Annotated in this window: 80 protein-coding genes and 2 pseudogenes (2 of these 82 only partly in view); 50 read left to right on the top strand and 32 right to left on the bottom strand. The window is 62.1% G+C overall.

The window, feature by feature from the left end:
- On the bottom strand, positions 1-2,282 hold the 5' portion of the coding sequence (gene pbpC / locus K5K89_RS04090) for a peptidoglycan glycosyltransferase PbpC (RefSeq protein ID WP_222540910.1). It extends 49 nt beyond the left edge of the window; only the first 2,282 of its 2,331 coding nucleotides appear in the window; its start codon is at positions 2,280-2,282; its stop codon lies off the left edge, out of view.
- 90 nt (positions 2,283-2,372) lie between these two features.
- On the opposite strand from pbpC, the gene K5K89_RS04085 reads away from it, so the two are divergent.
- Positions 2,373-2,666: a hypothetical protein gene (locus tag K5K89_RS04085; RefSeq protein WP_071491590.1), complete on the top strand. Its 294-nt coding sequence runs from the start codon at positions 2,373-2,375 to the stop codon at positions 2,664-2,666.
- 77 nt (positions 2,667-2,743) lie between these two features.
- Here the strand turns inward: K5K89_RS04085 and K5K89_RS04080 are convergent, their stop codons facing one another.
- Positions 2,744-7,642: an alpha-2-macroglobulin family protein gene (locus K5K89_RS04080; protein ID WP_222540909.1), complete on the bottom strand. Its 4,899-nt coding sequence runs from the start codon at positions 7,640-7,642 to the stop codon at positions 2,744-2,746.
- Between the two features lie 298 nt (positions 7,643-7,940).
- Between K5K89_RS04080 and K5K89_RS04075 the strand changes: the two genes are divergently transcribed.
- Entirely contained in the window at positions 7,941-9,308 is a 1,368-nt protein-coding gene (locus K5K89_RS04075) for an MATE family efflux transporter (protein WP_222540908.1), read from the top strand.
- Positions 9,309-9,515: 207 nt separating this feature from the next.
- On the opposite strand, the gene speA is transcribed toward K5K89_RS04075, so the two are convergent.
- The 4 genes from speA to K5K89_RS04055 all read right to left on the bottom strand — a co-directional run bounded on the left by speA (position 9,516) and on the right by K5K89_RS04055 (position 13,634).
- Positions 9,516-11,429 (bottom strand): arginine decarboxylase, encoded by a 1,914-nt coding sequence (gene speA, locus K5K89_RS04070; protein WP_071491593.1) that lies wholly within the window; start codon positions 11,427-11,429, stop codon positions 9,516-9,518.
- Positions 11,430-11,572: 143 nt separating this feature from the next.
- Positions 11,573-11,944 (bottom strand): translation initiation factor Sui1, encoded by a 372-nt coding sequence (locus tag K5K89_RS04065; protein ID WP_017849660.1) that lies wholly within the window; start codon positions 11,942-11,944, stop codon positions 11,573-11,575.
- A gap of 173 nt (positions 11,945-12,117) precedes the next feature.
- The gene (locus K5K89_RS04060) at positions 12,118-12,654 is read right to left on the bottom strand and encodes an NUDIX hydrolase (protein WP_092249960.1); all 537 of its coding nucleotides are present in this window, start codon (positions 12,652-12,654) and stop codon (positions 12,118-12,120) included.
- 2 nt (positions 12,655-12,656) lie between these two features.
- Entirely contained in the window at positions 12,657-13,634 is a 978-nt protein-coding gene (locus K5K89_RS04055; protein WP_371322043.1) for a DUF2333 family protein, read from the bottom strand.
- A gap of 388 nt (positions 13,635-14,022) precedes the next feature.
- On the opposite strand from K5K89_RS04055, the gene K5K89_RS04050 reads away from it, so the two are divergent.
- The 13 genes from K5K89_RS04050 to K5K89_RS03990 all read left to right on the top strand — a co-directional run bounded on the left by K5K89_RS04050 (position 14,023) and on the right by K5K89_RS03990 (position 30,870).
- On the top strand, positions 14,023-15,693 hold the full coding sequence (locus tag K5K89_RS04050) for a PleD family two-component system response regulator (protein ID WP_222540907.1): 1,671 nt from the start codon (positions 14,023-14,025) through the stop codon (positions 15,691-15,693).
- 53 nt (positions 15,694-15,746) lie between these two features.
- Positions 15,747-17,708 carry a methyl-accepting chemotaxis protein gene (locus K5K89_RS04045; RefSeq protein WP_222540906.1) on the top strand — a complete coding sequence of 654 codons (1,962 nt, stop codon included), beginning with the start codon at positions 15,747-15,749 and terminating at the stop codon, positions 17,706-17,708.
- Positions 17,709-18,004: 296 nt separating this feature from the next.
- Entirely contained in the window at positions 18,005-18,460 is a 456-nt protein-coding gene (gene aroQ, locus K5K89_RS04040; RefSeq protein WP_010213488.1) for a type II 3-dehydroquinate dehydratase, read from the top strand.
- A 24-nt stretch (positions 18,461-18,484) separates the two neighbouring features.
- Positions 18,485-18,949, top strand: a complete 465-nt coding sequence (gene accB / locus K5K89_RS04035; protein ID WP_010213489.1) for an acetyl-CoA carboxylase biotin carboxyl carrier protein — start codon at positions 18,485-18,487, stop codon at positions 18,947-18,949.
- A 17-nt stretch (positions 18,950-18,966) separates the two neighbouring features.
- Positions 18,967-20,328: an acetyl-CoA carboxylase biotin carboxylase subunit gene (gene accC, locus K5K89_RS04030; protein WP_010213490.1), complete on the top strand. Its 1,362-nt coding sequence runs from the start codon at positions 18,967-18,969 to the stop codon at positions 20,326-20,328.
- 234 nt (positions 20,329-20,562) lie between these two features.
- Complete coding sequence (gene prmA, locus K5K89_RS04025; RefSeq protein ID WP_071491599.1) at positions 20,563-21,441, top strand: 50S ribosomal protein L11 methyltransferase; 879 nt, start codon at positions 20,563-20,565, stop codon at positions 21,439-21,441.
- Positions 21,442-21,471: 30 nt separating this feature from the next.
- Positions 21,472-22,674: a DUF3426 domain-containing protein gene (locus K5K89_RS04020; protein WP_222540905.1), complete on the top strand. Its 1,203-nt coding sequence runs from the start codon at positions 21,472-21,474 to the stop codon at positions 22,672-22,674.
- A 185-nt stretch (positions 22,675-22,859) separates the two neighbouring features.
- Positions 22,860-23,873, top strand: a complete 1,014-nt coding sequence (gene dusB, locus K5K89_RS04015; protein ID WP_092249945.1) for a tRNA dihydrouridine synthase DusB — start codon at positions 22,860-22,862, stop codon at positions 23,871-23,873.
- Entirely contained in the window at positions 23,870-24,190 is a 321-nt protein-coding gene (fis, locus tag K5K89_RS04010) for a DNA-binding transcriptional regulator Fis (RefSeq protein ID WP_002555375.1), read from the top strand. Before dusB ends, fis begins: the two co-directional genes overlap by 4 nt.
- Before the next feature lie 81 nt (positions 24,191-24,271).
- Positions 24,272-25,879 (top strand): bifunctional phosphoribosylaminoimidazolecarboxamide formyltransferase/IMP cyclohydrolase, encoded by a 1,608-nt coding sequence (gene purH, locus K5K89_RS04005; RefSeq protein ID WP_222540904.1) that lies wholly within the window; start codon positions 24,272-24,274, stop codon positions 25,877-25,879.
- A gap of 113 nt (positions 25,880-25,992) precedes the next feature.
- A complete protein-coding gene (gene purD / locus K5K89_RS04000; RefSeq protein ID WP_071491603.1) occupies positions 25,993-27,285 on the top strand; it encodes a phosphoribosylamine--glycine ligase in 1,293 nt (430 codons plus the stop codon).
- Positions 27,286-27,385: 100 nt separating this feature from the next.
- The gene (locus tag K5K89_RS03995) at positions 27,386-30,157 is read left to right on the top strand and encodes a hybrid sensor histidine kinase/response regulator (protein ID WP_222540903.1); all 2,772 of its coding nucleotides are present in this window, start codon (positions 27,386-27,388) and stop codon (positions 30,155-30,157) included.
- Positions 30,158-30,273: 116 nt separating this feature from the next.
- The gene (locus K5K89_RS03990) at positions 30,274-30,870 is read left to right on the top strand and encodes a MarC family protein (protein WP_003171467.1); all 597 of its coding nucleotides are present in this window, start codon (positions 30,274-30,276) and stop codon (positions 30,868-30,870) included.
- On the opposite strand, the gene K5K89_RS03985 is transcribed toward K5K89_RS03990, so the two are convergent.
- The 5 genes from K5K89_RS03985 to cobG form a co-directional block, all read right to left on the bottom strand.
- Entirely contained in the window at positions 30,867-31,646 is a 780-nt protein-coding gene (locus K5K89_RS03985; RefSeq protein WP_222540902.1) for a hypothetical protein, read from the bottom strand. The genes K5K89_RS03990 and K5K89_RS03985 overlap by 4 nt on opposite strands.
- 236 nt (positions 31,647-31,882) lie before the next feature.
- A complete protein-coding gene (cobJ, locus tag K5K89_RS03980) occupies positions 31,883-33,520 on the bottom strand; it encodes a precorrin-3B C(17)-methyltransferase (RefSeq protein WP_222540901.1) in 1,638 nt (545 codons plus the stop codon).
- Complete coding sequence (locus K5K89_RS03975; protein ID WP_071491607.1) at positions 33,520-34,251, bottom strand: precorrin-2 C(20)-methyltransferase; 732 nt, start codon at positions 34,249-34,251, stop codon at positions 33,520-33,522. The genes cobJ and K5K89_RS03975 overlap by 1 nt, the downstream gene beginning before the upstream one ends.
- The gene (locus K5K89_RS03970) at positions 34,251-34,877 is read right to left on the bottom strand and encodes a precorrin-8X methylmutase (protein WP_071491608.1); all 627 of its coding nucleotides are present in this window, start codon (positions 34,875-34,877) and stop codon (positions 34,251-34,253) included. Before K5K89_RS03970 ends, K5K89_RS03975 begins: the two co-directional genes overlap by 1 nt.
- Positions 34,870-36,216 carry a precorrin-3B synthase gene (cobG, locus tag K5K89_RS03965; protein ID WP_222540900.1) on the bottom strand — a complete coding sequence of 449 codons (1,347 nt, stop codon included), beginning with the start codon at positions 36,214-36,216 and terminating at the stop codon, positions 34,870-34,872. The genes K5K89_RS03970 and cobG overlap by 8 nt, the downstream gene beginning before the upstream one ends.
- Positions 36,217-36,254: 38 nt before the next feature.
- Between cobG and cbiE the strand changes: the two genes are divergently transcribed.
- A complete protein-coding gene (gene cbiE, locus K5K89_RS03960; RefSeq protein ID WP_222540899.1) occupies positions 36,255-37,460 on the top strand; it encodes a precorrin-6y C5,15-methyltransferase (decarboxylating) subunit CbiE in 1,206 nt (401 codons plus the stop codon).
- On the top strand, positions 37,457-38,176 hold the full coding sequence (locus tag K5K89_RS03955) for a cobalt-precorrin-6A reductase (RefSeq protein WP_071491611.1): 720 nt from the start codon (positions 37,457-37,459) through the stop codon (positions 38,174-38,176). The genes cbiE and K5K89_RS03955 overlap by 4 nt, the downstream gene beginning before the upstream one ends.
- Positions 38,177-38,294: 118 nt before the next feature.
- Here K5K89_RS03955 and K5K89_RS03950 read toward each other — a convergent pair whose 3' ends face one another.
- Complete coding sequence (locus K5K89_RS03950) at positions 38,295-38,501, bottom strand: DUF6124 family protein (protein WP_222540898.1); 207 nt, start codon at positions 38,499-38,501, stop codon at positions 38,295-38,297.
- Positions 38,502-38,602: 101 nt separating this feature from the next.
- On the opposite strand from K5K89_RS03950, the gene K5K89_RS03945 reads away from it, so the two are divergent.
- The 15 genes from K5K89_RS03945 to urtE all read left to right on the top strand — a co-directional run bounded on the left by K5K89_RS03945 (position 38,603) and on the right by urtE (position 55,010).
- Positions 38,603-38,896 (top strand): hypothetical protein, encoded by a 294-nt coding sequence (locus K5K89_RS03945; protein ID WP_222540897.1) that lies wholly within the window; start codon positions 38,603-38,605, stop codon positions 38,894-38,896.
- A 275-nt stretch (positions 38,897-39,171) separates the two neighbouring features.
- Positions 39,172-39,567 (top strand): DUF2946 domain-containing protein, encoded by a 396-nt coding sequence (locus K5K89_RS03940; protein WP_071491614.1) that lies wholly within the window; start codon positions 39,172-39,174, stop codon positions 39,565-39,567.
- A gap of 47 nt (positions 39,568-39,614) precedes the next feature.
- Positions 39,615-40,097, top strand: a complete 483-nt coding sequence (locus K5K89_RS03935; RefSeq protein ID WP_222540896.1) for a copper chaperone PCu(A)C — start codon at positions 39,615-39,617, stop codon at positions 40,095-40,097.
- A gap of 11 nt (positions 40,098-40,108) precedes the next feature.
- Complete coding sequence (locus K5K89_RS03930; RefSeq protein WP_071491616.1) at positions 40,109-40,498, top strand: DUF2946 domain-containing protein; 390 nt, start codon at positions 40,109-40,111, stop codon at positions 40,496-40,498.
- 93 nt (positions 40,499-40,591) lie between these two features.
- Positions 40,592-42,661 carry a TonB-dependent copper receptor gene (locus tag K5K89_RS03925; RefSeq protein WP_071491617.1) on the top strand — a complete coding sequence of 690 codons (2,070 nt, stop codon included), beginning with the start codon at positions 40,592-40,594 and terminating at the stop codon, positions 42,659-42,661.
- 125 nt (positions 42,662-42,786) lie between these two features.
- Positions 42,787-44,169: a PepSY-associated TM helix domain-containing protein gene (locus K5K89_RS03920; protein ID WP_222540895.1), complete on the top strand. Its 1,383-nt coding sequence runs from the start codon at positions 42,787-42,789 to the stop codon at positions 44,167-44,169.
- 151 nt (positions 44,170-44,320) lie between these two features.
- Positions 44,321-46,429: a TonB-dependent receptor gene (locus K5K89_RS03915; protein ID WP_222540894.1), complete on the top strand. Its 2,109-nt coding sequence runs from the start codon at positions 44,321-44,323 to the stop codon at positions 46,427-46,429.
- Positions 46,429-47,217: an ABC transporter ATP-binding protein gene (locus K5K89_RS03910; protein WP_222540893.1), complete on the top strand. Its 789-nt coding sequence runs from the start codon at positions 46,429-46,431 to the stop codon at positions 47,215-47,217. Before K5K89_RS03915 ends, K5K89_RS03910 begins: the two co-directional genes overlap by 1 nt.
- Positions 47,214-48,161, top strand: coding sequence for an ABC transporter substrate-binding protein (locus tag K5K89_RS03905; protein WP_222540892.1), 948 nt, complete (start codon positions 47,214-47,216; stop codon positions 48,159-48,161). The genes K5K89_RS03910 and K5K89_RS03905 overlap by 4 nt, the downstream gene beginning before the upstream one ends.
- On the top strand, positions 48,158-49,168 hold the full coding sequence (locus tag K5K89_RS03900) for a FecCD family ABC transporter permease (protein ID WP_222540891.1): 1,011 nt from the start codon (positions 48,158-48,160) through the stop codon (positions 49,166-49,168). The genes K5K89_RS03905 and K5K89_RS03900 overlap by 4 nt, the downstream gene beginning before the upstream one ends.
- Before the next feature lie 187 nt (positions 49,169-49,355).
- A complete protein-coding gene (gene urtA, locus K5K89_RS03895) occupies positions 49,356-50,621 on the top strand; it encodes an urea ABC transporter substrate-binding protein (protein ID WP_222540890.1) in 1,266 nt (421 codons plus the stop codon).
- Positions 50,622-50,762: 141 nt separating this feature from the next.
- Complete coding sequence (gene urtB / locus K5K89_RS03890) at positions 50,763-52,265, top strand: urea ABC transporter permease subunit UrtB (protein WP_222540889.1); 1,503 nt, start codon at positions 50,763-50,765, stop codon at positions 52,263-52,265.
- Positions 52,265-53,332 (top strand): urea ABC transporter permease subunit UrtC, encoded by a 1,068-nt coding sequence (gene urtC / locus K5K89_RS03885; protein WP_222540888.1) that lies wholly within the window; start codon positions 52,265-52,267, stop codon positions 53,330-53,332. Before urtB ends, urtC begins: the two co-directional genes overlap by 1 nt.
- The gene (gene urtD, locus K5K89_RS03880) at positions 53,329-54,162 is read left to right on the top strand and encodes an urea ABC transporter ATP-binding protein UrtD (RefSeq protein WP_172963310.1); all 834 of its coding nucleotides are present in this window, start codon (positions 53,329-53,331) and stop codon (positions 54,160-54,162) included. The genes urtC and urtD overlap by 4 nt, the downstream gene beginning before the upstream one ends.
- Before the next feature lie 149 nt (positions 54,163-54,311).
- The gene (gene urtE / locus K5K89_RS03875; protein ID WP_071491627.1) at positions 54,312-55,010 is read left to right on the top strand and encodes an urea ABC transporter ATP-binding subunit UrtE; all 699 of its coding nucleotides are present in this window, start codon (positions 54,312-54,314) and stop codon (positions 55,008-55,010) included.
- Here urtE and K5K89_RS03870 read toward each other — a convergent pair.
- Complete coding sequence (locus K5K89_RS03870) at positions 55,000-60,840, bottom strand: DUF4329 domain-containing protein (protein WP_222540887.1); 5,841 nt, start codon at positions 60,838-60,840, stop codon at positions 55,000-55,002. The two genes, urtE and K5K89_RS03870, sit on opposite strands and share 11 nt — an antisense overlap.
- Positions 60,841-61,014: 174 nt before the next feature.
- On the bottom strand, positions 61,015-65,586 hold the full coding sequence (locus tag K5K89_RS03865) for a hypothetical protein (RefSeq protein ID WP_222540886.1): 4,572 nt from the start codon (positions 65,584-65,586) through the stop codon (positions 61,015-61,017).
- A 256-nt stretch (positions 65,587-65,842) separates the two neighbouring features.
- Here K5K89_RS03865 and K5K89_RS03860 point away from each other — a divergent pair, with 256 nt between their 5' ends.
- The 6 genes from K5K89_RS03860 (at position 65,843) to ureC (ending at position 70,168) form a co-directional block, all read left to right on the top strand.
- The gene (locus K5K89_RS03860) at positions 65,843-66,682 is read left to right on the top strand and encodes an urease accessory protein UreD (protein WP_222540885.1); all 840 of its coding nucleotides are present in this window, start codon (positions 65,843-65,845) and stop codon (positions 66,680-66,682) included.
- 3 nt (positions 66,683-66,685) lie between these two features.
- Positions 66,686-66,988, top strand: a complete 303-nt coding sequence (ureA, locus tag K5K89_RS03855; protein ID WP_003171437.1) for an urease subunit gamma — start codon at positions 66,686-66,688, stop codon at positions 66,986-66,988.
- A 9-nt stretch (positions 66,989-66,997) separates the two neighbouring features.
- Positions 66,998-67,510: a GNAT family N-acetyltransferase gene (locus tag K5K89_RS03850; protein ID WP_222540884.1), complete on the top strand. Its 513-nt coding sequence runs from the start codon at positions 66,998-67,000 to the stop codon at positions 67,508-67,510.
- A gap of 5 nt (positions 67,511-67,515) precedes the next feature.
- Complete coding sequence (locus K5K89_RS03845) at positions 67,516-68,049, top strand: GNAT family N-acetyltransferase (protein WP_071491632.1); 534 nt, start codon at positions 67,516-67,518, stop codon at positions 68,047-68,049.
- Complete coding sequence (locus tag K5K89_RS03840) at positions 68,046-68,351, top strand: urease subunit beta (protein WP_058423547.1); 306 nt, start codon at positions 68,046-68,048, stop codon at positions 68,349-68,351. Before K5K89_RS03845 ends, K5K89_RS03840 begins: the two co-directional genes overlap by 4 nt.
- 116 nt (positions 68,352-68,467) lie before the next feature.
- Positions 68,468-70,168: an urease subunit alpha gene (gene ureC / locus K5K89_RS03835; protein WP_071491633.1), complete on the top strand. Its 1,701-nt coding sequence runs from the start codon at positions 68,468-68,470 to the stop codon at positions 70,166-70,168.
- A 20-nt stretch (positions 70,169-70,188) separates the two neighbouring features.
- Here the strand turns inward: ureC and K5K89_RS28870 are convergent.
- Together K5K89_RS28870 and K5K89_RS28865 are read right to left on the bottom strand one after the other, a co-directional pair.
- A pseudogene (locus K5K89_RS28870) lies at positions 70,189-71,223 on the bottom strand (NEL-type E3 ubiquitin ligase domain-containing protein); the annotation flags it as partial.
- A 3,225-nt stretch (positions 71,224-74,448) separates the two neighbouring features.
- Positions 74,449-75,174 (bottom strand): annotated as a pseudogene (locus K5K89_RS28865) (dermonecrotic toxin domain-containing protein); the annotation flags it as partial.
- Between the two features lie 498 nt (positions 75,175-75,672).
- Between K5K89_RS28865 and K5K89_RS03825 the strand changes: the two are divergent.
- Together K5K89_RS03825 and K5K89_RS03820 are read left to right on the top strand one after the other, a co-directional pair.
- Positions 75,673-81,687 carry a dermonecrotic toxin domain-containing protein gene (locus K5K89_RS03825; protein ID WP_222540882.1) on the top strand — a complete coding sequence of 2,005 codons (6,015 nt, stop codon included), beginning with the start codon at positions 75,673-75,675 and terminating at the stop codon, positions 81,685-81,687.
- Positions 81,688-81,792: 105 nt separating this feature from the next.
- Positions 81,793-88,728: an NEL-type E3 ubiquitin ligase domain-containing protein gene (locus K5K89_RS03820; protein WP_222540881.1), complete on the top strand. Its 6,936-nt coding sequence runs from the start codon at positions 81,793-81,795 to the stop codon at positions 88,726-88,728.
- 23 nt (positions 88,729-88,751) lie between these two features.
- Here the strand turns inward: K5K89_RS03820 and K5K89_RS03815 are convergent, their stop codons facing one another.
- The gene (locus tag K5K89_RS03815; RefSeq protein WP_071491637.1) at positions 88,752-89,690 is read right to left on the bottom strand and encodes a DnaJ C-terminal domain-containing protein; all 939 of its coding nucleotides are present in this window, start codon (positions 89,688-89,690) and stop codon (positions 88,752-88,754) included.
- Between the two features lie 238 nt (positions 89,691-89,928).
- On the opposite strand from K5K89_RS03815, the gene K5K89_RS03810 reads away from it, so the two are divergent.
- A complete protein-coding gene (locus K5K89_RS03810) occupies positions 89,929-91,197 on the top strand; it encodes an Hsp70 family protein (protein ID WP_071491638.1) in 1,269 nt (422 codons plus the stop codon).
- A gap of 123 nt (positions 91,198-91,320) precedes the next feature.
- On the opposite strand, the gene K5K89_RS03805 is transcribed toward K5K89_RS03810, so the two are convergent.
- The 3 genes from K5K89_RS03805 to K5K89_RS03795 form a co-directional block, all read right to left on the bottom strand.
- Positions 91,321-92,334, bottom strand: a complete 1,014-nt coding sequence (locus tag K5K89_RS03805; RefSeq protein WP_027607720.1) for an AI-2E family transporter — start codon at positions 92,332-92,334, stop codon at positions 91,321-91,323.
- A 207-nt stretch (positions 92,335-92,541) separates the two neighbouring features.
- On the bottom strand, positions 92,542-92,841 hold the full coding sequence (locus tag K5K89_RS03800; RefSeq protein ID WP_017849707.1) for a PsiF family protein: 300 nt from the start codon (positions 92,839-92,841) through the stop codon (positions 92,542-92,544).
- A 71-nt stretch (positions 92,842-92,912) separates the two neighbouring features.
- Positions 92,913-93,701 carry an AraC family transcriptional regulator gene (locus K5K89_RS03795; protein ID WP_092246685.1) on the bottom strand — a complete coding sequence of 263 codons (789 nt, stop codon included), beginning with the start codon at positions 93,699-93,701 and terminating at the stop codon, positions 92,913-92,915.
- Between the two features lie 97 nt (positions 93,702-93,798).
- Between K5K89_RS03795 and K5K89_RS03790 the strand changes: the two genes are divergently transcribed.
- Positions 93,799-94,668: a DMT family transporter gene (locus tag K5K89_RS03790; RefSeq protein ID WP_071491640.1), complete on the top strand. Its 870-nt coding sequence runs from the start codon at positions 93,799-93,801 to the stop codon at positions 94,666-94,668.
- On the opposite strand, the gene K5K89_RS03785 is transcribed toward K5K89_RS03790, so the two are convergent.
- Positions 94,665-95,555, bottom strand: coding sequence for an esterase/lipase family protein (locus K5K89_RS03785; protein ID WP_222540880.1), 891 nt, complete (start codon positions 95,553-95,555; stop codon positions 94,665-94,667). The two genes, K5K89_RS03790 and K5K89_RS03785, sit on opposite strands and share 4 nt — an antisense overlap.
- A 171-nt stretch (positions 95,556-95,726) precedes the next feature.
- Here K5K89_RS03785 and K5K89_RS03780 point away from each other — a divergent pair, with 171 nt between their 5' ends.
- On the top strand, positions 95,727-96,257 hold the full coding sequence (locus K5K89_RS03780; RefSeq protein WP_010213553.1) for a bacterioferritin: 531 nt from the start codon (positions 95,727-95,729) through the stop codon (positions 96,255-96,257).
- A 118-nt stretch (positions 96,258-96,375) separates the two neighbouring features.
- Here K5K89_RS03780 and K5K89_RS03775 read toward each other — a convergent pair whose 3' ends face one another.
- Positions 96,376-98,445, bottom strand: coding sequence for an AsmA family protein (locus K5K89_RS03775; protein WP_222540879.1), 2,070 nt, complete (start codon positions 98,443-98,445; stop codon positions 96,376-96,378).
- A 359-nt stretch (positions 98,446-98,804) separates the two neighbouring features.
- On the opposite strand from K5K89_RS03775, the gene K5K89_RS03770 reads away from it, so the two are divergent.
- Together K5K89_RS03770 and K5K89_RS03765 are read left to right on the top strand one after the other, a co-directional pair.
- On the top strand, positions 98,805-99,257 hold the full coding sequence (locus K5K89_RS03770; protein WP_222540878.1) for a hypothetical protein: 453 nt from the start codon (positions 98,805-98,807) through the stop codon (positions 99,255-99,257).
- Positions 99,258-99,408: 151 nt separating this feature from the next.
- Complete coding sequence (locus tag K5K89_RS03765; protein ID WP_058423535.1) at positions 99,409-100,041, top strand: TetR family transcriptional regulator; 633 nt, start codon at positions 99,409-99,411, stop codon at positions 100,039-100,041.
- A gap of 5 nt (positions 100,042-100,046) precedes the next feature.
- Here K5K89_RS03765 and K5K89_RS03760 read toward each other — a convergent pair whose 3' ends face one another.
- On the bottom strand, positions 100,047-100,544 hold the full coding sequence (locus tag K5K89_RS03760) for a C40 family peptidase (RefSeq protein WP_222540877.1): 498 nt from the start codon (positions 100,542-100,544) through the stop codon (positions 100,047-100,049).
- 275 nt (positions 100,545-100,819) lie between these two features.
- Here K5K89_RS03760 and ureE point away from each other — a divergent pair, with 275 nt between their 5' ends.
- From ureE to K5K89_RS03735, 5 genes are all read left to right on the top strand, one after another.
- Positions 100,820-101,320 (top strand): urease accessory protein UreE, encoded by a 501-nt coding sequence (gene ureE, locus K5K89_RS03755; RefSeq protein ID WP_071491645.1) that lies wholly within the window; start codon positions 100,820-100,822, stop codon positions 101,318-101,320.
- Positions 101,317-101,991: an urease accessory protein UreF gene (locus K5K89_RS03750; RefSeq protein WP_071491646.1), complete on the top strand. Its 675-nt coding sequence runs from the start codon at positions 101,317-101,319 to the stop codon at positions 101,989-101,991. The genes ureE and K5K89_RS03750 overlap by 4 nt, the downstream gene beginning before the upstream one ends.
- Positions 101,992-102,003: 12 nt before the next feature.
- A complete protein-coding gene (gene ureG / locus K5K89_RS03745; protein ID WP_071491647.1) occupies positions 102,004-102,618 on the top strand; it encodes an urease accessory protein UreG in 615 nt (204 codons plus the stop codon).
- A 22-nt stretch (positions 102,619-102,640) separates the two neighbouring features.
- Positions 102,641-103,213, top strand: a complete 573-nt coding sequence (locus K5K89_RS03740) for a HupE/UreJ family protein (RefSeq protein ID WP_222540876.1) — start codon at positions 102,641-102,643, stop codon at positions 103,211-103,213.
- A 146-nt stretch (positions 103,214-103,359) separates the two neighbouring features.
- Positions 103,360-104,478, top strand: a complete 1,119-nt coding sequence (locus K5K89_RS03735) for an AGE family epimerase/isomerase (RefSeq protein WP_222540875.1) — start codon at positions 103,360-103,362, stop codon at positions 104,476-104,478.
- On the opposite strand, the gene K5K89_RS03730 is transcribed toward K5K89_RS03735, so the two are convergent.
- The 9 genes from K5K89_RS03730 to K5K89_RS03690 form a co-directional block, all read right to left on the bottom strand.
- Positions 104,450-105,355: a cation diffusion facilitator family transporter gene (locus K5K89_RS03730; protein WP_222540874.1), complete on the bottom strand. Its 906-nt coding sequence runs from the start codon at positions 105,353-105,355 to the stop codon at positions 104,450-104,452. The genes K5K89_RS03735 and K5K89_RS03730 overlap by 29 nt on opposite strands.
- Before the next feature lie 211 nt (positions 105,356-105,566).
- Positions 105,567-106,331 carry an SDR family oxidoreductase gene (locus tag K5K89_RS03725; protein WP_058423435.1) on the bottom strand — a complete coding sequence of 255 codons (765 nt, stop codon included), beginning with the start codon at positions 106,329-106,331 and terminating at the stop codon, positions 105,567-105,569.
- Between the two features lie 740 nt (positions 106,332-107,071).
- The gene (locus K5K89_RS03720; protein ID WP_071491651.1) at positions 107,072-107,788 is read right to left on the bottom strand and encodes an ABC transporter ATP-binding protein; all 717 of its coding nucleotides are present in this window, start codon (positions 107,786-107,788) and stop codon (positions 107,072-107,074) included.
- The gene (locus K5K89_RS03715; RefSeq protein ID WP_071491652.1) at positions 107,785-108,660 is read right to left on the bottom strand and encodes an ABC transporter ATP-binding protein; all 876 of its coding nucleotides are present in this window, start codon (positions 108,658-108,660) and stop codon (positions 107,785-107,787) included. The genes K5K89_RS03720 and K5K89_RS03715 overlap by 4 nt, the downstream gene beginning before the upstream one ends.
- Positions 108,657-109,934, bottom strand: a complete 1,278-nt coding sequence (gene livM / locus K5K89_RS03710; protein ID WP_071491653.1) for a high-affinity branched-chain amino acid ABC transporter permease LivM — start codon at positions 109,932-109,934, stop codon at positions 108,657-108,659. Before livM ends, K5K89_RS03715 begins: the two co-directional genes overlap by 4 nt.
- 2 nt (positions 109,935-109,936) lie before the next feature.
- Positions 109,937-110,851 carry an ABC transporter permease subunit gene (locus tag K5K89_RS03705; RefSeq protein WP_058423439.1) on the bottom strand — a complete coding sequence of 305 codons (915 nt, stop codon included), beginning with the start codon at positions 110,849-110,851 and terminating at the stop codon, positions 109,937-109,939.
- Positions 110,852-110,990: 139 nt separating this feature from the next.
- The gene (locus K5K89_RS03700; protein ID WP_222540873.1) at positions 110,991-112,127 is read right to left on the bottom strand and encodes a branched-chain amino acid ABC transporter substrate-binding protein; all 1,137 of its coding nucleotides are present in this window, start codon (positions 112,125-112,127) and stop codon (positions 110,991-110,993) included.
- A gap of 374 nt (positions 112,128-112,501) precedes the next feature.
- On the bottom strand, positions 112,502-113,785 hold the full coding sequence (locus K5K89_RS03695) for an NAD(P)/FAD-dependent oxidoreductase (protein ID WP_222540872.1): 1,284 nt from the start codon (positions 113,783-113,785) through the stop codon (positions 112,502-112,504).
- A gap of 95 nt (positions 113,786-113,880) precedes the next feature.
- Positions 113,881-115,343 carry the 3' portion of an aldehyde dehydrogenase family protein gene (locus K5K89_RS03690; protein WP_058423442.1) on the bottom strand. The gene runs 28 nt beyond the window's last position, so only the last 1,463 of its 1,491 coding nucleotides appear in the window; its start codon lies off the right edge, out of view; its stop codon occupies positions 113,881-113,883.

The raw sequence follows: 115,343 nt of genomic DNA, 5'->3' as shown, positions 1-115,343 counted from the left end.
AGGACACTGAGTTGATAGCGCCCCAGTTGCTCGAAACTGGCATTGATAAAGTCCTGGTTGGCACTGTCGCCCAGGGGCGCGCCGTTAAGGAACCACCAACGCCGGCCGCTGCCGCCCAACGCAGAGAGTTTGAGGCGCAGCGCCTGTTGGCTGGCGGCGGGCAGGCGCAGTTGGTCACCTTCACGCACGCCAACGATGGATAAAGGTGAAGAGGCGGCCAGCGCCGGTGGCGGGCAATCGGGGTCGGCCGCGGGAATGCGCGCTTCGCGGCGTTCGGCTCTGGGCAGCCAAGGCTCCAGGGGCGCGGGCCACAGGGCGATGCTCCTGGGCTCGGCACCGGGGCAACGGGCGTCCACCCGCAAGCCCTTGGCATTGACCCACACACTTTCCATCAAACCCACGCTCAACGGTTGGTCCAACGCCTGCAAAGTGGGTGGCGTGGTGTTGTCCAGGGTCCAGGCAAAGCGCTGGCGGCGGCAGTTGGGATCGCTGCGGTTCATCGGCTGGCCCAGCGGCCAACAGATCGCGGCCACACCGACATTCGCCGGCACCGGCTTGACCGGTGCAGTGATACCGCGCTGGCTGTCGCGGTTGGTCAGCACATCGTGCACCTGCAACATCAGCGGTGCGGCCGAAGCCAGGCCGAACTGGCCCGGCACCGGCGTACCATCCGGGCGGCCGATCCACACGCCGATCAGGTAACGCGGCCCCACACCGATCGCCCAGGCATCGCGAAAGCCGTAGCTGGTGCCGGTCTTCCAGGCCAGCACCGGGCGCTGCACCAACTCGGCACGCGGGTCGCGGTCGGGTCGCGCCTGGCCGCTGAGGATGCGCCGCACAATCCAGGCGGACCCTGGCGACAATAATGGCCGTTCCCGGAGCGTATCGTCCGGCTGCAAGCGAAGGGTGGCGCTTTTGCCGTCCCGGGCGAAGGCGCTGTAACCACTCACCAGGTCTTCCAGGCGGCTGCCCGCCCCCCCCAGGATCAGCGCCAGGTTCGGCTCGGCCAATGCCGGTAATGCCAGCGGCACGCCGCCGATGCGCATTTCGGCGGCGAACCGCTTCGGCCCATAGGCTTCCAGCAACTGTACCGCCGGGAGGTTGAGCGAGCTGGACAGCGCCGTACTCGCCGGCACTGCGCCGGTGAAGCCCATGGAGAAGTTGCCCGGTCGGTAATCGCCATATCGTCGGGGCACGTCCTGCAGCAGGGATTCGGAGTGGATCAGCCCATCGTCCAACGCCATGCCGTACAAAAACGGCTTTAACGTGGAGCCCGGCGAACGCAGGGCACTGATCATGTCCACATGGCCGAAGCGCTTGGCGTCGTTGATATCCACCGAACCGAGGTAGGCCCGCACGGCCATGGTTTCCTCCTCCACCACCAGGATCGCGGCGGAGGTGTGCTCCGGCAAACGCGCGCGCCAGCCCAACAGCAGGTCTTCGAGGCGACGTTGCAAGGTGGCGTCCAGGGTGGTGCGGATCAGCGACGGGCTGTCGGGGCGGTTCAGGCGCCGTGCGAGCAAGGGCGCCAGGCTCGGTTCCAGGCGCGGCGCGAGCAACAGCGGTTCTTCCAGGGCCTCATCGACGGCGGCTTGCGGCCACACCTGGAATTCGGCGAGGCGGCGCAGCACTTTGTCGCGGGCGTCCTGGGCGCGTTGGGGGTGGCGGTCCGGACGCAAGCGGCTGGGCGCCTGGGGCAGCACGGCGAGCAAGGCGGCTTCGGCGCGGGTCAGCTGTGACGGCGACTTGCCCAAGTACGCCCAACTGGCGGCGGCCACGCCCTGCAACGTACCGCCAAACGGGGCGCGATTCAGGTAGAGGTTGAGGATTTCTTCCTTGGACAGGTGCCATTCCAGCTGTGCCGTGCGCCACAACTGACGCAATTTGCCGTGGAAAGTGCGCGAATGCGGATCCAGCAAGCGCGCCACCTGCATCGACAAGGTGCTGCCGCCAGACACCACCCGCGCGCCGGTCAGGTTCTGCCAGGTCGCCCGCACCAGCGCCAGCGGATTCACGCCGGGGTGCTGGTAGAACCAACGGTCCTCATAGGTGAGCAGCGCATCCAGGTAATAAGGCGACACCTCGCGGGTCTGCACGGGGTAGCGCCACACACCGTTGGCATCGGCAAACCGCCACAACGGCGTGCCATCCTCGGCCAGCACCACCCGCGCCAGGTCATCCTTGGGCAAGGGCAACGGCCAGATGCGGTCGGCCATCCAGAGCAGGGCGATCACCAACAAAAGGCTGGCCAGGGTCCAGCGGGCAACTAAACGCAAACTCAAACGGGCAAACCTCTATGCTGGTAGGGAACTAGCCTGTTGCAATAACAACCAAAGGCACAGATACGCCCACCTTCTCATCAGGACACAAACATGCAGGTAGAAAGCTTTTTCGAATGGTTGGGCCAGGCGCTCGGTTCGGTCATCCGTTTTATCGTCGACGGGCTCAGCGGCCTGTTTGGTGCGCTGACCCATGCCGGTGGCAACTTCATCGATGGCCTGTCCCGCACCTTGGGCATGGATACCTCGATCATCAGTATCCTCACCCTGATCATCGGCCTGATGCTGCTGTACTCGGCGGTGCGCGCCTTCATGCGGGCGTCGATCATCATGGGGATTATCTGGTTGCTGCTGGGCCTGTGGCTCTTGAGCTGGGTGGTCCACTAACCCCAGAACAGCGCAAATCCCCGGTGGGAGGGGGCTTGCCCCCTCCCACATTGAGGCCATCTTTCACAATTGCGGTCTCAGCGCCCCTTGATCACCAGATCGGCCGGCGTCTCCCCCACCGCCTGCCAGTTCGGCCGGTACATCGACTCCACCTGCGGCGGCGGCACACGATAAGTCCCGGGCGTCACCGCCCGCGCCAGGTACAGCAGGTGCGTGGTGCCGGAACCGTCCAGGTTGATCGCTGCCACATAGCGGTCGTCACGGAACTCCTGGTGCTTGAGCGAGGCGTTCTGCATCGACTCACGCCATTCCTTCACCTGGCTGCTGGCGTTTTCCAGGCTGGCGGCGCTTTGCGCCAGGTTCTGGTTTTCCAGTTCCAGGCCGGCCGGCAGCAAATCTACCACCAGGGCATCCGGCACACGCTGCTTGGCGCTGACCGCCAGGTGCACCAGGACCAGCTCACCGCTGTTGAGGTTGCGCAGGTTCAGCGGCTGGCCGTTCATGCCCAGGTATTCGCGGTGGATGCTCAGGTTGTCGCCGCCGGCAGCCGGGGGCACCTGTGGATAACCCGAGATCGTCAATTGCTGGTACACCGGCGTCTCGCCCTGATTGCTCAAGGTCAGATCGCTGGACAGCAGCTTGCCTTCCAGCTCCAGCGTCGATTGCTGATTGTTCAACTCCTGCACGCCGCCACTGCCAGTGAGCGACACCTGCCAGTTCGCATCCGGCCTGGCAAACCCGAGGCGCCCCGCCAGGAACAGCGAGTTGCGCTCCTGGGTCGACAGATACGGGCTGGCCGCCAGTTGATCCGACAGCGTAAACAAACGCTCCTCACGCTTGCCCTTGGCCAGGTCGTTCTCTTCCAGCAGGGCCAGGATCATTGCCTGGTCGCGCAGCGGGCTGCCGTAGTCGGCCAGCCACTCATTGGCGTTACGCTGCGCCGCCAGCCCAGCGAGCAAGGCCTGGTCCGCACGCGGCTGGTCGCCCATCTTCTGCAGCGCGATAGCCAACTGCACCAGCGGCAAACCGGAGCGCGCATCGCTGCGTCGATCGAAAATACTGCGCAGCGCCCCCAATGGCGCCTGCTGACTACGCGCCAGCACCATGCCAGCGTAGGCCTGTACGGCAAAGCGCGTATGGTCGGCGTTATCGCTGTAGTCGACGTCGATCAGGTTGCGTTCCTGCACGTAGCGCAGCAGGCGCTCGCTGGCTTTCTTCAACGCTTCAGGCGGCACGGCAAAACCCTGGTCGCGGGCACGCAGCAGGAAGTCGGTGACGTAGGCCGTCAGCCAGTATTCTTCTTCGCCATCGGCGCCCCACAACCCGAAGCTGCCGTTGTAGCGCTGCATGCCCAGCAGGCGCTCGATGCCCAACTCGATCTTGCGTTTACGCTCACTGTCCGACTCACCCTTGATCGACAGGCGCTTGAGCAGCGCATCGTCGGCATACAGCGACGGGTAGAGGCCGCTCGCGGTCTGTTCCAGGCAACCATAGGGGTAGGCCTTGAGTGCGCTGATCTGAGCACCGAGATTCAGCGGCGGCCGGCTCGACAGGCTCAACAGCGCCTGGCGCCCCGATGAATCGAACTGATCGAGCGTGCCCGCCGGCAGGCTCCACGGCTGATCCTTGAGCACCGCGCGGTAATGCTTGAGCAGTGCCGGGTACGCCGGGCGCACGCCCAATGTCCATTCGCGAGTGAACGGCGGCAGGTTTTCACCCGGCAAGTCCAGCCCGTTCACGGTGACCTTGACCTTGCCCTGCCCCAAACCACCCCAGGCCTTCACCGGGATGCGCAGGGTGGTGCGCTGGCCTTGTTTCAACTCGACGGTCTGCGCGCCAGCGTTGACCAACTCCAGCTGCCCTTCGGCGCTCAGTTGCACATCCAGCTTCTGGGCCTTGCCCGACAGGTTGGACAGGTCCAGCGCCAAGGTGGTCTGGTCACCACCGGCCAGGAAACGCGGCGCCGACAGCTCCGCAATCAAAGGCGCGGCGATCACCGTCTTGGCTTCGGCCATGCCGTAGCGGTCGTCGGTCCAGGCCTGGGCCATCAGGCGCAGTTCGCCGTTGAAGTCCGGGATATTGACGCTGACTTCGCCCTCACCCTGCTCGTTCAGGGTCACTGGCGCACTTTGCAGCGCGACGATGGTCACGCTGGTGTCCGGGCGCTTGCCGCCCTTGGCCAGCGCGGCGTCACCACCGAATGCCAGGCTGGCCAAGCGCCCCTGCCCGGCTTCGATCAACTGGCCGTAGATGTCGAACTGGTCCACGCCATAAGCCTTGCGACCGAACAGGCTGGAGTAAGGGTCCGGCGTCGGGTATTCGGTAATGTTCAAGATGCCCACGTCCACCGCTGCCACCAGTACGTGCACCTGTTTCGGCACGCTGCCATCGGCGTTTTTCGCAGCGACTTTCACCGTCAGCGGCTGTTTGGGACGCATTTTTTCCGGCGCGGCCAGGGTCACGCCGAGTTTGCGCTGGGTGCGATCCAACGGCAGGTGCAGCAGGCCCACGGCACGTTTGGGCGTGATGTTGGCTTTGCGCTCGCCAGGGCGAATCACCAGGGCACTGACGTACAGGTCATGGCGCGACCACTTCGGGTCGAGCTTCACGGCGAAGCTTTTACCCTCGGCCGGTACATCGATTTCCTGCCACCACAGCGGCCCTTCGGCGGACTCCACCAGCAGGTAGCCTTTGCCGGCAGCGGGCGGGGTGACGGTGACGTTGGCGGTATCGCCGTCGCCATAGGCCGGTTTGTCCAGCGCCAGCTTGACCTGGTCGGGGCGTACGGCGCCGCCTTCGGTGTTGTCCTGGGCCTGGTAGCCGGCCCAGAAGCGCAAGCTGCTGACCAGGCCGGTCTGCGGGTCTTCCACTTCGACGCGGTACGGACCCCACTCTACCTGGAAGCTGACCTTGGCCGTATCGCCGGCCTTGATGTTCAGGGTCTGCTCGTCGAGGTTGAGGAATTTCTCGTTGAAGTGGTAGCTCCAGCCGTCGTTCTCGGAGTAGTTCCAGTAGTAGTCACGGCGCTCGCGCACCAGGCGCACCTTGAGGTTCTGCGCGGCGAGCTTCTGCCCGTCCTGGTTGGCCAGCAGCACTTCGAATTCCGCCGGGCCATCGCCATTGGTTTCCTTGCCGTCAAACAAGCCGCGCAGGCCCGGCAGTTGCTCGGCCGGCCAGATCGGCTGTACCAGGCGCCGAGTGATCGGCCGCCCGCCCGACTCGTGCAGGCTGGCTTGCACGATCAGTTGCAGCGGCGACTTGGCCTCGGCCCACTTGCTTTCCAGGGTCAACGCTTCCTGGCCCTTGGCATCGAGCACGCTTTCGTCCAGTTCGAAATCCTGGCTCAGCTCTTCTTCGGTGACAGAGCCGAACTGATAGCCCGGCAGCGACTTGACCGCTTCGCGCAACGGCCGCACATAAACCTGCCCACTGACCCGGTTGCCCGATGCCGGCGCACCGTAGAGATAGCGCCCGGTGACTTGAATCACCGGGTTATCCGCCGGGCTCAATGCGGTATCGCTGCCCTTGAGTTCCAGCGCCAGGCGCTCGGGCAGGAAGTCTTCGACGAGAAATTCATACAGCTGCGGCTTGCCGTCGCCCAGGTCGAACACCAGCTGCCAGCGCCCGGTTGGCGCTTCGCCAGCCAATTGCAGTTGATATTGATAGAGACCGGAGGCGTCGGCATCCCACACGAATTTGCGGCTCACCTGCTCATCCGGGCGACGCACTTCGACGCTGACCGGCTGCGGTTTGACGGCATTGCCATCCTTGTCGCGCAGCAGGGCGTTGAGCAGCACGGTTTCGCCGGGGCGATACAGGTCACGCGGGCCAAAGACGAAAAACTGCAAGGGGTGGGACGGTTGCCCGCCGATATCGAACTCGGCCAGGTCCAATGCGGCACTGTCCAGGCGCAGCATGCTGGTCTGCTCGCCCTGCTTGGCCAGCAACACCTGGGCCTTTTTCGGCAACGGCAACTCGGCGTGGCCGCCCTTCTCGGTCTTGCCCTGACCGACCACACGACCCTCGGCGTCGAGCACCTCGAGGTCGACACCGTCCAGCGCCTTGCCGCCATCCAACGCCTGGGTGAACACATCCAGGCGATTGGCATAGCGGTGCACCGACAGGCCGATATCGCTCAAGGTGAACAACGTGGCCGGTTGGGAATAGTTGTAGGTGCCGGAGGCACGCATTACCGCCAGGTACACGCCCGGCTGCTGCAGTTGCTTGAGGCCGGCGATCGGCAGCAACAGGGTTTCGCGGGTGTTGCGCGCCGGGTTCAGGTCGAAACGGCCGCCGTAGACCAGGTCGGCCAGTGGCAGCAGTTCGCGGGCCTCATAGCTCTGCAGGCTGGTGTTGCGCCCCCACTGCGCGAGAAAAGTCGGCAGGGATTCGGGCTTGATGCGGAAGAATTCGACGTCGATCTTGTCGACGTTCAGCGCGATCACCGGCAACCCTTCAGCCAGACGCGTCGGCAGCAAGGTGCCACGGCTGGCGAAGCCGACGGTGGCTTGCAGGTCGCGGGTTTCCAGGCGGGCGCTGTACTCGGCGGCGAGTGTATTGCCGTTGACCGCCTTCACCCCGGCATCCACCGTGAGCACCAGTTTGCGCTGTGGCTCCAGGTGACGCAGGCGCAATTCCATGAGGTTGTCGGAGATTTCCCAGGCGCCATCGACCTTGCCGGACTTGCTGTCCACCAGGTGGAGTTTGTCGGCGAACTTCTGATCGGGATCCAGCGGAATGGAAAAGCTCACGGACAGGGTGCTGGCCCCATCGAGCTGCACTTCGGACACATCCACCACACTCAACTCACGGCCGGCATAACGCTGCTTCAGCGCCGCCACGTCCACCGCCGCCTTGGCCGGTTTGGGTGCAACCGTCGCCGCTGCTGGAGCGGTCGGGGCAGCCGGTTTATCGGAGGAATCGCAGGCGCTCAGCAGGGCCAGCGCACAAGCAAGGAACAGTCCTTTGTTAAGCATGGGGCACTCGTTGTGAGAGGGGTCCGAGGGGTGAACTATATATCAGCCCGCAGCGGGCCGATGTGGTGCTGGTCACATTGACCGACGGAGGGTGGTTTGGTTCTTGAAGGAACGCGAACGGAGCCAAATCCCACAAACGCTGGAGATCCAAATGTGAGAGGGGGCTTGCCCCCGATGGCAGTATGTCAGCCGATACATTTCCAGCTGACAGACCGCTATCGGGGGCAAGCCCCCTCCCACATTGGTTCTGCAGTGAGATTAAGGGCCCGTTACAATGCCGCTCCCCCAAGGAGCCCCCATGCCCACCCTACTCACCGACTGGCGCCACCGCCCCACCCACCGCCGCGTCTGGGCCCTGGCCGCGCCGATGATTCTGTCGAATATCTCGGTGCCTCTCGTGGCCCTGGTCGACAGCATGGTCATCGGCCACCTGCCCCACGCCCATCAACTGGGGGCCGTGGCGGTCGGCGCCAGTCTGTATACCTTTCTGGCCTGGGCCATGGGTTTCCTGCGCATGGGCTCAACCGGTTTTGCCGCACAGGCTGCCGGGCGCAATGATGGGGCCGCGCTGCGACAAATCCTCCTGCAGGGCCTGCTACTGGCGTTGGGGCTGGCCATGCTGCTGGGCACCGTGGGCATTCCGTTCAGCCATCTGGCATTGGAATGGATGCAACCCTCCCCCGAACTCAATCAACTGACCCAGGACTTTTTCCACACGCGCCTGTTCGGCCTGCCTGCCGCCCTTGCCAGCTACGCACTGGTCGGCTGGTTCCTCGGCACGCAGAACGCACGCGCGCCCTTGGCGATCCTGCTGACCACCAACCTGGTCAACATCGCGCTGAACCTGTGGTTTGTGCTGGGCCTGGATTGGGGGGTGGTCGGTTCGGCGCGGGCGTCCGTGATTGCCGAATGGACCGGCGCCTTGCTGGGCCTGGCGATGACGCAAAAAGCCCTGCGCGCCTACCCCGGCCATATCGCCTGGGCGGCGCTGAAACAGTGGGAAAGCTGGCGCCCGCTGCTGGCGGTGAACCGCGACATCTTCATCCGCAGCCTTGCGCTGCAATCGGTGTTTTTCATGATCACGGTGCAAGGTGCACGCCTGGGCGATGCCACCGTGGCGGCCAATGCACTGCTGCTCAACGGCCTGTTGTTGACAGCCCATGCGCTGGACGGCTTGGCCCATGCGGTGGAAGCCTTGTGCGGCCACGCCATCGGCGCCCACGACCGCCAGGCCATGCGACGTTCACTGGTCGTCGCTGGCGGTTGGTCGCTGATTGCCAGCGTCGGCTTTGCCCTGCTGTTCACGGTCTGCGGCCACCTGTTTATCGCCATGCAAACCGATATCCCCAGCGTGCGCGAAACGGCAGATATCTACCTGCCCTACCTGGCCGTATTGCCCTTGATTGCGGTGTGGAGCTATTTGCTCGACGGCTTGTTTATTGGTGCGACACGGGCGCGGGAAATGCGCAATGGGATGCTGTTGACCGTGGTTTCAGTGCTACCGGTTGCCTGGGCATTGCAGGGCCTGGGCAACCACGGGCTGTGGATTACCTTCCTGGTGTTCATGTCGGTGCGCAGTCTGTTGCTTTGGGTCATCGCCAGGCGAATCAATCGGGCGAATGGATGGTTCGGCCCTCGTTTGGCACCGCGGTCATATTGGCCGTAACGCAAGGAACTCAGATACGCAATCTGGCGCCGGGACAAGCTATTGATCTGGATATAACCCAGGCAACTGTGTGTACGCTCAATGCGTCAGGGTAGATTGACCTGCCCTATCCGGCGAGGTGACATAGCTCAAATGAAGACCCGTACTCGGCGCTCAGGCCCCACAGCAGGGTAGGAGCGAATGGGCTCGCTCCTACCCTCTCATAGCTTACGACGAAAGATACGACGACCGCGTCAGCCCTAACCGAAGTGCATCCAGGAACTGCGTGCGCTCACTGGCGCTGATCTTCGCGCTCGCACACTTGTCACGGTAGTGCGTCATCAACTCCTCCGGCGACAAGTGCACATAGCGCAGCATGTCTTCGATGGTGTCGTGGGTCTCGATACCGGCGCTGTACACCGAACCGTCTTCACGCTGGTAGATGTTCACCGAATCGGTGTCACCGAACAGGTTGTGCATGTCGCCGAGAATTTCCTGGTAAGCGCCTACCAGGAAGATCCCCAGCAAGTAGTCCTCACCTTCGTTCAAGCCGTGAACCGGCAGGCTGGTCTCGATGCTCTGCTCATCGACGTACTGCTTGATCTTGCCGTCGGAGTCGCAGGTCAGGTCTTGCAGTACGGCGCGACGCAGCGGCTCTTCGTCAAGGCGGTGCAGCGGCAGGATCGGCAATACCTGGCCAATGGCCCAGGTGTCCGGCAGGCTCTGGAACACCGAGAAGTTGCAGATGTACTTGTCGGCCAACTTGTCGTTGAGCTCATCCAGCACCTGGCGGTGCGAGCGCTGGCGGGCCTTGAGCGAGTTGTGCAGGCGGCGGCATACGGCGAAGTAGCACTGCTCGGCCAGGGCTTTTTCGGCCAGGGTCAGCTTGCCGTCGGCGTACTGCGTGGCCACGTCGCTCATGTAGTGGGTGGCGCGCCAGTAGGTTTCGGTGACCATCTCGATGTCGGTCGGGCCGAGCAGGTCCACCAGCCATTGCACGGTTTCCGGCAGGGCTTCCTTGTTTTCGATGGTCGGGATTTCGTCGTTGTGTTTCTCGACGTCAGTGACCTGCACCACCAGCATGGCGTGGTGGGCGGTCAGGGAACGGCCGCTTTCGGAGAAGATATTCGGGTGCGGCAGGCTCTGCGCGTCGCAGAATTCCTTGAGCATGCCCACGACCACGCCGGCATAGTCATCCATGTCGTAGTTGATCGAACTGGCGTTACGCGAGTGCGTGCCGTCGTAATCCACGCCCAGGCCGCCGCCCACGTCGATGTGGTCCACCGGCAGGCCGAGGTTGCGCAGCTCGCCGTAGTAACGGATGGCTTCCTTGAAACCGTGCTGGTAGTCGGCCAGGTTGGCGATCTGCGAGCCCATGTGGAAGTGCAGCAGGCGGATGCCCTGGTCCAGGCCGGCCGCACGGAAGCGCTCGACCACGGACAGCAGTTGCGCCGCCGACAGACCGAACTTGGACTTCTCGCCACCGGTGTCCGCCCACTTGCTCGACGCCAGGGAAGACAAACGCACACGCAGGCCAACCTGTGGCTTGACCTTGAGGCTGGCGGCTTCTTCGATCACCAGCTCAACTTCGGATTCTTTCTCGATCACGATGAACACGTTGTGGCCGAGCTTCTGGCCCATCAGCGCGAGGCGGATGAATTCGCGGTCCTTGTAACCGTTGCAGACGATGGTGCCGCCCTTCGGCGCCAGGGCCAGCACGGCCAGCAGCTCGGGCTTGGAGCCGGCTTCCAGGCCGATGGACACGTTCTGGGTGGCGATGATGTTCTCGATCACCGCCTCCTGCTGGTTCACCTTGATCGGGTACAGCGCGGTGTACTTGCTCTGGTATTCCAGGCGTTCGATGTTCGAATCGAAAGCGCCGGTCAGCTGGCGTACACGGTCTTGCAGGATGTCGGGGAAGCGCACCAGCAACGGCAACGACAGGCCGCTCTTGCGCAGCTCGTCGACTTGCTCGTACAGGTCGACGGGCGTGCTGTTCGGGCCGTTCGGACGAACTTCAACGCGACCGGCTTCATTGATCGCGAAATACCCGGCCCCCCAATGGCGGATCCCGTAAACACTGCGGCTGTCCGCAACTGTCCATTGGCTGCCATCGTCTTTGCGTGTGCGTCGTACGGACATCGAAGTCCCCTATAAATGAAGGCGAAAGCGCCGCCTCTGGTTGAGGCTGGCGCAGTCTAAAGAATGAAAATGACGATTTGCCTGCGTGCAAGGTAGGACCCCGCGCGCAGGACAGAGTTTAGACACAGGTTGGGAAGAGGCTTTCAGCCGCCGGACTTCTTGGCCTTGTACCCGAGCTTGATCAGCTCGGCCAACAGCAACTCGACGTGATCGCCCTGGATCTCGATAACGCCGTCTTTCAACGCGCCACCGGTGCCACAGCGCTTTTTCAGCGTGGTGGCGAGTTCCTTCAGCGCGTCTTCGGCCAGCGGCACGCCGGTGATGGTGGTCACCGTCTTGCCGCCACGGCCTTTGCTCTCGCGTCGCACGCGGGCAATACCGTCGCCTTCGGGAATCAGGGTCTGTTTGCAGGTGCAAGCGTCCACGGGCTGACGACAGTCCGGGCAGTGTCGACCTGCGTCGGTGGAAAATACCAGGCCACCAAGGGCGGCGAAGGATGCGGCTTTTTTGGCCACCGGCAATCCTCTTGGGAGGATGAAGACTGATCGATCAGACTGACCGACCGCGAAGCCCCACTCAGGCAGGGGCAGCGCTACCGAACCGCCAAGGCGGTTCGGGTGAAAAGTCGCGCAGTGTAACCACAAAAAGCCGACTTGCTAAGAGCCAAATGGCGCCAATTTATGCAACTTTAGCGACGTGAGGCCAGATAACGGCGCAAGCCTTCCTGGGCGTCCGGGCAGTACGGCTTTTGCTCAGCCTCCTGCAGGACGGTGTCGATAGGTAAAAAGCGCGCTTCCATGACCTCTTCCGGCTGCAGGCGCAGCGGCCCGTCCCACACGGCTGAGTAGGATTTGCACCAGAGCCGGCTATCGCCATCTTCGAAGTAGAAGTGGTCATGTTCGACCAACGCCACCCCACTGACCCCAAGCTCTTCTTCCAGCTCACGGGCTGCCGACACGGCATAGGACTCACCCGCCGCCACCATCCCGCCTGCCGCCGTGTCCCAGTAACCGGGATACAGGGCTTTGCTCAAGGTGCGCCGATGCACACACAACTCACCGGCGCTATTGAAAAGAAAGATAAAGGTGCAACGGCCGATCAGGCCGCGCTGGCGCAGGTCGGACCTGACAAGGTCGCCGAGCAGGTTGTCATGCTCATCGACCCAGCAGATCAGTTCAGCGTCGGAAGCCGCACGGTGGGCGGCCTCCTTTTGAGTAGCGTCCATCATCAACCCTGGTTGAGGAGCTGACGCAAGTCAATCACTGCAGCGTTTGCCCGGGAAATGTAATTGGCCATCACCAGCGAATGGTTCGCCAGTACGCCGAAGCCACTGCCATTAAGAATCATAGGACTCCACACCGGTTCCTGCGAGGCTTCCAGCTCACGAATGATCTGGCGCACGCTGACGGTGGCGTTTTTCTTGGCCAATACGTCGGCAAAGTCCACTTCGATGGCGCGCAACAGGTGGGACAAGGCCCAGGCCTGGCCACGGGCTTCGTAGAACACGTTGTCGATCTGCATCCATGGAGTTTCCACCACTTCTTCATCGACCTGCGGCACTTCACCCGGCGCCAGCGCTTCGGTTTTCAGCGCAGTGTTCAGCTTCACGCGGCCCACACTGGCCGACAGGCGTTGCGACAGCGAGCCCAGGCGGGTGGCGACATCGCCCAGCCAGTTGTTCAGGTTGTCGGCCCGCGCATAGAACAACGCGCCTTTCTGGTTCGGGTCGGACAGGCGCGCTTCATAGCGGCTCAGGGAGTTGATGCCTTCCTGGTATTCGGACTCGCTGGATGGCAGCACCCAGCTCTTGTTATCGAAGTTGAAGCGCGGCTCGGCCTTGGCCAAGTCGGCGTCTTCGGCCGACTGCGACTGCGAGCGGGCGAAATCCTTACGCAGGGCGCGGGTCAGGTCGCGCACCTGCACAAGCACGCCGTATTCCCAGCTCGGCATGTTGTCCATCCACAGGCCTGGCGGGAAGCGGTCGTTGGAAATGTAGCCACCCGGCTTGTTCAGCAAGGTGCCAACCACCGTCTTGAGGGTTTCGACGGTGGTAAAGCCCACCACCATCTGCTTGCCGTCTTTTTCGGCGGCAATCTGCGCGTTCTGCTGGACCGGGAACAGCGCCGGCTCTTCGCTCCAGTACCAGCCCAAGGCGCCTGTGACCAACAGGTACAGGCCGAGCACACTGAGCACGGCACGGCTCATCAGCAGGGTACGAAAATAGCTGCGGTTGGCCGACTTGGGCTCAGGGGCGGGGCCTTTGGCGCTGCCTGCACGGTTTTTCCAGTCCAGCATGGCGATATCCTTTCAATCACTTGAGTTCATGCACTTGAATTGATGGCGTGCGTTCAAACACTCCGACCACAACCCTACCCCATCGTGCCCGCCCGTGCGGGGCTTTTCGCCAAACTGGCGCACAGAGGGCGTTCGACTATAAAGAATGCACGCTTTTTCCGCCGCGCGACCAGCGGGTCAACAACTGAATACTCCGCACGCACAGTTTATTGACGTATGACACTCATCCCATGGGAAAGAGGTGCTAGCATAGAGCCATCAGTCGACCTCAGCATGCACCCTCACTAGTAGTCAGGATATGACCGAGCCAGAAGACCCCAGCCGTGAGCGCCTCAAGCAGCATTTTGCCCAGCGGGTAATTCATCAGGCACGTCAAATTCTTGAGATCTGGCAGCGCCTGCAACGCAGCGAGTGGTCCGGCACTGACCTTTCCGAACTCAGCGAGGCCAATCTGCGCCTGCTGCGCTTTGCCGAGCGTTTCGAACAGCCGGAACACAGCCAGTTGGCGCAGCACATCGGCGAATCCCTCAAGGCCGTGGACGAAAACCGCGGGCGCCTGAGCAGCCAACTGATCACCGAACTCAACCGCCTGATGCAACGCCTGTCCCGCACCGGGCTGCGCCAGGGCGACCAGCTTGAGCAAACCTTCCTGCCGCCGATGCGCAAGCCGATCTACGTGATGCTGGCTGATCACGACCGTGCCGAGCGCCTGGCCAAGCAGTTGGAGTTCTTTGGCATGAGCGCCCAGTCCCTGGACAGTGTCGCGGCGTTTCGCGCGTCGATGGCCGAGCGCCTGCCGTCGGCGCTTGTGATGGACGTGGACTTCTGCGGTGCCGGCCTGGGCCTCAAGCTCGCCGCCGAGGCCCAGGAAGGCCTGGAGCAGAAGCTGCCACTGCTGTTTTTCAGCCTGCACGAAACCGACACCCCGACCCGCCTGGCCGCCGTGCGCGCCGGAGGCCAGGAATTCCTGACCGGTACGCTGGAAGCCTCCAGCTTGCTGGAAAAGATCGAAGTGCTGACCTGCGTCGCCCAGTACGAGCCGTATAAAGTGCTGATCATCGACGACTCGCGGGCCCAGGCGCTGCACACCGAACGGCTGCTCAACAGCGCCGGTATCGTCACCCGCACCTTGATCGAGCCGATCCAGGCAATGGCCGAGCTGGCGGACTTCCAGCCCGACCTGATCATCCTCGACATGTATATGCCCGCCTGTACCGGCACCGAACTGGCCAAGGTCATCCGCCATAACGACCGTTACGTCAGCGTGCCGATCATTTACCTGTCGGCCGAAGACGACCTGGACAAGCAACTGGACGCCATGAGCGAAGGCGGCGATGACTTCCTCACCAAGCCGATCAAGCCGCGCCACCTGATCACCACCGTGCGCAACCGTGCGGCGCGGGCGCGCAACCTCAAGGCGCGGATGGTGCGCGACAGCCTGACCGGCCTGTACAACCACACCCATATCCTGCAACTGCTCGAAGACTGCAGCTTCCGCGCACGCCGCGAGAACAAGCCGCTGAGCTTCGCCATGCTCGACATCGACCACTTCAAGCGGGTCAACGACAGCCACGGCCACCCCATGGGCGACCGCGTGATCAAGAGCCTGGCGCTGTTTCTCAAGCAGCGCCTGCGCAAGACCGACTACATCGGGCGCTACGGCGGTGAAGAATTCGCCATTGTGATGCCTGACACCGATTTGGAAGCCGCCTGCAAAGTATTGGATGAAATCCGTGGGCGCTTTGCCGAAATCCATTACCCGGCCCAACCCCAGGATTTGTGGTGCACCTTCAGCGCCGGGGTGGTGGAGCTGTGCGACGGCTCCGACAGCCTGATGATGGCCGCCCAGGCCGACGAGGCGCTGTACCGCGCCAAAGACGCCGGACGCAATCGCGTACAACCCGCACGCGCATCAAAGCAAAGTGCCATCTTTTCACCGGAATCCACTGAATCCGTCATAACGCTGTAATGGAAACGCAATAACTTCAGGCACTTATCTTTTGCTGTCGGTTGAAACCCCGCATGCGCCTGAAGCTGCTGACCAATCTCAATACCCTTCTTCTGGTGGCCGTGTGCCTGGCGCTGGGGGCGACGTTGTGGTGGTCGCAACGGGCGCTGGAGCGACCCTATTTGCTGATGGAACGCTACCTGGGCCTGTCGCAGACGTTCCAGAATGAAGCCGCACGCAATATCGACGATTACCTGGCCAGCGGCGACGCCCTGCGCTTGAGCAGCGCGGGCCAGAGCCTGGAAAGCCTGTTGCAGCATCTGGACGAGTTGCCTGCGGACCTTGCGCAGAACCTGCGCCCGAGCCTGGTGGACCTGGATGCGTTCAGCAAGACTGAGTTGCTGGCGGCCGGTAAGCTGGCAGGCGACCCGCAAGCCTTGCTGCTACAGGCCGAACGTGAATTGGGCGCGAACCTGGAGCAACTGAGCCAGTACGCCATCGGCGTAAACTCTCCCGAAGCCGCGCGCTATCTGCCGCCGTTGCTGGCCGCCTCCCAGCACCTGGGCAAGTTATCCCTGGCCCGCGACAAACTGGTGAGCAGCGGGCGTGCGGAACTGGCCGACGATGTGGAACGCGAAGTCGGCGCTATCCGCAGCCAGGCCGACCTGTTGGAGCAACTGCCGTTGCTCGGCGTCAAGGCCAGCGCCGAATCCAGCGCCGATGACTTTTCCGCGCTGATGGGGCTGCAGAACAGCGAAAAAACCGAAGCCCAGGACACCGGCGTCGACCTCAAGCGTGAACTCAATAGCCTGCTGACCCGCTACCCCGCCGAACTCAAGCGCACCCGCGACCAGATCCAGCAACGCACCGAACTGGCCGCCAAGACCCACCAGAAAATCAACTCCGTTCAGCAAGCCATCGCCGCACTGGAACCGGTGGTGCGCGCGCAACATGGCCAAATCCAGGGTGAAGTGCGCCTGATGCAAGGGCTGATGATTGGCCTGATCCTGTTGATCGCGCTGCTGATCGACACCTTGCAACGCAAGCTGGCGCGGGTGCTGACCAATCTGGCGCCGGCCCTGTCGACTTGGGCCGAGGGTGACTTCAGCCAGCCGATTGCCCTGGGCAAGACCAACCGCGAACTGCACGATATCGAAGCGTCTCTGAACCGCCTGCGCACCTACCTGGTGGACTTGGTCGGCACCATTCGCGGCAACGCCGAAGAAGTTGCCAGCAGCAGCCGTACCCTCGCCGAACTGAGCAGCGGCCTGCACGACGGCGCCGAACGCCAGGCCGGGGATACTGCGCAAATCCGAGATTCATTGGGTGAACTGGAGGCGACGATCCAGCAAGTCGCCGGTGATGCCAGCCAGGCTGCCGGTGCCAGTCGCAGTGCCGGCCAGGCCGTGGAACAAGGCCAGCGCGTGATCGGCCTGAGCCTCACCGGGCTGCGTGCCCTGGTGGGCGAAGTGCAGCAAAACGCGCAGATGATCGAAAAACTGGCTGAGGAATCCGCCACCATCGGCGGCGTGCTCACGGTGATCCGCTCGATTGCCGACCAGACCAACCTGCTGGCCCTCAACGCTGCCATCGAGGCCGCCCGTGCCGGTGAAGCCGGACGCGGCTTTGCCGTGGTGGCCGACGAGGTGCGCTCGCTGGCCCAACGCACCGCTGGCGCCACCGCAGAAATCCAGACCTTGATCGCCGGGCTGCAGAGCGCCGCCCACCAATCGGTGCAAGGCATGCGGGCCCAGGTCGAACACGCCGAAGCCAACGCCCAGCAAGCCCAGGCGGCGGACGGTGCGCTGGATGAGATTGTCGGCGCGATCCAGACCATTTCCGACACCGCCGTGCGCATCGCCGATGTGACCGCGCAGCAGAGTGGTGCCGTCAGCGAGATTCGCGACAACAGTGAGCGGATTCATCAGTTGGGTGAGGACAACTTGCTGCGAATCGGCCAGGGCCGCAGCCAGGGTGAGCACTTGCTGGTGCTAGGTGGGCAGCTCAACACTGCCGTTCAAGCCTTCCGCGTCTGACACGATCTTCAACCTTATAGAGATCAAATGTGGGAGGGGGCTTGCCCCCGATTGCAGTGTGTCAGCCTCAGTGTGTGTAACTGACCCAGCGCTATCGGGGGCAAGCCCCCTCCCACATTTGACCTTCATGGCATTCAGGAGCGTATTACCCATGACCGGATCACCGGCCACAGTCACAAATTTCGCGCTATCCTCGCTAATCGTGCCGCCTACTGCATAGAACTGGACAGTCACAAAGGCTTTGCGGCATAGTCGCCGGGTTCTGCCGTACCCACATCAATAACAAGGAACAGCCGATGGCGACCTTACTGGTTCTTCACGGACCCAACCTGAACCTGCTCGGCACCCGTGAACCGGGCGTCTACGGGGCAGTCACCCTGGACCAGATCAACCTTGATCTCGAACGCAGGGCGCGTGAAGCCGGCCACCATCTGCTCTACCTGCAAAGCAATGCCGAGTACGAATTGATTGATCGCATCCATGCCGCGCGCGGCGAAGGCGTGGATTTTATCCTGATCAATCCCGCCGCTTTTACGCATACAAGTGTTGCATTACGTGACGCGCTGCTGGCGGTGAGCATCCCATTCATCGAAGTGCATTTGTCGAACGTGCACAAACGCGAAGCTTTCCGCCATCACTCCTACTTCTCCGATGTAGCGGTAGGTGTGATCTGCGGCCTTGGCGCCAGCGGTTACCGACTGGCCCTGGAGGCCGCCCTGGAACAACTTGAACAACCGGCCAAGCGCCCCTGACCGACCCTTGGGAGTTGATGATTCATGGATATCCGTAAAGTTAAGAAACTGATCGAACTGCTGGAAGAATCCGGTATCGACGAGCTGGAAATCAAGGAAGGCGAAGAGTCCGTACGGATCAGCCGTCACAGCAAGACCCCGGCCCAGCAGTTCTATGCGCCACAGATGCAAGCGCCGGCTCCGGCCGCTGCTGCTCCGGCCGCCGCGCCTGCTGCCGCCGCTGCACCTGCCGCCCCAGCCGCTCCGGCGCTGAACGGCTTCGTGGTCAAGTCGCCAATGGTCGGTACGTTCTACCGCACCCCGGCACCGACTTCGCCAGCCTTCGTTGAAGTCGGCGCTACCGTGAAAGTGGGCGACACCATCTGCATCGTTGAAGCGATGAAGATGATGAACCACATCACCGCTGAAAAAGCCGGCGTCATCGAATCCATCCTGGTAGAAAACGGTCAGCCGGTTGAGTACGACCAGCCGCTGTTCACCATCGTTTGAACCGCGGAGCGCCTTCGATGTTGAAACCTGCGAAGAAACTGCAAAAAGTCCTGATCGCCAACCGCGGTGAGATCGCGCTGCGTATCCTGCGCGCCTGTAAGGAAGAGGGCATCAAGACCGTCGCTGTTTACTCGACGGCCGATACCGAATTGATGCACGTGAAACTGGCGGACGAAAGCATCTGCATCGGCCCGCCACTGGCCACGAACTCGTACTTGAAAGTCTCGAACATCATCGCGGCCGCGGAAGTGACCGGCGCTGATGGCATCCACCCTGGCTACGGCTTCCTCGCGGAAAACGCCGATTTCGCCGAACAGGTGGAAAAGTCCGGGTTTGCCTTCATCGGCCCGAAAGCCGAAACCATTCGCCTGATGGGTGACAAGGTGTCGGCCAAGGACGCCATGATCGCGGCCGGCGTGCCAACCGTTCCAGGCTCCGACGGCCCGCTGCCGGAAGACGAGGAAACCGCGCTGCGCATTGGTCGCGAAGTCGGCTACCCGGTGATCATCAAGGCCGCCGGTGGCGGTGGTGGTCGCGGCATGCGCGTGGTGCACAAGGAAGAAGACCTGATCGAAGCTGCCAAGCAGACTCGCTCCGAAGCGGGCGCCTGGTTCGGCAACCCGATGGTCTACCTGGAGAAGTACCTGACCAACCCACGTCACGTGGAGGTGCAAGTACTGTCCGACGGCCAAGGCCACGCCATCCACCTGGGCGACCGCGACTGCTCGCTGCAACGTCGTCACCAGAAGGTCCTGGAAGAAGCGCCAGCACCGGGCCTGGATGAAAAAGCGCGCCAGGAAGTACTGGCTCGTTGCGTCAAGGCGTGCATCGACATCAACTACCGTGGCGCGGGTACTTTCGAGTTCCTGTACGAGAACGGTCGTTTCTACTTCATCGAGATGAACACTCGTGTGCAGGTAGAGCACCCGGTGTCGGAGATGGTCACCGGTATCGACATCGTCAAGGAGATGCTCAGCATCGCCGCCGGCAACCCGCTGTCCTTCACCCAGGACGACGTGAAGATGCACGGCCACTCCCTGGAGTGCCGCATCAACGCCGAAGACCCGAAAACCTTTATCCCAAGCCCTGGCCTGGTCAAGCATTTCCACGCGCCCGGCGGCAACGGCGTACGTGTGGATTCGCACCTGTACAGCGGCTACAAGGTGCCGTCCAACTACGACTCGCTGATCGGCAAGCTGATCACCTGGGGCGCCACCCGCGACGAGGCCATGGCCCGTATGCGCAACGCCCTGGACGAAATCGTGGTCGACGGCATCAAGACCAACATCCCGCTGCATCGGGACCTGGTCCGTGATGAAGGCTTCTGCGAAGGTGGTGTGAACATCCACTACCTGGAACACAAGCTGGCCAACCAGTAAGTGTGCCAAACGACACAGCCGCCTCCGGGCGGCTTTGTTGTTTCCGGGCTCCGGATTTCCTGGATGTACAGGGTCCAATGTGGGAGAGGGCTTGCCCCCTCCCACAGTTGTCCTGTGTATATTTTGAATACTGCAAATCGCCAGCACAGTCGTCTTCTGACCGCCGCTCGCGTAAACTTGCGCCCTTTCGCAGCCCCACCCCGCTGCACACTCATTTTTTCAAAGGTGCCCGCCATGCCTTGGCTGCAAGTCCGTCTCGCCATCAGCCCAGAACAAGCCGAAACCTATGAAGACGCTTTCCTCGAAGTAGGCGCTGTCTCCGTAACGTTCATGGACGCCGAAGACCAGCCGATCTTCGAACCCGAACTCAACACCACGCCGCTGTGGTCCCACACCCATTTGCTGGCCCTGTTCGAAGACGGCACCGATGCCGCCAGCGTCCTGGCCCATATGGAGCTGCTCACCGGCGGCCCGCTGCCAGAGCACCACAGCGAAGTCATCGAAGACCAGGATTGGGAACGCAGCTGGATGGACAACTTCCAGCCGATGCGTTTTGGCCAGCGCCTGTGGATTGTACCGAGCTGGCATGCCGCGCCCGAGCCCGACGCCGTCAACCTGCTGCTGGATCCGGGCCTGGCGTTCGGCACCGGCACCCACCCGACCACCGCGCTGTGCCTGGAATGGCTGGACGGCCAAGACCTGACCGACAGCCACGTGCTGGACTTCGGCTGCGGCTCGGGGATCCTGGCGATTGCCGCCCTGCTGCTCGGCGCCAAGGAAGCCGTGGGCACCGACATCGACGTGCAAGCCCTGGAAGCCTCTCGCGATAACGCCGGGCGCAACAACATTCCTGAAGGCAAATTCCCACTCTACCTGCCGGAGCAATTGCCCCAGGTACAGGCCGACGTGCTGGTGGCCAACATCCTCGCCGGCCCGCTGGTGTCGTTGGCGCCGCAGTTGTCGAGCCTGGTCAAGCCGGGCGGCCGCCTGGCGCTGTCGGGCATCCTGGCCGAGCAGGGCGAAGACGTCGCCGCTGCCTACGCCAAGGATTTCGAGCTGGACCCGATCGCCAACCGCGATGGCTGGGTACGCATCAGCGGTCGTCGGCGCTAGAATGAGCGCTTGCCTGAATCGGATGGCCGCATGACCGACAGTTTCGTCACCCAGTGCCCGCATTGCCAATCGCGCTTTCGCGTCAACCACGCTCAATTGAGCGTGGCCCGTGGCGTGGTGCGCTGCGGCTCGTGCCTGCAAGTGTTCAATGCGGCTCGCCAGCTGCTGGAGCAACGCGCCCAGGCGCCGGCACCGCAGCCCGAGGCGACTCCCGAGGCGCCGAGCGCCATCAGCCAGAAACAGTGGAGCGCCGAAGAGCTGGACCTGGACAACCTGGACCTGGATGAAGAACTGGCCAAGCTGGAACGCCGCGAGATTCAGCACACGCAGCCTGTTGGCGCGGATCGTCGCCAGCCCGGCACCGACCGCCGCCAAAAGGATGAATCCTTCAGCGCCAGCCGCGACACGGTCAAGGCCGAAGAAGAAAAATGGGCGGCAAGCCTGTTCAGCGAGCCGCCTGAAGAGCGCCTCCACGTCACCGAAGACCAGCCAGAACCTGCAACCAGGCAGCGCACCGAACCGTCCATGTCGTTCCACACCGACGATCGCGACGATGAGCCCCCCCTGCGTTCAACACCAGACGATGACGACATCGACCCACCGTTTACACCGCTGACCAAAGCGGCCGAACCCGACGATCGCCTGCACCCCCGCCGCAAGCGCCCACGCGCTGAAACCAGCGCCCATGACGACCTGCTGCAGGACCTGGAAGACGATCCGCTGCACCTCTACGCACAAAAACGCCCGACAGGCCTGGGCCGTCGCCTGGTCTGGCTGCTGCTGGTGCTGATCGCCGCCGCCGGCCTCGCAGGCCAATACATCGCCTACCAATTCGACGACCTGGCCCGCCAGGACGCCTATCGCCCGTGGTTCCAGCAACTGTGCCCCACCCTGGGTTGCACCGTGCCATCGCGGGTCGATATTGCCCATATCAAGAGCAGTAACCTGGTAGTGCGCAGCCACCCGGATTTCGCCGGGGCGCTGGTGGTGGATGCGATCATCTACAACCGCGCCACCTTCTCCCAGCCCTTCCCGCTGCTGGAGCTGCGTTTTGCCGACCTGAACGGCAACCTGATTGCCAGCCGTCGCTTCAAACCCGCCGAATACCTCAGCGGTGAGCTGGCCGGCGTTAGCGAAATGCCATCGCAAACCCCGATCCATATCTCCTTGGATATCCTCGATCCGGGCAACAAAGCCGTGAATTACAGCCTGAGCTTCCATTCGCCCGAGTGAATCGGTTCACGCGTTGAAGTTTGACGGCAGGTTATTGACTTTCCCCTGCGTAACCAAACCGCTGGCGATAAAGAAATAACTGTTCAGATTTTATCCAATTCAGCCTTTATCCAGTCATCGAGAGCGGGTATCATGCCAACCCTTTTTCGAACTCTAATGATCCGGCCCCACAACAGGGAAGTCCTATGTCGGCGGTACGCATCGGCCCATACACATTGCAGAACGGCTTGATCCTCGCCCCGATGGCGGGCGTCACCGACCAGCCCTTTCGTCAGCTGTGCAAGCGTTTGGGCGCGGGTCTAGTAGTCTCGGAAATGGTCACCAGCGACATGAGCTTGTGGAACACCCGCAAATCGCGGATGCGCATGATCCACGAAGGTGATCCCGAGCCCCGCTCGGTACAGATCGCCGGTGGAGATGCACAGATGCTGGCGGATGCGGCCCGGGCCAACGTGGAGTTGGGGGCGCAGATCATCGACATCAACATGGGCTGCCCGGCCAAGAAGGTCTGTAACAAGGCCGCCGGTTCGGCCCTGTTGAAAGATGAGCAGTTGGTGGCCGAGATCCTGCAGGCCGTTGTCGCCGCAGTGGATGTGCCGGTTACCCTGAAGATCCGTACCGGTTGGGACCGGGACAACAAGAACGGCCTGACAGTGGCGAAGATCGCTGAACAGGCAGGCATTACAGCGCTGGCGGTGCATGGCCGTACCCGCGCCGACCTTTACACCGGTGAAGCCGAGTACGACACCATCGCTGCGATCAAGCAGGCGGTATCGATGCCGGTATTCGCCAATGGCGACATCGACTCCGCCGAGAAGGCAAGGCGCGTGCTGCACGCAACTGGTGCCGATGGCTTGTTGATTGGCCGGGCCGCCCAGGGGCGTCCATGGATTTTTCGTGAGATCGATCATTTTCTGCGTACCGGCGAAGTGTTGCCGGCACCGGGGCTGATCGAGGTGGAACGTATTCTGCTAGAGCATCTGGCCGCCCTGCACGCCTTCTATGGGGACGTGATGGGAGTACGCATTGCTCGCAAGCATGTCGGCTGGTATCTCGCAACCCTGCCGGGCGCCAGGGAGTTTCGCGCCCACTTCAATCGTTTGGATGATACGCAAGCACAGGTCGCCACCGTTCGAGAGTACTTCAGCGAGCGTGAAAAGAGCCTGGGGACAGGGGACGGAGAGGGGGTGGCCGCATGACGATGATGACCGAGACTTTAGTGAGTGGAACAACACCCGTGAGCGACAACGTCAATTTGAAACAGCACCTCAACACGCCGAGCGAAGAAGGCCAGACCCTTCGCGGGAGTGTCGAGAAGGCGCTGCACAATTATTTCGCCCACCTTGAGGGCGCTTCCGTCACGGACGTGTACAACCTGGTGCTCTCCGAAGTCGAGGCGCCCTTGCTCGAAAGCGTGATGAACTACGTCAAGGGCAACCAGACCAAAGCCAGTGAGCTGCTGGGCCTCAACCGTGGCACCTTGCGCAAAAAGCTCAAGCAATACGATTTGCTGTAAGCATTCAATCAAACCAGAAAGGCGCCCGCGTAAAACCGGTCGCCTTTTTTGCTGACTCCTTTGCTTTTGATGGAAATTGAAATGACCGACCAGACTACCCGCCTGCCGATCCGCCGCGCCTTGATCAGTGTCTCCGACAAGACCGGGATCCTCGAATTTGCCCAGGAGCTGGAAGCCCTGGGCGTGGAAATCCTCTCCACGGGCGGGACCTTCAAACTGCTGCAGGACAACGGCGTGGCCGCAGTGGAAGTGGCGGACTACACCGGCTTCGCAGAAATGATGGACGGTCGGGTCAAGACCCTGCACCCGAAAATCCACGGCGGTATCCTCGGCCGTCGTGGCACCGACGACGCGATCATGGCCGAGCACGGCATCAAGCCGATCGACCTGGTGGCCGTCAACCTCTACCCATTCGAAGCCACCATCAACAAGCCAGGCTGCGACCTGCCGACCGCCATCGAAAACATCGATATCGGCGGCCCGACCATGGTGCGTTCAGCGGCCAAGAACCACAAAGACGTGGCCATCGTGGTCAACGCCAGTGATTACGCCAACGTATTGGAAAGCCTGAAAGCCGGTGGCCTGACCTACGCCCAGCGTTTCGACCTGATGCTCAAGGCGTTCGAACACACCGCCGCCTACGACGGCATGATCGCCAACTACATGGGCACCGTGAACCAGGCCGCTGAAACCCTCAGCACAGAAGGCCGCAGCCAGTTCCCGCGCACCTTCAACAGCCAGTTCATCAAGGCCCAGGAAATGCGCTACGGCGAGAACCCGCACCAGAGCGCGGCGTTCTACGTGGAAGCCAAGCCTGCCGAAGTGGGCATTGCCACGGCGACCCAGTTGCAAGGCAAGGAGTTGTCCTACAACAACGTGGCCGACACCGACGCCGCGCTGGAATGCGTAAAGAGCTTCGTCAAGCCGGCCTGTGTGATCGTCAAGCACGCCAACCCATGCGGCGTGGCCGTGAGCCCGGACGCTGAAGGCGGTATCCGCCAGGCGTACGAACTGGCCTACGCCACCGATACCGAATCGGCCTTCGGCGGCATCATCGCCTTCAACCGCGAACTGGATGCCGAGACCGCTAAAGCGATCGTCGAGCGTCAGTTCGTTGAAGTGATCATCGCCCCAAGCGTCAGCGAAGAAGCCCGCGCCATCGTGGCAGCCAAAGCCAACGTGCGCCTGCTGGCCTGCGGCGAGTGGTCGGCCGAGCGTGCAGCGGCCTGGGACTACAAGCGCGTCAACGGTGGCTTGCTGGTACAGAGCCGCGACATCGGCATGATCGGCAGCGAAGACCTGAAAGTGGTGACCAAGCGCGCCCCGACCGAGCAGGAGATCAACGACCTGATCTTCGCCTGGAAGGTGGCCAAATACGTTAAATCCAACGCCATCGTCTACGCCAAGAACCGCCAGACCATCGGTGTCGGCGCCGGCCAGATGAGCCGTGTGAACTCGGCGCGTATCGCCGCGATCAAGGCCGAGCACGCCGGTTTGCAGGTGGTGGGTTCGGTGATGGCTTCCGATGCGTTCTTCCCGTTCCGTGACGGCCTGGACAACGCCGCGAAAGCCGGTGTAACCGCCGTGATCCAACCGGGTGGTTCGATGCGTGATGCCGAAGTGATCGCCGCCGCGGATGAAGCTGGCATCGCCATGGTCTTCACCGGCATGCGTCACTTCCGTCACTGATTCAACTCGATCGAAATGTGGGAGCGGGCTTGTGTGGCGATCGGGCTTGCCACATGAGTTCGGCTCCACATTGAAGCGCACCCTGAGCGCCTACAGAATTTGAGGTTTTTGACATGAATGTTTTGATCATTGGCAGCGGTGGCCGTGAACACGCCCTGGCCTGGAAAGTTGCCCAGGACCCGCGTGTCCAGAAAGTCTTCGTCGCGCCCGGCAACGCTGGCACCGCCATTGAAGCCAAGTGCGAAAACGTTGCCATCGACGTGCTGGCACTTGAGCAACTGGCGGACTTTGCCGAGAAAAATGTGTCCCTGACCATCGTCGGCCCGGAAGTGCCGCTGGTGGCCGGCGTTGTGGACCTGTTCCGCAGCCGTGGCCTGGACTGCTTCGGCCCCACCGCCGGTGCGGCCCAGTTGGAAGGTTCCAAAGCCTTCACCAAGGATTTCCTGGCCCGCCACAAGATCCCGACTGCCGACTACCAGAACTTCACCGAGATCGAGCCGGCCCTGGCTTACCTGCGCGAAAAAGGTGCGCCAATCGTGATCAAGGCCGATGGCCTCGCTGCTGGTAAAGGCGTGATCGTCGCCATGACCCTGCAGGAAGCCGAAGACGCCGTGCGCGATATGCTCGCTGGCAACGCTTTCGGTGACGCAGGTTCCCGCGTGGTCATCGAGGAGTTCCTCGACGGCGAAGAAGCCAGCTTCATCGTGATGGTCGACGGCAAGAACGTCTTGCCGATGGCCACCAGCCAGGACCACAAACGCGTCGGCGACGGCGACACCGGCCCGAACACCGGTGGCATGGGGGCCTACTCCCCTGCCCCGGTGGTCACGGCCGACGTGCACCAGCGTGTCATGGACCTGGTGATCTGGCCGACCGTGCGCGGCATGGCCGACGAAGGCAATGTGTACACCGGTTTCCTGTATGCCGGCCTGATGATCGACAAAGCCGGTAACCCCAAAGTCATCGAGTTCAACTGCCGCTTCGGCGACCCGGAAACCCAACCGGTGATGCTGCGCCTGCAATCGAGTCTGGTGCTGTTGGTCGAGGCGGCATTGGCCCAGGCCCTGGACAAGGTTGAAGCGCAGTGGGATCCACGTCCGAGCGTCGGCATCGTGCTGGCGGCCGGTGGCTACCCTGCCGACTACGCCAAGGGCGATGTAATTGAAGGCCTGGACGCGGCTGCTACGCTGGAAGGCAAGGTGTTCCATGCGGGCACCGCGCTCAAGGATGGCCAGGTCGTGACGGCCGGTGGCCGTGTGCTATGCGCCACCGCCATGGGCGCCAGCGTCGACGTCGCGCAGCAACAGGCGTACAAGCTGGCCGCGAAGATCGACTGGAAAGGCTGCTTCTACCGCAAGGACATCGGCTATCGCGCCATTGCGCGGGAACGTGGCGAGAACCAGTAAGCAGCTATCCGTTCGGCTAGGCAGGGGCCTCTGGCCCTTGCCGTATGCAGGCCTACCCGCGCATAGTTAACCGTGCATCAACCTACGAAGGGATTTCGCCGTGCGCTGGCTCAGGATCGCCATAGGTTTCACTGTCACTCTGCTGACACTGCTCTGCTTGTTCCCGGCCCAGGCCGCCGCGCAAGGCAGTGGCTGGGCAGTATTGCTTGATGAACAGGCCGACCTGCAACTGAGCGACATCCGTTCCTCGCGCTACACCAACCAATTCAGCCCCATCGAACTGGACCGCATTACCGCCGCGGAACCGGACGGTGCGTTGTGGGTACGTTTCAAGCTGCAACCCGGCAAGCACGAACAAGTGCTGCGGGTATTCGCCCCGGACCTGTCGCACCTGAGCCTCTACGTGTTGGACGGCGACACCCTGGTGGAACAACAGAGCACCGGCACACGCCAGCCCCAGGCTGAACGGCCGTTGCCCAGCAGTGACTTCATGCTGCCGATGCCCCAGAGCCAGAACCCCCTCGAGGTCTACCTGCGCCTGGTCTCGGAACACGAGCTGCGCCCCTACATCACCTTGGAACCGGCCGTGCTCGCCGCCGCCGACCAGACCCAGACGCTGATCTACGGCCTGCTGTTCGGCTGCCTGTTGATGCTGATCCTGCACAACCTCACGCGCTTTGCCTACCACCGCTCGCGCAGCAGCCTGTGGCTGGCGGCCTGCGAAGTGCTGCTGATGCTCAGCCTGGCGCTGCTACTCAACCTGGTGGGCCCATGGCTGCCGAACTGGCATGCGATCCAGACGCCCGGCGCCTACCTGGCGCTATTGCTCACCGCGCCGTGCGGGCTGATGTTTGCCTACCGGTTCTTCATGCCCCTGGGCCCGCACCCGCTGAACAAGCTGTTGATGGCGGACATCCTGTTCATCGTGCTGTGCGGCCTGCTGTTGTTGTTCGTCAACACCCTGCCGCTGAACATCATCACCTACGCCCTGGTGGCCCTGGCCGGCTTGAGCATGCTGTTTGTCTCGGCCTATCACTGGCAGAAAGGCTACCGCCCGGCACGCCTGTTCGTGGTGGCGATGGTGGTGTTCAACATCGGTACGCTGATCATCCTGCCAGCGTTGCTGGGCCTGACGATGGTCTCGCCCCAGGGCCTGATCGTCACGCTGCTGGCGTTTATCTGCCTGAGCGGCCTGCTGATGAGCCTGGCGTTGGGCGAACGCCAGCGTGCGATTGTCGAGGCGCGTTTCAGCCTCAGCCGCGACCTGGCGGCGAGCAATGCCGAAATCGCGGCCAAGGCCGAGTTCCTCGCCAAGATCAGCCACGAAATCCGCACCCCCATGAACGGTGTGCTGGGCATGACCGAACTGCTGTTGGGTACGCCGCTGTCGGTGAAACAGCGCGACTACGTGCAGACCATCCACAGCGCCGGCAACGAACTGCTTACGCTGATCAATGAAATCCTCGATATCTCCAAGCTCGAATCCGGCCAGATCGAACTGGACGATGTGCAATTCGACCTCAATGCGCTGATCGAAGACTGCCTGAGTATCTTCCGCGCCAAGGCCGAGCAGCAGAATGTCGAACTGATCAGCTTTATCCAGCCCCAGGTGCCCCGCGTGATCAGCGGCGACCCGACGCGCCTGCGCCAGGCCATGTTGAGCCTGCTGGAAAACGCCCTGCAAAAGACCGACGAAGGCGAAGTGTTGATCGTGGTGGCCCTGGACGACCGCAGCACCAAGCCACGCCTGCGCATTGCCGTGCAGGACAGCGGCCTGCCCATGGAAGCCTCAGAGCGCGACGCCCTGCTGCACAGTGAGCTGCACAGCAAGAATTTCTTCTCGGCCACCCGGCTGAATGGCCACCTGGGCCTGGTCATCGCCCGCCAGTTGATCCTGTTGATGAACGGCGAGTTCGGCATCAAGAGCGGCAGCCACCAGGGCAGCACCCTGTGGCTGACCCTGCCGCTGGACCCGGAGCGCCTGGAACACCCGACCTCCGACCTCGACGGCCCGCTCAAAGGCGCGCGCGTGCTAGTGGTGGACGACAACGACACCTGCCGCAAAGTGCTGGTGCAACAATGTTCCGCCTGGGGCCTCAACGTCAGCGCCGTGCCCTCGGGCAAGGAAGCCCTGGCGTTGCTGCGCACCAAGGCGCACCTGCGCGACTACTTCGACGTGGTGCTGCTGGACCAGAACATGCCCGGCATGACCGGCATGCAACTGGCGGCGAAGATCAAGGAAGACCCGAGCCTGAACCACGACATCCTGCTGATCATGCTTACCGGCATCAGCAACGCGCCGAGCAAGATCATTGCGCGCAATTGCGGGATCAAGCGCATCCTCGCCAAACCGGTGGCCGGCTATACGCTCAAGACCACCCTGGCCGACGAACTGACCCAGCGCAGCAAAGGCAACGTGCCGCCACGTCCGGTCCTCAGCACTCCGGCCGCCATCACCGTGCCGGCGGATTTCCGCATCCTGGTAGCCGAAGACAACAGCATCTCCACCAAGGTGATCCGCGGCATGCTCGGCAAGCTCAACCTCGACCCGGACACCGCCAGCAACGGCGAGGAAGCGCTGGAGGCGATGAAGGCCCAGCGTTATGACCTGGTGTTGATGGACTGTGAAATGCCGATCCTCGATGGTTTCTCGGCGACCCAGCAACTGCGCGCGTGGGAAGTCAGCCACCAGCGCATCCGCACGCCGGTGGTGGCGTTGACCGCGCACATTCTGTCGGAGCACAAGGAACGTGCGCGCCAGGCCGGGATGGATGGGCATATGGCCAAGCCGGTGGAGTTGTCACAGTTGCGCGAGCTGGTGGAATTCTGGGTCGCCCAGCGGCAACAGCGCCCAGAACACGCACCTTCCTGAACTTGAAATGCAGTCAAATGTAGGAGGGGCAAGTCGAATCGTCGCACCGCCCCTCCCGCCTTTGATCTCTTTCGCCTGATAGACTCTCCACACTTTCCTCCTGCGAGCCGCCCCCCATGCTCCACGTGTTATTCAGCGTCTACCTGAAAATGCTGGTGCTCTACAGCCCGTTCTTCGTGCTGTCCTGCTTTATCAGCCTGACTCGTGGTTATTCCAGCAAAGAGCGGCGGCGCCTGGCGTGGAAGGTGGCGCTGGCGACCCTGGTCTCGAGCGTGTTGCTCTACCTGTTCGGCCGGGTGATTTTCAGTGTGTTCGGCATCACCGTCGACGCCTTCCGCATCGGCGCCGGCAGTGTGCTGTTCATTTCCGCCCTGGGCATGGCCCAGGGCAAGTCGGCCGTACAGACCGACAACGTGCAGCAGGATGTGACCATCGTGCCGCTGACCATCCCCCTCACGGTCGGCCCCGGCACCATCGGTGCGCTGCTGGTGATGGGCGTCAGCCAACCGCACTGGGATGACAAGCTCACCGCTATCCTCAGCATCGCCCTGGCCAGCCTCACGGTGGGCGTGGTGCTGTACCTGTCCAACCGTATCGAACGCATCCTCGGTGACCAGGGCTTGCAGATTGTCAGTCGGTTGATGGGATTGTTCGTGTGTGCCCTGGCCGCACAAATCATCTTTACCGGCGTGCGCGGCTACCTGGTGCCCTAGATCCGGTATTTGGCAATTGCCAGTTGTACCTTGTCCCCCGCGCTCTCGCGCATCAGTTGGATCGTCTTTTCATTGATCACCGAGGTATTGAGCACCAGGCACGTCTGCCCGCTGAAGGCCTCGAACGAGGAGCTGTCCCACTCCAGGAAGGGCAGCCCTGTCTGTTTGCTCACGCCGTGAGTGCTGTAGGTCACCAGCACCATCGTCAATTCGCCATCGATTTCGGCACAAGAGGCCAGGCCGAAATCACCGCCCTGGTGCACCGAGCTGTTGCGTTTGAACAATTCAAAAGACGCCGGCGTCTGCTTCAACGCCTCCAATGCATCGGCCGCCAGTTTCGGCAGCATGCCCAGCAGCGGTGCGGACAAGGACGTGGAAGCCAACAGCGTGGCAATAAGATTCAGCGCCGCCAGCTGCACGGTCAGCCCCTTGCCCGAACGTGAGACCCGCTCGAAGCTGCTGCGCACCGGGAGCCATCCCAGGCTGACCATCACCTTGATGAATTCGTCGTACCAGTCCTCGGTACCGCGGTGTATTTTCAATACATCGCTGACGTAACTGCTGGCCAGTAAATAACTCTTACGGACATATTCTCGCTTCAGACCCGACAGGCCTTCGGCAAACGAAATCACGCCGTTGTTGACCACGGCTGCGTTGAAGTCATCTTCGGTGTCCAGCGGTACAGCTGCGTGCTTGCCTGACGCGCCCGGTAATGTGTAGGCGGCAATCAACTTGCGCCTTTTTGTAGTGTTGATCCGTCTGTGATGTCGCTCCATTTTGATTCTCCACAAGCACCCCAACGTGGGGCTTGTGTCCACCCTAGTTCACCGGCCGATGGGCTTTCCAGGCGATAAACATCCCTTGGCGCAACGCGTTAAACCGTAACGCCCAGCAATAATGCGGCATGACCGGCTTGCCTCCATATTTCGTTGTAAAAAAAAGAAAAAACGCCGAATAACGCCAGAAAAATCCCTGGGCTATTCGGCGCTTTCAGGCAACCGACAGACCGTTTTCAGGAAGCGGGTTTTTCACCGTACCAGCGAGGTGTGTAGACCCATTCGCCACCACCGGCACGGGGAAATGTGCAGGTGGTAGACGAGCCGATCAACACCATGGTGCGCATGTCCACTTGATCCGGCGTCAGTTGCCCCAGCGTGGTGACACGCAGGGTCTGCCCCGGGCGACCGATATCGCGGCCCAGCACCACCGGCGTTTGCGGCGTGCGATGCAGGGCGATGATTTCCAGGGCACGCCCCAGTTGCCACGGCCGCGCACGCGAGATCGGGTTGTAGAACGCCAAGGCCAGGTCGGCCTGGGACGCGAGGTCCAGGCGTTTTTCGATGATCGACCAGGGTTTGAGGTTATCCGACAGCGACATCACGCAGAAGTCATGGCCCAGCGGTGCGCCCGCCTGGGCGGCAGTGGCCAGGCTGGCCGAGACCCCGGGCAGGATTTCCAGGTCGACCTGATGCCAGGCCGGATCGCTGGATTCGTGCAGCGCCTCGATCACCGCAGCCGCCATAGCGAACACACCCGGGTCACCGGAGGACACCACCACCACCGAGCGACCTTGGGCCGCCAGCTCGAAGGCGTGGCGGGCCCGCTGCATTTCTTCGCGGTTATCGGTGCAGTGTTGCACTTGATCATCGCGGAACGGGCCGGCCATGCGCACATAGGTTTCGTAACCCAGCACATCGGTGCAACGCGCCAACTCAGCCTTCACCGCAGGCACCATCAACTCGGCGGCACCGGGGCCGAGGCCGATCACGGCAAGGCGGCCACGAACACGACCGATCTGCGACAACTCCAGCGGCTGTTCAGCCACGCTGACCACGATATCGGCATCCTGGCAAACGCTGGTAAAACGCAACGGCACACCCAGCGCCAACGCCGCCTCATGCAGCGACGCTTCGGCCATCTGCGTTTCGCTGGCCAGCAGGCACGCCAGGGATTGCACGGCCAGACCCGCTTCATGCAACGCCGTGCGTACACGCTCGGCCAATTGCGCGCCGGGTTTGCAGGTCACACTGACGGTCTTCGGGTAGATCAGCAATTCATTGGCGGTGGGTTGGCGCTCGGCACTGCCGACATGAATCGCCAGGCGCGCTTGTGGGTCCTGCGGCAAGTTGGCCTGGTCCAGCCAAGGCGCTGCGCCTTCGATGCGCACGTTTTCACCGGCCAGCAAGTCGGACACGAAACGCTTGCCCAACTCCAGGTCGGCCAGTTCATAGCCCTGCGGCGGGTTGAGCAGGCAGGTGCCAAAACGCAGTTCGCCACTGGTGGTGATCGCAGCGGCCACATTCAACGCGGCAGCAATTTCGCGCGCCATGACGTTTACACCGCCAAGGCCCCCCAGCAACGGCACTACGGCGCTGCCGTCTTCAGCCACGGCCAGCACGGCCGGCTCTTCGCCTTTTTCCAGCAGCAGCGGCGCCAGGGTGCGGATCACGATACCGGCCGCGCACAGCGCAATCAGCGGCGTGCCTTGCTGGTACAACTGGCGCAGGGTCGTGCCGAACTCGCTGTAGGCCTGGTCAGCACCTTCAACGCGTCCAGCAAGACCGTAGATCAGCGCCTCGGGATAAACCTGTTGGATCCTGCGCGCAGTGGCCAGGCTGCCCTGGCCCAGAATGACAATCGCCGGGTTCATCAACCTTGCCACCTTTCACCCGGCACGATGATCAGCGAGAAATAGGGCGAAGACGCCGGGTCGACCTGATCCAGCGGCACGATCTTCTGGTTGGCCATGGTGGCGCGCTCCACATAGAGGGCACGCTCGGCCAGGCCGAGTTCTTCGAGCACCAGGCGCACTTTCGGGAAGTTGCGCCCCAGCTTCATGATCACCGCCGCGTCGGCGTCGGCCAGGCGGCGCTTCAGGTCTTCATGGGGCAACACGCCCGAAAGCACCGACAGGCTCTGGTTGCGATACACCAGCGGCGCCCCCAACACCGAGGCGCCGCCGAGCATCGAGCACACGCCGGGGATGACTTGCGCTTCGTAGCGTTCGGCAAGTCGGTCATGCAGATACATGTAGGAACCGTAGAAGAACGGGTCGCCTTCGCAGATCACCGCCACATCGCGACCGGCATCCAGGTGCGCGGCAACGTCGACACTGGCAGCGTCGTAGAAATCGCTGATCACCTGCTCATAGGACATCGGCGCCGGCAGTACCTCGGTGGTCACCGGGTACACCAGCGGCATCAAGGTCTGTTGCGGCACCAGGTGATCTTCGATGATGCCGAAGGCATTGCCCTTCTTGCCCTTGGCCACGAAGTACGCCACCACCGGCGATTCGCGCAGCAGGCGCAGGGCCTTGAGGGTGATCAGTTCCGGGTCGCCGGGGCCTACGCCCAGGCCGATCAAACGTCCGCGTGCCGGCATTATTCGACCTCCGTGGCCAGGGCATTCACCGCAGCGGCGGCCATCGCACTGCCGCCCAGGCGGCCCTGCATGATCACGAACGGCACGCCACGGCTGTCCGCCGCCAGCATCGCCTTGGATTCGGCGGCGCCGACAAACCCGACCGGGAAGCCAAGGATCAAGGCAGGTTTAGGCGCACCGGCATCGAGCATTTCCAGCAGGTAGAACAACGCGGTCGGCGCATTGCCGATCACTACTACGCTGCCTTCCAGATGCGGGCGCCACAGCTCCAGCGCGGCGGCGGAACGGGTGTTGCCCAGTTCACGCGCCAGCTCCGGCACGCTGTCGTCGCGCAGGGTGCAGATCACCGGGTTATTGGCCGGCAGGCGCGCACGGGTCACACCCTCGGAGACCATCCGCGCATCACACAGGATCGGCGCGCCAGCGGCCAACGCATCGCGCCCGGCCTTGCCCGCGCCTTCGGAAAACTGCAGGCCGTCGATGGCCTCGACCATGCCGCACGCATGAATCACCCGCACCGCGAGTTTCTCCAGGTCGGCCGGAATGCGCTCCAACCTGGCTTCCGCGCGAATAATGGCGAAGGAGTTGCGATAGATCTCCTGACCGTCGCGGATGTAATCAATCATCGGTGTTGCTCCGTGGACGAGCGCGCAACAGGGCGCCCGCCGCTTCAATGGAAAGGGTGCGCGCGTGCAGCCGGCCGAAACCGGGCTGGGCTGCCTCGCGGAAATAGAGGTCGTAGTGGCCGGGGCTCACCGCCAGCAAGGTGACCGGCGCGACATGCGCGGCGGCACAGGAACGGGGGCAGCCGGACAGGTGCACGTCATGGCCGGGGTTCAGCGCAGCCAGTTGCACGGCGTCAGCCTTGGTGTCGGCCAGGGCCTTGCCGCAACCGCTGGAACCCGTGCAGGCGGTCATGCGCGCCAGGGGTTGGTCGATGGAGCAAAGGAAGCCCAGTTGCGCCAGGCGCTCGGTCACGGCGTGCGGTTTTTCGATGTTGGGCAACAGCACGCCTTGCCAAGGGGTGAAGCGCAAGGTGCCGTCGCCGTACTCACTGGCCAGGTGTGCGGCGCCTTTGAGCATCGTCGCGTCCAGGCGCCCCAAGGGTGCGATGACGGCGACGTAGAACTGATTCCTTTGAACCTGTGGATAAGTGCCGAGGTGCAGCAAAGCCCCGCTGGGCGGGCGTTTGAAGCCTTCAGCCGACAGCAATGGCAGGCGCAGATGCCCCAGCAAGTTATCCACAGCCAAATGCCGCATGCGGGTTTGTTCCGGGCCGGCCAGTTCGAGGAACGCCTCCAGCACGGCCACCACCAGCGCATGACCCTGCTCGAGCGGCACGGCGGCCAGCGGCGCATCCAGCCCCGGGCAACCGGCCAGGCCAAAGGCGAGGAGCGTCTGGCCATTGCGGATAAAGGCCGACAGCCACAGGTCGTGGTGATGTTCGAGCATCGCCAGGGCTTCGCCGCCATCCAGTTGTACGGCGAACTTGGCCGACAGTTCATGGAAACGGGGATGGTTTTGCAGGGTGGCGAGCATCTGCTCAGCCAACGGGCGGGTGTCGAACAGCATCTGCGGGTCGATCCCGGCGCTGGGGCTGAGCATCAGGTTGCGTACATCGTCGCCGGCGGCGTTGTCGGGACCCAGGCCTGCGGCCAGTAGCAGGGCGATCAATGCCTGCTCTTGGGCACCGATCCCGCGAATCTGCAGGTTGGCCCGGTTGGTCGCCTCAATCACCCCGCCCGCATGGGCCTGGGCCGCGTCCGCCACGGCATGGGCTTGTGTAGCGCTGATCGAACCACCGGCCAACTTGATCCGGCAAATGCCGCCGTCCAACGCCTGGACAATGCGCAGCAACCCCGGACAAGCCGAGGGGCGCAAGGTATTCACAGCGGGCGTTGGGTTCACGGGGCTACCGGTTGGTGGGTAAAGGCGCGGTATTATGCCTGCTTTGTCCGGCGGCATGAAAAGCCTGCCCGTCGGATGTCGTTCAAGGAATTCATATGTCGCCCTGGCTGACGGTTGTAGGCATCGGAGAAGACGGCTTCAAGGGACTGGGCAGGAACGCCCGGCATGCCCTGTTGCACGCCACGCGGATTATAGGCGGCCAGCGCCAGTTGGACCTGTTGCCGGTGTGTATCCGTGGCGAGCGTCAGGTGTGGCCGAGCCCGTTTTCCCTGGAACCGGTGCTGGCGCGGCGCGGCGAGCCGGTGTGCGTGCTCGCCAGCGGCGATCCGATGTTCTATGGCGTGGGGGCCAGCCTGGCACGGCAAGTGCCCGCTGAAGAGTTGCTGATTTTACCGGCGCCCTCGTCGGTGTCCCTGGCGGCGGCGCGGTTGGGCTGGCCGTTGCAGGACGTGGTGACGTTGTCCGTGGTGGCCCGACCGTTGGCCGCGATCAACGCGCACCTGGCCAGTGGCGTGCGCTTGTTGGTGCTGAGCAATGACGGTCGCAGTCCTGGCTTGATTGCCTCGTTATTGGCGCAGTCCGGTTTCGGCCAGAGCCGGTTGAGCGTGTTCGAGCACTTGGGCGGCCCGGATGAGCGGCGTGTGGAAGGTATGGCGGATGAGTGGCAGCACGCCTGCGTCGCCGATTTGAATCTGCTCGCCATCGACTGCGTCGCCTCTGGGGCAACACCGCGCCTGTCGCGCCTGGCAGGCCTGCCCGACTCAGCCTTCAAGCACGACGGCCAACTGACCAAGCGCGATGTGCGCGCCATGACCCTCGCCCGCCTGGCCCCCATGCCCGGTGAGTTGCTGTGGGACGTGGGCGCGGGCAGCGGTTCCATCGGTATCGAGTGGATGCGTACGCACCCGAGCTGCCGCGCGTTGGCGATTGAAGCCGATGAAGGTCGCCAAGGCCTGATCGAACACAACCGCGACGCCCTTGGCGTGCCCGGGCTGCAACTGGTTCGCGGCAAGGCGCCCGAGGCGTTGAGCGGCCTGGAAGCCCCGGACGCCATCTTCATCGGCGGCGGCGTCACCCGCAACGGCGTGCTCGATACCTGCTGGCAACACCTGCGCCCCGGTGGTCGGCTGGTGGCCAATGCCGTGACCCTGCAAAGCGAAATGACCCTGATGAACTGGCGTGCCCAGCATGGCGGCGAACTGACGCGCATCCACGTGGCGCAGGCGCAGCCGTTGGGGGAATTCGATACGTGGCGCCAGGCGTTGCCGATTACCTTGCTGGAAGTGGTCAAGCCGCTATGAAACGCATCCTGCTGTTGGGTGGCGTGACTGAAGCGCTGGCCATTGCTCGTACGCTGGGCCCGGAACCTATCTACAGCCTGGCCGGGGTTGGGCGCGTTCCCACCGACCTGACCTGCCAGGTGCGGGTCGGTGGTTATGGTGGTGCCGAGGGCTTGGCGCGATTTGTTCGGGATGAAGGGATTGGGCTGATTGTCGACGCGACCCATCCATATGCCGCGCAGATCAGCCGCAATGCCGCCGAAGCCGCGCGCGCGTGCGGCGTGCCTTGCTGGGCATTGCGCCGACCGGCGTGGCAGCCGCAAACGGGGGATGACTGGCGTGAGGTCAGTGATTGGGCTTCGTTGATTGAAGCGTTGAAGCCCTTCAAACGCCCGCTGTTCACCTTGGGCCGCGAGCCGTTGCAGCATCTGGATGAAATCCCGCCGGAGCAGTTCTGGACGCTGCGCGCGCTGGATGTGTATCCGGGGAATGCGCGGTGTGAAGTGATTGGCGCGCGCGGGCCGTTTTTGATTGCGGATGAGCGTGCGTTGTTCGAGCGGCGCGGCATTGATGTACTGATCAGCAAGAACAGCGGGAGCACGGCAACGGAGCCGAAGTTGGAGGTGGCACGGGAGCGTGGGGTGCCGGTGCTGGTGTTGAAGCGGCCGGTGTTGGCGATGGTAGATCGAGAATTCACTACTGTGCCTGCGGTACTACAGGCAATTGCCACTCTCTAAACACCATCGATTCAGTGTGGGAGGGGGCTTGCCCCGATTACGGTGTATCAGTCTAAACATCTGTGACGGGTCCATCGCCATCGGGGGCAAGCCCCCTCCCACATTTAGAACGGCATCATCATGCAGCGCTTTTCGTTTGCCCGGCAGCATCGTGTACACGCTCCGCAAGCAACTGCGCCAGCTCAATCAACTGCGCGACGCCGAGCAATGCTTCGCGTGGTGCGCCTTCCAGGTTGAAGGCAATGTCACAACTCAGCGCATTGGCTGAGGCCAGGGTTTCGCTGAGGTTGACCAAAAGGTCTTCACTGCTGATTCCATCGGACACGGTGAAAAGCCGGACGGGTCCATCCCTGAGGGCTCGCCATTACTGACAAGATCTGTAAGCCACCCTCAACTCGACCTGCCGAAGAGACGATTAGCGAACACATGATCGCAAATTCCGAGTTTGCGGACGCACTCAGCGTTGAAGCCGAAGCCCTGAAATCGGATGAACCTGAAGTAGCAGCGCGATTAAACCAATGGCTGGAAAAGGCCCAATACCTCCCTGACAGAAAGACAGGATTCACTCGTTTCGACGCCGCTGACTATCTCCTAACGCAAAAAGATATGGATGCTTTCCTCGAAGCCTGCATCGAAGAGGACCCAGGCGATGGTTCTTTGATCAAAATAGGGAGAGACGACATTGCTCGCGCAACCCGCAGGCTCAACACCAAGCGATAGCCGAACACTGGAAAAATGTGGGAGGGGGCTTGCCCCCGATGGCGCTGTGTCAGCCACTGGTTTGTTGGCTGGGCTGGCGCTAGCGGTGGCAAGTGAATCGTTGCACCAGCCCTCCCACATTTGAACTGTGCAGCTTTGAAGATCGGCATCCACTCGATTAACCGTCTATCCTCAAACCCGTCACTGCGACACCAAACCACACCGCCCCTTTTTACTTATCCCTACCGATCAGGCTAAATACCCGCCTGATCGTTTAACCCTACGGATTGTCCGCCATGGCCCGTCAACGCTTTGCAATTGCCTGGATCGCCTGCCTTGCAGTGCTGTTCAACGCCTTTGCCATGCCGATGGCCAGCGCAATGCAACAGTCCAGCGACCCGGTCCGGCAATTGTTGTGGGGCAGTTTCTGCTCGTCCAACGGTGCAAGCCTCAAGACCATCGCCCTGGGCAAGCTGGAGATCCCGGCGCCGCAGCAGGACGATCATTCCACCATGCAGCATTGCTGGTGTTGCTCGGGCTCGGCACCGTTGGTGGCGTTGCCGGGGCATGTGCCGCAGTTGTATCTCACCCAATTCAATACTTCACAGCGCTTGCCGCCGCCCCGGCTGCACAGCCCGCCCCCGCGTCAGCAATGGCCAAGCCTCAACCCCCGTGCCTCTCCAACGGCTTGATCTTCTTCGCAAGTGAACTGCGTTTAGAACCGTTCTGGAGAACTGCCATGCTCAAATCTTCCCTGCTTCTGGCTGCGTTGTTGCTGCCGGTGTTCAGTGCTGCCAATGCCGATGACTACAAGGCCGGCGACCTGCTGGTCAGCGATCCCTGGTCCCAGGAATTGCCACCGAATGCGCCAACCGTCGCGGCGTACTTTGTGATTCACAACACCGGAGAAAGCCCGGACCGCCTGCTCAGTGTCGACACCCCCGTGGCGGACAAGGCCGAGTTGCATGAGCATGTAATGCAGGGCGACCTGATGAAGATGCAGCAGGTGCCCAGCGTCGCCGTACCGGCCAAGGGCGAGCTGACCTTCGCGCCCATGGCGTATCACGTGATGCTGCTGGGCCTCAAGGACCGCAGCCTGCTGGCCGACGGCAAGCAATTCCCGCTGACCCTCACCTTCGAAAAAGCCGGCAAGGTCGAGGTAGAAGTGTCGGTGCAGAAAGTGCCGCCGATGACCACCCACGAGCACAAGCACGCCCAATAGGCTGACACTCGATGGGCGCCCCTCGCGCCAGGTTGTCTCCACATTCGCGTATGAAGCGCGGCAGTTGGATCAGCCTGTTCGCCATGCTGATGATCTTTATCGGTCCGCTGATTTCCCAAGCGATGCCGATGGACCATCACGCCGGTATGTCGATGGACATGCCAATGGACCACGGCGCCTCCCATCACCCCAAGGCGCCTGACGAACACCACGCCCTCTGGTCCAAGTGCGGCTATTGCGACCTGCTCTATAGCTGCCCCGCCCTGCCCGGCGGCGTTTCAATCTTCACCCTGAGCAGCCCGCCGCCCGCCAGCGCCCTCACCCCCGCCACACGCCTGGGCCATGCCCGGCAGAGCATCTTCCCCGGCGCCCGCAGCCGCGCGCCGCCCATCGCTTCGTAAGCACTTAACACCGTTACTTCACACCGGCCGACTTTAGACAGACAGCCGCAGGCTGCTGGCCGTGTTGTTTACGATTGCTAGATGGAATGTGTCATGTCCAGGTTTCCTGCTGACTCCCGTATGGGATATACCCCTGTGCTCGCTGCCCTGTGCGGCGCGCTGCTTGCCCCTCACGCTCAGGCCGATGACCACGCCGAACATGAGCTGACGCCCACCGTGATCACGGCGATCGCCCCCAGCTCACCGCTGACCGTTATCACCAACCCCAAAGACCCACGCCAACCGGTGCCCGCCAGCGATGGCGGCGACTACCTCAAGACCATCCCCGGCTTCGCCCTGGTGCGCAATGGCGGCACCAATGGCGACCCGGTGCTGCGCGGGATGTTCGGCTCACGCCTGAACATCCTCACCAACGGCAGCATGATGCTCGGCGCCTGCCCCGGCCGTATGGACGCCCCCACCTCGTACATCTCGCCCGAGACCTACGACAAGCTCACCGTGATCAAAGGCCCGCAAACCGTGCTCTGGGGCCCGGGCGCATCGGCCGGCACCATTCTGTTCGAGCGCGAGCCGGAGCAGTTCGGCGAACTCGGCACACGTCTCAACGCCAGCGTGCTGGCCGGTTCCAACGGGCGCTTCGACAAGGTCATCGACGCTGCTGCCGGCGGGCCGCTGGGCTACGTGCGGGTGATCGGCAACCAGGCCCACGCCGATGACTACAAGGACGGCAACAACGACACCGTCGCCTCGCGCTATGACAAATGGAATGGCGATGTGGCGGTCGGCTTCACCCCCGACGCCGACACCCTGCTGGAACTCACCGCCGGCCGTGGCGATGGCGAGGCGCGTTATGCCGGGCGCGGTATGGACGGTTCGCAGTTCCTGCGCGAGAGCCTGGGGCTGCGCTTTGAAAAGTCCAATATCGGCGAGGTGCTGGATAAGGTCGAGGCCCAGGTCTATTACAACTACGCCGACCACGTGATGGACAACTACAGCCTGCGCACGCCATCCGGCACCGGCATGATGGCGGGGCCCATGGCGTCCAACGTCGACCGGCGCACCCTCGGCGCACGTATCAAGGCCACCTGGCGCTGGGCCGATGTGCAACTGATCGGCGGCCTGGACGCGCAGACCAACGAACACCGCCAGCGCAGCAGCATGGGCATCGACACCTACAAGGACTTGCCCCGGGTCAAGGACGCCAACTTCCACAACTACGGCGTATTCGGCGAACTGACCTGGTACGCCGCCGACCGCGATCGCCTGATCACCGGTGCGCGGCTGGACCGCGCTTCGGCCAAGGATTTGCGCCAGACCAGCGGCTCGGGGATGATGACCCGCCCCAACCCGACCGCCGACGACACCCGCGCCGACACCCTGCCCTCGGGCTTCGTGCGTTATGAACACGACCTGGCCGACAGCCCCACCACCCTCTACGCCGGCCTGGGCCACTCGGAGCGCTTCCCGGATTACTGGGAGCTGTTTTCCCCCAACACCGGCGCGGTCGGTTCGGTGAATGCCTTCGACGGCGTGAAGCCGGAGAAAACCACCCAGCTCGACTTCGGCGCGCAGTACAAAGCCGACGATCTGGAAGCCTGGGCCTCGGGGTACATCGGCCGGGTGCAGGACTTCATCCTGTTCGACTACAGGCCCGGGATGATGGGCACCACCTCCCAGGCGCGCAACGTCGACGCCCGCATCATGGGCGGCGAACTGGGCGCGGCCTACAATCTGACGCGCAACTGGAAAGCCGACGCCACCCTCGCCTACGCCTGGGGCAAGAACAGCAGCGACGGCAAGGCGCTGCCGCAAATGCCACCGCTGGATGCACGCCTGGGCCTGACCTACAGCGAAGACGACTGGAGCGCCGGTGCGTTGTGGCGTGTGGTCGCGGCGCAGAACCGCATCGACCAGAACAAAGGCAATGTGGTCGGCAAGGACTACGACAAGAGCGGCGGCTTTGGCGTGTTCTCGCTGAACGCGGCGTACCGCATCAACAAGCACTTCAAGGTCAGCACCGGCGTCGACAACCTGTTCGGCAAGGCCTATGCCGAACACCTGAACCTGGCCGGCAACGCCGGGTTCGGCTACCCGGCGAGTGACCCGCAAGCCATCAAGGAGCCAGGCCGAACACTCTGGACCAAAGTCGACATGAGCTTCTAAGAGCATCGCGGGCAAGCGCCCTCCCACACTTTTGATGTTGTGAACACCATCAAATGTGGGAGGGGGCTTGCCCCCGATGACGGCCGACCAGACACAAAAAACTCAAAGCCTTGCGGAGCCCAATGATGAGCACTCAAAAAATATCCTTCTACAACCTGGCCTGGCGCTGGCACTTCTACGCCGGGCTCTTCGTCGCCCCTTTCATGGTGCTGCTGGCCCTGACCGGCATCATCTACCTGTTCAAACCCCAGCTCGACCCGCTGATGTACGGCGACCTGCTCAAGGTGCAGAGCGCCGCGCACGCCCTGAGCGCCGACGAGCAACTGCAACGCGCCCAGGCGGCCTACCCCAAGGCCGCGATCAGCAAATACCTGCCCCCCGCCGACGCCACCAGCAGCGCGCAATTCGTGACGCATCAGGACGGCCGCGAAGTGACGGTCTTTGTCGACCCCTATCGCGGCACGGTCCTCGGCGAGCAGGATGCCAAATACAACCTGCAAGCCATCGCCCGCGCGCTGCATGGCGAGCTGATGATCGGCACGGTCGGCGACCGTCTTGTAGAACTCGCCGCCGGTTGGGGCGTTATGCTGGTGGTGTCGGGCCTGTACCTGTGGTGGCCGCGCGGCAAGTCATCAGCCGGTGTTCTATGGCCACGCTTCACCACCCGTGGCCGGGTGTTCTGGCGCGACCTGCATGCGGTCACCGGTTTCTGGGGCGCCTCGCTGTTGCTGGTGATGCTGCTCAGCGGCATGACCTGGACCGGCTTCTGGGGCAAGCAGTACGCCGAGCTGTGGAATCGCTTTCCAGCGGCGATGTGGAACAACGTGCCGCAGTCCGACCAGCAGGCGCGCAGCCTCAATACCGCCAGCCAACAGACCGTGCCCTGGGCCATGGAGAACACGCCGATACCGATGTCCGGCGACCACGCCGAGCATATGAACCACGGCGCCATGCACGCCGCTCCCGCTGCACCCAAAGTGCGCCTGCAACAGGTGGTCGACCTGGCCAACGCACGCCACGTCGAGCCCGGCTACAGCATCACCTTCCCCACCACCGCCGAAGGTGTGTTCACCGTCGCAGTGTTCGCCAACGACCCACGCAACGACGCTACCCTGCACGTCGACCAGTACACAGGCAAGGTCCTCGCCGATGTGCGCTGGGAGCATTACAACCTGGTGGCGCGCGCCACCGAGACCGGCGTGATGCTGCACGAAGGCAAGATGTTCGGCTGGGTCAATCAGCTGATCGTGCTGCTGATCTGCCTGATGATCCTGCTGAGCGCGGTCAGCGGCGTGGTGATCTGGTGGAAACGTCGTCCGGTGGGCGGGCTGGGCGTGCCGCCGCTGCGCCACTACCTGCCGAAATGGAAAACCGCGATGGTGATCATGTTCGGGCTGGCGATCATTTTCCCGCTGGTGGGTGCGTCGTTGATCGTGGTGTGGGTGCTGGACCGACTGGTGTTGGCGCGGCTGTTCGCACAACGTGAATCTGCCTCAGGTTCGACATGAAGTCGGCGAGATGCCCTACATAGAGGCGTTATGTAGTCTTACGCGGGCTTTCGCCCACGCCGCATAAAGTGTTAACTTATAACACTTTCTGCTTACTCCAGCTCGCCGCGCCCAGCGGCGAGCACTGCCTTCAAGAAGATTTTTTCGTCCGATGAACAAGTACCTCGCGTCCGGCCTGTGCCTGCTCGCCCTGCATACCAGCGCCCAGGCCCTGACTCTGCCCGCCAGCCCCGTCACTGCACCTGCCGTGGACGATGACCACGTCGACCTCAAGACCCCGACCACCGCCGGCTCGCGCCTGAACCTCAGCGCCCTGCAAACCCCCGGCAGCGTCGAGAGCCAGACCGGCGTGCAGATCCGCGAACGCGGCGACGCCAGTGTGCAGGACGCGATTTCCCGCGCCACCGGCATCAGCCGCACCGGCACGCCGGGCGACGGCGGCACCTCGTTGTCGGCCCGGGGTTTTACCGGCCAGGGCTCGGTGATGCAGTTGTATGACGGCAACCGCATGTACATGGGCATGGGCACCTCGACCTTCCCGGTGGACACCTGGTCGGTGGAGCGCGTCGACGTACTGCGCGGCCCGGCCTCGGTGCTGTACGGCGAAGGCGCCACCGGTGCGGTGATCAACACCGTGCCGAAAAAGCCTTTCGAGGGCGAGATCGAAAACCACATCCGCCTCGGCTACGGCTCGTATGATCGCCAGCAACAAGCCGTGGACAGCGGCGGCTCGCTGACCGACACCCTGAGCTACCGTCTGAACCTCAATCGCCTGCGCAGCAACGGCTTTATCGACCGCGGCGACTCCAGCAGCGACTTCGTCAGCGGTGCCCTGCGCTGGCAGGCGGCAGACAACCTGAGCTTCACTTTCGCCAGCGACTACGGCGACCAGCGCCCGCAGAACTACTTCGGCACGCCGCTGATCAACGGCCAGTTGCACAAGGGCCTGCGCGACAAGAACTACAACGTCAGCAACGACACCCAGCACTACAACGACCAGTGGACACGCCTGACCAGCGAGTGGCAGATCAACGACAGCGTCAGCGCCACCAACGAGCTGTATTACCTGAAAAACCAGCGTCGCTGGCAGAACGCGGAGAACTACAACTTCATCGGCGGCCAACTGACCCGCAGCGGCAACTATGGCATCAAGCACAACCAGGAACAGGTGGGCGACCGCCAGACCTTCACCTTCAAGCACAGCCTGTTCGGCCTCGACAGCCAGACCGTGACCGGCGTGGAATACAACCGTATCCGCTTCCGCCTGGCCAGTAACTCGCCGTTTACCGACACGTTTACCAGCGGCCAACCCATCGACGTGAACCACCCCGCGCCGGGCCAGTTCGCCAGCAACGACCCGTTCAAGCCGCTGTTCGCCAGCACCACCAAAACCGTCGCCGGCTTCGCGGAAAACCGCCTGCAACTCACCGACCAACTGTCGCTGATCACCGGCATCCGCCGCGACTACGCGCACATCGACCGTGATGACCTGCGCACCGGCAGCCAGTCCGACAAGACCCTTACCGGCAATAACTGGAAGGCGGGCCTGGTCTACGCGATCACGCCCGACACCTCGGTCTATGGCCAGTACGCCACCAGCACCGACGGCGTCGGTGGCCTGATTTCCCTGAGCCCGGGCCAGCAGCAGTTCGACCTGTCCACGGCCAGGCAGACCGAGATCGGCATCAAACAGGCCTTCTGGGACCAGCGCGGCGAATGGACGTTGGCGGCGTATCACATCGTCAAAAAGAAACTGCTCACCGACGTGCCGGGCAACCCGAGCCTGCAGCAGCAAGTCGGCCAGCAATCCTCCCGTGGCCTGGAAGCCAGCCTCGACCTGCAACTGCCCCACGCCTGGCAACTGCAAGCCAACGCGGCCATCGTGCATGCGCAGTACGACGACTTCAAACAGGACGTCAACGGCGTGCAGGTGTCCCGCGACGGCAACCGCCCGGTGGACGTCCCACGTCGCACCGCCAACCTGTGGCTGAGCAAGGCGGTGACCGACGATATCCGCGCCGGTGCCGGTGTGCGTTATGTGGATGCACGTTATGCCGACATGGCCAACCAGAATGAGTTGCCCAGCTACACCGTGGTCGATGCCACCGTGTCGTGGAAAGCCCTGCGCAACACCACCCTGGGCCTGCAGTTGAACAACCTGTTCGACCGCACCTACGCCGTCAGCCAATACAACGACGGCCAGCAGTGGATCCTCGGCGAACCACGCTCGTTCTTTGTCACGGCGGACTACACCTTCTGATGACCGCACTCACCCTCAGCGACCTGGCCTGGACCCCGCCGGGGCATGACCATTGTCATCACCAGTTCCAACTGCGTGACGCCAGCCTGCAAGTCGGTGCGGGAGAGTTCGTCGGCCTGATCGGGCCTAACGGCAGCGGCAAGACCAGCCTGTTGCGCTGCGCCTACCGGTTCAGCAAACCGGCGTGCGGCGACGTTTTGCTCGACCATCAGAACGTGTGGAAACAGAGTTCGAAATGGTGCGCGCAACGCATTGCCGTGGTGCTGCAGGAGTTCCCGGATGCGTTCGGCCTGCGCGTCGATGAAGTGGTCGCCATGGGCCGTACGCCGCACAAGGGCCTGTTCGACGGCGACACGCTGCACGACCGGCAGTTGATCCACCAGGTACTGGCGTCAGTCGGCATGCACGGCTTCGAGGATCACGCTTTCGCCACCCTGTCCGGGGGTGAAAAGCAACGTGTGATCCTGGCCCGCGCCCTGGCCCAGCAACCGCAATTGCTGATCCTCGACGAGCCGACCAACCACCTCGACCCGCGCTACCAACTGGAGCTGCTGCGGCTGGTCAAGCGCCTGCACATCGGCACCCTGGCGAGCATTCACGACCTCAACCTGGCCGCCGCCTTCTGCGATCGCCTGTATGTGATCAACCACGGGCGCATCGTCGCCAGCGGCACGCCCCATGAGGTGCTGACCCGCGAACTGCTGCGCGATGTGTTTGGCGTCGAAGCGTTGGTCGATCCCCACCCGCTGTCCGGCTACCCCCGAATCACCTGGATAACCCAACCATGATCCTGCGTTCGCTGCTTGCCACTACCTTGTTGTTCAATGCCACCGGGGCACTCGCCGAAGCGACCCACTACCCGGTGACCATCAAGAGCTGCAACCGCGACGTGACCTTCCACGAAGCGCCGAAACACGCGGTCAGCCACGACATCAACATGACCCAGATGATGCTCGCCCTTGGCCTCAAACCGAGCATGGCCGGTTACAGCGGCGTTACCGGCTGGAAGTCGGTCACGCCGGAAATGGCCGGGCTGCTCGACGGCCTGCCGGAGCTAGCGAGCAAGTATCCCTCGGTGGAAACCCTGCTCAACGCCAATGTGGATTTCTTCTTCGCCGGCTGGGACTACGGCATGCGCGTGGGCGGCGACCTCACGCCAAGCACGCTGCAACCCTTGGGCATCAACGTGTATGAGCTGACCGAATCCTGCGCCTTCGTGATGAAGCGCCCGGCCGCGACCCTGGAAGACACTTATAACGACCTGCGCAACCTGGGCAGGATTTTCGATGTGCAGGACCGCGCCAATGCCTTGATCACGCAGATGCAGGCGCAGGTCGCCGAGGTGCAACAGGACCTGCCCGCCGACAAGCCCCGGGTGTTCCTCTACGACAGCGGTGAAGACCGCGCCATGACCTCCGGCCGCCTGGGCATGCCCCAGGCGCTGATCGACGCGGCGGGCGGGCGCAACATTCTCGATGACATCGACGCCAGTTGGACCCGGGTCAACTGGGAGACCGTGGTGGAGCGCAACCCGCAGGTGATCGTGATCGTCGACTACAGCGAAGTCACTGCCGAGCAGAAGGAGCAATTCCTGCTCAACAACCCGGCGCTGCAAGCGGTGGATGCGATCCGCAACCAGCGCTTTATCGTGATCCCTTACGTGCAGGCCACGCCGGGTATCGACAACGTGATGGCGGTGGAAACCCTGGCCAAGGGGTTCCACGGCGAATGATCACCCGTCGCTATGGGCTGCTGCTCGCCGCGCTTGGCGCGGTGCTGCTGGTCTCCTGCGTGCTCTCGCTGGGCTTCGGCCCGGCACGGGTGCCAGTGGACGTCGTGTGGCGCATCCTGCTGTACAAAGCGCTCGGCATCGGTGAAGTGAATTGGCCGGCCGGGCAGGAACATATCGTGTGGCTGATCCGTGTACCGCGCATGCTGCTCGGCGCGCTGGTGGGCGCCGGGCTGGCGTTGATCGGCGCGGTGTTGCAGGCGGTCACGCGCAACCCGCTGGCCGATCCGCACCTGCTTGGTGTCACGTCCGGCGCCACCCTGGGCGCGGTGATCGTGGTGCTGCATGTGGGCGAAGTCATCGGCCTGCTGACCTTGCCCATCGCCGCGTTTGTCGGGGCATTGGCGAGCATGCTGGTGGTGTTGGCCGTGGCCAGTCGCAACGGTCGCCTGGAAAGCGATCGTCTGTTGCTGTGCGGTGTGGCGGTGTCCTTTGTGATGATGGCGGCGGCCAATCTGCTGCTGTTCATGGGCGACCATCGCGCCGCCTCGGCGGTGATGTTCTGGATGCTCGGCGGCCTCGGCCTGGCGCGCTGGGAGCTGCTGGCGATTCCGGCGCTGACGGTACTGCTGGGACTTCTGGTGCTGCTGGGCATGGCACGCCCGTTGAACGCGCTGATGGCCGGCGAACAGACCGCCGTGACCCTCGGCCTGAACGCCCGCACCGTGCGGCTGAAGGTGTTCCTGGTGGCCTCATTGATGACCGGTGTGCTGGTCTCCATCAGCGGCTCCATCGGTTTTGTAGGGCTGATGGTGCCGCACATCGCCCGGCGTCTCGTCGGTGCCGAGCATCGCCGCCTGCTGCCGATCTGCGTGCTGCTGGGCAGTCTGTTCCTGGTCTGGGTCGACGTGGCCGCCCGCACGCTGATCGCCCCTGAAGACCTGCCCATTGGTGTCGCCACGGCGGCCATCGGCGGGTTGTTTTTCATCGGCCTGATGCGCAAGCGCTGACCGCGCCCCGTTGTAGCGCACAGCGATGCACCTGGCACGCAGCCCTGCCATTTGATGGTGCGCAACCCGAGCGCAACACGCGGCCAGGCGACTATTTCATGCCTTTTCCCGACTAGGCACAGCGCTTGCAATCACCTCCTCGACTTTGTCCCTCTCATAACAATCTTGAGTTCACGGAGATCGCACCATGAAGCGTCGTAGCTTGATCAAGGCTTTCACTCTTTCGGCGTCCATTGCCGCCATGGGCATGACCTGGACCCTCCAGGCCGCCGAGACCATCAAGGTCGGCATCCTGCACTCGTTGTCCGGCACCATGGCGATCTCCGAAACCTCGCTCAAAGACATGGCGCTGATGACCATCGACGAGATCAACGCCAAGGGCGGCGTGAACGGCAAGATGCTCGAACCGGTGGTGGTCGACCCGGCGTCCAACTGGCCGCTGTTCGCCGAGAAGGGCCGCCAGTTGCTGACCCAGGACAAGGTCGCCGTGGTGTTCGGCTGCTGGACCTCGGTGTCGCGCAAATCGGTGTTGCCGGTGTTCGAAGAACTCAACGGCCTGCTGTTCTACCCGGTGCAATACGAAGGCGAAGAGATGTCGCCGAATGTGTTCTATACCGGCGCGGCGCCCAACCAGCAGGCGATCCCGGCGGTGGAGTACCTGATGAGCGAAGAAGGCGGTGCGGCCAAGCGCTTCTTCCTGCTGGGCACCGACTACGTGTACCCGCGCACCACCAACAAGATCCTGCGCTCGTTCCTGCACTCCAAGGGCGTCGCGGATAAAGACATCGAAGAGGTCTACACCCCGTTCGGGCACAGCGACTACCAGACCATCGTCGCCAACATCAAGAAGTTCTCCGCCGGCGGCAAGACCGCGGTGATCTCTACCGTCAACGGCGACTCCAACGTGCCGTTCTACAAAGAGCTGGCCAACCAGGGCCTGAAAGCCACCGATGTACCGGTGGTGGCGTTCTCGGTGGGCGAAGAAGAATTGCGTGGTATCGACACCAAGCCCCTGGTGGGCAACCTGGCGGCCTGGAACTACTTCCAGTCGGTGGAGAACCCGGTGAACAAGAAGTTCGTGGCCGACTGGAAAGCCTACGCCAAGAAACACAACCTGCCGGGCGCGGATAAAGCCGTGACCAACGACCCGATGGAGGCCACCTACGTGGGCATCCACATGTGGGCGCAGGCTGCCGAGAAAGCCAAGTCCACCGATGTCGACAAAGTGCGCGAAGCCCTGGCCGGCCAGACCTTCGCCGCGCCATCGGGCTTTACCCTGACCATGGACAAGACCAACCACCATCTGCACAAGCCGGTGATGATCGGCGAGATCCAGGCCGATGGGCAGTTCTCGGTGGTGTGGCAGACCCAGGAGCCGATCCGCGCACAACCGTGGAGCCCTTACATCCCCGGCAATGACAAGAAGCCGGACTATGCGGTGAAAAGTAACTAAGCCCCAAGCGCAGATAAAAATGTGGGAGGGGGCTTGCCCCCGATAGCTGAGTGTCAGGCTCTGCGTGTGCTGACTGACCCACCGCCATCGGGGGCAAGCCCCCTCCCACATCAAGCTTGCGCGTGATCAGGACATTTTGTTATGCCTACTGCCCTGTACCGCTTCATCCTCACGGCCCTGCTGTTGCTGCCTTTGGCCGCACACGCCAGCGACGCCGAAGACTTCCTGGCCGCCAACCCCACCCAACAAGCCAAACTGCTCCAGGACTGGGCCGCCCAGCCTGACCCGGCGCGCATCGAGCTGGTGGACGCCCTGCAACAAGGTCAGCTCACCGTCAACGGTGAGACCAGGACCGTACGCCTGAACAACCGCCTGCGCGGCCTGATCGATAACGTGCAGGCCAGCCAGCAACTGCTCGCCGCCGACCCCAAGGTGCGTCTGGCCGCCGCGAAGACCTTGCAGAAAAGCGCGCAACCCGCGCAGTTGAAATTCCTCGACCAGCAAGTCGCCACGGAAACCGATGAGCAGGTGCACAGCGCCCTCAGCCTGGCACTGGCCAACCTGCAACTGGTCGACACCGACCCGGCCATTCGCCTGAATGCCGTGCGTTTGCTCGGCAGTACCGGCGATCCGCTGGCCCGCACGCGCCTGGAAGCCCTGCTTGCGCCGGGCGTTGAAAGCGATGCTGCCGTACATACCGCCGCCGAAACCAGCCTGGCCCAGGTCAAGCGCAAATTGATGATCGGCGAACTGCTCGGGCAAGCCTTCAGCGGCATGTCCCTGGGTTCGATCCTGCTGCTCGCGGCCCTGGGCCTGGCGATCACCTTCGGCCTGCTTGGCGTGATCAATATGGCCCACGGCGAGATGCTGATGCTGGGTGCCTACTCCACCTACGTGGTGCAACTGCTGATGCAACGCTACGTACCGGCGGCCATCGAGTTCTACCCATTGGTCGCGCTGCCGGTGGCGTTCTTCGTCACCGCCGCCATCGGCATGGCCCTGGAGCGCACGGTGATCCGTCACCTCTACGGGCGGCCCCTGGAAACCCTGCTGGCGACCTGGGGCATCAGCCTGATGCTGATCCAACTGGTGCGCCTGGTGTTCGGCGCGCAGAACGTCGAGGTGTCCAACCCGGCGTGGTTGTCCGGTGGTATCCAGGTGCTGCCCAACCTGGTGCTGCCGTACAACCGCATCGTGATCATCGCCTTTGCGCTGTGCGTGGTACTGCTGACCTGGCTGCTGCTGAACAAGACCCGCCTGGGCCTCAACGTGCGTGCGGTCACCCAGAACCGCAACATGGCCGCCTGCTGCGGCGTGCCCACCGGGCGCGTGGACATGCTCGCGTTTGGCCTGGGCTCGGGTATTGCAGGCCTGGGCGGGGTCGCTCTGAGCCAGATCGGCAACGTCGGCCCGGACCTGGGCCAGAGCTACATCATCGACTCGTTCCTGGTGGTGGTGCTTGGCGGCGTCGGTCAGTTGGCCGGCAGCGTCACGGCGGCGTTCGGCCTGGGCATCGCCAACAAAATCCTGGAACCGCAGATCGGTGCCGTGCTCGGCAAGATCCTGATCCTCGCGCTGATCATTCTGTTTATCCAGAAACGCCCGCAGGGCCTCTTCGCACTGAAAGGACGGGTGATCGACTGATGAACCAGCCATTGATGCTCACGGCCACGCAAAAGGCCGGCCCCAAGCTGACGATCGCCCTCGGCGCGGTGATCCTCGCGGTGCTGCTCGCACTGCCGTTGCTGTCGCTGTTGCCGCCGGACAATCTCTTTCATGTCTCGGCCTATACCTTGACCCTGGTGGGCAAGATCCTCTGCTACGCCATTGTCGCCCTCGCCCTCGACCTGGTGTGGGGCTACGCGGGCATGCTGTCCCTCGGTCACGGCCTGTTCTTTGCGCTGGGCGGTTATGCCATGGGCATGTACCTGATGCGCCAGGCCGCCGGCGATGAGTTACCGGCGTTCATGACCTTCCTGTCGTGGACCGAACTGCCGTGGTACTGGGTGGGCACCGAGCACTTCCTCTGGGCCTTGTGCCTGGTGGTGCTCGCGCCAGGGTTGCTGGCGCTGGTGTTCGGCTTCTTCGCCTTCCGTTCGCGGATCAAGGGCGTGTACTTCTCGATCATGACCCAGGCCCTGACCTTCGCCGGCATGCTGCTGTTTTTCCGCAACGAGACCGGCTTTGGCGGCAACAACGGCTTCACCAATTTCCGCAGCATCCTCGGGTTTGGCATTACCGAGCCGGGCACGCGGGCGGTGCTGTTTGTCGCCACCGTCGCCTTGCTGGTGGCCAGCCTGTACATCGGCTGGCGCCTGGCGCAGAGCAAGTTCGGCCGGGTGCTGACCGCGCTGCGCGATGCCGAGAACCGCCTGATGTTCTGCGGCTACGACCCGCGTGGTTTCAAGCTGTTCGTGTGGGTGTTGAGCGCGGTGTTGTGTGGTTTGGCCGGGGCGCTGTATGTGCCGCAGGTGGGCATTATCAACCCCAGCGAAATGTCGCCGACCAACTCCATCGAAGCCGCCGTGTGGGTGGCCCTGGGCGGGCGCGGCACGCTGATCGGCCCATTGCTCGGCGCTGGCGTGGTCAATGGCATGAAGAGCTGGTTCACCGTGGCCTTCCCGGAGTACTGGCTGTTCTTCCTCGGGGCGCTGTTCATCCTCGTCACCCTGTACCTGCCCAAGGGCGTTATCGGCCTGTTGAAGAAATGAGGAACGTCATGCTGGAACCCATTTTCGATGCGGGCAGCGGCCGCGACGCCATCGGCCTTGGCCAGGCGGCCGGCAAGGGCCTGAACACCCGCCACGGCACCATCCTGACCCTGGAAGACATCAGCGTGAGCTTTGATGGCTTCAAGGCACTCAACGCCTTGAACCTGTACATCGGCGTCGGCGAACTGCGCTGCATCATCGGCCCCAACGGCGCGGGCAAGACCACGCTGATGGACGTGATCACCGGCAAGACCCGGCCCAGCCACGGCACCGCCTGGTTTGGCGAAAACCTCGACCTGACCGGCATGAGCGAAGTGCAGATCGCCCAGGCCGGCATCGGTCGCAAGTTCCAGAAACCCACGGTGTTCGAGGCCCTGAGCGTGTTCGAGAACCTGGAACTGGCGCAGAAGACCGACAAATCGGTGTGGGCCAGCCTGCGCGCACGCCTGAGTGGCGAGCAGAAAGATCGCATCGATGAAGTACTCGACACCATCCGCCTGACCGCCTGCGCACCGCGCCAGGCCGGGTTGCTGTCCCACGGCCAGAAGCAGTTCCTGGAAATCGGCATGCTGCTGATGCAGGACCCGCAACTGTTGCTGCTGGACGAACCCGTGGCGGGCATGACCGACGCCGAGACCGAATTCACCGCCGAACTGTTCAAGCGCCTGGCGGGCAAACATTCGCTGATGGTGGTGGAGCACGACATGGGCTTTGTCGGCTCGATTGCCGACCATGTGACGGTGTTGCACCAGGGCAGTGTGCTGGCCGAAGGGTCGCTGGAGCAGGTGCAAGAGAATGAGCGGGTGATCGAGGTTTATCTCGGCCGATAAGGCTGCCACAGACTGCTTTATGTAGGAGCTGGCTTGCCTGCGATGACGACGGATCAGCCAAACAGTTGTCACTGATAGTCCGCTATCGCAGGCAAGCCAGCTCCCACATTTGAATCGGTTCCCACAGGGGGATCGAGGAGGTTTTGGATATGTTGCAAGTCGACAAGCTGCACCAGTACTACGGCGGTAGCCACATCCTGCGCGGGCTGTCCTTTGACGTGAAGGTCGGCGAAGTCACCTGCCTGCTCGGGCGCAACGGCGTGGGCAAGACCACCTTGCTCAAGTGCCTGATGGGCCTGTTGCCGGCCAAGGAAGGCGCGGTGACCTGGGAAGGCCGGGCCATCACGGCGTTCAAGCCGCACCAGCGGGTGCACGCCGGTATCGCCTACGTACCCCAGGGCCGGGAAATCTTTGGTCGGCTGACGGTGGAAGAAAACCTGCTGATGGGGCTGTCGCGTTTTGGCGCGAAGGAGGCCAGGGAGGTGCCGGCCTTTATCTACGAATTGTTCCCGGTGTTGCTGCAAATGAAACACCGGCGCGGCGGCGACCTGTCCGGTGGCCAGCAACAACAATTGGCCATCGGCCGCGCTCTGGCCAGCCGGCCGCGCCTGTTGATCCTCGATGAGCCCACCGAAGGCATCCAGCCTTCGGTGATCAAGGAAATCGGCGCGGTGATCCAGAAGCTCGCCGCACGCGGCGACATGGCGATCCTGCTGGTGGAGCAGTTCTACGATTTCGCCGCCGAGCTGGCCGACCAGTACCTGGTGATGTCCCGGGGCGAGATCGTGCAGCAGGGGCGCGGAGACCAGATGGAAAGCGAGGGTGTGCGTGGCCTCGTCACGATCTGAGTTGAGCCTGCTGCGCTTTACGCAACGCCATCAAAAACCGTGAGGCGACATGCCCCTTGGGCTGCCAGAAACAGTCGGGCTCCAACACATGCAACCGGCCGGAATTGAACAAGACCGTGAGGACTTCGCTGGTCTTGAGCCGGGGTTTGTCCGATTCGGGGTCGATCCAGCCAGACAGCAACAGGTCGTGCTCGACGCGCTCGAAACTGGGCGCGTAGACCAACAGGGCGCCATTTCTGGGAGTGAAGTAGTAGCGGGCGCCAGCCACTTTATCCTGCCTTAACATGTCGACCACAAACCGAAACTCCCTCTGTGAGATAAAGTTTTCGGCGATGGCTTGTTCATGTCGGTCACTCAGGCGCTCCAGGCTGACGTCCCATTTATGCAGTTGCTGCACCCCCATGACGTGATAGCCCTCGGGGTATCTGGGACGCGGTTGAGAGCCTTCAATCAGGTTCATCACCCCGCCAAACAGGTGCCGATAGGCACTCGTATTCATGCGCAGCCCCACATAAACACTGGGACCACTGTCGTCCACCGGCTCACTGGCAAGATAACTGTTGCCCGCAGCATTTTTCAGGATAGCCCCCATGCTGGCCTTGCCTGGAACGGCCGGTGAGCGGCGCCACATATAACGCGCGGCATCGTCCGGGTGAGAAAACAGCGGCCCGAGCACCACCCGCGCATCCGGATCTTCGGCGACCGTAGTGGGTGCACCGTCACTCCAGGACTGTGACACCGGCCCTTGGCCTGCCCAGATTGCCCCCGTCACCAGCACCTCGAGCTGACCGGCCCGGGCGACCTGGCGTATGTAGTCTTGAGGGTTGAAGTTCCCATTCAACATGCGGATGTAGGCCTGCAACTGCGGTTCGGTGGCCCAGTCACTGTCCAGGCGTGAGGCACGGTATTTGAGCAGGGCGCTGTCGGCGCAGGACAGGTACAACGGCAGATAAGGCGCAGCCCCGGCATTTTTCGTACGCACCACCGCTAACGCGGCACGCAGCAGGCTCGGCGGGATGAAGGCGTGATAGACCGGTGATGCCAATAATTCTTCCGGCTGCCGGGCCGGGGCGCACAGGTAGAGTGCCGCCACCGTACAGCCCACCGGCAAATGCCCGCCCAGCAACACCCTGTCGTAGGGAAAACGCCGGTTCTCCCCGTCCACCGGTAGGCTGGCCATCCAGTGCCCATTGGCCAATTTGAAGATAAAACCGTAGGTCAGGCGATCTCGCTCTCCAGCGCGTTCATGGGCGTTGCGCGCAGCATCATCGATATGGCTGAACACCGGCCCCAAGGCACGATCGGCTGTGGCATGGATGAACCGATCAGGCGTGATAAAACCACGTGCAGGCAGCCATCCGCGGCCCAGCACCTGAGCGTTGCCCCATAGCGCGCTGCCTTGCACTACGGTCATCGAGGCGACCTCGAGCACCCGATTGACAAACTCGACAGGCGTCAGGCTACCGTCGCGCAGCTGTTTCTCGAGGGCATTGCTCAGCGGGTCGTGAGGCGTTTGCTCAGCCGGTGCCAATGCCCGCCGGAGTACATCAAGGTCATTGGCAAGCGGATCTTGCTGCGTCGCGTCCATTGCGCTTTTACAACTGAAACCGATCACCGAGCCATCCAACCCAAACAGGTACTCATGGCTCCACAGGTGCTGGCACGTAAGCGCCGTGCCCAGCACATCGGTGGAAAACATCGCTCGATAGACCGCCTCGCCATCCTCGTCCAGCACAAAGGAGGGCAGTACGTCTTGCCGCGAACGATAGCGCGCCACCAGGGTCATGCCTGGTGCCAACCAGTCCGCACGCACATCTTCATCGGGCAGGATCCATTTGGGATCGAAGTTTTCGGTCGCGACAGGCAGCGGCTCGGTGGCGACAAACAGGCCGTCGACGCGCTTGAGCAACAAGCCGCCGTACACCCTGTCTCGGCGATTGCCCAGGCGCTGGTGGGCGTAGCGCAGCGCATCTGCCTGGTGAAAGAACGCCGGGCTCAATGCCCTGCGACTGAAGTCGGCATAAGGGCCCCAATCGTTCCCTAGCCTGGCGATGTCCTCATCCCAGCATTCGCTGGGCACAAGCACGCTGAGCCAGCTCATGCCGATGACTTTTTTGACAAATTCCTGAGCCGACAACTGGCCACCACTTAGAAGGGTATGCACGTCTTCAAAGAGGCCGGAAGGTTGTTTTTCCGGATCAAACAACCGTGTCGAAACGGCCGTCTGGTATTGGAGTAGTGCAGTGTCCAGGGTTGAAATAAATACAGGCAAGGTCACGCTGCTGCCCTTGTCGCGCCAACGCCTGGCGGCCTGAAAGGCGCTGTACAAGTCCGCAGAAGACAAGAAATACCTGGCCAACCATCGCTGTGGATTTTGCAAATTATCGGGCATCCATCGGCGCACGTAGAACAGACCGTGAAGAGCAAACGCCGACGGGTAAATGAACGTTCCGTCATCCTGGCTACCAAACAAGCTTGCCAGGGTAAACAGCGGGTTGGTGGCATCTGCGGGAACAGCCTCACTCACCACATATTCATCTTTGTGGATGTGCTTGAGGAGAAAGGCAAAAGCCGTCTGCGCCGATTGATAGCTACGTCGCAACCGCATGTGAGCATCTATGACAGCAGATTTGGCAGAGGAAAACACCGCACCGAAGGCCGCCTGTTGCGGTTTTTCAAACGTCGCCGCTGGCGCGTAAGCGCGCCAGGTTGATGAAGCACCGCCAGGTAATCCCCACAAAGGGCTGCCGAGCACAATGCGCAAGCCGATGGCCGACAAGTGCCGCACTCTGGCCTGCGGCTCGCGGGGCGCCGAGGAGGTGTCTGGGTTCAATTCATCCAATTGCTCCTTGGCGCCCGTGAGGTCAAAGGCAATCAGGGCGTCCTCGTCGCAGGAGAGGTAGCCGGTGGAGACCCAATGCCGGTTGCCGATGAGGTTGCGCAGATCAGCATCGCTGAACAGTTGCCAATCGACACTGGCCTGCTCACGTGACCAGCCGTTGCGCTGCATGCGGGCCTTGTCCAGCCGAGCAACCGACCGACATGACGCGTACTGCCCGTAAATCACATAGGGCTCAGGGACCAACAGCACACCGCTGTGGTCAGCAGGAAACACCGTGCCGATCGCAAACCGCTGCTCCTCCATGCACGCCACCGGCAGCGTGGCGACGAAACGCTGGTCGGGTGTCTTGAGGATGCAACCGCAGTATTCACCATAACGATCGGAACCCACCTGTTCATGGGCAAACCGTGCAGCATCATCGGCCTGCAGAAACGGTGGACTGAACTCCGGCATGCGGTAGCGCGCAAAGGGCCGCCAGTTTTGTTCCACGCGGCCTTTGACATCCCACAGCTTGCCAGCCACCAACACCGACAGCTCGCCCGCCGCCGCAACCCGAAGTACATATTCCGTGGGGGTCACGGCCCCAGAGCGCAAGCTCGCCTGATGGCCATTATCGTTGACCTCTCCGGTGGGCGTGACGCTATACAGCTGGCTCTCCAACCCCGTCCCGCTGAAACGGTATTGCAGCTGCGCGCCGTCCCGCGTGCTCAAGTAGAGCGTGCGCAGCGCCCGTTTCGATTCTCGGGCCTGGGCGATTGCAGCCGCCAGGTCCTGCGGCGCGACAAAGCTTTCGTACAACCAGTGTTGAAGCGTTTTCATCCCAAGGTCAGGCAGCGCCTGGTAGCACATCCCATGGACCTCATACCCCTCGGGTATCGCTGGATCGCCCTTGGCATCCTGGGTAAAAACCGACGACGGCGAAAACATCCGGTTACCGACGGGCGCAGGCTGCGTCGAGAAGTACGCTTGGGCCTCGGTAGCTTTCAAAATAAAGGCGACTTGTCGCAGCTGCGGCGTGAGGCCGAACTGCCCGTGTGCCACTTCTGCGGCCTGTTCCGGGAAAGGCACTATCCAGTTGTACGGCGGATCGACAGGAGACATGGAGACAAATGGCTCAAACGCATTCCATGTTACAGGCAGCCTGCCACGGGAGTCGCCGAAGACAGCATTGGTCTCGATAACATGAAATTCACCCAGGCTTGCCATCTTGCTGACGACTTGCAAGGGCGTACCGCGGAAACCATCTACGCGAGGTTTGAAGACACCGGTGTCGATGATCGCTTTCAGCGCCGTATGAAACTCGCGCTCTTGTGGGCTGCCACTGCGTACATATTTGACCAGCGAACCCGCCGTGCCCGAATAGTAAAGGCAAGGAATGGGCTGACCATCCGCCGTCAGGCTGGCGACGTAGTTCCGATAGGGAATCGTCAGCGTCAACAGCAAACGCTCATCCAGCGAGCGCCCTCCTTCAACATCCGGCTGGGTAGCCAGCATCCGCTTCAATTCTTCAGGGTTGCTGCCCACGGCAACAAAAAAACCGTAATAGCGATAATCCGCAGGCAATGTCAGGACATCAAGAACGCGCCCTTTTGACAGCCCCATACTCACCAGCCGGTTGATGTCAGTAATCAGCCCGGTTGCCACAAACCTGCCGTCATTACGCTGCAGGATGTAGCCAAAATGGGAGATGTCACGCCGCAACACTTGCTGACTGAGGTATCGGGCAGCGTCATCGGGCCGGAGAAAATCCGGGCTGAAATGGGGTCTTAACTCTTCAAACCACGGATGAATCTTTCCTGCACGCGGCCAAATTACTCCGGCCTTCAGAACGGCCATCTCGCCCATGCTCGCCAAACGGTCAAAGTAACGGAACACCGTGAGCGCGCCGCTCTCGATCTGCCGCTGTGCGACCGCCCCGCCCTTGCCCAACAACAACGACTCGGCATCCGTTCCCGAGAACCTGTAACTGTTCAAGCCTCCATCGGGGAGCCTTTGCAACAGGGTCGGCGGACGCAGAGGGTCAAGTAGCGCGGGAGCGTCCGCCAGCAACTCGACGAGAGGTGCCAGGTGCGAAGGTAAAAAAGGTGGCTTGGTTTTATCGACCAGACGCATCAAGACGCCCTCGATCAGAAAGCCGGGCGGCAATTGCGTCTGACCGTCGGCACCACGCGGGAATAGTGTGTGCGGCTGGCCCCATTCATCCAAGGTGCCCTCGCCAGGCACATAGACGTATTCATCGAGGTCTGTTGCCTTGAGCAGATACCCCCAGAACGGCTGGTCAAACGCCTGGTCCGTGAAAGCAATCAGCTCTGACAGCTGGGAAAGTGCGAAGACAGCGGAAAAGAGCGGTTGCATCCGCTCACGGCCCTTCAAGGGCTTGTTCTTCACCCACTCCTTGAGCACCCAGTCTTTGCTGACCTGCCCGCGCACACCGCCCCAGGCAGCGTTGGGCACCAGCACCCACAGTGCGCCGGCCTCGGCCACCTGCGGTACATAGTCCTTGAAAAAGTCGATCTCCGGGTTGCGGGCGGGGTCAAGCAAGGTAACGAACGCCTGCAATTTTGCCTGGGTCCGCACGACGAATTTCAACAAGGTGCCATCTGGCCCAGACAGATAATGCGCCGGGACGTGGCCGCTCAAGCGCAAGATGACCTGCATGTCGGGGTACGAAAACAAGCCTCGCAGAATTGAACGCTGCCTGGCCGGAAACATCCTTGAGGGAAAATCATCATCGGTATCAGGGTGGGAATGGTAAAACCCGGAGCAGGTGTAATCCGCCGGTAGAACCGGCTTGCCATCTCTGATCGGGATCACACTGTCGAGCGCTATCTGCTTGGTGGCACCCTGCTTTGGCACTGTCGCGAAGTACTGGCCGGCGTGCTTGAGAATCGCACCGCCGTACTCGCGATCGCGCTTGCTGCCTATCTGGGTGTGGGCCCAATACGCTGCATCATCGGCGCTGATAAAGGGTGGGCTGAGGGCGGGCATGTGCCCACCTGTTATGGGGGTTTGCCGAACACTATCGGGTTGTGGCAGGTAATGGATGTCCATCATGCAGCACCTTCGAGAAGGGTCGAGGAAGAAGCGCCCATCTAACGCTCCCGCCATTCCCGAAGGGGACTAACTATGTCTGGTCACGCACGCCGCTCGCGATGACCCGACTCAGAACTCATCCTTCGCCGGGCGCTGCGGTTGCACGGAAACGGACGGTTGCTCTTCACCGTCGTGCTTTGGCCAATCCACATGCAGTACACCGCTGCGTGTCCAGTAACCGTCCGGCTCCAGCACCTGCAAACGTCCATCGGTGGCCAGTCGCGACAGCCATTCGCCAGGCAGGAAGTCGACCGGGCCAAAAAATAATTGCCCGGTAAACAGATCCTCTTCCGGCGGGGAAAACCTGGGCTGGTACTTGAGCAGCGCACCGTGGCGTGTGCTCAGGTAACAGAACGCCCCCTTGACCCCGCCGACCCTCAACAGGTTGCGGTAGAAACCCAGTTCATCACGCCCGACAAAATGCTCGCGCAGTTTGTCATTGCCGGCCGCCTCACCCATGGTCTTGAAAAACAGGTGGCAGGCTTGCAGTTGGTAACCTGCGGGGTAGGCGGGAACCGGCGGATCGGGAAACAGCAGGGTGCTTTCATACAGAAACAAGCGTTGCGGCACTGAGGACTCGATACCACGGTCATTAAGGGGTTGCGCTGCGATGAACGCGCCTTTTGCCGTGTCGACCAGAATCGCCCCAAGCCACTCTCGCCCCTCAAACCTGCCGAGGCGTTGTGCGCAAGCGCGTGCCGCATCGTCGGGATGGGAAAACATCGGCCCGAACAATAACCCGCGATCGGGCTGGGAGCCGCCAGCCCCTGCGTTGGCAACCCAGCCGGAGCTGACTTTGCCCGGCTGGCTCCAGACGCTGCTGGTGTGTTCCACCTGTATATCCAAGGCACTCGCTAGCTGGCGAATGTACTCCAACGCGGTCAGACGGCCCGCCTTCAACTGTGCCCAGGTCTTTGCCGCAGGCAAGCCAGGAGCGAACGGTGTCGCGCTGACGGGGGTCAGTCTGAGCCAGGCGCCGTCCACGCAGGAGACGTGCACAGGCAGGTAGGCGTGATGGGTCGGCGTGCTGGCTCCCCAGGCCCGCTCCAGGTCTTGTGGCGCAACAAAATTGCGGTACAGCGGATCGTCCACGAGGATATCCGGCTTCGCCGGCGGGCACAGGTACCACCCCAACAACTCATAGTCCTGCGGTGGCTTGCCCTCGAGCATCACCCGGTCCAGGCCCAAGGCGCCTGTGGTACCTGCAAGCGGTACACTGGCCACATAGCGCTCAAGTTTTTTCGCCTTGAACAGCAGGCCGAACTGCAAGCGCGTGCGGGAATCGGCCAAGTGATGCAGATAAAACTGCAGGTCGGCCCGTTGCACAAACACCGGTGTCAGCCCTGTATCGGCGGCCACAGGCAGGGCCTCGGGCACAGAGGCATTCGGCAGCCACTGCGAAAGCACACGCGCCGGCCCCCACAGCGCACTGCCCTCGACTACCCGCAACTGCCCGGTCCGTGCGACCCGGTTGACGAACTCACTGGGGGTCACGGAACCCTCACGAAACCGGCGTTCGACTTCACTGCGCTCCGGGTGCGCCTTGTCGCGGCCACGCACCGTTACCAGGCCTTGCAGGCTCTGTTCGAGGGCGCTATGGCTGGCGGTGTAGCACAACAAGGCGCCGTCGGCACACAACAGGTATTCGCGGCCGGGAGAGTACCGGGCCGGCACGGTGGACGGGCTGAGCATCGCCGCCAGAAACGCGGTGGAAAACATGTTCTGGTAAACCGCACGCTCTTGCTCGGTGAGGGCAAAGGGCACCTCCCCCGCTACCCGCGAGTGGTAGCGCGCCACGCACGTGCTGGCGCTGAGGAACATCGCTTGCGTCACCAGTTCATCCAGGCGAATCCAGCTCGGGGCGAAGTCTTCGACCTGTACCGGCAAAGGTTCGGTGGCGGTAAACAAGCCATCAGCTCGTCGCAGGATCAGCCCGCCGTACACCTGGTCACGCCGTGTGCCCAGGCGCTGCAAGGCATAGCGGGCGGCATCATCGGCGCAACTGAACACCGGGCCCAATTGCCGGCGGCTGATGTGCGCGAATCCGATCCAGTCAGCCCCAACCGGCCCCGGCACGTCCCAGCACTCACTGGTGACCCGCACCAGCAATTGGCCGCTGGCCGCCACCTGGCGAACATAGCTGCGCGGCGTCAAGGTGAGCGCCAGTTTGGCGGGCAGCACGTGCGGGTCGACTTCACCGGACTCGTCGCGAAACAAGGCAAACGGATCTTGCCGGGTGTGGTACTCCAGCAGCGCGCCGTCAAGCGTGGAACAGTACAGCGGCAATGGCGACAAAAACCCACCGCGCCTGACCCGCTGCTCATCGTAGAGGGCGTGATAGAACGACTGCGCGTCGATGAAATGGCGGGCCAGCCAGGCGTCCTGCCCTGTCAGGCCCGGTGCGATGCGCTGGCAGGCGTAGTACACGGCGTGCACCCGGAAATCGTCGACCAGTGCAGGCGCACCGAATTCGCTGGCATGGTAGAGACGATCCAGCAAGTGCCCTGGCAGCAGTTGTGTTGCACAAAATTCGTCGCGTACCGTGTGTTTGATCACCAACCCCAGGCCACTGGCACTGATGGCGTAGCGCGTGCGCCCACGGGCACAAGCCTCCGCCACGGCATCGCGGGCCGTGGCGAACACCGGTCCAAACTGTGGTTGCGATGCCACCCGGGGCTCATCCATCTCGAACGGCCCCGACCAGTCGCTCTGCACCTGGCCCTCAGGCCCCCAGACCGGATTGCCCACCACCACGCGCAAACGCCCGCCCAAGAGCATTTCGCGTACAAGGTCGCCGGGCTGCAGTATGCCGTCGCGCAATTCATGCTGAATCTGGCTGCCACCGGCGCCAGGGGCGACGCGGGCGCGCAGGTCATGGGCCATGCCCGGCGCAAATGGCTCATAGCACAGCAGGCTGTCCGCCGAGCCCGACAGGTAGGCCAGCGGGATGTCCGGTTGTAGTCCGAAAATCCCATGCAGGTCCGTGTCCATGAACATCTGTGCCGCAATCGCGGCCTCTTCGTCCGGCCACGTCAAACCGTTGCCATCACCGCGCCGGCGGGAGCTGCAGATACCCTGCACGCGGTGCCCCGCCGGCAACACGATGGGTCGGCCCTGTCGATCCACCGGGCAGACGTGACTCAGGTCGAAACGCCCGGCTGGGTTTGCCTGGGGGGCGGTGGCGACGAAACGTTGGTCGTCACGCTGCAGGATCAGGCCGGTGTAACCGCTGTCGCGGCGACTGCCGATCTGCTCGTGGGCGTAGCGCGCCGCATCGTCTGCAAGCACGAAGGCCGGACCGAGGTTCAGCGTATGCCGCGCATAGGGCGCCCAGTCCGTGCCGACGCGTCCTGGCACATCCCACAGCGCACTGGTGCGCAACACCGTCAACTCACCGGCCGCGGCGACTTTGCGCACAAACTGCAGGGGCGTCAACGTGCCCGCTATCAGCGCAGCCTCAACGTTATGGTCGATTTTGTGCGCCGAGGTTGGCTTGGGGTTATAGAACTCTAATGACGCCTGAACGCTGGGGAACACCAGTCGCAACTGCGCACCGTCGAAGGTGCTGAAATAGAGTACAAAGGCGACGCCGTCGAGTTGCGCTCTGGATTCGCCGATGGCATGGGCCAGCGCTTGCGGTTTGATAAAGCGCTCGTACAGCCAGGGTTGCTTGACCTGTGGCGGCGCAGGCGAATCGGTGCACAACGTGAAGGCACCGAATAAGGCCCACGAGCGTGGCACGCTGAACGTGTCAGCACGCTCCGACGCAAATACAACGGCGGGCTTGAAGTCCATCCGGGCCACCGTCACCGGTTCGGTTGCCATGAACACTTGCCGCTTTTCATGCTTGAGCACAAAGCCCAACTGCTGCTCGGCAGGGCGACGTAGCAGTTGTTCATGAACACCCGCCATCACCTCAGTCGCATCCCCTTGGATTGGCCCCAGGTAGGGTTCGGGCGTGCGGGGAGCCGGGTTCACCAAGTAAGGGCGCCAGCCAGGCAAGAGGTCCCCGCGCCAACCGGCCCAGACCGGCGAGGTGACTATAACCGACACTCGACCGGCCGCCATCAGCTCCTGGATATATTCCCCGACTGGCTCATCGGCCAACGGTAACGCCGGCGTCGCCTGCCCTTGCATCCTGGCTTGCATGCGCTCGACAAAGCTTTTCTGCATGGCGCGAGTATCCGGCGCGAAACGCACCAGAGAACCTTGCGGTCCCACGCTGAAAAACGCGTTGAAGTGGTAGTAGGTTGCAAACACCGCCTCAGCGCATGGGACGCTCTGCGTCAAGGCAATACGCTGGGCGGACCAGCCGGGGCGCTGACGTTTGATTTCCGCGTGACGGTCGATATCACAGAAGTAATAGGCCTCGTAGAGATAGCCGTGGGGCAGTAACCGGTCGGCAGCCGACTCCATGCTCACCTCGTCGGGGAACAGAAAGTCGTGCAAAGCACCTTCCTGGGGGTAGCTGGCGTGGTAGTCGCCCTCGGCATCGGTAAAAATGTAGCCCCCATAGGACCGCCCCGTGGCCCTGTTGATCTGCGTTGCCGCGTAGCGTGCGGCAGCGTTCAACGTAGCGAACGGCGGGCTCTGCCGATGCAGCAACGCCTCGACAGTCAACGCCTGGGCAGAATTCGTCATGTGCTGATCACTCCTTTGAGAAGGGTGGACGGCCACCCTCACGGTTACACCATCCTGAAGAAGGCACATGCCCTGAGGCGTTAGATAATTAAGACATGCGCACCACAACAGCGCATGGATTGACGCCCCCATACCGAGACAGCACCAAGACAGCGCACAGCAGCGCATAGACTGACCGTTAGACGGTGCTCCTCCCCGGCACGTCCTTTGCTACACCAGAGGAAAAGCTGTCTAAAAACGACGTCAAGCACTCACCATGAACCTGCCCGCCTCCACCGCCCTGTTCACCCCCAGCTGGCATGCCGAGCTGGAACTCGGCTACGCCCGTATCGGCGACACCACCCGCCCGGTGATGCGTCGCCACCATGGCCCGCTGCGGGTGCAAAAGCACCTGTACGCCGAAGGCCCCGAAGTGTGCCAGCACATCATCGTGCACCCGCCCGGCGGGATTGCCGGCGGTGACCGACTGGACATCCGCGCGCATATCGCCGAAGGCGCCTGGGCGCAATTGACCAGCCCCGGCGCGGCCAAGTGGTATCGCGCCAGCGGCCCTGCCTATCAGCAACTGGAACTCACCGTGCAAGCCGGCGCCACCCTGGAGTGGCTGCCCCAGGAAACCATTGTGTTCAGCGCGGCCCAGGCCGAGCTCACCACGCGCATCGACCTGCAGGGCGATGCTCGTCTGTTTTACTGGGACGTGGTCGCCCTGGGTCGCCCGGCCAGTGGCGAGCGCTTCGATCTGGGGCATTTCCAGTCTCATCTGGATATCCGCCGCGACGGCCGGTTGCTCTGGCATGAACGCCAGCGCATTGTGGGCGCCGACGGCTTGCTGGAGTCGCCCATCGGGCTGGACGGCCAGCCGGTGTTGGCGACGCTGCTGCTTACCGGTGAAATCGACACAGACTTACTGGAACACTGCCGCACCCTGCCCCATGCAGTACGCGGCGACCTGACTCAATTGCCCGGCTTGCTGGTCGCCCGTTGCCTGGCCAGTGAAGCACTGCTGGCGCGGGCATGGCTGATCGATTTATGGCGCTTGTTGCGCCCGGCGGTGCTCGGCCGGGAAGCCGTTTCACCACGAATCTGGAGTACCTGAACCATGGACCTGACCCCACGGGAAAAAGACAAACTGCTGATCTTCACCGCAGGCCTGGTGGCCGAGCGCCGGCTGGCGCGCGGAGTGAAGCTCAACTACCCGGAAACCATCGCCTACATCTCCGCCGCGCTGATGGAAGGCGCCCGCGACGGCCGCACCGTGGCCGACCTGATGCACTACGGCACCACCTTGCTCAGCCGCGAACAGGTGATGGAAGGCATCCCGGAAATGATTCCGGACATCCAGGTGGAAGCCACCTTTCCCGACGGCACCAAACTGGTCACCGTCCACCAACCCATCGCGTGAGGCCTGGTCATGATTCGTGATGCGACCCAAGACGACTTGCCGGCGATCCGCGATATCTACAACGATGCGGTACTCAACACCACAGCGATCTGGAACGAACAGCCGGTGGACCTGGGCAATCGCCAGGCCTGGTTCAGTGCGCGGCATGCCCAGGGATATCCGATCCTGGTCTCGGTGGAAAACGGTGAGGTCACCGGTTATGCCTCGTTCGGCGACTGGCGCCCTTTCGAAGGCTTCCGCTACAGCGTCGAGCACTCGGTGTATGTGCGTCACGACCAGCGCGGCAAAGGCCTCGGCCCACGCCTGATGCAAGCGCTTATCGAACGTGCGCGGGAAGGCGGCAAATACGTGATGGTCGCCGCCATCGAAAGCGGCAACCTGGCTTCCGTGCGCCTGCATGAACGATTGGGCTTCGTGACCACCGGGCAAATGCCGCAGGTGGGCATCAAGTTCGGCCGCTGGCTGGACCTGACCTTCATGCAACTGGCCTTGAACCCGGGCGCCGAACAGCCCCAGGAGTGAAAACGATGAACGCCACGCACCTGCGTCGAGTCAATGCAGAAAGTTTTGCCCATTACCGCCCGGGCTTGATCGAGCTATTGCTGGATGCCGTCAGGCACGGCGCATCGGTCGGCTTCATGGCGGACTTCGATGAGGCCCAGGCGCGTGCTTACCTGAGCACTGTGCAGGCGAGTATTGAAGACGCCAGCCTGTTGCTCTGGGTCGTGGTACGCGACGAACAGGTGATCGCCAGTGTGCAATTGGCCTTGTGCCAAAAAGCCAACGGCCTCAACCGCGCCGAAGTGCAAAAGTTGCTGGTACACAGCAGCGCGCGGCGTCATGGCCTGGGCCAGCAACTGATGCACACCCTGGAGCTCGCCGCACGCCAGCACCAGCGCGGCCTGCTGTACCTGGACACCGAAGCCGGTTCACCGGCCGAAGCTTTCTACCAGTCGCTGCGCTACACCAGGCTCGGTGAACTGCCCGACTACTGCCAAAGCCCGGACGGGCGCTACAGCCCGACCGCCATTTACTTCAAGAAACTGGGGCAACCTGCATGATTCCTGGCGAATACCGGATCCAGCCTGGCGACATCGAACTCAACGTGGGCCGGCGCACCGTCACCCTAAGCGTGGCCAACAGTGGTGACCGGCCGATTCAGGTGGGCTCGCACTACCATTTCTTCGAGACCAATGACGCACTGACGTTTGACCGGGCGGCGAGTCGTGGCATGCGCCTGAATATTCCGGCAGGCACGGCGGTGCGGTTCGAGCCGGGACAGAGTCGCGAGGTCGAGTTGGTGGATTTGAGTGGTGGCAGGCGGGTATTCGGCTTTGCAGGTCGGATCATGGGTGATCTTTAGGGCCTTATCGGGGGCAAGCCCCCTCCCACATTTTGACGGTGTTCACACATCAAGGTGGGAGGGGGCTTGCCCCCGATAGCGATCTCACATTCAACACATATCTTCAGGGCAACCACATGAAAATCAGCCGCCAAGCCTACGCCGACATGTACGGCCCCACCGTCGGTGACAAGGTCCGCCTGGCCGACACCGAGCTGTTCGTCGAGGTCGAACAGGACTTCACCGTCTACGGCGAAGAAGTGAAATTCGGTGGCGGTAAAGTGATCCGCGATGGCCAGGGCCAAAGCCAGTTGCTCGCCCATGAAGTGGTCGACACCCTGATCACCAATGCGTTGATCATCGATCACTGGGGCATCGTCAAGGCTGACGTCGGCTTGAAAAATGGCCGCATCCACGCCATCGGCAAGGCCGGCAACCCGGATATCCAGCCCGGCGTGACCATGGCCATCGGCGCCAGTACCGAAGTGATCGCCGGTGAAGGCATGATCCTCACCGCCGGCGGCATCGACAGCCATGTGCATTTCATCTGCCCGCAGCAGATCGAAGAGGCCCTGAACAGCGGCGTCACCACCCTGATCGGCGGCGGCACAGGCCCCGCCACCGGTACCAATGCCACTACCTGCACCTCTGGCCCGTGGCACCTGGCGCGCATGCTCCAGGCCAGCGACTCATTCCCGATGAATATCGGCTTCACCGGCAAAGGCAACGCCAGCCTGCCCGAGCCATTGATCGAGCAGGTCAAGGCCGGCGCTATCGGCTTGAAGCTGCACGAAGACTGGGGCACCACCCCCGCCAGCATCGACAACTGCCTGAGCGTGGCCGACGAGTACGACGTACAAGTGGCGATCCACAGCGACACCCTCAACGAGTCCGGCTTTGTCGAAACCACCCTCGCCGCGCTCAAGGGCCGCACCATCCACACCTACCACACCGAAGGCGCCGGCGGCGGCCACGCGCCGGACATCATCAAGGCCTGTGGCTTTGCGAATGTGCTGCCCAGCTCCACCAACCCGACGCGGCCCTTCACCCGCAACACCATCGACGAACACCTGGACATGCTGATGGTCTGCCATCACCTCGACCCGAGCATCGCCGAAGACGTCGCCTTCGCCGAAAGCCGTATCCGCCGCGAGACCATCGCCGCCGAAGATATCCTGCATGACCTTGGCGCATTTTCCATGATCAGCTCCGACAGCCAGGCCATGGGCCGCGTCGGCGAAGTCATCACACGCACCTGGCAGACCGCCGACAAAATGAAAAGACAGCGCGGCCCGCTGCCGGGCGACGGTGCAGGCAACGACAACTTCCGGATCAAGCGCTACATCGCCAAGTACACCATCAACCCGGCGATTACCCACGGCGTCAGCCATATCGTCGGCTCCATCGAAGTGGGCAAGTGGGCCGACCTGGTGCTGTGGCGCCCGGCGTTCTTCGGGGTCAAGCCGACGCTGATCCTCAAGGGCGGCGCGATTGCCGCCAGCCTCATGGGCGACGCCAACGCCTCGATCCCCACGCCGCAACCGGTGCACTACCGGCCGATGTTCGCCAGCTTTGGCAGCGCCCTGCACGCCACCAGCCTGACCTTCATCAGCCAGGCGGCCCGGGACGCCGGGCTGCCCGAGGCCCTGGGCCTGAAAAAGCAGATCGCCGTGGTCAAGGGTTGTCGCGACGTGCAGAAAACCGACTTGATCCACAACGATTACCTGCCCGACATCGACGTCGATCCCCAGACCTACCAGGTCAAGGCCGACGGCGTGTTGTTATGGTGCGAACCGGCGGATGTGCTGCCGATGGCCCAGCGTTACTTCCTGTTCTGAGGTGTACGGCCTGCGTCCGGTTACAAGTCCTGGTACAAGTCTTCGATACTGTCCAACTTGGCGCGCTGCAACGCTTCGTCGGTGAGCTTTTCCACCTGGGCCCGATCTTGCGCCGCCAGTTTCTCCATTTCGGCGTCGAGCCGCGCCTGGGTCATCACTGCCCCCGGCGGCACCTCGGCGGCCGGCTTGCCCAGGTGTTCCGCCAGCCGCAGTACCTCGCTGCGCCAACGGTCCTTTTGCACCGGATCAGCGGCGTCGAGCCAGGCTTGCTGGGCATCGCGCAGATCCAGCCAGGCCTCTGCCTTGCCTTGCAGCGTCTTGAAGGGCTCTGTGTGTGCCTGCCGGAGATAATCCAGCCAGAACGGCTGCTCACTGATCGATTGCCGCAACAGGTTGCCTTCCTCAAGGGCGAGCACTCGCTTGCGGGCCTGTTCGATCATGTCCGCGGTCACGTCCGGTTCCGAGAACATCATCCGAGCGGATTGCCAGGGCAAGTGCAATTTGTCCGGGGGCGCCAATTCGGTCGCGTAGATCAGGTAGACCTCTACCTCGTCGATGTCGCGCATCGCATTGCCCTGTGCATCGCGATGGGTGATGCGTTCGCCATCGGCGTCGCGCTCGGGGTATTTGCGCCCTTCGGCCACCAGCGCATCGACCCGGGCACGCGCAATCCGACCCAGTTCATCCAGGCGTGACTTGCCGCGCGCCACAGCCAGCAAGTCGCGCTCCACCGTGTCCGGGAGAAGCGAGTCGTACGCCCGCGCCACCAGCACTTCAACGCCCATGGCATTGAACAGTTGGGCACCGGCATCCACGCAGGTGGTGGGCGCCGCGGCCATGGCAAACAGTTTTTCACGCAAGGCTGTGTTGGCCGCCGCCGACTCGACCATTTTCCACACTTTGCGTGTGAGATCGATCTTGGCCGCACTCTCTTGTTCGAGTGCATCTGCAGATTCGGACAGTTTGCGCAACTCATTGAAAAACGGTTCGGAGCCGTGCTCATTTTCCAGGGCGTCCCAGGTGTCCTGTTTGGCCCGCCACTGCTCATCGCTCAGGCCACTGCGCCAATGGATGCTGTCCATCACCCCTCGCAGCGGATAGGTACGGTCCGGCTCCAGCCCGACGGACAGCCGGTAGCCCCTGACGATCTCCAGATTCTGCGCGGAAATGAACGCCGGTTCCACGCTGATACGGGTGCGTGCCACGGTGTTTGCGTGGCTTGACCCAGGTTCGACCTGGGGAACGCTGTCCAACCGATTGGCGCTCAGGTCCAGCACGAACGAACGCGCCCGTGGTTGCTCAAACAAGCCGGTAGGCCACGTGGTCTGCCCGCTGTCGCCGAGCAGCAGCATGCTCAATTCCGGCATGCGGCCGATGTCGGGCGCGCGGCCAAGCGGATTGCTTTCCAGCCCCAGGTAGTTCAGCTTCGTAAGCCCACTCAGGTGATTGAAGGCGTTCGTGTCCAGGACAATCTGATTATCGGACAGCTCCAGCTCGGTCAATCGCTGCATTTGACCTATCGGCTCGGGCAGCACGCTCAGTTCGTTGTTACTCAGGTCCAACCGCCGCAGCCGCTTGAAATAGCGCAGGAAGGGGCTGGGGTCTGTCGAGATTCCCGCATCCGATAGGTCAAGGGCCGAAACATGGTCGAAGTTGGCGGTCAACGGCGGCAGTTGCTCAAGCTGGTCATGCAGGTCCTCGTCGGACAGGTCGAGGACTTGCCCATGGGAGTACCCGCTGACATCCGCATCCTCGGGCCCAGCGCGGCGCCAGGCGTCGCGCAAGGCCTTGACGATTCGCAGGCGGGCAAACCGTTGTTGCTGGAATGCCCCTGAGCGGCGCTGCTCCTCGGTGACCTGGTTATAGTGTTCGCGTTGCCAGTTCTGCAACGTGTTGTCGAATGTCTTGTATTCCATCTCCAGGGCCTTGAGCCGGGATTGGTACTCCAACCCCATGTCGTCGATGAACGTGTTCACTTGCTCGAAGGTAAACCCAGGGAAAAGGGTGCGCACGCGCTCCTCGATGATATGCCCCCAGGCCGTATGCTGACCGTGGTTGCTGGCCAGGTACCCCAACTTCCCGCTCGCCAGGCGCGGTGCCGGTCGGTGTGAAAAGAGGTACCGGCGCTGCTGGAGTTTAAGCACCGTGCGCAACTGGTCACGGGGCAGCGCCGCGGCAATGATCCTGGCCTTCAGCTCCTGCCCTTGCTTGATGTTCGGCAAGCCGATGGCCTGGCGGTGCTCGTCGGGCAAGGCGTGCTGGATAGCTGAGTAGAGGTCGTCGGGCTCATGCAGGGTTTCATCGCGGACATTGCGTGCCTGGTAAAGGCCCTCTCCAACCCGCACCAACACCTTGCGTTCAGTCGCCTGCTGCGGGCCGAAACTGGCCCGTAGCTCACCGTCCAGCTCTGCCTCACGCACTTCCAGGCGCAGGTTGTCCTTCCATCCCGCCAACCTCGGCACTGAATTGACGACCAGGGCTTCGGTGTCCTTATCCGCCAGCGCCTCCAGGTACAGGCCCTCGTAGGCGTGGGTCAGGCGCATGTTCTGCTGCAGGTCGCGCGCCTGCTCGGCCAACCGCAGCGGCACACGCTGCCGGGTGTTGAGCGTTTTTCTCTCCTCGGCAGTAGCGCTCCCCAGCAACTCCTGGACCATGAGCGTCGGGACCCGAGCAAACTGGCGCTTGATCAATTGGGTGGCGGCGTCCGTGGGCGGCTGCTGTCCGGCGTAGAGGCTGCGCATCAAGCGCGCGCGCTGGGTGACCGCGAAGGTTTGCAGACGTGCCTTCAGGGCAGCGACGCGCAGTTCCGGCGTTCTGGGGGTGTAGCCAGGCAACAGGGCATGGATCTGGGCTTCGTCGAGAAAACCGATCACCCGCGCGGGCAACTGGCCCTTCATCAATTCTGTAAGGCTGATCCGCAGGGTGTCGCGGGTGGAGGCGCCGGGGTCGCCGTACTTCACTGACCGGCCGCTTGGCTCGATGTCCCAAAACGCTTCGATCGCCAACTGTTGCGGCCAACCCTTGAGGTACACAACCAGGGACGCTGGATAGCCGCACAAATTGATGGAATGCTTGCCCGCGCCGATCTCCTCGGCCACCGTCCCGGCGTCGCGATAGGCACGGAACCTGCGCACGGTATCCAGCAGGATCGCCGGCACCGGTTCACCTTCGACATGCACCCGACGCAATCGGTCTTGCGTCACGCCACTGGTGTGGCGGATCTGCTCCAGCTCGGTGTCACTGAAACCGTCCATCACCGGCCCCAGGCGGCGCATCAGGGTTGCGCCTTGCCACTTCAAGGGTTGCTCAAGTTCATGGTTCCAGGCGCCCTCGCCATTGGCGGTCAGGCGCGGCAAATAGGCATCGCCCCGTGACGGGTGCTCGATATGAAAACGCTCGGTCTGCGGGTCTTGCCGTACCGCATAGCGCTTGCCCTCCAATTCCAGCAGCTGTTTGCCGTCGACCTGATGCAGTCCCTGTGCGTCGGCGACGGAATCGGCGGGCAACGGCGAAGGATGCTCGTAGATGGACAGATCGGGCTTCCACAGCCGGGTCTTGCCGCTGGGCAACTGCACCGCCTTGAGCTGCTCGATGAAGGGCGACAGGGTCAAGTGAGCCACGCCCGCACCGGCCGCCAGCAGGGCCAGGTTTTCCAGCACATCGGTGATATGCGCCCAACCGGCTTCGCGGTCCCCCTGTGCCCACTCGATAACACCGTCCAGCACTTCGTATAGCAACTGCCCCGCCGTGACCAGGGACATCGCCACCCCCAGCGGCGGAACCACCATGCCCAGCAGGTTCACGGCAAACAGGCCGGTATTCAGATAATGCTCAAGACGCCGCGCACGTTCAGCATCGTCCGCGTCGGCAGTGCTCACGGCCTGGGCCCGCGCATCGGCATACAGGCGCTTGCGCAAGCTTTCGTAGCGATGGGGCCACAGGTCCACTTCCTCCCACAGCCCCTTGATCGCATTCGCGCCGATATTGAATTCCGGCGCGCTGATCGGCACCCGTGTCTGCGGCCGAGGCTCACCGAAAATCGATGGAATACTCTGCAGGTACGACGGCGTCACCAGTGACGTGAGGTACTGGCCCCATTCGGACTGCAACCAATCCTCGATGAACGATCCTGGCGGTGCATCCACCACCAGCTCGGTGAGCCGGCGAAAGTAGTAGGGGCGATGCCGGTAATCAATGAACCGGCTGTAGAACCGCTGGTATTCGGTAACCGGTAACTCTACGGAGCGGTCGCCATGGGCCTGCGTGCCGGCAGTAAGACGGGCTGTCACGGCGTTGCTGAAGTCGGCGAATGACGCGTACCGCTTGATCGGATGCTCGGGGTCGTCGGGGACGTAGATGATCACCCATTGGGAATAGCGATATTTGACGCAGGGGTCGATGACCAGGCAATCGTGCAGGCGCAGGTTCATCATGCACGGCACGCGGTACCACACCTGCTTGTCGCCCAGCATGATCGGTTGTTCACCGGCCAGCACGCGCATCAGCAAGGCATGATCGCTCGCGTCAATATCACCCTTGACCAGGGCCAGGTAGGCCGCCGCCTTGAACGCGGCTTTCTGGTGGGTCAGGTAGCGCTCGCGCAGCAAGCCCTCGGCGACCGCATCCTGGGGTTCCAGGAAGGTCTTGAGGTAGGCCTGGTACTGCGCGCCCAGGTCCAGGTCACGGCACAACTGCACAAAGGTTTCGATCTGCAACGAGGTGGCATGGCGTTCGAACTGGCCGCGCGCATCGGGTGGGGTGATAAAGCCTGAGGATTGGTTGAAAAATCCCTTCTCGGCCTCCCGCGCTTCGAAGTTGTTCAACGCCGCCTGCAACAACGAAAAGGACTTGCTCTTGAACCCGCCCGTTGGCCGGCCGAAGGCATCTTCCACCGGTGAATAAAGCCGCAGCCAGGTTTGATGGACGTCCAGTTCGAAGCCCGCCTTTTTCAAGGCAGCCTCCAGTAACGGCTGGGCGAATGCGGTCACTGACTGCAATTTTCCCATGGACTTTTCCAACTGGTTGAGCGCGTCGCAGCGTGCATCCATCAGGGTTTTGAGCTGATCTTTCTGGTGCTGGGGGGCGGCGGCGTACCAGTCGGGAATCTGTGGAGCAGTCTCTTTGAGGGCCTGGCGACGCTCGGGCGAGGCCCGGACAAGGCATGGCGCGATGGCCTGTTTGATCAGCGTGTAATGCTGGCCTTGATCGATGGGTACGGGCAATGCTGAGTGTTCGACTGCAACGGACTTGGACATGGGATGGCTACTGTGTGATCTGAAGACCACGGGATCCTAGGTCCCCCGCAGAAGGGTGCGGGCCTAACTATTTATCCGACGTTGGCTGTGATCAGGTAAACGTCAATCGAGCCCACGCTTGGGCTGTTCGGACACCGCGAACCGCCCGTTCCTGCGTACGCTTGCAAGGTAGCCTAAGCGTACTTATCTACCGCGTCACTTCCCTGCGCGAGTGATGTGCTGTCACCTCCTAAACCCAAGGAGTGACTCATGTCAGTTCTACGCCCAACAGACGAGACTCGACCGACCGTTTCAGAGAGCGTGCACAGCACTTTCCTCGAAAGCGCCATCCCCGACTGGTTGATCCAAGCCACACCACAACAACGCAAAGCCCTCAAGGCCGCCGGCACGGTGCTGCCGGACTGGTACGTGCAGGCCTCGGCGACGCAACGCAACGCGCTGCAAGCCAGCATCGCCACCCATTTCGCCGCACAGACCCGGTTGGACAACACCATGTCCAGTCTGGAAGACATCGACACCTTCGCCCGCCCCCTGCTGGTCAACGCCTTGAAAGAGCGGTTCAACGTCACGCTGGATGTCGACAAGACCTTCATCCGGCTGAGAAAAACCGTGTCCCTCACCGAGTTCTATATTCCTGTCGGTTGGTTCGAAGCGCTCAAGTTGCCGCTGCTGCAAGCGGCACTGCACAACTTCGAGGCCTCGGAATGCGAAGCCGGCGCGTTTCATTCCTCCTCGGGGTTCGTGGTCCAGTCGGCGAACGCAGACGGCTCCACCGCCGTCACCACCCCCTTGACGGTGGAGCAGTTCACCAGCCTGTGCCGTTCGCTGGATATCGGCGCGAAATACCAGGCTTACCTCAAGGATTTCCTGGAGCCCAATAACGCGGTGGCGCAGGCCGTCCTGCAGGAGCGATTCACCGTCGCGCATAAATCAGCGTTGCGCTCGGCGGCTGAACAGGCCTTGTTGAAAAATGACATCACCGACGCCGATTACCGCATGGTGTTGTCGGTAATCGACGGCGAAAAAAAGCCGGTGCTGAACGGCAAGCGCATCTGGTTGCGCGACCTGAGCCTGACGCAACACCGACTCACCGGTGTGGTGGTGTTCGTGGTCAGCGGCGAACTTCACAACGGGAGCGAGTTGCTGCTGTACATTCCCGACGATCCCCAGGCACCGCTCAAGCGCTACACCCTGGGTCAGCTCAAGCCGCTGTTCAAGCAACGACTCACTGCCGCTGATGCCACGCCGGCTCCGCAGGAAGGTCCCACGACCTACCAGCGGTTCTTCAGCCAGTTCATCCATTATGGAGAGCGGGCGGAGTATTTCAGCCAGTTCACCCAAGACACCTCGGACACCTCCCTCGCCCAGAAGCTCTTGCCCTATAAACCGCTGATTGATCAAATACGACAGGGGATCGACCCGTTCTATTTCTTCAGCACCACCCACCCCTCGCCACCACCTGCTCCACCCAAACAAGTGCCCAATCCTGATCCGCGCCTGGAGCCGGTCATCACGCCGCCGGCCCACGGGGGATGGTTCTGGGGCGAGGACCTCGACCTGTGGACCTATCTCTACGCACAGCATCGCGCCAAACTCTACGCCGACGCACGCGCTCATGCGGTGCCCACGGCAGATGTGGATGCCAGCGTACGCTCACGCAAACTGGCGCAGTTGCTCAACATCGGCATGCTGGTGTTCACGGGTATCTCGATGTTCATACCGGCGTTGGGTGAGGCCATGATGGCGGTGATGGGCACCCAACTTCTGCTGGAAACCTTTGACGGCGTGAAGGAGTGGTCGGAGGGCGATCGCAAGGCGGCCAAGGCCCACCTGATCGACGTCGCGCAAAACCTGGTGCAGTTGGCGGCGATGGCCGCCGTGGGGAGAGGTTTTACCAAACTGACAGCGGTGCCGGCTGAACCGGTCGTCGAGGCGACTCAGCCAATAACGTCGAGCGATGGCAAGAGCCGCCTGTGGAAACCCGACCTGAGCCCCTATCGTACCTCGATCCAGCTGGCGCCCGATGCCCAGCCTGATGCGCAAGGGCTGTACAGCCATGAGGGGCAGACGATCTTGCCGCTTGAAGGCTACACCTACCGCGTCACGCAAGATCCGAACACCGCCGAATACCGCATTCAGCATCCTACCCGTCCCGAGGCCTACTCACCGAAACTGGCCCAAAACAACCAAGGGGCCTGGCGCCACGAAGGCGAAACCCCACTGGACTGGGACGACACCACTGCACTCAGGCGCCTGGGCCATACCACCGAGCCGCTGGACACTGACCAGTTGCTCAAGGCCCAGGAGGCCAGCGGTGTCACAGCCGACGCCCTGCGCGAAGCGCATGTGAATGGCGAAGTCACACCGCTGTTGCTGGCCGATTCGCTGCAACGCTTCAAACTCCACCAGCAGGTCAACGAATTCATCCAGCGGCTCAAGAGCTCCGATCCTTTCGTCTTTCCCAAGGCCGACCTGGGCACGCAACTGGACCTGATGAAGCGCCGTGGCCTGTTGTCCAGCTCCCCGCCATTGCGGGTGATGGACAGCCAAAGGCGCGTACTCTGGGACGACGTACCCTCCCTGTCACCCCAGCCCAGGCGCACAGTCGTACTCAACGAACAGCACCTGGCTCGAGGCGAGGGACTGCATCAGGTGCTGTACACCCTGCAAGGCGCCGACCCTGACCTGGTCGACATTCCCGGTTCGCCCCTGGACACGCTGCCCATGCGGGCCGCCAAACTGCGTCGGCAACTGGGCGAGTTTGTCGAGTCGATCAAGCCTTCGTATGTCGAGGAACGTTATCAGCAACTGACCGCCAGCAACGACCCCGATGTACAACGTGTACAGGACGCGTACCCTAAACTGCCGACACGCATCGCCGAGCCGTTGCTTAAAGAACTCAGCGCTGCAGAATTGGCAGCCTTTCGCCGCAGCGCGCGCCTGCCGGTCGCGCTCGCCGAACGGGCGCAATGGGCCGAGCAGGAAACCCGGGTGTCGCGCGCCTATGAAAACCTGCACTTGAACACACCGTCCGACCTCGACAGCCAGCGCCTGGCCCTGCGTACCCTGCAGACCTTGCCCGGCTGGCCTAGGGGAACGCGCGTGGAATTGCGCCAGCGTATGCCCAACGATGCTCAGGACGTCTTACTCGATGCCATCGGCGAGGTGGGCGGAACACCGAGTAAAATCCTTGTACAGCTCGACGATGGGCGGTTCGAAGGCAACCACGCCACGGATTTGTACGATGCCATTCTGAATACGTTGTCACCGGGTGAACGTATCGACATGCGGGTGACCGACACCGACCACCTGCGGGCTGCCATCCAGTCCACTCCCTTGCCCCGCGAACAACTGCGTGCTGTGTTGCTCGAAAACCCAGTGCGAAAACCTGCCTACGACGCCACGATGCGGTTGCTCGGTGGCGGGCGTGGCTACGAGAAACTCAAAGCGCAGCTCAGCACTGCGCAACAACGGGTGCGCAAGCTTTACCCCTCATTCAGCGATGAGCAAGTCAGGGACTTTATCGAATCGCTTGGCAGCGAAGTGCGTTCATCCTTGACACGACGGGAAGCCGAGTACCGAAAGCTTGAGGACGATTTGAACGTGTGGGTCGAGGCCAACAACCCGCGAGTCGGCGCGTACGCCAGTACGGTCGCTAATGACATCAAGCGCTGCTGGCGTCGTGAATCGGGCAGTACGCTCAAACTCATCAGCTATGTACCGCTGGACCTGCCCGCGCTCACGGCAGACTTCAGCCATGTCACCGAATTGGAACTGCGTACCCGCCTGTGGGGTGGCAACACGCAGACGTTCCTGAATAATTTCAACCAGCTTAAAAAGCTGAGCCTGGCCAACTGCGAACTCACCGCCGTCCCTGAAGGGCTCGACAGAATGCCTCAGCTGACTCAGTTGAGGCTGAACCAGAACAAGATCGTGCTCACCCCACAAAGCGCCGCACGGCTCAGCGCACTGCACAAGCTGGAAACCCTGGAGCTTTCGGGCAATCGCTTGGGCCTCACCCCGGACTTCAGCGCCATGCAGGAGTTGAAGAGGCTGGACCTGTCGGGTTCCGGAATCGAACACTGGCCCACCGGCCTGCTGGACAAAACCAACCTGGAGTTTCTGAACCTGCGCGATAACCGCCTGAGTGAGGTTCCCGAGGCAAATCTCGACCCGCAGCCCGAACAGCTGGAAACCATCGCCAGGATCAACGATGTCACGTTCCTGAAAGGCAACCCGTTTCCTGAAGCCTATCGGCAACGCTTCGACACTTACTGGCAACGCTTGGCCGCGGAACGTCCGGACCTGATCAAAACCCATGACGCGTTCGACATGAACAACCCGCACCTTGAACGCGCACGCGCGCTGTACCCCAATCGCAACACGCTGGAGATCCGGCAATTCATCTGGGATTTGGGGGAGGGTCTGGAAGCGGAGTTGTCGCGCCTGGAACAAGAATTCCAAGTGCTCAATACACAGCTCAACACGTGGGCCTCTGCCGGTGGCAACATCAACAGCCGGACCGGGACCGGCTACGTGCGCACCCGCCAGCGCATGCTCAATTTCGCGGGGCGGGATGATCGCTACCTGGCAAGGGACCGGATAATCAGTTGCTGGCGCAAGGAAGGGCCTCAACAAAAGGCTTTCGACCTTACCCCCATAGGTTGGGAATTGGACCTCAGCAATCTCACCCTGCCAAGCCTGCCGGAGCTGGACGCAGATTTCAGCCACGTCGGCTCGCTCAAACTCAATAACATGAGTCTGAGCACCAGCCCCGAGCAATTCCTGCTACGCCATCGCGGTGTCCGTTGGCTGGATATGTCGAACAACCAGTTACGCGAGTTGCCCCAGGCCCTCAATCAAATGAACGGGCTGACCCGCTTGCTTTTGCATGGCAACCAGATCCAGCTCACTCCCGTAACCGCGCAAGTGCTGGCCCAGCGTACAACGCTCAGGGCGTTGAGCATGGCGATCAACCCCTTGCGCATCGCTCCGGATTTCAGCGCTATTACCGACTTACGTACGCTGAGCCTGCAGAACTGCGAGCTTGAAACCTACCCGACCGGAATCGGCGCGCAACCGCTTCTGGAGTACGTTGCCTTGCTGAACAACCGCATCACCGAGCTTCCCGACTCACTCATCAACCCGCCTGCCGAGCAACTGGCGCAGTCGGCCCGCATCACTAACACCATCAGGCTCCAAGGCAACCCGCTGACCGAGGCGACGCGACAACAGCTGCGCCAATACCAGGCGCGCCTCGAGCAGGTAGGCCTGAGTTCGGCCGACCACCCTAACCAACTGGTTTCCTCGGCACTGCAGGTTACGTCGACGCCAAGAGTACACGCCATTGGTCAACAGCAGACCCGCTGGATGCGAGGCGTGCCCGACGCGCAAATCGCGCCCCGTACGGCCCAATGGCAGCAATTGCGAACACAACCGGGCAGTGACGGGTTCTTCGCCATGCTCGAAGGCATGAGAGAGGCGCCCACCGGCCATGCAGACCTGCAGAACCGGGTCTGGACAGTGATCGACGCTATTACCCAGAACACTGCGGAATCCGCGGCACTGCGCGAACAAATATTCGAGTGGGCCGGCCGCGCAACCTGCTGTGACCGCGCCGGATTGTCGTTCAGCAACGTGGAGATCATGGTCATGGCGCACAACGCCAAGGCACTGGCCAGCGATGTGAACCAGGGCGCTACGCTGATCAAGCTGGCCAGGGGGTTGTTCCGCCTCGACGAGGTGGAAAAAGCCGCGTTGAACGATATCGCCCGGCGTACCCAGGCGATCAATGACAATCCCAGGTACTCGCCTACGGAAAAACTCCAGCAGATCGCACTGTTGGATGAGGTCGAGATCAGGCTGGCCTATCGCTTCGGACTCAAGGGCCCGGACCAACTGGACTTGCCTGGACAACCGCAGACGGCGGCCTACACCGCAGGCAGGGTGAGCGAAGACGTGCTGAAAAAAACCCGCCAGGAGATCCTCAAGCTGAACGATTCACCGGCCGAATTGCAGGCGCTGGTCGCCAGGGAGTTCTGGCAGGAGTACCTGGCCCAGAAGTACAAGGGGCAATTCGAGGAGCAGGGCCAGCCCTTCCATGAACAACTGGCGGCCTTGCATGACGAACACGCCGAGGGTCGGTTGTCCGACAAGCTTTATGATCAGCAGGCCAAGAACTTGCAAGCCGGGCTTGCCATCCAGGAAGCCACGCTGATGGAGGCACTGACCCGCACAGAGCTGAAGACCCATCCGCTCAGCTGACCCCACGGCGCCAGGGGCGTCGCTCCCTGGCGCTGTTTTATCTACCCCGGCCTGCGCCTACTTACGTGATTTGCTGTCTGCTCCCAATACCCAAGGAAAGACCGCATGACTATTTCAACTTCGCCAAAAAGCGAAGCGACTCCCTCCGCGTCAAATAGCCTGCACGACGCGTTCTTCAAAAGCACCCTACCTGAGTGGCTGACAAAAGCCACGCCACAGCAACGCGAGGCGCTCAAGGCCGCTCCCGTAACATTGCCCGACGGCTACCTACGGGCCTCCGCGGCGCAACGCAAGCCCGTGCATGACAGCATTACGGCCAGCGCGACCGCTCAAGCCCGCCTGGCTGAGGCAATATCCACCTTCAAGGAAATCGATGCATTCGCCAAACCCTTGCTGGTCACGGCGCTCAAGGACCAGTTCAACGTAGAGCTTGAGGTCGACAGCACTTACATCCGTCTGCTTCAACCGCTGGAAATCGGCATCTTCGGTATCGATGTGAGTAGCTTCGAGGTGCTGAAGCTGCCGCTGCTCGACGCCGCCCTGCACAACTTCGAAGCGTCGGAATGCGAGGTCGGCGCCTTTCATGCCGCATCCGGCTTCATGGTCGAGCATGCAGGTGAACTCATACCGCTTGCGACATCGCTGACCGTACCGCAATTTACCGGGCTGTGTCGCTCTTTGGATATCGGCGCGCAGTACCAGACGTACCTCAAAAACTTTTTCAAGCCCGCCGATGCCGTCGCCCTGGCGGCATTGCGCGAGCCCTTTATCGACGCACACAAAACGGCCCTGCGCGCCGCCGCCGAAATGGCCTTGCTGAACAAGGACATCCTGCCCCAGGATCATCGGATGATTCTCTCGGTCATCAATGGCGAGCTGACACCCTCTGTGGATGGCCGGCCTGTGTGGTTCCGCGACCTGACGCTAATGGGCCACCGCATGATCGGCTGCATAGTGTTCGTGATCAGCGACAAGTACCGCTACACCGATGACTCCATCATCTATATCCCCAACGACCCATACCATCCGCTCAAACGCTACACGGACGCCGAACGCATCGCATTGTTCAAGAAGCGCCTGGTCACACCCGATCCGACACCGTCCGCAGGCGACCTGCCCACCCAGGACCAACGCTTTTTCAGCCAGTTCGTGACCTACACCGAACGCCCGAATTACTTTGGGCGGTTCACAAAAGACGCGCCATCGGGCAGCTTCAGTGAGGCGCTCAAACCCTACGGGTCGATAATCAACGACCTGGTGCGCGGTGCATTCACCTTCGCAGGGTTCAAAAAATTGCCGCCCGCGGCACCCCGCCCCCAGGTGCCGTTGCGTGATATCGACCCCGCCCCCGGTGGCGTGGCGCGCAAAGGCCATGGAATGTGGGCGGCCAACGTCGACCTGTGGGCCTACCTGTTCGACCAGCACCGCGACAAGCTCCTCGACGATGCCCGCGCCCATGCCGTGCCCACCGCGCAGGTGGATGCCCAGGTACGCTCACGCAAATTCTCGGCATTGCTCAATATCGGCCTACTGCTGCTGACCGGCGTCTCGATGCTGGTGCCGGGGCTGGGCGAGGCCATGCTCGTATTGATGGGCGCCCAACTGTTATACACGGCGTTCGAAGGGGCCATAGAGTGGAGCGAGGGCGACCGCAAGGCGGCCAAGGCCCATCTAGTGGACGTGGCCGAAAACCTGGTGCTGATCGGCGTGATGGCCGGTGCCGGCAAAGGCTTCGGCAAACTGCTGGCCGTGCCGGCTGAACCGGTGGTCGAGGGCTTGCACCCGGTCGTGCTGCCCAACGGAGAAACCCGCCTGTGGAAACCCGACCTCAAAGGCTATGAAAGCGATGTCAGCCTGGCCGCCGATGCCCGCCCTGATCCTCTGGGGCGCTATGAAGTCGACGGCAAGACCTATATCCGTCAGGACGGCAAGGTTTATCAAATAAGCCAGGATACCGCGAGCAACGCCTGGCGCATCCAACACCCCAGCAATCCCGAGGCCTATCAACCGCTGCTGCGGCATAACGGACAAGGCGCATGGCGCCATACCCTGGAACGTCCCCTGACGTGGGACCGCCTGACCCTGCTGCGACGCCTGGGGCATGCCACCGAGCCGTATTCCGACGAGCAACTGCTCAAGATCGCGGATATCAGCGGTATCAGCGACAACACCCTGCGCAAAGTTCACTTGGATAACCAACCGCTCCCCGCCGACCTGGCGAATGCCATTCGCCTGTTCGACGCCGACCAGGGTGTCGACGCAGTAATCGTCCAGGTACAGAGCGGCCAAGCCATCGACTCGCGATACCTTTACTGCCTGCCGTTGATCACCGAGCTGCCACGCTGGCCAAGGGGTCGGGTGCTGGACGTGTTCGACGCACCGGACCTGACGGGAACCCCTGTACGCTACGGCGCCGAGCGGCTGGCGGCAGGCGATCCTGTCAAGGAGCCCATCCGCGTGAACCGCGAGGAGGTTCTGGCCGATGGCTTGCCGGCACGTATCCTTGATGCGCTGGATGAGGCCGAGGTTAACCGCCTGCTTGGCGGTGAAGGCGCTCGCGTCCGAGAGGCCCGGCCCGATGAATTCAAGAAACAGCTCAGCGACTTCGCCCAGACCCGCCGGTCGGCTATTTTTGAACGTCTCTATGAAGGCGCCCAAGCCCAGGACCCGCGTGTCGCGCAATTGCGCAAGGCCTCGCCGGGGCTTAGCCAGGCTGCGGCCAATGAGATCCTGGCCCATACGCCTGAGGAAACCCTCGCCCGCCTTGAAAGCACGGGCACCGTGCCCTTGGCCATGCGCGAAGAAGCCCACTGGTATGCGCGGCAGGAACGCCAGACCCGTGCCTTTGCCGGGCTGTACAGTGAACACGTTGCAACCACCGACACCAAGCGCCTGGCCTTGCACGCGTTGCAGCAATTACCCGGTTGGTCGGACACTGTGCGCCTGGAAATACGCAGGGACAGTATCGACGGGGCACTGATCGATGCCATCGGCGATGAAAGCAGCACTGTGCGTAAATACCTGGTCAAGGACGGCCCGACCTACCAGGCGTTCAATGAACGCGGTGAACCCCTCAACAGTCGACCCCGGTATGGCGACAACTTCTATGCCTCCGTGCTTCACGCCTTGCCTGACGAAGCCCGGCAGGCCCTGGGGATCCCTCACGTAAGCCAGCAGGCTCAATTGCGCGAGGCGATCATCCGCAGCGCCAAAGAAAATGCGCACCTGGCCCCCCAGTGGGTCGAGCAGGCCCCACTGCGCCCCATGCCGCCTTCGCGCGCGAGAACCCACCAGATAGGGTACGCCTTCAGTGGGCGCGGGCGAGGCCTGGCGCCGTCCCTGGAATCCAGGGCGCGGGATGTGTACCACGGGCTGACCCCGAAAAAGGCCAAGGCGTTTATCCGGCGCTTGAAAGCCGCCGGAAAAACCGACAACCAGATTTACGACCTGTTGCAGCAACGCCGACGCGAGTGGGAAGACCTGGAAGCCACACTGGAGCGCTGGGTCAATGAAGGGTCAGTCGACAGAAGAGCAACCGCCGATGCATTGAAGCGCTGCTGGCAAAACGGCCCCCTGGCCGAGAATAACAAGGCCTTTACCTACTTCTACCTCCCGGCCGACGGACCTCTGCCCTTCATCGCGATAGATTTCCCCCACGTGCGTAAGCTGAGTGCCTGGCATCTTACGGTCGAACAACTGTCCAACCTCTTCCCCAACCTGGAAAACCTCAAGATCTCGGTACGAGAGGAGCATGCCGGAGACCTGCTGCTGAAACTCAAACAAACGCCGAAGATCAACCACTTGGAGCTCAGCGTAAAACTCACGCCCCAGGTGTTGAACGGCTTGGGTGAGCTCACTCACTTGGTTGAGTTGAAAGTGAACGATGATGGGTATGGCTCACAAATGCAGCCAACCCTGGACGTCAGCCCCCTGCGCCAACTGCGCCGCCTGGAAATAAACTCGCCGCGGATGCTCTTCTGGCCGACAGGGGTATTCCAACTTCCGCGCCTGACCCGTCTGAACCTGTACCGAACCGGCATCAGAACGGCGCCTTCGGAGTTGCTGACCAGCAGCAACCGGTTCGTGAAGGCACTGTCGCTGGACTGGAGGAAATACCCGCTCGACCAATTCAGGCTGGCCTACAACAATTTCATAAGGCGACCGCACATCGTCGACCTGGAAAGCATGGTCCAGGACTTCTGCACCGGGGAATTGGATCGAATGTCCCACGAGACGGGTTATCACAACAGTAACGAAATCAGCAGAAACTTCGCCACGCAATGGTCAACGCATCAGGCACGCTTCCAAGCGATTGAGGCCCTCAGCGAACAGTACAACACACTCAGCACGTATCTGGAGGCGTGGTCCCAGGCCGACGCTGGCACCCCCGTCAGCATGAAGACACAAACAATGAACTCCCTGAAGGGCTTATGGGGCGCAGGGGCGCTTGAACGCTACTCACAAAATCAACTGCAGAGTACGCCCCGCGTGCGCCATTTGACGTTGAGAGACCTGCCGGCCACGGCGCTACCAGACTTGCCGGCCAACAACTTCAATCATGTGACCGATGTGCGCTTGAGTGGCCTGAATAACCTGCGCGCGCCCATAGAACAAGTCCGCGGTTTTATCGCCGCGTTCCCGCAGTTGAATATCTTGCAGCTGGACAATTGCAACCTTGCCGAAATGCCGTTTTCTGCCCAGCAGCAACGCGGGCTTCAGCATCTTTCGCTGAAAAACAATCCGCTGACAACCGCAGACGTTACAGGCCTGTCGGACCTGCGCAGCCTGAACCTGGGAGGCACCCATTTGGAACAGGTACCTACCGGCGTCGAGACACTGGAGCAGCTCCACTCATTGGACCTGCGCAACACCCGGATCACCACGTTGCCGCAAGCCTTGCTGGACCGCGAGGCATTACTCTTTGATATCAAGGTTGAAGGTGCACCATTGAGCTCGACCAGCGAAGCCGCTCTGAACGCTGCCAGGGCGCAGGTTGAACAGAACCGGAGCTTGCCTGCCAACAGTCTCAAGCGCCTGGCCGATGGCGTGCAAGACCACTTTCCTCCCTCCGAAAGCATCGCTTCAGTGGTCGGCCGGTCGCTATTGAAGCTGCCAATCCCCGAGACGGCCCCGGGCTCTGCGCCCCTGACTCAACGCCTGCAACGCCTGCTGCCGCCGCTGGAGACACCGTCAGTGGATCAGTGGCTGGAGCGAATGCGCGGCGAAGGCCTCAGTGATCTGCAGATCCATGCCCGCATCGATGGCTGGAACCTCACGCAGGAAACGCTGATCCATCAGCTCAATGCTTGGTTCATGGCACGCCTCCCCTCGGCAGATATCGATCTTCTCCCCGCAGCCTTCAATCACAGTCGCGTCATTGAGAATATTCTGCAGTGCTGGCGCCGCGGATTGATGGCGGACAGCGCAGGCCAGACCCTCACCTTAACTGGCCTGCGCGTAGGAGACCTGCCGACCCTGACCGGGGATTTCTCGCATGTGCGCAACCTCGACCTGTCCGGAGTTATGATCACCGCGTCAGGAGCCAACGGGTTCCTGGACAGTTTCAGTGGACTGCATTCGCTGTTGCTGGTCGACAATGGGCTTCAACGCTTGCCCATGGCACTGGAACGCATGCGCGACCTGCGCGACCTGGACTTGGCGTACAACCTGTTCCACGACGAGCAGACACTGCACAGCACCCTCAGCGAGCTCCGGCATCTACAACAGTTGAACCTGAACAATAACGCCCTGACCAGCTACGGCATCGACAGTACCTCGCCACTTCGGATTTTGAACCTACGCAGCAATCGCCTGACCGATTGGCCCCAGGGCACTCTGGAGTCGAACCGCCTGCGCCAACTCGACATCGGCTCGAACCTCATCACATCGATCCCGCTCGAGGCGCTGGACGGTAGCCACGATAACCTGATGGCGGGGACCGATATCTCAAACACCCCCACTCTGTCCGAACAAAGCTTGAGCGCACTGCTCGCTTACGGCGACCGCACGGGAAGCGCCCGCGCCCTTGGCATGACCCGTCACGAAATCGCCGTGGCGCTGCGCCTTGAATTGCCGCACATCGCAGGCGTCGATCAAGTCGCACCAGTGCCCTCGACGGACAGTCGCCTACTTGCCCCCTGGATCAGTGAGCTGGGAGCGCTCCAACAGGATCGCTTCCGGGAGATGTGGGCTCAATTATTGGCTGAACCCGACAACGCAGAATTCTTCGACTTGCTCAAGAGCCTGCAAAACACCGATGAGTTCAGGTACGCACGCGTCGATCTGGCGCAGCAAGTACGCACGGTGCTGGAAGCCGCCGCCGGTAACACGGAATTGCGTCAGACCCTGTTCGGCCTGTCTGCCAGCCATGGCACCTGTGGGGATGGAAGGTTGCTCACGTTCAGCGGGCTGAGGGTCAAGGTCTACGAGCAACAGACACTGATGAGCATCGACCCCACCCGCCTGGATTTGAAAGGCGACGCCCTGTTGAAGCTATCCCGCCAGTTGTACCGCCTGGATAAAACCGAAGAGCTGGCGATGGCGTTCATCAAGCAAGCCAGTGGCATGGTGGACCAGGCCGAAGTCCGGTTGCGCTACCGCATCGGCCTGCGCGCTGGCTGGAAAGACAAACTGCTGCTACCTGGGCAACCCACACGCATGATGTACGACCGTCCGATCAGTGGCGAGACACTGGTCAAGGCGCGCCAGTGGATTCTGGAACAGGAACATAGCGATGTCTTTTATGAAAACCTGATCACCCGGGATTACTGGCTGGACTACCTAGGGCAAAAATACCCCGTAGAACTCGAAACCCTGGAGAGTGAGGCCGACCGCAAACACCAGGCCCTGGAAGACGCCCATGAAACAATGGACGAGGACTACCAAAAGGCCGTGAATATGCTGGAGATTGATCGCCAGACGGAACGCAACCTCAAACTGCTGGACCTGTCACGTCGGGAGGTCGCCGAGTTGACGCCGCCTGGCGACGACAGCCCGCAACCCGGCCCCTCCAGAAACATGACAGGCGACCGTGCGCCATAACGGTCGCCCTGGCGTTCAACCCCTTAGAAGTTCTCGCGGGGGTTGAACGCCGCTTTTTGCGCCAGCTCCTGCCACAAAGCCTTGACCGCCTCATCGTCCGACTTGGGCATCACGGCCTTGAGCTGCACGAACAGATAGCCACGTTGCCCGGCCTTGTTCAGCAGGCCGTGGCCCTTGGCACGCATGCGCTGGCCGTTCTGGCTGTTGGCGGGGACCTTGAGGTTGATCTTGCCGGTCAGCGTCGGCACCGCCACTTCCGTGCCCAGCGCCAATTCCCACGGCGCCAGCGGCAGGTTGATGATCAGGTTTTCGCCATCCACTTCAAACCTGGGGTGTGGCGCGAACTTGATGATCAGGTACAGGTCGCCATTGGCCCCGCCGCCAATGCCCGGCGCGCCCTGGCCCTTGAGCCGGATGCGCTCGCCGTCGGTCACGCCGGCGGGAATCTTCACGTTCAGGCTCTTGGTGGTGTTGCTGACATGCCGGCCCGAGGCGTCGTACTGCGGCACCTGGAAGCTGATCTGCTTGGATTCGGTGGACAGGGTCTCCTCGAGGAACACCGACAGCTGCATCTCCACGTCCTGGCCTTTACGCCCGGCAGGACGGCGTTGGCCGCCACCAAAGGCGTCGCCACGGGAGCCGAAGATCGAGCTGAAGAAGTCCGAGAAATCCTCACCGCCACCGCCGCCACCAAAGCCGCCACGGCTCTGCCAGCCCGGTGGTCCCTGGAACGGTTGGCCATGCTGGCCGTATTTGCGCAGCTCGTCGTATTCGGCGCGCTTGTCGGCACTCTTGAGCGCCTCATAGGCTTCGGACGCGTCCTTGAACTTGGCTTCGGCGTCTTTTTCCTTGCTCACGTCGGGGTGATATTTGCGTGCGAGCTTGCGATAGGCCGCCTTGATTTCCTTATCGTCGGCCGTCGGCTCTACGCCCAATATCTTGTAATAGTCTTTGAAATCCATCGGCGGTTCACCATCCTTAATCGAGATCGCACAGCCCGGGGCACAACGTGCGCTGCATTGCACTTGTTGAGTGATGTGGCCTGGGGATGCGTCAAAGTGTTATCGGCACTTGCCGTATGCAGCAGATGTGGGGGCGAATACCCAACTTTCAAGCACGATTTAGCGGATAGTCGGCCTACGCATCCGCCTTCGACTGGCATACACTGCGCGGCCGTTTTTCAACCGGAACCCGATAGACATGAAAAACCCATCCCCAGCCCGTGCCTGCGGCATCGACTTTGGCACGTCCAACTCCACCGTCGGCTGGATCCGCCCCGGCGAGGAGACGCTCATCGCGCTGGAGGACGACAAGATCACGTTGCCGTCGGTGGTGTTCTTCAACTTCGAGGAGCGCCGCCCCGTGTACGGTCGCCTGGCCCTGCACGAATACCTGGAAAACTACGAAGGCCGGCTGATGCGCTCGCTCAAGAGCCTGCTGGGTTCCAAGCTGATCAAGCACGATACCAGCGTGCTCGGCACCGCAATGCCGTTCACCGACCTGCTGGCGCTGTTTATCGGCCAACTCAAGAGCCGTGCCGAAGCCAACGCCGGGCGCGAGTTCGAAGAAGTGGTGCTGGGTCGCCCGGTGTTTTTCGTCGATGACGACCCGATGGCCGACCAGGAAGCCGAGAACACCCTGGTCGACGTGGCGCGCAAGATCGGCTTCAAGGACATCTCGTTCCAGTACGAGCCGATTGCGGCGGCGTTTGACTACGAGTCCACCATCGAGAAAGAAGAATTGGTGCTGATCGTCGACATCGGCGGCGGTACGTCCGACTTCTCTCTGGTGCGCCTGTCGCCGGACCGCCGCCACAACGACAACCGCCAGAGCGACATCCTCGCCACCGGCGGTGTACACATCGGCGGCACCGACTTCGACAAACAGCTCTCGCTGAACGGCATGATGCCGTTGTTCGGCTACGGCAGCCGCATGAAAAGCGGCGCCTACATGCCCACCAGCCACCACATGAACCTGGCCACCTGGCACACCATCAACTCGGTGTACTCGCAAAAATCCCAGCTGGCCCTGGGCAGCATGCGCTACGACATCGAAGACACTGGCGGCATCGACCGCCTGTTCAAGCTGATCGAACAGCGCGCCGGGCACTGGCTGGCCATGGAAGTGGAAGAAACCAAGATCCAGTTGACCCACGAAGACAGCCGTCATGTGGCGCTGGACCGCATCGAAGCCGGTCTGAGTGTGGACCTGAGCCGGGCACTGTTCGAGTCGTCCATCGACACGTTACTTGAGCGCGTGCGCAACAGCGTCACGCAGTTGCTCAACGATGCGTCGGTGAGCGTGGCCCAGGTGGACACCGTGTTCTTTACCGGTGGTTCCAGCGGGATTCCGGCACTGCGCCACAGCATCTCGGCGATGTTGCCGAATGCACGGCATGTGGAAGGCAATATCTTCGGCAGTATCGGCAGTGGCCTGGCGATCGAAGCAAGCAAGCGCTACGGCAGCTGAGTTTTATCTGAAACGCTGCGTCGCGCCCATCGGGGCAAGCCCCCTCCCACCTTTGAATGTGTTCACAGATCAAAATGTGGGAGGGGGCGTGCCCCCGATGGGCCAGACCGGCCAATACAAGGCCTAAACCATCCCACCGAGCTTCAGCTCACTCTTCAAATACGCGTAGTAAATCGGCCCTGCGACCACCCCCGGCAAGCCAAACGCGGCCTCAAACACCAGCATCGCCAACAGCAACTCCCACGACTTGGCACTGATCTGCCCGCCCACGATCCGCGCGTTGAGGAAGTACTCGACCTTGTGGATCACGATCAGGTAACCCAACGCCGCCACCGCCACCCAGATCGACAGCGACAGCGCGACGATGGTGATCAGGGTGTTGGACATCAGGTTGCCGATCACCGGCAGCAGGCCGAGCAGGAAGGTCAGCACGATCAGGGTCTTGGTCAGCGGCAGGTGGATACCACACAGCGGCAGTACCACGGCGAGGAACACGGCGGTGAAGGCGGTGTTGAGCGCGGCGATTTTGATCTGGGCGAAGACAATGTTGCGAAACGCCTGGACCAGCAAGTGCAGGCGGTCGAACAGCGCGGCGGCCAGGGGTTTGCGTTTGGTCAGGTCGGGCACGCGCTGCAGGGCGATGATCGCGCCGAGCACCATGCCGATCAGCAAGGTGACGAACATGTGGGCGGCGTCTTTGCCCACCAGTTGCAGTTCGCTGAGGTGCTTGCTCAGCCAGTCACCGATGGCCACGCGGAACTCGGCAGCGCTGGCGGGCAGGTAGGCGTCGAGGAACGGCGGCAACTGGCCGCGTGCGCGGTCGACCACGCCCATGAATTTGTCGAGGGACGCCCCGGGGTTTTCCGCTTCGTGGAGCAGGAAGCTGATGGCGCCGGCAAAGATCAGCGCCAGCACGCTGACGATCAGGGTGCCGAGCAACGCCACCGCCAGCCAGCGCGCACGCCGGCCTTCGATCAGCCGTTGCAGTTGAGGGGTGAGCATGTTGACCAGTTCATAGACCAACAGGCCGGCCAGCAGGCTGGGCAGCAATTTGAGCGGCAGCACCAGCAGCAACCCGCCAAAAATGATGATGTAGCTGGCCAGCAATAGCACGTGACGCTGAGAAAACGTTGGCATACAGCCTCAAAACGAACGGCGTTAAAGGATGGGCAGTCTGCCAGCCTTGAGGGAATCAAGCGAGTGGGTCGATTATGAATGCGATCAAGTGTGGGAGCCGGGCTTGCCCGCGATGGCCTCGCCGCGGTGTAGCAGACAGAGCAAGGCGCCTGTATCGCGGGCAAGCCCGGCTCCCACCGTTGATCTGCGGCGTTCGCGAAAGAGTGATCAGCCTTTGAGACAGGTGCTCATAAAGGTTTTACGCGCATCGCCGGTCAGCGCCTTGGTTTTCGCCGACGCATTGCAATCCTTCATCTTCTGCTGCTGCGGTGTCAGGGTCTTGGCATCATTGGCCGCCGGGGCGGACAGGCAGGTCTTCATGAACGCCTTGCGCTCGTCGCCCTTGAGCGTCTTGGTGGTGGCTTCGGCGTTGCAGGTGGTCATTTTGTTTTGCTGGGCGGTGGCGGCAAAGCCTTGGGAACACAACAGCAAGCCCATCATCAACAGCGGAATACGCAGCATCTTCATGGAGTTTTCTCCCTGTTACCGCGCCGACGGGCACGGCCTACCGAGCAGTGTAGTCAAAGCCTGTTACATCTTCACCGACTACGAATATGGGCACGCCGGTACTGCTCGGGGGTACATCCCGCCTGGCGCTGGAACATGGCGATAAACGCCGAGGCGGTACTGTAGCCCAGGTCAAACGCCACATGTTGCACGCTGCGCTCGCTGTCGAGAGCCTCGATGGCGGCCAGGTAACGCAGGCGCTGGCGCCATTCGCCGAAGCTCATGCCCAGCTCCCGTATGAACTGACGTGCCAGGGTGCGCTCGCTCACGTGCACCTGTTCGGCCCAGTGCGCCAGCGGCCGGTTGTCGCCGGGATCAGCCTGCATGCCTTCCAGTACGCCGAGCAGCCCTGGGTGACGGGCGTAGGGCAGGAAGCACTCGTGGATCGGCGCCTGCTTGAGTTGGTCAACCAGCACCTGGGCCAGGCGGACGTCGGACTCGGTCTGCGGCATGTTCACGTCGCGCTGGGCGAAGTCACTGAGGATGGCCTTGAGGATATCGCTGATGGCCAGGGTGCACGGCTGCCGGGGCAATTGCTCGCAGAGTTCCGGGGCCAGCCCCACCGAGTGATAGACGATTGCCTCGGCGTTGTAGGAACTGTGCTCGGTATGCGGCGGCACCCACACGGCGTACTGCGGCGGTGACATGAAGCGGCTGCCGGCCACTTCCATGCGCATCACGCCACTGGCGGAGTAATCCAGCGAACCCCAGAAATGCTGGTGCGGCGTGCACTCGGTGTCGGGGGCGAAATCCGAATAGCGGAAATACACCGGACTCGGCAGTTGGGGGAAATCCTGGAGGCGTACGTTGTGCTTGGCCATGTTGTCTGGATACAGCGGTGGGTTGTCTGGATCGCAGTATAGGCTTCGATCCAGACAATGGATAATCCTGCCTCACCTATACACCGGGCTCCTTTCGATGCAATACGCTTATCCCTTGCTGGCCATTTTTATCTGGGCCGGCAACACCGTCGTCAACAAACTGGCCGTGGGTTCGATCTTCCCGGCGGAGATTGGCTTCTATCGCTGGCTGCTGGCGGCACTGCTGTTTACGCCATTCATGCTCAAGCCGGTGATTGCCCACTGGGCGCAGATCCGCCCGAACCTGGGCAAAGTGTTCATCCTTGGTGTGCTGGGCATGGCGGTGTACCAGAGCCTGGCCTACTACGCCGCGTCGCTCACCACGGCGACCAACATGGGCATCATCCTGTCCCTGATGCCGTTGATGGCGCTGGCGGCGGCGATCATCAGCCTCGGCCAACGCCTGACCTACGGCGCGCTGACCGGTGCGGTGCTGTCATTCGCCGGCGTGGTCGTGGTGGTGTCCGCCGGCAGCCTCGGCGCACTGCTGCAACATGGGGTCAACCTGGGTGACGGCATGATGCTGGTCGCCACCCTGGCCTATGCGGTCTACAGCACCCTGCTGAAGAAATGGCAACTGCGCCTGCCCCCGCTGGTGCTGCTGTATCTTCAGGTGCTGGTGGCGGTGGTGGTGCTGTTTCCGCTGTTCCTGTTCTCGGCCAAGGCCGGCCTGGGCTGGGCCAACATTCCGCTGGTGTTGTATGCATGCCTGTTGGCTTCGATGCTGGCACCGCTGGCCTGGATGCACTCGGTGAAAACCCTGGGCCCGAGCCGCACCACGTTGTTTTTCAACCTGCTGCCGTTGATCACCGCGCTGATCGCCGCCGTGGTGTTGAAAGAAGAACTGGCGCCGTACCACCTGGTGGGCGGCCTGCTGACCTTGGGCGGGGTGATCTTGTCGGAGCGCTGGACCACCCCAGTGCGTTAAACCCCGGCCGCCTTCAAGCGCCGGGCATGCTCGACAAATAGCCGGATCGGCTCCGCGCCCTTGCCCACCAGGCCCAGGGACTGGTTGACGATATCGAAGTGGTCCAGCGCGTAGTCATCACCGATCACCAACCCCAGGTGTGAGCTATAGCGCCCGACCATGCCGTCGCACTGGCCTTTTTCCCGCACGAAGCTGCGGGCGAACAAACGGCAACTGCGGTTCGTGCCGTCGAACAGGTTGCGGCCACGGTCAGTGATGCCCGGCTGCAAGGTGCCGGACCACGAGTAATAGCGCACGCCGTTGACCTCTTCGGCACCCTGCCCGCCCCAGGTCTGCGGCAACCCCTGCGGGTATTGCTGGTTGAACAACGCCACGCCGGCACTGGTCAGTGAGTGATGGGACGCCTGCAAATCTGCCTTGAAGCGTGGCCCGCGATAGCCGGTTTCCAGCACGCCCATCACCCAGGCGGCCAGGTGAAACAGCGCGCTCATGATTCGGCCCTTCACGCCGTCAGCGGGGTAATGCAGGTGGATATGGTCCGCCAGCTCCGAGCCATGATTGGGGCCTGCCACGGAGGTCACAGAGGCGACCCACTCAGGGCGCTTGGCCGCCGCATACCGCGCAGTGAGCGAGCCCTGGCTGTGGCCGATCAGGTTGACCTTGTCGGCACCGGTTTCGCGGCAAATGCGTTCGATCTGCAGCAACAGTTGCTCGCCACGCACCTCGCTGGAATCCAGCGGCGCCACCTGCACGGGAAACACTTGCGCCCCGCCCGCCCGCAATGCCGGGACGATGCCGTACCAGTAAGGGAACCAGCCCAGGCGCACGAAACCGAGCATGCCGGGTACCAACACCAGGGGGTAACGCGTGGCCAACGACTGCGGCATGAACCGGGCATCCTCTCAATCCGATCCATCCAGCCTAGCCCAGCCTCAAGTCGGGCTTGTGACGTTGCCGGTAAATCTAATAAAACTTTTTGCTCCTCCCAGGACTCACAACTTGGAGCGATCACGCCGGCAGAGCGTGGCGCAAAACCGGATTAGCCCCAGGAGATAGAGATGACCGAAGCAAACTTGACTGACGTTGCGACCCTGCGCAGCCGCGCCCGCCAGAACGTCGAAAACGGTGCCGTGACCGAGGGCTATGACGCCGACCGCGAAGAAATCATCCGCCTGCTCAACGCGTCGCTGGCCACCGAGCTGGTCTGCGTGTTGCGCTACAAGCGTCATTACTTCATGGCCAGCGGCATCAAGGCCGCCGTCGCTGCGCAGGAATTCCTCGAACACGCCACCCAGGAAGCCGAACACGCCGACAAACTTGCCGAACGCATCGTGCAGTTGGGCGGCGAGCCGGAGTTCAACCCGGACCTGCTGTCGAAGAACTCCCATGCGCAATACGTGGCCGGCAAGGACCTCAAGGAGATGGTCTACGAAGACCTGGTCGCCGAGCGGATCGCCGTGGACAGCTACCGCGAAATCATCCAGTACATCGGTGATAAGGACCCGACCACCCGCCGCCTGTTCGAAGAGATCCTGGCCCAGGAAGAAGAGCATGCGGACGACATGGCGGATATTCTCGAAAGCCTGTAACCCAGCAGAACGCAATACCCATGTGGGAGGGGGCTTGCCCCCGATAGCGGTGGATCAGTCAATTGAGATATCGACTGATATGCCGCCATCGGGGGCAAGCCCCCTCCCACATTTGCAGTTAGCCTTTCACGGTTTTTGGCGCCTTGCCTTCTTTCATCTGTTGCAGCAGCGGCGCGCACTCGTTCGGTTCCCCGCCACTGGGGGCAACCAGCGCCAGCAACCCGGCAGCCGGTCCGGCGATCACCCCCAGCGCCACCATGCCTGCGCCACGCAGTGCCAACGGAATGGCCTTCACACCCGCATTCGGCTTGATGAACGGCCCGTTCACATACAGCGGTGAACGCAGGGAGAACAGGCGGAAGCCTTTCGATTCCGGGGTAATGGTCAAGTCCAGTTGCTCGGTGGCCATATTCGCCGTGCCATCGATATAGATGATCGCGTTCTCGGTATCGAACACAAACAGGCGAGTGGTCGCCAGGCCGGTCTTGATGCCGAAGTTCGCCGCGGCACAGTTGATCTTCACTTCTTTATCGCCGAACAGGCGGCCGACCACGTAGTTGCCCACATTGAGCCCGGCGATTTCCATCAGGCCACGGCTGATCGCGCCGTCGTTGATGAGCATCTTCAGGTCACCGTTGGAGGTGCCCAGCAATGCCGCCACCGAGTTGCCGCGCCCGGAAATATCGGCATCGCCATTGAGTTCACCGAAGCTGGTCTTCATCGGTTCGAAGGTCGGGAACAGTTGTTTGAGCTTGAAGTTGCGCGCAGTGAGTTTGGCGCGGCCTTCCATCGGCGTGGTGCGGCCATTCAGGCGAATCTGCGCATCCAGCTTGCCGCCGGCCACGCCGAAACGCAGGGGTTCGAGGCTCAGTTCGCCGTCATTCAGCACCAGGTGGGTGTAGAGATCGGTGAACGGCAGATCGGCACTGTGCACGATGCGTTTTCCGGTGAATTCCACATCGGCATCCATCACGCGCCAGCGCTCGGTGCGGAATTCTTCCACCGGCAACACTTTGGTCGCCGGTTGCTTGCTGTCGCCACCACGGGCTTTTTGCTTGGCGTTGGAGTCGGCGCCGATCAGGGGCGCAAGGTCGGTCATCAGCAGTTGGTTGGACACCAGCGTGCCACTGAGCTTGGGCCGTGGCTGGCTGGCGACGTAGGCGAGGCTGCCGTGGATGTCGCTGTTGCCGATCTTGCCGTTGAAGTTTTCATAGCTGAACGAGGCACCGGTGGGCTCGTGCAGCTTGGCGATCAGGTGGCCATCGGTGGAATAGGCCGGTGAATCCGGCAGGGTCACGCCGGTCAGCGGGTACAGGTTGCCCAGGCTGGAACCGGCGAGTTTCAGGCGCAGGTCGAGGGCGCCCAGATTCAGTGGGTCCGTGAGGGTGCCGGCCAGGGCGATGCTGGTGTCGGCAATCTTGACCTGGGCTTGCAGCGGGAACGGCTTGGCCGCGTCCTGCAAGGCCAGCAGGCCGCCGATCTTGCCGCTGCCGTCGAGTTTCTGGCCGTGGTACTGGCCTTTGACCTTGAGGCCGAATGCATAGTCCTGAGGGGCCGAGCCTTTTTCCAGGGCTTTCTTGGCATCCGCGTCGCCGACGATTTCGCCGAAGGGAATGGGTTTGCCCAACGGATCGATGATCACATCCAGTTGAGACTTGAGGGTCTGGTCGTCGAGGGTCACGTGGCCTTTGTCGAAGCCGATGGCGCCGATATCCACCACCCAGTTGGAGGGCTCGGCGTTGGGGTCCTTGGGATCGAACGTGAAGGTCCAGTTGGCGCGACCGTCGGCCAGGCGCTGCAATTGCGCGCTGGGCTCAGTGAGGTCGATGCGCGGGATCACTACACGCTGCACCAGCAACGCCAGGGGCGAAATGCGCAGTTCCACCTTCTTGAGGGTGACCATCTGCGGGTTTTTCGACCAGTCAGGGTTGCCCAGAGTCAGGTCTTCGGCAATCACATGGGGCCACGGCACCCAGGCGCGCCAGCCGCCTTCATCGGGCTCGCGCGCCCACACCACCGCCAGGTTGCCATTGATGGCAAACGGTCGATGCAATTCTTCGGAGACCTTGGCATTGAGGGGGGGCTTGATGCGGTTCCAATCAAAGAACACCAGGACCAATACCACTATGGCGATTAACAGAACGAAGCTGGCGCAGCTCCAAGCGGCGATTTTACGCGTGCGCGTCATTGCACAGGACTCCTGAATACGACTGGCCGGATGACAGCCTTTAAGGACAGCTTATAGGACTACGACTGGCAAACCGCAGCGGGGTTTAACCCAATCGCAGATTTGCCAGGAAAAAGCTCATTTCCTGACCGACTCGACAGATTCCACCTGCGCCACCGCACCATTGTTACCCATGCGCGTGTCGAAAATACCCACACCGGTGCAAAACCGCGTGCTTGAGAGGCCCGTCCTAGAGCCTCCGGCCAGAACAATCAATTCTGTTGATTATTACCATTGTGTTTATGAACTTTTATATCGACTTATCGAGAGTAGCATTAGCCCTGTACCCACTTTATCGCCCTCCCAAGGAGCAACCCATCATGAAACGTCAAGTACTCGCTACCGTCCTGTTATCCATCCTGGCTTCCAGTGCCTTTGCCCTGCCAGCCGCCGAACAGGCCACCCCACAAGTCAAAGCCGACACCGCTCATTTCAGCCAGACCGTCGCTCGCAGCGGTTCGCAAGAAGAAGAGAACCGTGACTACGCCAAAGGCGCCGTTGCTGAGAATGGCTCGGAACAAGCCAACAAACGCGCCTACACCGAAGGCCTGACCGAAAACGGTCGCAACCGCCTGGAACAGAAAGGTCTGGTTGAAGGTGGCGCCGATCGCCTGCTGGAACGCAATGCTGTTGCCGAAGGTGGCCGTGATCGCCTTGAACAGAAAGGCCTGGTTGAAGGTGGTGCTGAACAAGCCAATGAACGTGCCTACACCCAGGGTATTGCCGAAGGCGGTGCTGACCGTCTGCAAGAACTGCATCAAGCACAGAGCTAACCCCGTGGTGGCCGAAAAAAAAGCCCGATCTGTCGATCGGGCTTTTGCTTTCCTGTAGATCGCGTCACGCCCTTCCCCTGCCAAGTTCGACGCCAACAGAACTGTTTTGCTAGAGTGCGTCGCTGTACTTGCCGACAAAGCCCGCTCGCCAATGCTGCCCCGCGCCGAACAGAAGCAACAGACACGCCTCGCCCTGATGGACGCAGCCCGCCATCTGATGGAGTGTGGCCGTGGGTTTGGCAGCCTGAGCCTGCGCGAAGTGGCGAAGACGGCCGGCATCGTGCCCACCGGTTTCTACCGTCATTTTGCCGATATGGACCAGCTTGGGCTCGTCCTGGTCAGCGAGGTGGGCCAGACCTTCCGCGCCACGATCCGCCTGGTGCGCCACAACGAGTTCGTGATGGGCGGCATTATCGATGCCTCCGTGCGGATCTTCCTGGATGTGGTCTCGGCCAACCGTTCGCAATTCCTGTTCCTGGCCCGTGAACAATACGGTGGCTGCCTGGCGGTGCGCCAAGCGATCGGCGCCTTGCGCGAAGACATCACCCGCGACCTGGCAGCCGACCTGACGCTGATGCCCAAGCTGCAGCATCTGGATGCCGAAGGTTTGCACGTGATGGCCGACCTGATCGTTAAAAGTGTATTCGCTACCCTGCCCGATATCATCGACCCGCCGGCCCAGGCCCTGCCTGACCACCTCACGCCCCAGGCAAAAATCACCCAGCAATTGCGCTTTATCTTTATCGGTTTGAAACACTGGCAAGGCCTGGGCAGCACCGAGTAACGTCATCATCCCGCTGAGTGGAAGCGCTTGGCCGTGGTGTAGTTCCTGTTCCAGTAGTTGTTGCTCAATGAATCGATGCGGATGCTCTTGCCGGTACGCGGCGAATGAATAAATTTGCCCTCGCCGATATACAGGCCCACATGGCTGACCTGGCCGCGCCCGTTGCCCTTGAAAAACACCGCATCGCCGGGCTTGAGCGCACTGCGCTTGATGGTCGGGGCCGTGGAGCGGTGCATCGCGACCGTCGTACGGGGTAGCTGGATATTGGCTTGGGTCTTGAACAGATAGACCAGGAAACTGCTGCAATCGAAGCCCTGGTCCGCCGAGGTGCCGCCCCATTTGTACGGCGTGCCCAGCAGTTCGTGGGCGCGGTCGATCACGTCATCGATGGATGCTTCTTTCAGTGAAGTGGAGAAAGAGGCGTGAGGCTGCAGATTGGCGGAGGCCGAAGACAGCATAAAAGTCAGGCTGACTATAAACAGGTAACAAAGTGATTTGAACATGATGAACGTCGCAGTGGATTAAACACGGCGCACAGACTAAAGATCTCGCAGGTAACTTGATGAACGCCAATTCCTTTGACCCTGTAGGGAAAATCTGAAAACACCCATCACAGTGCAACAGGCAACACTTCGCACCATATTGGCGCAATTCAGCCGAGCCTTTTCGCCCTATTTAGTGGCGCCACCCACACACCTACAGGCATTTCCTACACCCCAGTGAGGTTGGCAAGCCCCTTGCTCTAGCTGTTGCATCGCTCATAGCTGGAAGCTTCCTGATGCTGGTGATCCACCGCCGAATCGCCCCCCAAGCCCTCTGGGCCGCCGAGTTGCTGCTGAACTTCGAAGCTCGCAGCAAAAGCCGCCTGCGCTGTTTCAGTGCCGACGGTGAAGACGTAGGCCTTTTTCTGGAGCGCGGCCAGCCTCCGTTGCACGATGGCGAATTCCTGCAGGCTGAAGACGGACGCGTCGTACGTGTGCGCGCCCGGCCTGAACACCTCTTACACGTGACCTGCAGCAGTGCATTCGAACTGACCCGTGCGGCCTATCACCTGGGCAATCGCCACGTCGCGTTACAAGTAGGTGACGGCTGGTTGCGCCTGCTCGACGACTACGTGCTCAAGGCCATGCTCGAACAGTTGGGTGCGCAAACGCAAACCATCGAAGCGCCGTTTCAACCGGAGCATGGTGCCTATGGCGGCGGCCATCATCATTCGCGCCATGGCGATGAAGACTTCAATTACCCGCCCAAGCTGCATCAGTTCGGCGTGCGTCTATGAACCCAGCCTGGGCGCTGCTGCGTCTGGCCAGTCCGCAATTGCCGATTGGCGGATACAGCTATTCACAGGGCCTGGAAATGGCTGTCGAGAACGGTCGCGTCAACGATGCGGCCAGTGCACGCCGCTGGATCAGCGACCAGTTGCTGCTCAACCTCGCGCGTTTCGAGGCGCCGTTGCTGCTCGCCCATTGCCAGGCCGCCCAGGCGGCGGATTGGTCGCGCCTGGCACAGTTGTGTGAGGAACACCGCGCCAGCCGTGAGACACGCGAGCTGTATCAGGAAAGCCGGCAGATGGGCTACTCCCTGCAACAACTGCTCAATGGCCTGCCCGAGTTGGACGACGCGGCCCGCACCTTTCTTCAACAGTGCACCGAACCTCACCTCGCCCTGGGCTGGGCCCTGGCCGCCCGCGCCTGGCACATCAGCCCCGCCGATGCCCTCGCCGCGTGGCTGTGGAGCTGGCTGGAAAACCAATTGGCGGTGCTGATGAAAACCCTGCCGCTGGGCCAGCAAGCCGCCCAACGCCTGACCAGCGAACTGCTGCCGCTGTTGCAACAAGCCCAGCAGGACGCCAACCACATCGACCCTGATCATCTCGGCAGCGCCGCGTTTGGCCTGTCCCTGGCGTGCATGGCCCACGAGCGCCAATACAGCCGCCTGTTCCGTTCCTAGGAGACAACACACATGAACGCACAACCTCTACGCGTCGGCATCGGCGGCCCGGTGGGCTCCGGCAAGACCGCCCTGACCCTGGCCCTGTGCCTGGCGCTGCGCGATCGCTACAACCTGGCGGTGGTCACCAACGACATCTACACCCGCGAAGACGCCGACTTCCTGGTGCGCAACCAGGCCCTGGCGCCGGAACGCATCATCGGCGTGGAAACCGGCGGCTGCCCGCATACGGCGATCCGCGAAGACGCCTCGATCAACCTGGAAGCCGTGGACCAGCTCAATCGCCGCTTCCCCGGCCTGGACCTGATCCTGGTGGAATCCGGCGGCGACAACCTGTCGGCTACGTTCAGCCCGGAACTGTCGGACCTGACCATCTACGTGATCGACGTGTCCGCCGGCGACAAGCTGCCACGCAAGGGTGGGCCGGGCATCTGCAAGTCCGACCTGCTGGTGATCAACAAGATCGACCTGGCCCCGCTGGTCGGTGCCTCGCTGGAGCTGATGAACAGCGACACCACCCGCATGCGCAACGGTAAACCCTTTGTGTTCAGCAACCAGAAAACCGGCGTCGGCCTGGATGACATCGTCGCCTTCATCGAACGCCAAGGCCTGCTGACCGCCGCCTGATCAACCCATAAGGAACCTGTCCATGAACCTCAAGAAACTGCTGACCGCCGCCGCCCTGCTGCTGGCCCCTGCCCTGGCCTTCGCCCACCCGGGCCACGGCGACAACGGCCTGGTGGCCGGCATCAGCCATCCCCTGAGCGGCATCGATCACTTATTGGCCATGGTCGCCGTCGGCTTGTGGGCCGCCCAACAAAAAGGCGCCGCGCGCTGGGCACTGCCGTGCACTTTCGTGGGCACCATGCTGATTGGCGGCGTGCTGGGTTTTGAAGGGCTGGAGTTGCCGGCGCTGGAAAGCGGGATTGCCGCGTCGGTGCTGGCCCTGGGTCTGGCGGTCGCGCTGGCGGTGCGTCCGCCGCTGTTCGTGGCGGTCGGCGCGACGGCGTTGTTCGCGCTGTTCCATGGCGTGGCCCATGGCTTGGAGCTCCCGGACATGTCCAGCCCTTGGGCGTATGCGGCTGGTTTTGTCGGTGCAACGGCGGGGCTGCATGCTGCCGGTTACGCGGTCGTGCGCTTGCTGCCGGCTGCGGCGGCGCCGCTGGTACGGGTTGCAGGGGCGGCTTCGGCGGCGACCGGGGTCTGGCTGTTGGCAGGCTGATTTGCGGCGTATTTGACGGCCTCATAGGGGCAAGCCCCCTCCCACCTTTGGGGAGGGGGCCTGCCCCGATAGCGCTAGACCAGACACCACAGAACCCAAGCCTGCTACCATGCGCGCCTACACCCCTGCCGTGACGACGCCAGCCAATGCCCAGCGCTTTCCAACCCTCCTTGAACACCGTGCTCACGCACTTCCACAGCCTGATCGTGCCGCTCTGGCAAGGCCCGGGCTGGAATGCCGAACTGGCATTGCCGTATGAGGCACTGGACGCCGACCACCGGCCATTACCCCCGCAACGCTACCGCGCCATGGCCTGCGCCCGGCAGTTGTACCTGTTCGCCAGCCTGATCGGCGAGCCCGGCGCGGCCTTTGCCGAAGAACGTGCGGCGGCGTTGTTCCGCTCGCTGCAACGGCACTTCCACGACGCCGAACACGGCGGCTGGTTCTACAGCATCGACCCCGCCGGCCGACCGCTGGACAAGCGCAAAGACCTGTACACCCACGCCTTCATCATCTTCGCCTGCGCCCATTACTGGGCCAAGGTGCGCGAGCCGCTGGTGGAATCGGTGCTCAATGCCGCCCTGGCCGTGGTCGCCGAACGGTTTTCCACAGGCGACGGCCTGTACGAAGCGGTGCTGGAGCGCAATTGGTCGTCCCTCAAGTCCGGCCCCCTGCAAAACCCGCTGATGCACCTCGCCGAAGGCTTCCTCGCCACGCTGGCCGTGCGCGAAGACGCCATCACCCAAGATGCGCTGCTGGACCTGGCCAACGCCCTGCAGCAGCGCTTCATCGACCGCCACCACGGCGTAATGATGGAAAAACCGCTGGGTGCTGTGGATAACTGGTTTGAGCCGGGGCACCAGTTCGAATGGTTTTTCTTGCTGGAGTCGTCTGAGTTACTGCGCGGTACGCCGTTGCACGCCTCCCTGACACGGGCGTTTGCCTACGCCGAAGAAAAGGGTGTGGATAACGCGAGCGGCGCCGTCAGTGGCATGTTGGCGTTGGATGGCACGGTGCGCGACGGCACCCAACGCATCTGGGCCCAGGCCGAGTACCTGCGGGCACTGACCTTGCGACCGGACAGCGAAGCGCGGTTGCAACGCCAGTTGCTGGCGCTGCAACAACACTTCCTGCATGCAAAAGGCTGGCATGAATGCCTGGATGCCCAGGGCGCGGTGAGCCGACGGGATATGCCGTCGACCACGCCGTACCACCTGGCCACCTGTTACCAGGGCCTCATGCAATCCACTTGCGATCTCCGGTAAAGCTGATCGTCAGCCAGCGCGCCGCATCCGGCGTGCCAAGCCCTGTGGATATCTCTTCGCGCAGCCCATCCAGGGTCGCGACGTTATCCACCGGGTAATCCGCCGGCAACACCACATGAATCTCGATAAACCGTGCGCGCCCATGCTTTTGCACGTAGGACACGTAGTCATCGAAACCATGTTTGGCCCGGGCCGCGTCCATGACCTCGCGCACCTTGTCGTCCAGGTGGTCCGGCGCAATCCCCAGCACCTCGCGCAACGCCGGGCGCAAAATATTGAACGCCGGCGCCAGCATGCTCAGGGCCAGCAGGATCAGGATCAACGGGTCGACATACACCGCCCACTCGCCATAGCCCTGGGACTTGAGCAACAGGGCCGCCAGAAAGCTGATCAGCAGGCCCACCGAGAGCATCGCGTCCACCAGCCAACTGATGTTGTCGAACTGGATCAGCGATGATTTCAGCGTTCGATTGCGGTAGCGCACGTAGAAAAAATAGGCGAACTCGACGACGGTAAACACCGCCGCATAGATGATCACCAGCCCCAGCTCGATCTCACGCCCGCCATTGATAATGCCGAACACACCGTTGAGGAACGCGTAGATGGCGATCAGCAACAGGAAGCTGCCTTCGATCAGCAGCACCATGGGCTCCAGGTGCCAATAGCCGAACTGGAAACGCTCGTTGCTTTTCTTGGCGATCAGCTTGGCCGTGATCAGCATCAACACCTTGATGGCGGTGGCGATCAGCGAGAAAAAGCCGTCGAACAGAATGGACTGGGCGCCGGATACCACACCCGTGACAATCCCGGCGATCGCTACAGCGAACATCAGGATGGTCGATTGTTTGAGCAGTGCCTGCTCACCTCGGTTACTCACATTTCCTCCCGTCAAAACCTTGAATCCGCAGAGTGCGGAGGGGTTTCAGGAGGTGAGTGTACCTTATGGCCTGTTTTGGCCGATCTGACGCTATCGGGGGCAAGTCGAATCGTCGCACCGCCCCTCCCACCTTCGACCGCATTCACATGCTGAAACTCGGTCAAGTGTGGGAGGGAGCTTGCCCCCGATGGCAGCGACTCGTTTTTAAGCCTTACTTGGCCCCACGCTCAATCGCAAACCCCGCCCAGGTCTGGCTCACCGGCATCAGCTCCAGGCGGTTGATGTTCACATGCGCCGGTGTGTTCATCACCCAGAAAATCGTGTCAGCAATGTCCTGCGGCTGGATCGGCTCGGCGCCCGCGTAGGTCGCGTCATACCGCGCCTGGTCGCCGCCAAAGCGCACCAGCGAGAACTCGCTCTCACACAGGCCCGGCTCGATGTTGGTCACGCGCACGCCGGTACCTTGAAGGTCGCAACGCAGGTTCAGCGAGAACTGCTTAACGAACGCCTTGGAGCCGCCGTACACATGGCTGCCCGGGTACGGGTAGCTGCCGGCGATGGAGCCGAGGTTGATGATGCCCGCACCACGGCCATGGGCGATCAGGCGCGGCAGCAGCAGGCTGGTGGTGGTGAGCAGGCCCTTGATGTTGGTGTCGACCATGGTTTCCCAATCGTCGAGATTGCACTTGGGCGCAGGGTCGGTGCCCACGGCCAGGCCAGCGTTGTTGATCAGCCCGCGCAGCGTGGCAAACGACGGCGGCAGGTTGGCGATGGCGTCTTCCATGCCCTTGCGGTCACGCACGTCCACGACCAGGCCATGCACTTCGGTCTGCTTGGAAAGCTCTTCGACCAACGCATTCAGGCGGTCGGCGCGACGGCCGGTGAGCACCAGTTTCCAGCCGGCTTCGGCAAAACGACGAGCACAGGCTTCGCCGAAACCTGAGGTTGCGCCAGTAATAAACAGCGTGTCGGACATGGTGTTCTCCTTGCGGGCATCGGGAAAAAAACAGCCAGCAGAATGCCCGTACGCCGCGATGGCGGCAACTACTGGGCACACAAGTTGACACATGCCTGATCACTTTTTAACCACTGAACGCAAAGCCTTACAGGCCGTGGCTTACAGCCATATGCGCGCAGGTTATCCACAACTGCGCCCACAGTCTTTGGGGGCAAGTGCAAAATGCCTCAGGCCTCTATACACAAGGGTTGCAGGCGGTTTTAGAAAGTTTTTTGCTTGACCTTGGCCGGTGCGTATGTAGGCCCTTTCACGAACGGCAAACCAGAACGATGGCTCCAGGCCAGTCATTCCGGCCTCTGCGGCGGTCTTTCCAGAGTTTAGTCACAGACTTATCCACAGGCTGCCGGGACATATTCCAGTCATATACCTGTGTCTTTAAACAGGTTGACAACGGGCTCGGGCGGTCCCTAAAAACCCGCTGATCAAAAAACAATCACCGCGCTACAAGCCGCGTGTTTGTTGGCTTTCAGCCAGCTACTCCCACGTTACCCACAGCCGGTTCCACAGCGGATGGGGACAAGTCAAAACTGTGACAAAACAGAGATTTGCGGCGGCTATATGTCGCGCTTTGGAGGGGGGCTGGATTTGTTTTCCACAATTTGGCTGCAACCCTGTTCACACCACAAAAACAAATGTGGGTCGGCTTGATGTGGGAGGGGCTTGCCCCCTCCCACAAGGGGCCTGCGTTATCCGTTGGATCAGTGACCGCCGAGGTAGGCGTTGCGCACTTCCTCGTTCACCAGCAATTCCTTGCCAGTGCCGGTCAGGCGGATCTCGCCGTTGACCATCACATACGCCCGGTCCGACAAGCGCAGTGCATGGTTGGCGTTCTGCTCCACCAGGAAGATGGTCATCCCGGTGGCCGCCAGCTCGCGCAGGGTCGAGAAGATCTGCTTCACCACGATCGGCGCCAGGCCCAGGCTCGGCTCGTCCAGCAGCAACAACTTCGGACGGCTCATCAGTGCCCGGGCAATGGCGAGCATCTGCTGCTCGCCACCGGACATGGTCATGGCACGCTGGGTACGCCGTTCCTTGAGCCGTGGGAACAGCTCGAACATGCGCTGCATGTCATCAAAGGCATACTTGTCGCCAATCGGGATGGTGCCCATCAGCAGGTTTTCCTCGACGGTCATGTCGGGGAACACCCGCCGCCCTTCCGGCGACTGCGCAATGCCGTTGGAGGCGATGTAGTGGGACGACTTGTGGGTAATGTCGACGCCGTTGTAGAGGATCTGTCCCGACTCGGCCCGTGGCTGGCCGAAGATCGACATCAGCAGCGTGGACTTGCCCGCGCCGTTGGAGCCGATCAGGCTGACGGTTTCGCCTTCGTTGATGTGCAGCGAGACTTTCTTCAGGGCCTGGATCGGGCCGTAATACACGTCCAGGTCCTTCATTTCGAGGATAGGTGCACTCATACCAGCTCCTCTTCGTCAGCGCCCAGGTAGGCGGCAATCACTTTCGGGTCGTTGCGGATCGCGTCCGGCCCGCCCTCGGCGATCACGTTGCCGTGGTCCAGTACCACGATGTGGTCGGAAATACTCATCACCATGCCCATGTCGTGTTCGATCAGCACCACCGTGAGGTCGTGTTCGTCGCGCAACAGGCGAATCATCGCGCTGAGGGCTTCGGTTTCCTGGGGGTTGAGGCCCGCAGCGGGTTCGTCCAGGCAGATAATCTGCGGCCGGGTGCACATGGCGCGGGCGATTTCCAGGCGGCGCTGCTGGCCGTAGGAGAGTTCACCGGCCAGGCGGTTGGCGCAGTCCACCAGGTCCACCACTTCCAGCCAATAGAAGGCGTGGTCAAGGGCGTCGCTTTCAGCCTTGCGGTAGCCCTTGGTGTTGAGGATACCTGCCAGCATATTGCGGTTGACCCACATGTGCTGGGCCACCAGCAGGTTTTCCAGTACCGACATTTCCTTGAACAGGCGGATGTTCTGGAACGTCCGCGCCAGACCCGCACGGTTCACCAGATGCGTTCCGCCGAACATCTTGTAGTACAGGCGACTGAGGAAGCTTTTCGGTGACACGAAGTCGGTCGGCTGAAACCGCTCGCCGAGCAACTGGATCACATTGGTCTGCTTGCCACGTATGTTCAGTTCGATCTTGCCGCCGCTGGCCTTGTAGAAACCGGTGAGGCAGTTGAACACCGTGGTCTTGCCGGCGCCGTTGGGCCCGATCAGGGCGAAGATCGAGTTGCGTTCGACCTTGAGGCTCACATCGCTCAAGGCCTTGATGCCACCGAAGTGCATCATCAAATGTTCTACGCAGAGCACAACTTCCTTGCTCATGGCGCTACCCCCTTGCGTGGTGTCACACCGGTACGGCTGATGCGGATCAGGCCTCGCGGTCGCCAGATCATCATCACCACCATCAACACGCCAAACAGCAGCACGCGGTATTCGGAGAAGCTGCGCAGCAACTCAGGTGCAACGGTCAATACAAAGGCCGCGATCACCACGCCCACCGTCGACCCCATGCCGCCCAACACCACGATGGCCAGGATCAGCGCCGATTCGAAGAAGGTGAAAGACGACGGGTTGACGAAGCCCTGATAGCTGGCAAAGAACACCCCGGCCAAACCGGCCGTCGATGCACCGATAGTGAATGCCGAGAGCTTGACCAGCACATGGTTCAGGCCCATGGAACGGCAGGCGATTTCATCTTCGCGCAGGGCTTCCCAGGCGCGGCCGACCGGCATGCGGGTCAGGCGGTGCTTGATGTACAGCACGGCCAGCACCACCAGGAACAGCACGATGTAGATGAACAGGAATTTGATGTTGGGGTTGTAGTCGATGCCAAAGAACTCATGGAAGGGAACCCCGCCATCCTTCGCGCGCTTGCCGAACTCGAGGCCGAGGAAGGTCGGCGAAGGCACCGGCATGCCATTCGGGCCGCCGGTAAACGACAACCAGTTATTGAGCACCAACCGGATGATTTCACCGAAGCCCAGGGTCACGATGGCCAAATAGTCACCGTGCATTCGCAACACCGGGAACCCGAGTATGCACCCCGCCAGCGCCGCGGCGATGGCCGCCAATGGCAGCACGGTCCAGAAGCCCAGGCCGAGGTATTGATAACCCAATGCCAGGCCATAGGCGCCGATGGCGTAGAACGCCACGTAACCCAGGTCGAGCAGGCCGGCCAGGCCCACCACGATATTGAGGCCGAGGCCCAGCAACACGTAGATCAGCCCGAGGATCACCACGGTCAACAGGTACTTGTTGGCGAAGATCGGGAACACGATGGCGATCACGATCAGCACCGGGATGATCCAGCGCAGCCGCGACTTGTAGTCCGGTGGCAGCACGTGCACCCCGGAACCACTGCTCTCGAAGCCCTGCAGGATCTTCAGGCCCTTGGGGGTTTGCAGGAACAGGCTCATGGCAAAGCGGCCGACCATCACGATGGCCACCAGCAGGCCCACGCGGGCCGGTTCCAGGTTGAAGCTGTAGCCGTCGAGTACGACGCCGACGATCGGACCGAACACGATCAGCGAAATCAGCCCGGCAAGGATCGTATCGACCACACTTTTCTTGATATCGATTGATTTGGCAGCAGACATGTTTACACCTTCGCCACGAGTGGGCGACCAAGCAGGCCCTGGGGACGGAAAATCAGAATCACCACCAGCAGGGAGAAACTGAACACGTCTTTGTAGTCAGAGTTGATCAACCCCGAGAACAGCGACTCGGAGATACCGAGGATGATCCCGCCCAGCATCGCCCCAGGCAGGGAGCCGATGCCGCCGAGTACCGCCGCGGTGAACGCCTTGATGCCGATGATGAAGCCGGCATAGAAGTCGAAGGTGCCGTAGTTGAGGGTGATGAGCACGCCGGCCAATGCCGCCATGGCGGCGCCGATGACGAACACGTAGGAGATCACCCGGTCGGTGTTGATGCCGAGGATCGACGCCATCTTGCGGTCTTGCTGGGTGGCGCGGCACATGCGGCCGAGCTTGGTGTACTTGATCACGTAGGTGAGCAACGCCATGCCGGCGAACGCCGCCACGAGGATGAAGACCTTGGTGTAGGTGAGCTGGACGAACCCTGTGCCGAAATCGACGCGCCAGGCGCCTGCCAGCAGGGTGGGAATGCCTTGTTGCTTGGCGCCCTGAGCGATCTGCGCATAGTTCTGCAGGATCAGGGAGATGCCGATGGCGCTGATCAGCGGTGCCAGTCGGGTGGAGTTGCGCAGCGGTTTGTAGGCGACACGCTCGATGACCCAACCGTACACGCCAGTGACGACCACGGTGAAGATCAAGGTGCCGAGAATGAGCAGCGGGAAGGATTCGATGCCGAAGTAAGCCAGCAGTGCCAGACTGATCGCCGCGAGGTAAGCGGAAATCATATAAACCTCGCCGTGGGCGAAGTTGATCATGCCAATGATGCCATAGACCATTGTGTAGCCGATGGCGATCAGGCCATAGACCGACCCGAGGGTAAGGCCGTTGACCAGTTGCTGCAGGAAAATACCATCCATAACGCAATCTCACGCGGTGAGCACCTGCACACCGGGAGGTGCGCGGCGCTTCTGGAGGAAAAGACAGATATTGATAACAACACGATCTCCTGTGGGAGGGGGCAAGCCCCCTCCCACATTGGAGCTGTGGTGTTCTGGATTACTTCTGTTTTTCCAGCTGGTGGTATTTGCCGTCTTTATCCCACTGGTAAACCACGTAGTCGGAGATTTTCAGGTCGCCCTTGGAGTCCCAGGCTTTTTCGCCCATGACGGTTTTCACCGGGTGAGCCTTGAGCCACTTGGCGGCGTCTTCGCCCTTGTTGGACTTGGCGCCGTTGAAGCCGGCGGCCAGGACCTGGACCGACGCGTAGGCGTACAGGGTGTAGCCTTCGGGCTCGGTGCCGTTTTTGCGGAACTCTTCCACTACGGCCTTGCTGTCCGGCAGCAGGCGCGGGTCGGCGCCGAAGGTCATGTACACGCCGTCGACATATTGCTTACCGCCCGCGGTAGCAACCAGTTCGTCGGTGACCACGCCGTCATCGGACATGAACTTCACGTCTTTCAGACCCGCTTCACGGATCTGGCGAACCAGTGGACCGGCTTCCGGGTGCAGGCCGCCGAAGTACACGACGTCGGCACCGGTGGAGCGGATCTTGGTGACCAGGGCGCTGAAGTCTTTCTCGCCACGGGTCAGGCCTTCTTCCAGCACCGGCTTGACGCCGCGCTTGGTCAACTGGGCAGCGGTGGCGTCGGCCAGGCCTTTGCCGTAGGTGTCCTTGTCGTTGATGACCGCGACCTTCTTGCCCTTGAGCACATCAACGATGTAGTCGCCGGCCACGATGCCTTGCTGGTCGTCACGCCCGCACATACGGAACATGGCGCCCAGGCCGCGTTCAGTCACCTGTGGGTTGGTGGAGCCAGGGGTGATTGCGATGATGCCCGCTTCGTCGTACACCTCGGACGCCGGGATGGTATTGGAGGAACAGAAGTGGCCGACCACGCCGATCACTTTGTCCTGGTCCGCCAGACGGTTGGCCACGGCCACGGCTTGCTTGGGTTCGCAAGCGTCGTCGCCAGCCACCAGCACGATTTTCTCGCCGTTGATGCCACCGGCCTTGTTGATCACATCGGCTGCCGCCTGGGCACCCTTCATGTACTGCTCACCAAAAGCCGCGTTGGCACCCGTCATCGGGCCCGCTACGCCAATCTTCACATCAGCTTGAACAAACGTAGAAACACCCAGCGCCGCTGCAACGGCGAGGGCCAGAAAACCTTTCTTGTAAAACGTCTGGGACATGAGTGGTGCTCCGATATTTTTGATTTTTGGCACGACAACTTGCGTTCAAACTTTTCACTGAAAGCCCAGAGCAAAGCGCGTGCCATTAGGTTTTTATTCTTCAAAAAGACACGGTGTCATTGTTATTGCAGGCGTTTCGGCTCCGTTCGCCAGGACGTGCAACCCTCTAGCGCCCAGAGGTGCAACCGACAGGCCGAAAAAGTACAACCTCGACGGGTCGCACCTGCAACCAGAGCTATAAACGACAGTTCCTACAGCTGTAACAACCTGCGTAACGGAACTGCACATTTACAGTGCGTGATTGCTACGACTTGCACCAATACAGATTAGTAGCCTGCTAAGAAAATGCAGGCTTTTGAGCGGTATTTCGCTGATCAGATCACGATCCTGAGGCATTGGCCGGCGTGATACAGCGAAAATCCTGCTTCATACAGACAGCTACGCAGCCCTACCCCAGACAGCGGTTGCATGGGCGCGAAGGGAATCGGTAAAGCCTGGGGATTCTGGTGACACAAGTAGTCGGCAAACGCCTTGCCGACCACGCTGCCGGTGGTCACGCCACGACCGTTATAGCCCGTTACGGCCACAAGGCCCGGAGCGGGCTCGAACAGGCGCATCAAGTGGTCCGGGGTGAAGGCGATGCAGCCGGTCCAGGTGTACTCCCACTGCACCGATTTGAGGTACGGGAAGTAATGCTGCTGCACCCGATCAGCCCACGCCTTGAGGAACCAGGTAGGTTTCTGGTTGCCGTTGCCCAGGCTGCCGAGTAGCAAGCGACCGTCAGCGTCGCGGCGGATGCTGCTCAGCACCTGGCGCGTATCCCAGGAGCCTTGGCCGCCGGGCAAAATCTGTTGGGCGGCTTCGTCTGTCAGCGGGGCCGACGCGACCTGGTAGTAGTAACCGGGGAAAAAGTTGCGCCGCAGCTCGGTCCATTCGCCTTCTGTATAGGCGTTGGAGGCGATGACCACCTGTGCAGCCTGCAATGAGCCCTGGGCGGTCTGCACCGACCAGTGCGCACCTTGGCGCTCAAGTTGAGTAACCGGTGAATGATCGAACAACTGCCCGCCCAGCCCGGCGGCAGCATTGGCGAGGCCGCTGGTGTAAGCCATCGGGTTCAGGGTGCCGGCACGCCGGTCCAGCAAGGCGGCGGCAATCTTTTTGGTACCGGTAGCCTGCTCGCAGGCCTGGCCGGTGAGCAGTTCCACCGGTGCGCCACGACGCTTCCATTGTTCTTCACGACTGCGCAGATCCGCCTCGCCACGGGCGTTGTGCGCCATGTGCAAGGTGCCTTCACGGCGCAATTGGCAATCGATGTTGTATTTGTCGATCAGGCTGAACACCAGCGAGGGGGCCGCGCCCAGCATGCGGTTGAGCTGGCTGCCCACCGCCTCGCCGAAACCGGCTTCGATCTCGTCCGGCGGGATCCACATCCCGGCGTTGACCAGCCCCACGTTGCGCCCCGAACCGCCATGACCAGTGCGATGCGCCTCCAGCACGGCCACGCTTTTACCCTGTTCCAGCAAATGAATGGCCGCCGACAGACCGGTAATGCCGGCGCCGATCACGCACACATCCACCTTGACCTCGCCGTTGAGCCCAGCGCGATCCGGCCGGCTGGGGGTGAGGTGTTCCCACAAACATGTTTCGCGTAATGGCATTGCCAGACTCCGTGATGAAACCTAACAAACAGCTCGGTCAATGTGGGAGGGGGCTTGCCCCCTCCCACATGTTGATCCCATTCCGGCCAGCAGGATCAGTCAAACGTGATGCCCTGTGCCAGCGGCAACTCCAGCGAGTAGTTCACGGTATTGGTCTGGCGACGCATGTACCCGCGCCACGCGTCCGACCCCGACTCGCGCCCGCCGCCGGTCTCTTTCTCGCCACCGAACGCGCCGCCGATTTCCGCGCCGCTCGGGCCGATGTTGACGTTGGCGATGCCGCAGTCGCTGCCCACCGCCGACATGAACTGCTCGGCTTCACGCACGTCAGTGGTGAAGATGCACGACGACAAGCCTTGCGGCACGGCGTTGTTCAGGCGCAGCGCCTCGGCGAAGTCGGTGTAGCCGACCACGTAGAGAATCGGCGCGAAGGTCTCGGTGCACACCACATCGCTTTGCTCGGGCATTTCCACAATCGCCGGTGACACGTAGTAGGCATTCGGGAACTTGTCTTCCAACTGGCGCTTGCCGCCAAACACCTTGCCGCCTTCGCTCAGGGCCTGCTCCAGCGCGTCCTGCATAGCGTCGAAGCCGTGCTTGTCGATCAGCGGGCCGATCAGGTTGCCTTCCAGTGGGTGGCCGATGCGCACCTTGGAATAGGCCGCCTTGAGGCGAGTGACGATTTCTTCCTTGACCGATTCATGGGCGATCAGGCGGCGCAGTGTGGTGCAACGCTGACCGGCGGTACCAACGGCGCTGAACAGGATGGCGCGCACGGCCATGTCCAGGTCGGCGCTTGGGCCGAGGATCATCGCGTTGTTGCCGCCAAGTTCCAGGATGCTGCGGGCGAAGCGCGCGGCGACTTTCGGTGCCACTTCGCGGCCCATGCGCGTGCTGCCGGTGGCGCTGATCAGGGCGACACGCGGGTCGTCCACCAGCGCGGCACCGGCGTCACGGCCACCGATGATCACTTGGCTCAGGTACTGCGGGGCACCATCGAATTTTTTCAGCACGCGCTCGAACAGTGCCTGGCAGGCCAGGGCGGTGAGCGGGGTCTTTTCCGAGGGTTTCCAGATCACCGCGTTGCCGCACACCAGCGCCAGGGCGGTGTTCCACGCCCACACCGCCACCGGGAAGTTGAAGGCACTGATCACGCCGACCACACCCAGCGGGTGCCAGGTTTCACGCATGTGGTGGCCCGGACGCTCGGAGGCGATGGTCAAGCCGTACAACTGGCGCGACAGGCCGACGGCGAAGTCGCAAATGTCGATCATTTCCTGCACTTCGCCCAGGCCTTCCTGGGTGATCTTGCCGGCTTCCCAGGACACCAGCTCGCCCAGGTCGGCCTTGTATTCGCGCAACACATCACCGAACTGGCGCACCAATTCGCCACGGCGCGGTGCCGGCACTTTGCGCCAGGCCTCGAATGCATGCTCGGCGCGACTGACCTGCTGCTCCACCTCGGCGGCGCCCTCCCAGTGCACACTGCCGATACGGCTGCCATCGATCGGCGAATGCACAGGTTGTTTACCCGACTGGTACAACGCCGGGTTTACCC

Source organism: Pseudomonas sp. DR208 (genome assembly GCF_019823005.1).
Classification (GTDB): Bacteria; Pseudomonadota; Gammaproteobacteria; order Pseudomonadales; family Pseudomonadaceae; genus Aquipseudomonas; species Aquipseudomonas extremorientalis.
This window is presented reverse-complemented; position numbering and strand designations above follow the sequence as displayed.

What these genes read in the sequence shown, in the direction of transcription:
- K5K89_RS03920 (WP_222540895.1), top strand. Translation starts at nt 42,787, where the DNA reads ATGAGCACTCAAAAAATATCCTTCTACAACCTGGCCTGGCGCTGGCAC.
- K5K89_RS03700 (WP_222540873.1), bottom strand. Translation starts at nt 112,127, where the DNA reads ATGTCCCAGACGTTTTACAAGAAAGGTTTTCTGGCCCTCGCCGTTGCA.
- K5K89_RS04045 (WP_222540906.1), top strand. Translation starts at nt 15,747, where the DNA reads ATGCGCCTGAAGCTGCTGACCAATCTCAATACCCTTCTTCTGGTGGCC.
- cobG (WP_222540900.1), bottom strand. Translation starts at nt 36,216, where the DNA reads ATGCCGCCGGACAAAGCAGGCATAATACCGCGCCTTTACCCACCAACC.
- K5K89_RS03815 (WP_071491637.1), bottom strand. Translation starts at nt 89,690, where the DNA reads ATGGATTTCAAAGACTATTACAAGATATTGGGCGTAGAGCCGACGGCC.
- K5K89_RS03705 (WP_058423439.1), bottom strand. Translation starts at nt 110,851, where the DNA reads ATGGATGGTATTTTCCTGCAGCAACTGGTCAACGGCCTTACCCTCGGG.
- purD (WP_071491603.1), top strand. Translation starts at nt 25,993, where the DNA reads ATGAATGTTTTGATCATTGGCAGCGGTGGCCGTGAACACGCCCTGGCC.
- accB (WP_010213489.1), top strand. Translation starts at nt 18,485, where the DNA reads ATGGATATCCGTAAAGTTAAGAAACTGATCGAACTGCTGGAAGAATCC.
- K5K89_RS03940 (WP_071491614.1), top strand. Translation starts at nt 39,172, where the DNA reads ATGGCCCGTCAACGCTTTGCAATTGCCTGGATCGCCTGCCTTGCAGTG.
- urtC (WP_222540888.1), top strand. Translation starts at nt 52,265, where the DNA reads ATGAACCAGCCATTGATGCTCACGGCCACGCAAAAGGCCGGCCCCAAG.
- aroQ (WP_010213488.1), top strand. Translation starts at nt 18,005, where the DNA reads ATGGCGACCTTACTGGTTCTTCACGGACCCAACCTGAACCTGCTCGGC.
- cbiE (WP_222540899.1), top strand. Translation starts at nt 36,255, where the DNA reads ATGTCGCCCTGGCTGACGGTTGTAGGCATCGGAGAAGACGGCTTCAAG.
- K5K89_RS03790 (WP_071491640.1), top strand. Translation starts at nt 93,799, where the DNA reads ATGCAATACGCTTATCCCTTGCTGGCCATTTTTATCTGGGCCGGCAAC.
- K5K89_RS04075 (WP_222540908.1), top strand. Translation starts at nt 7,941, where the DNA reads ATGCCCACCCTACTCACCGACTGGCGCCACCGCCCCACCCACCGCCGC.
- K5K89_RS03900 (WP_222540891.1), top strand. Translation starts at nt 48,158, where the DNA reads ATGATCACCCGTCGCTATGGGCTGCTGCTCGCCGCGCTTGGCGCGGTG.
- K5K89_RS03785 (WP_222540880.1), bottom strand. Translation starts at nt 95,555, where the DNA reads ATGCCGCAGTCGTTGGCCACGCGTTACCCCCTGGTGTTGGTACCCGGC.
- K5K89_RS04050 (WP_222540907.1), top strand. Translation starts at nt 14,023, where the DNA reads ATGACCGAGCCAGAAGACCCCAGCCGTGAGCGCCTCAAGCAGCATTTT.
- ureA (WP_003171437.1), top strand. Translation starts at nt 66,686, where the DNA reads ATGGACCTGACCCCACGGGAAAAAGACAAACTGCTGATCTTCACCGCA.
- K5K89_RS03720 (WP_071491651.1), bottom strand. Translation starts at nt 107,788, where the DNA reads ATGAGTGCACCTATCCTCGAAATGAAGGACCTGGACGTGTATTACGGC.
- accC (WP_010213490.1), top strand. Translation starts at nt 18,967, where the DNA reads ATGTTGAAACCTGCGAAGAAACTGCAAAAAGTCCTGATCGCCAACCGC.
- urtA (WP_222540890.1), top strand. Translation starts at nt 49,356, where the DNA reads ATGAAGCGTCGTAGCTTGATCAAGGCTTTCACTCTTTCGGCGTCCATT.
- K5K89_RS03805 (WP_027607720.1), bottom strand. Translation starts at nt 92,334, where the DNA reads ATGCCAACGTTTTCTCAGCGTCACGTGCTATTGCTGGCCAGCTACATC.
- cobJ (WP_222540901.1), bottom strand. Translation starts at nt 33,520, where the DNA reads ATGAACCCGGCGATTGTCATTCTGGGCCAGGGCAGCCTGGCCACTGCG.
- K5K89_RS03735 (WP_222540875.1), top strand. Translation starts at nt 103,360, where the DNA reads ATGCCCAGCGCTTTCCAACCCTCCTTGAACACCGTGCTCACGCACTTC.
- K5K89_RS03990 (WP_003171467.1), top strand. Translation starts at nt 30,274, where the DNA reads ATGCTCCACGTGTTATTCAGCGTCTACCTGAAAATGCTGGTGCTCTAC.
- K5K89_RS03695 (WP_222540872.1), bottom strand. Translation starts at nt 113,785, where the DNA reads ATGCCATTACGCGAAACATGTTTGTGGGAACACCTCACCCCCAGCCGG.
- K5K89_RS03915 (WP_222540894.1), top strand. Translation starts at nt 44,321, where the DNA reads ATGAACAAGTACCTCGCGTCCGGCCTGTGCCTGCTCGCCCTGCATACC.
- fis (WP_002555375.1), top strand. Translation starts at nt 23,870, where the DNA reads ATGACGATGATGACCGAGACTTTAGTGAGTGGAACAACACCCGTGAGC.
- urtD (WP_172963310.1), top strand. Translation starts at nt 53,329, where the DNA reads ATGAGGAACGTCATGCTGGAACCCATTTTCGATGCGGGCAGCGGCCGC.
- ureG (WP_071491647.1), top strand. Translation starts at nt 102,004, where the DNA reads ATGAACGCACAACCTCTACGCGTCGGCATCGGCGGCCCGGTGGGCTCC.
- K5K89_RS03910 (WP_222540893.1), top strand. Translation starts at nt 46,429, where the DNA reads ATGACCGCACTCACCCTCAGCGACCTGGCCTGGACCCCGCCGGGGCAT.
- speA (WP_071491593.1), bottom strand. Translation starts at nt 11,429, where the DNA reads ATGTCCGTACGACGCACACGCAAAGACGATGGCAGCCAATGGACAGTT.
- K5K89_RS04060 (WP_092249960.1), bottom strand. Translation starts at nt 12,654, where the DNA reads ATGGACGCTACTCAAAAGGAGGCCGCCCACCGTGCGGCTTCCGACGCT.
- K5K89_RS03725 (WP_058423435.1), bottom strand. Translation starts at nt 106,331, where the DNA reads ATGTCCGACACGCTGTTTATTACTGGCGCAACCTCAGGTTTCGGCGAA.
- K5K89_RS03795 (WP_092246685.1), bottom strand. Translation starts at nt 93,701, where the DNA reads ATGGCCAAGCACAACGTACGCCTCCAGGATTTCCCCCAACTGCCGAGT.
- K5K89_RS04020 (WP_222540905.1), top strand. Translation starts at nt 21,472, where the DNA reads ATGACCGACAGTTTCGTCACCCAGTGCCCGCATTGCCAATCGCGCTTT.
- K5K89_RS03760 (WP_222540877.1), bottom strand. Translation starts at nt 100,544, where the DNA reads ATGTTCAAATCACTTTGTTACCTGTTTATAGTCAGCCTGACTTTTATG.
- K5K89_RS03985 (WP_222540902.1), bottom strand. Translation starts at nt 31,646, where the DNA reads ATGGAGCGACATCACAGACGGATCAACACTACAAAAAGGCGCAAGTTG.
- K5K89_RS04080 (WP_222540909.1), bottom strand. Translation starts at nt 7,642, where the DNA reads ATGCTTAACAAAGGACTGTTCCTTGCTTGTGCGCTGGCCCTGCTGAGC.
- urtB (WP_222540889.1), top strand. Translation starts at nt 50,763, where the DNA reads ATGCCTACTGCCCTGTACCGCTTCATCCTCACGGCCCTGCTGTTGCTG.
- K5K89_RS03870 (WP_222540887.1), bottom strand. Translation starts at nt 60,840, where the DNA reads ATGCCCGCCCTCAGCCCACCCTTTATCAGCGCCGATGATGCAGCGTAT.
- K5K89_RS03970 (WP_071491608.1), bottom strand. Translation starts at nt 34,877, where the DNA reads ATGATTGATTACATCCGCGACGGTCAGGAGATCTATCGCAACTCCTTC.
- K5K89_RS03750 (WP_071491646.1), top strand. Translation starts at nt 101,317, where the DNA reads ATGAACCCAGCCTGGGCGCTGCTGCGTCTGGCCAGTCCGCAATTGCCG.
- K5K89_RS04085 (WP_071491590.1), top strand. Translation starts at nt 2,373, where the DNA reads ATGCAGGTAGAAAGCTTTTTCGAATGGTTGGGCCAGGCGCTCGGTTCG.
- ureC (WP_071491633.1), top strand. Translation starts at nt 68,468, where the DNA reads ATGAAAATCAGCCGCCAAGCCTACGCCGACATGTACGGCCCCACCGTC.
- K5K89_RS03865 (WP_222540886.1), bottom strand. Translation starts at nt 65,586, where the DNA reads ATGACGAATTCTGCCCAGGCGTTGACTGTCGAGGCGTTGCTGCATCGG.
- K5K89_RS03800 (WP_017849707.1), bottom strand. Translation starts at nt 92,841, where the DNA reads ATGAAGATGCTGCGTATTCCGCTGTTGATGATGGGCTTGCTGTTGTGT.
- K5K89_RS03925 (WP_071491617.1), top strand. Translation starts at nt 40,592, where the DNA reads ATGTCCAGGTTTCCTGCTGACTCCCGTATGGGATATACCCCTGTGCTC.
- K5K89_RS03945 (WP_222540897.1), top strand. Translation starts at nt 38,603, where the DNA reads ATGATCGCAAATTCCGAGTTTGCGGACGCACTCAGCGTTGAAGCCGAA.
- K5K89_RS03935 (WP_222540896.1), top strand. Translation starts at nt 39,615, where the DNA reads ATGCTCAAATCTTCCCTGCTTCTGGCTGCGTTGTTGCTGCCGGTGTTC.
- K5K89_RS03825 (WP_222540882.1), top strand. Translation starts at nt 75,673, where the DNA reads ATGTCAGTTCTACGCCCAACAGACGAGACTCGACCGACCGTTTCAGAG.
- purH (WP_222540904.1), top strand. Translation starts at nt 24,272, where the DNA reads ATGACCGACCAGACTACCCGCCTGCCGATCCGCCGCGCCTTGATCAGT.
- K5K89_RS04055 (WP_371322043.1), bottom strand. Translation starts at nt 13,634, where the DNA reads ATGAGCCGTGCCGTGCTCAGTGTGCTCGGCCTGTACCTGTTGGTCACA.
- K5K89_RS03905 (WP_222540892.1), top strand. Translation starts at nt 47,214, where the DNA reads ATGATCCTGCGTTCGCTGCTTGCCACTACCTTGTTGTTCAATGCCACC.
- K5K89_RS03775 (WP_222540879.1), bottom strand. Translation starts at nt 98,445, where the DNA reads ATGACGCGCACGCGTAAAATCGCCGCTTGGAGCTGCGCCAGCTTCGTT.
- K5K89_RS03850 (WP_222540884.1), top strand. Translation starts at nt 66,998, where the DNA reads ATGATTCGTGATGCGACCCAAGACGACTTGCCGGCGATCCGCGATATC.
- ureE (WP_071491645.1), top strand. Translation starts at nt 100,820, where the DNA reads ATGCTGGTGATCCACCGCCGAATCGCCCCCCAAGCCCTCTGGGCCGCC.
- K5K89_RS03845 (WP_071491632.1), top strand. Translation starts at nt 67,516, where the DNA reads ATGAACGCCACGCACCTGCGTCGAGTCAATGCAGAAAGTTTTGCCCAT.
- K5K89_RS03770 (WP_222540878.1), top strand. Translation starts at nt 98,805, where the DNA reads ATGAAACGTCAAGTACTCGCTACCGTCCTGTTATCCATCCTGGCTTCC.
- K5K89_RS03820 (WP_222540881.1), top strand. Translation starts at nt 81,793, where the DNA reads ATGACTATTTCAACTTCGCCAAAAAGCGAAGCGACTCCCTCCGCGTCA.
- K5K89_RS03810 (WP_071491638.1), top strand. Translation starts at nt 89,929, where the DNA reads ATGAAAAACCCATCCCCAGCCCGTGCCTGCGGCATCGACTTTGGCACG.
- K5K89_RS03840 (WP_058423547.1), top strand. Translation starts at nt 68,046, where the DNA reads ATGATTCCTGGCGAATACCGGATCCAGCCTGGCGACATCGAACTCAAC.
- prmA (WP_071491599.1), top strand. Translation starts at nt 20,563, where the DNA reads ATGCCTTGGCTGCAAGTCCGTCTCGCCATCAGCCCAGAACAAGCCGAA.
- K5K89_RS03765 (WP_058423535.1), top strand. Translation starts at nt 99,409, where the DNA reads ATGCTGCCCCGCGCCGAACAGAAGCAACAGACACGCCTCGCCCTGATG.
- K5K89_RS03715 (WP_071491652.1), bottom strand. Translation starts at nt 108,660, where the DNA reads ATGAGCAAGGAAGTTGTGCTCTGCGTAGAACATTTGATGATGCACTTC.
- K5K89_RS03955 (WP_071491611.1), top strand. Translation starts at nt 37,457, where the DNA reads ATGAAACGCATCCTGCTGTTGGGTGGCGTGACTGAAGCGCTGGCCATT.
- K5K89_RS03780 (WP_010213553.1), top strand. Translation starts at nt 95,727, where the DNA reads ATGACCGAAGCAAACTTGACTGACGTTGCGACCCTGCGCAGCCGCGCC.
- livM (WP_071491653.1), bottom strand. Translation starts at nt 109,934, where the DNA reads ATGTCTGCTGCCAAATCAATCGATATCAAGAAAAGTGTGGTCGATACG.
- K5K89_RS03860 (WP_222540885.1), top strand. Translation starts at nt 65,843, where the DNA reads ATGAACCTGCCCGCCTCCACCGCCCTGTTCACCCCCAGCTGGCATGCC.
- dusB (WP_092249945.1), top strand. Translation starts at nt 22,860, where the DNA reads ATGTCGGCGGTACGCATCGGCCCATACACATTGCAGAACGGCTTGATC.
- K5K89_RS03740 (WP_222540876.1), top strand. Translation starts at nt 102,641, where the DNA reads ATGAACCTCAAGAAACTGCTGACCGCCGCCGCCCTGCTGCTGGCCCCT.
- urtE (WP_071491627.1), top strand. Translation starts at nt 54,312, where the DNA reads ATGTTGCAAGTCGACAAGCTGCACCAGTACTACGGCGGTAGCCACATC.
- K5K89_RS03975 (WP_071491607.1), bottom strand. Translation starts at nt 34,251, where the DNA reads ATGCCGGCACGCGGACGTTTGATCGGCCTGGGCGTAGGCCCCGGCGAC.
- K5K89_RS03930 (WP_071491616.1), top strand. Translation starts at nt 40,109, where the DNA reads ATGGGCGCCCCTCGCGCCAGGTTGTCTCCACATTCGCGTATGAAGCGC.